This window comes from Lyngbya confervoides BDU141951, assembly GCF_000817775.3.
Classification (GTDB): domain Bacteria; phylum Cyanobacteriota; class Cyanobacteriia; order Thermosynechococcales; family Thermosynechococcaceae; genus Lyngbya; species Lyngbya confervoides.
Genome location: NZ_JTHE03000100.1, coordinates 57,672 through 139,903, shown reverse-complemented (window position 1 = coordinate 139,903; position 82,232 = coordinate 57,672). Strand labels below are relative to the sequence as shown.

Here is an 82,232-nt window from a genome sequence, read left to right as displayed (position 1 = left end):
CCGTTTGAACAGCTCAATGGCTTCAGCTATCACGAGGATTGGTTGCGCAACCTACTCATCGCCTCATCTCTCAATGCGCGGGGGACGGGACGCCCTAGGAAACACAAATTAAATTAGAACCAGCGACAAACAAATCAGGTTGGGTTAGCAGTGAACGATCGCCGTCACTCTAATTGACCTGATGTATCCCTATCTCAGTAAATCCTCAATGCACATTATCCAAATCGTACCGCGCCTTCCGCCTGCGATCGATGGTGTGGGTGATTATGCATATTGTCTGGCTCGACAAATGCGGCAAGATTTTGGCATCCAAACTTATTTTATTGGTTGTGATCCCAATGGGATTCGTGCCGCAGATTTAGATGGCTTTCCGGTGAGTTGGCTAGATCGCCATTCTGCATTTGATCTATTCTCGCTGCTTAAACACCATCCTGGAGTCAATATCCTTCTACACTATGTTGGCTATGGCTACGCCAAGCGAGGTTGTCCCACTTGGTTGGTCAATGCTTTGGATCAGTGGCACTCTAGCAACTCAAATGCTCGACTCGTAACCATGTTTCATGAAGTCTATGCCTCTGGTCCCCCCTGGAGCAGTTCTTTTTGGCTGTCATCATTGCAAAAGCAGTTAGCGACTCGTCTGGCTCGACTGAGCGATCACTGTGTCACCAGCAAAGATCTGTATGCCAAGATTTTACAGCAGATGAGCCAAGGTAAGCATACTCAAATTTCTGCACTTCCGGTTTTCTCAACTATTGGAGAACCTGAGCAAGTCTTGCAATTACAGGATCGTGATCGGCAACTTGTCATTTTTGGTAGACCTGGAAATAGGCTTCAGGTCTATCAATCTTCTTTAAAGAAGCTGACTCATATTTGTGAGAACCTAAACATTCAGAAAGTTTTAGACATTGGGGCACCTATTGGCCAAACTCCTAGCAGCGTAAGTGGAGTCCCGATTATAAAAATGGGGTCGAAAACGGCGGCTCAACTAAGCAATCTCTTCTCAACTTCGATCGCCGGTTTTTTGGACTACAATTCTGACTACTTAGGAAAATCTACTATCTTTGCTGCTTACTGTGCTTATGGAATGTTGCCAATAAGTGCCCAGTGTAGTACTCAGACTATTGATGGTATTGTGCCTGGAAAACATTATTGGTTTCTGGATCAATCCCAGACTGACCCCAAGAATTGGGCAGAATTGCAAGCGATCGCAGATAACGCCCATTTTTGGTATCAAACTCATAGTTTATCGATTCAGACAAAAGTATTTGTAGCACGGTTTGCAGGTTGAATCTGTTTTCATCTACTGTATTTTGCAGACTCTAAATCGTTGGATAACTAGCTTTTAGTTTGGATGAATACTGAGTGATAAATTAGATAAGCGACATTCTTTTTCTTGTGATTTAGGACACTTCTGGATTGCTATAGATAGCTTGTCTGAATGTAACGAGCTTTGAGGGTTGTCAACCCTCCTAATTTCCTAGGCAAGCTCATAAACGTATGCCATAAAATTTTGCATACCTTGTTCTTCGAGCCAAAGTAGGTTTGGGGCTAAAAGACTCAAGTATGCTGAATTCTAAAATCCCTTGCTATTGTTCGATTGCAGCCTGACTTTGGTTCACCCCTCTGGCTGAGGATTTCATTGCTCACCTACTTGATTTGGTTTAATCAATGTCGATTTAATCTTAAAAGCAAATGGTTACAAAAGTAGATATTGTTATTCCGGCCTATAATGAAAGATCAGAAGCGATCGAGACTACTCTGATAGCCTGTCTTAACCAAACCTATCCTGCATCAAAAATCTTTTTAGTAGATGATTGCTCTAGGGAACCAATTTTGCTTCCAGAGTCCTGCCAACACCCTAAGATTCAATTGATCAGATTTGAGTTTAACCAAGGTATTTCCATTGCGCGAAACACAGCGATTCAAAAATCCTCAGCAACCTACATTGCTTGCATCAATATAGATGTTTTGCCGGAGCCTGACTGGGTTCATACCTGCATGAAATGTCTGGACGTGAATCCTACAATAGGTGCCTGTTTTACAAAGATCGTCCCCCATCATGGTTCCAGTTTGCTTTCAAAATGGCGAGTACGATTTCATGAACAAAAATATGGGGCTACATCAGGCATTGCCCACTTTGCTCCCGGCCACGCCGTTCTGTTTCGTCGTAAAGCCATTGAACTCGTTGGAGGTTACACCAATGAACTTCGTCGAACCCACGAAGACGCAGACATTTGTTTTCGCATGAGAGAAAAGGGCTTAGAGACCTATTACACCATTGATAGCTTTTGTATTTCTATCCAGGAAGACTCCTTATCGAACCTGACATATAAACAACTCATTAGAGACGGCTTTGATATTGATAAACCATTTTCTCTGCATCAGCTTATTTGGAGAACAACCAGAAGTTTATTCAATAGATTAGCAAGAAATTTAATCAAAGGACGATTATATTTTATTCCTGTTGATTTGATGATTTATTCACTCGGCATTTTGTCTTCTTTCAAACCTAAGAATCACTAATATAATTATTTTATGGAATATCCATTTCTAGAAAAGTCACTTTTTGGTCGTATAAAACAACGCATTCGTCTAGAGTATCAAGTTTTTCGGCAAGAAACTCTTGAATTTGAAAAAGTTAAAATTCGCTTAAACAAGGGTCTATCTAAAAAAATTTATAAAGCCCTATGCTATGGCTATTACGAATTTGAAGAACTCCAAATTTTAAGAAAATATTTATCAAAAGATGATCTTGTTTTTGAGCTTGGAACTGGTCTTGGATTAATATCTGCTTACTGTTCAAGGAGCATTGGTTCTGAAAAAGTATTTACATATGAAGCTAATCCCTTTATGAAGAAGCTAATTAATGATACTTATTGGCTTAATAATGTAAATCCTCAATTAGATATCTGCTTGTTGGGTGAAAACACAGGAGAAGCAGTTTTTTTCATTGAGGAAGACTTTTGGATTTCTTCAACGGTTCAGCACACCACAGGTGCTAGGAGTGTCAAAATTCCAGTTAAATCATTTAATCGTGAAATCTATAGAATTAACCCAACGTTTTTGATTCTGGATATTGAGGGTGGTGAATATGAGCTGTTTCAATTTGCTGATTTTCATGACATAAGAAAGATATTAATAGAAATACATGATGACATTCTGGGGTTAGAGAAAACTCGCTTTGTTCTCAATACTTTAATAACCCAAGGATTTAGGATTAATGAAGAGATATCAAGCAAAAATGTCTCTTTTTGGCAAAGGTGAGGATCATACAAACAATACTTTCTCTGACTTTACGGTTCGGATGAAAATCTTGATATACTCCCCCCTCTTCTATCCAAGTATTGGGGGACTAGAAACCGTTGTTTCCATTCTGGCGCACAAGTTTGTTAGACAGGGTCATGAGGTGAAACTCGTCTCCCAAACCCCCGACCCGGACTCTAAACCCTTTCCCTTTGAGGTGATTCGACAACCAAGCTTCAAGCACCTGTTAGCCCTGACAGCCTGGTGTGATGTTTACTTTCAACCCAACATCAGCCTCAAAGGGTTCTATCCCCTAGTGGCCCTCCCTAAACCCTGGGTTGTTTCCCATAACAACTGGTATTCTCGCACCAATGGCTCCTTGGGATGGCAAGATCGCCTCAAACATCGTTTGCTGCGATGGGCGACCAATATTTCGGTGAGTCAAGCCGTTGCCGATCATCTTGCTGTTTCCTCAACCGTCATTCCTAACCCCTATCAATATGAGGTGTTTGGTCTACGTCCTGAGATCAACCGCGATCATGATTTGATGTTCTTAGGTCGCCTCGTCTCCGACAAAGGAGCAGATTTGCTCCTGGATGCTTTGGCGCAGCTCAAGCACCAGGGATTGACCCCCACCCTGACCCTTGTGGGCCATGGGCCAGAGGAAGCTAATCTGAAAGTACAAGCTCAACGATTGCAAATTGTCGAGCAGGTAGAATTTTTAGGGGGCAAGGTTGGCGAAGAGCTGGTTCAGCTCCTTAATGCCCATCAAATCCTAGTGGTGCCTTCCCGCTGGCAGGAGCCCTTTGGGATTGTTGCCCTGGAAGGCATCGCCTGCGGGTGCGTTGTAGTTGGGTCTGAAGGGGGAGGTCTCAAGGATGCCATTGGGCCTTGTGGCGTTACCTTTAAAAATGGGAATGTATCAGAACTAAGCATCTTATTGGAAAAACTATTGACTCAACCGCAAGAGCTTCAGCGATATCATGTGCATGCAAAAGACCATCTTATTCAGCATCACCCCACCACTATTGCAAAACAATATCTCCAAGTTTTCGAACAAGCCATTAGCGGATCATGCTAGAGATTGGGGGCGTTATTGCCGTTTTAATCATTTTGATTCTCTCAGCCAAAAACTGGAAGTATTCAGTTTTGGCGACCCTTGTCCTGGTTGTCATCGAAGGAGCCTTGCGCAAGTGGGTATTGCCTCAAGCTAGCCAACTGATTTATTTCCTGAAAGATATTATCCTCATTGGTGCCTACTATCGATTTTTCTTGGCTTCCTCAATACCTCACTTCATCCCTAAAATTGATTCTATTTTGAAATTTTTTCTGGGTTTATCCTTTGGCGTTTGTGTGGTGCAAGCCTTTAGTCCGAGCTTGGGTTCGCCGCTGATTGGGCTATTGGGGCTAAAAAACTATTTTTTATATGTACCCCTTATTTGGATTGTCCCAGCGCTATTCGAATCAGAAGATGAATTGAAGGATTATTTGGGGCAATTTCTGCTCTTACTCGTTCCGGTGGGATGCTTGGCGATCGCGCAGTTTTTTAGCCCCATCGATAGCCCGCTCAACGTTTATGCCTGGCAGGAAGACACCCCCTATATTGCCCTGGGAGGAGATAATAGTTCAGTTCGAGTGACGGGAACCTTTTCCTATATTGCAGGGTACAGCGTATTTCTGTCCTTTTGCTTGTGTCTATTACTTCCCAAACTGGCAGAGCAAACCACCGGAAAGCAGCGGTATATCAATATTGTTCAATTTTCTCTAATTGCGATCACTGGATTCATGACGGGTGCCAGGGGATTTATCCTCTTTTCTATTCTGCAAATAATCGCTTTTCTTCTGCTTCAGGGATTTTCAGCATTCAGTCATTTCTTTCTTACCCTCAAACGCTTCTTCCTGCCTGGAGTGGTAGCTGTCATTGTGGTGATGTGGAGATTTCAATCAGCTGTGAACTCTCTGGTTCTGCGATTTACCCAAAACAGTGACTTATCCGGGCGGATTTTCGACTTTAGTGAAGTCTTTAGAAATTTTCAGCTTAAGGGCTTTGACGGATTTGGGACGGGCGCAACGTTCCAGGGAAACATATTCCTTGAGCGGCTCTTCAATCTTCCGCCCGGTGAAGCCATTCCCGTCTACTTTGAAGGAGAAATGGGGCGGATTGCACTAGAGTTAGGGCCAATTGGTTTCTTTCTCTGGTATGGAACAAAATTATTACTTTTACTGTTGCTCTGGCAGACCTATCACAACCTTAATCGTTCCTATCTGCGCAATCTGGCCCTGAGTATATTCCTGTATCAACTCATTACCTTTCCAGGTCAGTTAGTGTTTAATCAAACGGCAAATCTGTTTCAGTGGTTCCTGTATGGGTTTATTTATCTGCTGCCCAAGCTGGATTCCCCTATCCCCTCAACTCAGCAGTCCGAACCCTTGCATCATGAACTCCCCACGCCTTTCCCTCGTTCATCCCACCAGTAACCCCTTTGCTCGCAATGCAGCGCAAGCGCTAGCAGAGATAGGAGTTCTCCATGAAATCATTACGACAACTGCTTATCATCCAGATGGAACCATAGCCAGGTTTCTTCAGCAACTTCCTGTCTCCGTTTCAGATCCCCTTCAGCAAGAGTTGCTGAGGCGCGCATGGCCTCCTCCTAAGGGGGTGCCTCTGAGATCTTATCCCTGGTATGAAATTCTCCGGCTTGCCCTCCTTAAATTAAAAGTGAGCCAAGCCCTAAAGTTAGGGAAACATGGACCAATAGATTGGGTCTATAAACACCTTGACCGGCAGGTTGCCGCCCATCATCTCAACTCTATCACTGGAATCTACGCCTATGAGGATGGAGCCGCATCAACCTTTCATGCTGCGAAAGCCAGAGGAATTCTTTGCTTATACGACTTACCGATTTTGTACTACAAAATGGCCCAAGCCATCCAACGAGAAGAGGCGGATCAGTTTCCCGAATTAGCTTGTTCTCTACAGGCCATCCAAGAACCCGAGTGGAAACTCCAGCGAAAGCAGCAGGAAATAGAGCTTGCTGATCATATCTTTGTAGCCTCTAGTATTACTCAACAGTCCTTACTGACCGAGGGCATTTCTCCCAATCGCATCACTGTCATTCCCTACGGATCGCCCACAGCCTATTTTTACCCACTGTCGAAACAAGACAGCACTTTTCGTGCCTTGTTTGTGGGACGTGTTGGGGCACGCAAAGGGGTCCACTATTTACTTGATGCCTGGAGCAAGCTAGCCCTTCCCCAATCTGAACTCATGCTCGTTGGCGTTAACGAGATGCCCTCCCACTGGTGGGATAAAACTCCAAACAGCTTACGATATATCGATTCCGTCCCTCACCATCAGCTCAATCACTATTATTCTCAGGCGAATGTGTTTGTCTTTCCCTCTCTGGTTGAAGGGTTCGGTCTGGTTTTACTGGAAGCGATGGCCTGTGGAATTCCCATTATCACCACACCTAACACAGCGGGGCCAGATATTATCACCGATGGGATTGAAGGATTCATCGTTCCCATCCGCGATTCCCTCGCTTTGCAAGAAAAAATTGAGTGGTGCTACGAACACCCCACCGAACTAGCAGCAATGGGTCAGGCAGCTCGAAAAAAAGCAGAGCAACTGTCCTGGTCGCGCTATCAAACTCAGCTTGCAAATACGGTTCAATCTTTGCTAGCAGATCATCGTCAATTATGACAACCGTCTCCTCCCCCCTTCATCTCTGGATTCCCAACATATTTGAGTTCAAAGGGGGAATTCAAGTTTATTCAGAATTTCTTCTCAGCGCCCTAGCACAAATCTTTCCTGATCAATCCATTCAGGTGTTTCTTAAACACGATCGCCAAGCCAAAAACACTCAACCCAACATCAGCTTTCATTGTTCAGGTCATTGGCCCCCAGCTCTCCGTACCCCTGCCTTTGCCAGCGCGATCGCCCTAGCCGCTATCAAAAATAAACCCCGACTCATTCTTTCCACCCACCTCAACTTTACCCCAGCCTCCCTTCGGTTAAAGCAGCTTTTTAATATTCCCTACTGGACTGTTGCTCACGGGGTGGATGCCTGGGGCATTCAAAAATCCGTTTTACAGCAAGCTCTCCACCAGGCTGACTTGATCCTAGCGGTCAGTCATTACACCCGCGATCGCCTCCTGAAAGAGCAAAGTCTCGACCCAAGTAAAGTTGTGGTTCTACCCAATACCTTCGATGAAACTCGATTTACGATTCAACCTAAGTCTCAGAAGCTCCTACAACACTATCAACTTAAGCCAGATCAGCCCATTATTTTAACCGTCTCTCGACTGGATATTGTTGAGCAATACAAGGGCTACGATAAAATTATCCATGCGCTCCCAAAAATTATTCAAGCCTTACCGAATGTTCATTATTTAATTGTTGGCAAAGGTAGCGATCGCCCCCGCATAGAAACCCTCATCCAGCACCTTCAGTTAGAGAACCACGTCACTCTCGCTGGCTTCATCCCGGATGAAGCACTGGGCGATTACTATAGTCTATGCGATGTTTTTGCAATGCCCAGCAAAGGCGAAGGCTTTGGAATTGTCTACCTTGAAGCTCTTGCCTGCGGCAAACCCACCCTTGGCGGCAATCAGGATGGGGCCATTGATGCCCTAGCAGGCGGAAAGCTTGGGGTACTCGTGGATCCTGAGAGTGTCGATGACATTGCTCAAGCTCTGATTCGCATTCTCAACGGTAGCTCCGCCCATCCCCTAATTTATAACCCCCAACAACTCCGGGAAGAAACCATTCAACTCTTTGGTTTTCAGCAGTTTCAACAAACGCTCCAGAGCCTATGCCAGACCCATTTCGGATCAAAACCCTAGACATCATCCCCTCCGTGAGTCCGGCCTTTGGGGGGCCTTCTGAGGTTGTGCTTAATTTAACCCGCGAACTGCGTCGTCTCGGGATTGATGCTGAAATTGCCACCACCAATGACAATATGATGGGCACCCTGGAGGTTCCCCTCGGTGAGCGAGTGGACTATCAGAATGTGCCCGTATGGTTTTTCCCAAGATTTCCCCTTAGAGTTAAAGAGTTTCTATTTTCCGCACAGCTTTCTCAGTGGGTCTGGCGCAATTTACGCAACTATCAATTTGCCACAGCCCATTACTTATTTAGTTTTGCTCCCACCTGTTTAGCCACCGTCGCTCGTCTCCAACAGATCCCCTATGCCGTTTGTCCCATCGGCCAACTTACGCCCTGGTCCCTATCTCAGGGGAAAGTAAAGAAGCAACTCTACAGCGCTCTTGTGGAGCGGCGCAATCTAGAAAGTGCCGCCTACCTCCATTGCACCTCCTTGCAAGAAGCTGAGGAAATTGAACAACTGGGCATTAAAACCCCCAAACTTGTGCTCCCGCTGGGGGTCAATCCTCCCACCCTCTGCGCAGATGCCAAGCTCCAAATTTGCGCTCAGTATGGCATTCCCAACCATCAGCCCATTATTTTATTCCTCTCCCGCCTCCACCCTAAAAAACGTCCCGAGTTACTAATCCGGCTGCTGGGGCAAATTGCATCCCAAGGGGAAACGTTTCACTTAATCATTGCTGGGGACGGCCCCCCCCAGTACGTGGAAACCCTGCAGCAGCTTACCCGTGAGCTGAACCTTACTCACCACATAACCTTCACCGGCTTTGTGCAAGGACTAGAAAAAGATCGCCTCTTCCAAGGATCTGACCTATTTGTTCTGCCCACCTACTCTGAAAACTTTGGCATTGTCTTAGCGGAGGCCATGATTGCCGGACTCCCTATCCTCACCACACCCGGAGCACAAATCTCCCGCGAAATTGCCCAGGCCAAAGCAGGCCTTATTGCCGATTCAGAAGTAGATTTACAGCTTGCCCTCCAGCAACTGTTATCGTCTCCCTCCCTGCGGCGCGAACTTGGGCAAAATGGCAAACAACTTGCTCAACAACGATACTCCTGGCCCGCGATCGCCCAAGAATTTGCCAACACCTATCGAGCAGTCCTTGAGAGAAAATCGCTACCCGCAATTCATGCCCCTTTCCACTAGACAATCTTGAACTGGCCATCGCTCCCGGTGAATACTCGGATTTTGGCGCAAACGCCGCGCGATTGCCCGCCCCTGCTCCCGAATCGTCAAAAACCCTCTACGCGATCGCCCTTCGGGTTGATCCTCCCACTTCAATTGATCTGCCTGCCCTTGCACCTAGGCCACTGGATCAATCCCCAACCCTTGTAACTGCGCCCTCAATTGTTCCGCCCGCTGCGCCTCCTGCTCCGCCCGCTGCGCCTCCTGCTCCGCCCGCTCCCGCTCTTGTGCTAATGCTTGGCTTAACTCCGCCGGCATCGGTAATCGGCGTCCGGTGCTCATCTCCGTGAACCCAATCAGCTTTCCCTCTACCGCTAACTGTAATCCCAAAACCTGACTGCACAACTCTGGAATCTGAATATAATCCTCCTGGCTTAGTTGATACCCCATCAAGGGCGACGGTAACCATTCACCCTTCGGGTCAAAGAGCCAATATTCTTGCACTCCCAGTTGAGCATATAACCGAAACTTGTAAACTTGATCCTCCTGTTGCGTTCCCTTGGAGGTCATTTCAAACACCACGCTCGGGATTTCCCCCTCTTCCCAAACCTTATAGCTATCCCGTCCCCCCGGATCCACCCCGAAAATGACCATGACATCCGGCGCCACCCGCAGTCTTGGAAACCCCTGAGCATAGTACAAAAATTGGTTGGCCAGAACCGTGGCCTGCTGTCCTTCTAAATATTGGCGCAACACCTCCAAGGTCACCAGCATCGCATAGAGGTGATCGTAAGTTTCTGCCAAAGGCTCCCCATCCGAACTGGGATAAACAACATCGATATGCGTCTGTTCAGCAACCTGCATCCCGTTGGTTCCCTGGTGAAGAACAAGATTATTCTAGCAAGGGGGCCATCGGGAATAGGGGAGAGAGAGGGCGATCACCTGCGGTATTCAAGAGAGGGCAATTACTAGAGGGCAATTCCTAAAGTTCTGAGGGTAAATTTAGACGGGTTCCCTTCTCCCAAGCTTGGGAGAAGGGAGTCAGGGATGAGGGCGTTGCAAACGGGCTGCTCCCGAATCGTTAACAACCCCCGCGCGATCGCGCCTTTCCAGCCCTGAGCCTACTCAATGGGCTCAACTCCCAACGCCTTCAACTGCGCTTGGGTATTGGCTTTCCATAAACTTTGCCACCCAGGTATTCAGAACCGGGTTTGCTCTCCGGCAGCTTCAGAAACTCTTCCAAACTTAGAGAAGTTTGAATCGCAACCACAATAGACCCAATTAGACTCAAACTGTCCTGCCTGGCACTGCCTTTTATTCTAAACCTTCCTTACCCTGTCCTAGATCCACCTCTCTCAATCCCCCTTCGCCTCACTCCTCCGGGAGTGGGGCAATATTGTGCTGCCAAAAATTTTGCCGCAATTTGCCGTCTGAGAAAAACTCGCCCATAATCAAAACCAGGCGACCTGCCTATTTCCTCGGGTGTTAAGTTGATCAGTCCTCCATGGTGACCCTCCCCCCATTCCTCCTCAGGATGTCTAAAGGCAAGGCAGCCTTGATCCTCGCTGGCCTGCTGGGGCTCTATATTCCGGTGCGGTTGCTGCTGGCCCAGGCCCAGGCCCCCCATCCCCAGGCCATCCTCACCTTGGGTGGCGGCATCGAACGAGAAACCTATACCGCGCAATTTGCCCAAGCCCATACCGACCTGCCCATCTGGGTTTCTTCAGGGATTGCCCAACCCTCCGCCAAAACCCTCTTTCAACAGGCCCGCATAGACGAGCATCGCATCACCCTCGATTATCGCGCCACCGACACCGTCACCAACTTCACCACCCTAGTCTCCACCCTCCAACAGCAGCAGATTCAGCACGTCTACCTGATCACCGATCGCCAGCATATGCCCCGAGCTAGGGCGATCGCCTTTTTTGTCTTTGGCAGCCACGGCATCACCACTACCCCCATTGCCTTCCCGAGTCACCGCCCCCCCGAATCCACCCTGGCCACGGTGCGCGATATCAATCGATCCCTCCTGTGGCTGATCACCGGGAGAACCGGAGCCAGTCTCAAACCGCCCTCCCAGTCGCAAGGGTAACCCCAGCCCAGTTCAATTAACCCCAGCCCGGTTCAATCCCCCTGAGGGGATGGCCTCGCTAATCATGCACCGTGCCATCGGGCATAATTGCCCCCTGCAGGTTGGCCCCCGTCAGCTTCACCATGAGGCGATTGGGCGTTCCCATAAAGGCCCCTCGCAGATTGGCCTGGGAAAGATTGGCCCCGCTTAAATCTGCAGACATGAGGTTGGCGTCCTGAAGATTAGCGCGATAGAGGTTGGCCTTGAGGAGATTGGCGCGGGTTAAATTGGCCCGAGTCAGGTTTGCCTCGGATAGATCCACGTTGTGCAAAAAGGCATCCTTCAAATTCGTGTGGGCCAGATTGGCATGGCTTAAATTGCGCCCGGATAAATCCCGCTCCTTGAGATCCTTGCCCTGCCAGTTAATCCCGGAGGGTTGAGAAAAGGAGGGGGGAGCCTGATTCTGGAAGGATCGGTTAGGGGCGCGCGGGTGGGTCGCCCCCGCTGGAGCGGCGCTGGGACTGGCCGCCCTTGCCGTGCGTGGCGTCGTTTGCGGATCGCTGCGTGAGGAGGATTCAGGACGCGGGGAGGACTCGCGCGGCGGGGAACTAGTGCGCGGCGGTGGTGCCGCCGCCTGGGGCTGACGAAAGGGAGATTGGGTCGGGGGCCGGGAGGCCTTTGGCGCCGCCGTCGATGGGGTAGCGCTCCTGGGACTGGTGGCGGGGGCCGGGCGATGGTTTTGGCGAAAATGAGCCCGGAGGCGATCGCGGGCCTCATTGAGCTCCTGGAGCTTGTCCTGGGCCTTGTCGCGCAGGCGCTGATTGTCCTTGGGGATGCGGTCAGGATGCCAAATGAAGGCCAAATCCTTATAGGCCTGGTTCACCTCCTCCAATGTGGCGCTGGTGGGCAGCTCCAGCACCCGATAGTAGTAGTACAAATTTGCCATGCCTAATATTGTAGGGGGTGCATCCTCCGATTTTCGCAGCTCCCCGGCCAAGCTGAACCCGCAGAGGGCAACCAGGGGGCGTTCCCAGTTTAGCCCCGGCGGGCCAGGGCGTAGAACCGCCAGGGCGCCGGGTATCCCTCCAGGGTTTGATCCGGATGATCGGGATCTAAAAACTCCGCCAAACTCTCCACCTTGGCCCAATCGGTCCGCCGCTGCTCCTGCACCGATAGGGGGGCAGCATAAATCCATTGAATTTGCCGAAAGCCAGATCGGAGGATCCAATGCTCCAGACAGGACTGGGTGGGTAAAAACCAGATGCCCCGCGCCTGGGCATAGCGTTTCCGTGGGGTCAGGGCCACGGGCATCTCACCGGGAATCCCCTGGCAGTCCACGATGAGTTCGCCCCCCGGCACCAGGGCTTGATGCATCTTTCGCAGCAGCCCCACCGGGTCGGTGTGGTGGTAGAGAATTCCTAGACAAAAGATCGTCTCAAAAAACCCAGGATAGAGGTCCAGATGCTCCACCCCCAAAGCCTCAAAATACAGGGCCGGATGGCGCACCCAGTTTTGGATCATTTGGAAGGCCCAATAGTGCTTGGCCACCGGTTCAAACCCCACCACCAGCCGTGGCGACTGGGCCGCCATCCGAAACATAAAGTAGCCGTTATGGCAGCCAATATCTGCCACCCGACGCTGGTGCAGGGGCTGAATATGGGGCGCGATCCGGTCCCACTTCCAGTCCGATCGCCATTCCGCATCAATCTCCGTCCCAAACACCTTAAAGGGACCTTTCTTCCAGGGACAGAAAACCTGCAGAGCCTTGCGCAGGATAGGGGTCTGGGTCGGGGAAAGATCGCTGGCCTGGCCCACCGTGACCACCGGCTGATCTAGATCGCAGCCTCTGGCCAGAAAGTGGGCCGTCTCCTGAGCCGCCGCCGCAAAGCGCTGCTGTGATCGGGCTTGGCGCTGGGCGGTGGCCGCTTGACGCAACTGGGCGATCGCCGCCCGGCAGGGGGCCGGCACCTCGGCCCCGGCCAAATAGTCAGGATTCAAATAGTCAGGATTTAAAAAGTGGGGAGAATGATCGGTCATCAGGGTAAGAATATGGAGGGTAGGGCCTGGACTGGCGGCTCTAGGCCGGGTTTTTCAAGGCCACAAAGGTCATAAAATTATGCTGCTTGATCAGCGAATCTAGGGTGGTAAACCCACTCGCCTGCAGCAGATCTCGCAGCTGCGGCTCCGACAGCGGCACCAGCACCTGTTCCAGCGCTTCCTTCTTCCGCTCAACCTCCCGCTGGGCATAGCCATTGTTGACCTTAAAGCGCTCATACTGCTGCATGATGGTCTCCTGTAGCTGGGGGAAGGGAGAAACAACCTTCTCACTCAGGTAAAGCAGTCCCCCCGGTTCCAGACCCTGATAAATCTGAAGCAGCAGCGATCGCCGCTGCTTCAGGGGCAAAAACTGAAGAGTGTAGTTCATAATCACCACGCTGCTATGGGCAAAGGAGTAGTCCGTCGCTGACCCACACACCAACTCCAGGGTATGGGTGGCGCTCAGAGGCGCCAGCTTTTCCTGGGCGCGATCAATCATGGGCTGAGCGCTATCAAGACCCACCAGCTGGGCCGGTTCGGGCATCATGCGGCCCAGAAACTCCAAAAACGTGCCCGTGGAGCAGCCCACATCCACCAGCTTCGTTTGGGGCTGATAGTAGGCGATCGCCCACTGGGCCGCGCTCACCAGCACATCCCGATACAGCGGCACCGAACGTGAGACCATGTCATCAAAGACCCGTGCCACTTCTGCATCAAATTCAAAGGGTTTTGGCCAGACCCCATTCAAAAACAGAGTATCGGGATCGGACACCAAATGCAGGTCACTCGGGTCAGGATTGGGCATAGATCAAAGGCGCGTAAACCAGTATTAAATCTCAACGGAGGGCAAAACCTTAAGCTTCATTTCCGCTGCAGGCCCCAACCCATCCCCTAAGCTGGGATCAAGGGAGTGCCAGCGCGGAGCGCACCATGCAGCTTTTTCAACCCTACCACTTTCGGCCTCTCCGATTCAGAGGCTTTGGCCCCTTAAACCGCTGCCTGTGGATCTTACTGGGGGGAGTGGGATTTTCCCTGGCGGGGGTGGCCCAACCCTTGCCGACTCCGGCAGATCCGCCCCCAGATCCTCTCTCCCCCTCGGCTCCACTCCCCTCGGCTCCATTCCCCTCCAGTGTCCCTGCAGACCCACCCGCAGACCCACCTGCAGACCCACCGGAGTCCGAGGATCATTTTAGCCGCCAGTTTTTACCCCATCCGCTTTCCCCAGACCTGCAAGAGTCGGCCCTGACTTTCCAGGGGCGCCCCATAGCACCAGCCCAGGCCGCAGCCATGGTCCAAGATCTGCAAAGACTCATCGGGCAGTATGAATCCACCCTGGTGGCCGCAGGCTTAATGGACCCCCAATTTGACCAGCCCATGGCCACCCTTTTAGCCAGGCGATCCCGTCCCCCTGGCTCAGAAGCGGCAGCGCCAGTTCAGGGGGACATCCAGCCAGCGGCCCAGCGGCAGGCCCAGCCTATGCATCCCCCCTACGCCAGCACCCTCTTGGCCCTGGAAAGCGCCAAGGCCAGCCTGCAAATCTTTCAGCAGCAGCTGCAGAACCAAGATTACCGCAGCGCCAGTCAGACCTGGGTGAAGGCAAAAAACTTACTGCTTGACCACTACCCCACCAATCTCCAGGTCAGCGCCCCCCAAATTCGAGCCATGTGGCTCGATCGAGGCACCATTGTCCAAGCCAAGTCAGCCCAGGATCTAGAGCCCCTCTTTGACCGCATGGCCCAGGCCGGGATCAACGTGGTGTTTTTTGAAACCGTGAACGCGGGCTATCCCCTCTACCCCAGCCAGGTGGCCCCCCAGCAAAATCCTCGGGTTCAGGGATGGGATCCGCTGGCGGCAGCCCTTGCGTTAGCCCATGAGCGATCCATGGAGCTGCATGCCTGGGTATGGGTCTTTGCCGCCGGTAACCGGCGGCACAACCGTTTGCTGGGATTACCCGATGCCTACCCCGGCCCCGTGGTTGCCGATCATCCCGATTGGGCAATCACCGATCCTGCCGGGGGATTGATTGAGCAAATGTCTGGCAAGGTTTTTTTGGATCCGGCCAATCCCCAGGTGCGCGAATACCTGCACCGTCTGTTCGCAGAAATTGTCTCCAGGTACGCGGTGGATGGCCTCCAGCTCGACTATATCCGCTACCCCTTTCAGAACCCTGCCCAGGGTCGAGACCACGGCTACAGCGCCCTGGCTCGCCAGGCCTTTGCCCAGCAGCACGGGGTTGATCCCATCACCCTGCGACCCGGTCATCGGCTCTGGGGCGCTTGGACCGACTTTAAAGTTCAGCAAGTGGATTCCTTTGTGGAAGAAACGGCGCAATTGCTCAAGCAGGTCCGCCCCGATCTGACGCTTTCGGCGGCGGTGTTTCCCATGGAAGATGCCGTCCGCGCCCGCACGATTCAGCAAAATTGGCCGGCCTGGGTGCAGGCCGGCTGGGTGGATTTGATCCTCCCCATGACCTACGCCACCAGCCTCCGGGAGCTAGAGTCCATGACCCAGCCGCTGTTTGAGCAAAAGAGTCAGGGGCCAGCCCTGCTGTTGCCTGGCTTGCGGCTCTTGCACATGCCCAGCTATAAAACCATCGGGCAGGTGCAGTATCTCCAGCAGTCCCCCTCCCCCGGCTATGCCCTCTTTGCTGCGGCCCATTTTCGATCGGCCCTGGCCAGTAGCCTGAACCGACCGCGCCTGAGGGCTGAGGCAAATCCGAGGCTGGTTCTGCCCCATCGTCAACCCTTTCAGGCCGCCTGGCGCGATTATCAGCTCCTACGGCGAGAATGGAACTATTGGCTCCTGGAAACCAGCAAAGACACCACTAGAACGGCAGCCAGGGAAGACTCCCAGCTTCAGGACTGGGCCAAGATTGCCGATCAGCTGGCAGTGGAGTTAGAACAGCTCTCCACCCAGCCCAGTGTGGCCCATCACCGCGCGGCCTCCCAATCTCTGCAAAGGCTGCAGCACCAACTGCAAACCCTGGAGACCCAACTGCCCCCCCAGATCCTCTGGCAGCAGCGCCTTCAGCGACTCTCCGCCCTCCTGCGCTACGGGCAGCGGGCCTTGCTGACCCTGACCACCAGCAGCCGTCACGAGGCACCGGGGCAATAAAATCCACAGGGCTGGTGGTGGCGATCAATCTCGATCACCCCCTCAATCATCTCCTCCATGGCCCCCTCCGCCTGGGATGCCCTGCGCAGTAAAGCCGGAAGAAATAGCTGTGGATGGAGCGATCGCCAGAAATAGTCCACAAATTCCGCCACTTCCTCCTGACTCATCCCCGGACGGTTCGCAGCCATTGCCTTTGCCTCTGCTTCCCAACGCCATTGCTGACTCCATCGATAGTCCTGGGGCCGCAGCACCCAGAGCCCATCTAAGCGCGCCCACAGGGGCAGATAATCGGCTAGGGCGCGATTCATGTCGCGGGCAAACTGGCGATGGGCAGGGGTGACAATGGGTGGGGGCGGATGATCAAAGGCGGAGTCGGGAAGGGGACGCAAGCCCACGAACCAGCCCTCAAACAGCAGTACATCCACCCCAGAGACCCTCTCCGAGGCCGTGCGATCGCCCTGCCCCTGGTGAGCTGACTTATCAAAGCGCGGCAGGGACAGTGGCCCCGCTCCGGCACGCACCTGATCGAGGGTGGCTAGCCCCAGATCAAGATCATGGGTCCCTGGTGGCCCCCGCCAGCGTAGGCGGGGATCGCGGCGCTGCAGCTGCTGCCGCACGGCGTAGGGCTGATAGAGATCATCCAGGGAAAGACTGGCGGCCCTGAGCCCCTGCTGGGCCAAAATCAGGCTCAGCATATCGCACAGGGTGGTTTTTCCCGTCCCCTGACCTCCCAGCAGCCCCTGAACAATGGGGCGACCCCTTTGACGCCGCCGCTGGGCCACCGCCGCGGCCAGCGGCATCCAGAGAGTCCAGAGCAAATAGCTCGGATCCTCCAGGAGGCCATGGCGCTGACGGCAGCGATCCTTCACCTGGGGATAGATCTGCTGAAACTGATCCATCTGGCGCCAGAGGTCCAGAGGGCGATCGCGGCCCCCAGCACATAGCCAGCGCCCCTGGTCCAGCATCTGAATCTGCGCCGCAGAGGGAGTGTTGCCCTGGCACAAACAGGCTAGGGCCGGGGCAAGGAGGGATCGGGGGCAAGGGGATGGCATAGGAAAGCGTAGTCCTGGACAATCTGCCCCGCAATCAGATGCTCTTGAATAATGCGCTCCATCACGCTTGGGGTGACGGAATGGTACCAAACGCCCTCGGGATACACCAGCAGGATTGGACCGCGCTGGCAAACCCTAAGGCAATTGGTCTTGGTCCGAAAAATACAGCTGGGTCGATCTGGAGATGGCTGATCCAGGTGCAGTGCCTTGAGTCGCTGCTTCAAGTATTCCCAGGTTTCTAGACCCGCCGCCTGTGGACAGCACTTGGGTTTGGTCTGGTCCGCACAGAGAAACAAATGGTGCCGGATGGTCCTGAGCCCCAATCCCTCAACACAGGCGGACAGATCAGCCGGAATCTCGACCATCGTCAATGGGCCGATCCATTGCCGTGGTAGTCATCGGAATCATAGAACCCATTGCGGGTGCCAAAGAGCGGACAAAGAATCGTAAACAGGACCGTGAGGCCCACAAGAATAGTTTTGACGTCCATACAATCGGGATCAATCGGGGGCAGTTCAACAGGGTCAATGAGCTTCGGGATCTCGGGAACTGCTGTGGGCCGGCGATTTTTCCTGCGAACCCTGGCCTGACTCCCATGCCAACTCCCGACGAGTCGCCCTAAGCTCCTCTTCAGGGTAATCAGTTCGGCGGCAAAAGGAGACGCTTCTTAACAATCCGGAAGACTTTTTCCCAGGGTGCCCCTAGAAAATTGGCCCTAGCGAAAATCAGATCCCGGTGGGGCGATGCGCGTGGCAAAGTTCTGCGATCGCGTCGGGGACAACTCCCGAGCTTTGAGAATTGCCGCAATCAGAAACACGTAGGCCAGGATTCCGGTAAAAGCCAGCATAATCGGCCCGAGGGTGCCGCCGGTGGCGTTCCAAAGCGCATGGAGCAGGGATGAGGTGAAATAGCCAATGCCCAAAAGCTGCCAGCAACGAGAGGGGTAGAGCACGCTTAAGCCAATGAAGTAGCCAAAATAGCCGCTGTAGGCCATGTGGCCCGCCACCGATCCGATAATCCGCGGCACCAGCAGCTGGATGCCCAGCAGCTGTCCCGTTTGCAGTGCCTCCTGGCTTCCTCCTAACATCTGCGAAACCCGGAGGATTTCCCCCGGCACGTACTGCACCAGGGTTTCAACCAGGGTAAAGCCCAATCCCGAGGCCGCCCCCAACACAATGCCGTCCAGGGGCTCAAAGACCCCAATCCTGCGCCGTTGGCCCCCCGTTGCCATCTGCTTGCCCACCAGCATGAGCAAAAAAACCGGGAAGGCCTTGAGGAGTTCTTCCGACAGCCCCGCCCCGAAAAAGTGGGCCACAAACAGGCTGGCAAAGTTATTGGCCGCGCCCTCAATGTTGCCGGGTAAGATTCCTCGGAAAAAGAAAAAATAAATCCCCAAAAACCAGGGAACCCACAGCAGCGAAATGGTGAGCAGGGACATGGTGAACAGGGTGGAGCAGGCAATTTCCCACCAGGGCTTTTCCTTCCCGCACAGCCGATAAATGAAAGAAAATCCAATGAGTCCCAGGTAGGTGCCCAACCCAAAGATAAACAGCAGAATATTGCCTCGGGCCACAAACAGCAGCACGACCCAGAGAATGGTGATCACCCCTGGAAAAATGTAGCCTTTCTTTAAAAAGTCTTTAAAGTTACGCCGGGTGGACACCACTGGAATCAGCTGGCTGAGGCTGGGATTGAGGCTGGGATCGAGGCCGCCCCCTCCCGGCTGCGGGGCAAAGGCTGCCCCTGGGATCCGCGCTCGCGTCTCTGGCAGATAGGCCGCTAGGGGCGGCAGGTCGTAGATGAGCTGCGGGCCGTTTTGGCTTAACACAATGCGATCGCCTGGCCTCAGGGTGACACAGCCCTGAATTTGCTGGCCGTTGACAAAGGTGCCATTGGCGCTGCCTTCATCGCACAGCTGCCACTGCTGCTGAGGCGGGGGGGTTCCCGGCGGGTGGATCGCCTTCAGACTGACATGATAGCGGGATACCCCCCGATACACAGTCGAGTCAAAGCGAATTTGGCAATCGGGCGATCGCCCCACCTTAACGACTTCACCCACCAGCTCAAAATGATGAGCGGGATCTGGGGATATGCCGGTGGGGCCAATGAGCTTCAGCGTTGGCCTTGCGCTCCCTTGGGTCATTGAACGGGTCCGTCGTGCTGTCCTTAAGTACTTAAACTGTACCTGCTTTTTAGCGGTTCCGGCGCGATGGCTCTCCATGGGCCAATCTTGGGGAATGGCCAACCGCGAACGGGGTAGACTCAATAAAAACCATAAAGATTAACGGCCATTGTCAGGCGGGCGAATATGCTGAAAACAGCAAACCTGATCGTTCCCTGCTGTGATGCCCAAGGTCTGGACAGGATAATTCATGAGTGAGTTGACGCTTCAATGGTCTGATGTGGGTCAGTTTCATCAACAGACCATTTCAGAAAATCAGCCCAGTAAGGTTCCTGGGGTCGTGCGCCTGGGACGTGACCCTGCCCGGTGCGATATTTTATTTCAGGACCGCAGCGTCTCTGCCCTCCATGTAGAAATCTTTTTTCGGCCCGGTCAGGTTTGGGTGCGCAATCTGCGGGTGACCAACCCGCCGGTGGTCAACGGCCTTCAGCTTAAGCAGGGAGAAGCCCCCCTGCATCCAGGGAGTCACATTCATCTCGGGCGCGTGGAGGTGCGGGTGCTCCAGGTGGATCTGCGCGCCAAGAATCCCCCGACGGCCACCCGTCCTGGCCCCTCTGGATACGGGTTGAAGTGCCCCAATCCTAAATGTGGCAAGGTTTCCACCTACAGTGATAAGCTTCTACAGCAAGGCTGTCCCTGGTGTGGATTTTCCCTGGCCGCCGCCGATAGCGTGGTGATGTTTCCCCAGGAGCGCCCCTGAGAGAGAGGGTCTCAACTGCCCCCAAGCCGTTCCTTTGAATCACGTTGTTTTGGGTTTCACAGGCAACCATCATGACCATCCCCACAAAAATTTGGCTGAGTTGGCAAGACCCGATGACGGGTGAGACGCGGACGCCGCATCTGTCCCCGCCCGTTGCCCTGGGGCGAGAGTTTAACAAAATGCCCCAGGACTACCAGGGACAACGGGTTTCACGGTTGGTTCTGAGCAGCTCCCAGGTGTCTCGCTACCACGCGATCATTGCCGTGGAAAAGGGACAGCTCCAGATTATCGATCACAACAGCAGCAACGGCCTATTTGTCAACGGTCAGCGGCAGACCCAGGCGGTGCTCAACCATCGGGACGTGGTGAAAGTGGGGCCCTATGACATGACGGTCCTCACCCAAGATCCTGGGCAGAACACGGCGCGGCGATCCTCTGCCAATTCCTTTATTCGCGTTCCGGATCCCCATTCTGATGAGGTTCCAGCTCCGCCCAGCGTGGGCAGCCCCGCCAATCCGTTTCCACCGGCTGAATTCCAGGTGCAGCAGGTCTCGGTGCAGAGCCTCTATGCCACTCGCCTGCCGGTGGAAGAGGTGGACTATGCTGCCATTGGAGCGGGGTTAGGGAGCTTTATCTGGACGGATTTTTTGCGCCTGTCTGGGGTGGGCATTCAGCAAATTCGTGCCCTGGGTTTAGAAGATAAGCCCTACGCTCGCTACCAGCGGCTGTGCCTCAACTCTCAAATTCCAGCCTGGGAGCGGTTGAGATCCAACTCCGATTCTTGCCCGGACAACCTCTGGGGCTGGCCCAGCTACGCCCTTCGAGAGGCCTACCGAAATTTTGCCAAGGGGAATTTGAAGCTGGCGGCCAGGGTGATCTGGCAGGTGTTTGGGGAGCCCACCCTCATTGAAACCTATACCCCCCGGTCCGGAAATGTCTTTGCCTCCATTGACCGCGAGGCCCAGCGCATTGGCTGGTCCAAAATCTATCGCTATGGGCGCGTTCGATCCATTCGTAAAACCAATGATGGACGCTATGCCGTGGGATTTTCCAGTGGCAGAGGTCAGCATGCCTTCTTAGTGGGGCGCTACGTGCATCTTTGCACCGGATATCCGGTGATCCAGTTTTTACCGGACTTACAGGAATATCGCGAAAAAACCCGCGACTTTAAGTCCGTGGTGAACGCCTACGAAGCCCACAACCATGTGTATGACTATCTAGAGCGCCACGGCGGCACCGTCTTGATCCGCGGCCGTGGCATTGTTGCCTCTCGGGTGATTCAGCGCATTCATGAAGCGCGGGCCAAAAATCCGAATATTTCAATTTTGCATCTGATGCGATCGCCGCGCCCCCAGGGCAACAAATTCGGTCATGCCCAGCGTACCGTTGAAAACCACTTTGAATTTCAGCCCTTTAACTGGCCCAAGGCCTGTTGGGGGGGAACCCTCAGGGCGCAGCTAGAGCAGGCGAGCCCTTCCGAGCGCAGCAATTTACTCACAGATTGGGGCGGCACAACCACGGCGGACCGCCAGGATTGGCGCGACCTCATTAACCGGGGTCTCAATCAGGGCTGGTACCACATTACCTTTGGAGAAGTAACGCGGGTGGAGCCGGGGGCCGACGGCCACCCCATCACTTATATCCAGGAAAAGGGACTCACCGGCAACTTAAAGCTAGAGGCTAACTTCATCATTGATGCTACGGGGTTAGACGGTAAGGTCAAGGCCAATCCGCTTCTCGACGATCTGGTTACCCACTATCACCTGCCCCTGAATCCGGTGGGGCGTCTGGCGGTCAGCAATGATTTTGAGCTACTGGAGATGCGAAACCAGATGGGTCGTATGTATGCCGCGGGAGCCATCACCTTTGGCGGTCCCTATGCCGCCGTTGATAGCTTTTTAGGCCTGCAATATTCTGCCCTAAAATCGGTGGATGGATTGGTGCAGGCTAGAGCCCCCAATCTGACCTATCTCAATGGGGTCTCCTCCTTCCTTCAATGGTTGAAATGGGTAAATAATCGCGCACCATGACTCCAACATTACTAGGCCGTTGGCAAACCAGGCTGTTATTAATGGGCATTGTCGGAGGGCCAATTACCCTCCTGTTTTGCCTGGGGCTGTTTGGCAATGACAGCGGGGCCATTTACATGTCCATCTTGGTCTATATCACCCTGTTTGGGCTGGGCTGGGACGGGGTTTACATGACCGTGCAGAGCTATCGTTGGGATCAAGATTGGCCCGCAGCCTTCCAGTGGTTGGGGGCCCTCTGGGAAGGGTTCTTTTTTCTCTTGATCCGCGTGATCTTCGACCTGGAATTGCCCTTCACCGATGTGGATGCTGGGTTCCCCGTGGGCTGGTTTCTTCTGCACTATAGTCTGGTCTGGGTGGGCATTTTCATAGCCTCCCAGAGCTTCATGCGAATTCTGTTCCCGCGCTGGCGCTTCCAGGGGGGGCAGTGGTTCTAAGCGGGAAGATGGCTGCGCCCAAGGCCAGGATTTTAGGACCAGTAGGACAGGAGGTCCAGCAGGAAGACTAGGGATGAATCTTGGGACAGGGCCGATAGTCCGTTGGGGTCGCCTGGTTGCAATGGCGGGGGAGGCAGGGCTGGGTGGCAATTGCCTCGGATTGGAGCGGCGGCGGCGCACTGCCAAAGACCATTTCGCAGCTAAAGTCCTCAAAGTTGGGCGTCAGGGTGACTGGAATTCCAAAATCGCGAGTGAAAAACTCCTGGGTGGGCAACTTGCACATGTTGATGCACATGGCCACGCAGCCACTTTGATCCAGGTAGCGGCAGCGCTCAATCTTAACCATGCTCTTCTGCTCTCGGGCCGCACCCGAGGGGGTGGTAACCTGGGCAGGCTGGACCGTGCAAGGTCCCACCAGCCACTCAAACAGACGGGTGGCAAACCAGGCATTGAGTTCGCAGACCAGGGGCGTGGGGGAGAAAAAGGTGCGAACCCCCCAGAGCACTGGCGCCGGCACCAGCGATCGCAGCACCACTCCCACCAGCTGCTGCTGCTCCTGGGGGGATCGGCCGGCCATGATCCTTTGGGAGAGATCCACAAAGCCGTCATAGCCAGCTTGCTGGGTTTGCTCTCCGAGCGCGACGGCAATTTTTCGCGAAAACAGGCGAATAAATAGGCGATCAAACCAATTATCGCGGTAGGAAATTGAGGAGGAACCGGGATCTTCCATAGGTGACTCAGCGTTAGACCCCGTTAGGGCTGGCAAGGACGGCAGTTGATGGCTCTTTTGTTGATGGCTCTTTTGAGGTGACTCGTGGATGGGGCTCTATCAAGCGGCGGATTGATCAATGGGAGGAGTCTGAGAGGATTCAAGGGGATTATTCAATGTCAATGGATTGCGGGCCGCTGTTCTGCTGCGGGTCGGGAGCCGTGGTAGGCATTGCCTCGCCTGCTTCATGGGCAATCCAATTGCGCAAGGGATCGGAATCAGGACTTAAATGCAAAATGCCCGAGACAAATCCACCTGCAAAGGCCAGGGGTTTTTGTACGATTTCTCGAAACAGGGGGTTGAGTTCGTCCAAGAACATTGTCTCCTCACAATGGATGATGAATATCCCCATCATTATAGGTTCAATATTATCAGCCTGGGTTTCCCCGTCAGGGGGGAGGAAAAAAGTTGCATAAATTTATGCCCCATGTTCGATCTTAAAACCCGTTGGAGTACCCTAACCCTATCAGCAACTCCCCGTTCCTTGGCCATTCCAGTCATGATCCCGGCATCTTTTTCCTAGCAAATTTCAGGTCTTGTTTCCATGCAGCTTCTTTTTCTCGGTACCGGATCGGCCTTTACGGTGGGGTCCGATAATTATCAGTCCAATATGCTCCTGCGGACTGATTCTGGAGAGCAGTTGCTCATTGATTGTGGTTCAGACATCCGCTGGTCGCTGTACGATCAGGGGCTCTCTTACCGAGATATCACCCATGTCTATATCAGTCATCTCCATGCCGATCACGTTGGGGGTCTGGAATACCTGGGCTTTAGCAGCAAATATGACCCTCAGTGCCCTCGCCCCACCCTGATTTTGAGCAAAAGTCTGGAATCGGATTTGTGGGAGCGCACGCTCTCGGGAGGGATGCGGATGCTGGAGGGAGATCTAGCCTGTCTGGATAGCTTTTTCCAGGTTTGCCCGGTGGGCCAAAGTCGTGAGTTTACCTGGCAGGGGGTGCGCTTTGAACTGGTCCAGACGGTCCATGTCAACAGTGGCTTTGGCCTCATGCCTAGCTATGGGCTCTTTTTTGAAGTCGATCACCGGCGTATTTTAATCACCACGGACTGCCAGCTCCGCCTGGACTATCTCAGCGAGTTTTACGAACGCGCCGACCTCATTTTTCAGGACTGCGAAACCGCAAAACGCCCGACGCCCGTTCATGCCCATTACCAGCAGCTTCGGCGGCTGCCCGCCACCATTCGCCAGAAAATGTGGCTCTATGGCTATAATCCAGGCCCCATTCCCGATGCGGCTCAAGATGGATTTTGCGGCTTTATCCAAAAGGGCCAATGCTTTGATTTTGCCCACCTCCAGGACTGCCTTCAAGCCCTTTAGATCAGGCAGTGAAGTCTTGTGGGTCTGCCGTTGAAACCCCTATTGAGCGATCGCCCCGCTCTCCAGCAGCTGCTGGCAGTCCTGAAGGGTAATTTGAGTCAGGGTTTGCGGTGCCCCCTGGAGTACGGTGCAGGGATTGTCTGCCTCTCCCAGATGGGTCACCACCCAATTGGCCTGGGAAAAGTCCTGTCCTCGGGTGTAGTCGTGCAGGGTTGCGATCACCGGTAGATGGCAAGCCCGTGCTGCGCGCACACCCGGCTCTGAGTCCTCAATGACCACGCACTCCTGAGGCAGGAGATCCAGAGCCTCCAGGGTAAATTGGTAAATATCGGGAGCGGGCTTTTTATGGGGAACCATATCTCCCGCAGCGATGACCGTAAACCAGCTGGGAGCCTCAGGCCCTATCAGTTTCTGAATCAGGGCGATCGCGTTGGATGGGCTGCTGGTGGTGGCGATCGCCAACTGCACCCCCTTACTCCGAGCCGCCTGCATTAATCGCAGCACCCCAGGTCTGAGCTGAATCTGTCCCTGATCCAACCGCTCCTGATAGATCTGGTTTTTGCGCTGATGCAGCCGCAAGAGGTCCGGTTCTCCCTGCCAATCCTGGGGAAGTGGGGCAGCCCCTTGGGCAATGAAATGACGAATCCGCTCCTTCCCACCCCCAATGTGCAGCAGCTGGGCGTAGTGATCCTCTGACCAGTGCCAGCCTAGCTGCCGCTCAGCAAACGCCTGATTAAAGGCCACGCGATGTCCAACTCGCTCGGTCTCGGCCAGGGTTCCATCCACATCGAAAATGATCGCCCGTAGTTGTGCCATCGCTAGAGTCTGCTTATGTGCCGCTTGGGGTTGACATCCTCTCTCTCTGTCCCTGAAAGGTCAGAGAGAGATTCCCCGGATCGCTCCGAAGAGTTCCTGCTTCAGTGCCAAGAGATGATGAGCCCGCTTGAAATGCCAGTCTTTTCGAGTATCGGCAATGCGTTGATGGACCGATGCCCTACGGACGATGCGATCTCTGAAACCGGCTCAGCAGTTGGCTCTAGCTTAAATTCCCAGGTCATGTTTAGCATAAAACCATGATAACCTAAGAAATGCTTGACCTTTTCTTAGGCTTAACTGAATTACTCCCTCCGGGCGCCCGCCGCTGCTGCGTACGTCCTGCGCCCCCCCCCTAACCGCTTCGCGGGATAGGCGGATCACTGCGGCGGATCTGAGTAGAGTCTGAACTAGACTGCCTGCATTCATCCCGGCAAAGTTTACTCTCGCGGTCAAGTATTCACCGCAGCAAAGCATCCACCACAGTGAAGTATCTACGATAAAATCACCCTAGCACCAAGTTGCCCCTGCCGTTCATCTCAGGGTTCCACCGAAGATTAGGAGTGCGGGATTCTCGCGGTTTTTGCTAAAGATGATACACTCAGCTCAACTGGGTTGAGGGGCCTGAGATGATTGAAGGTACATCCATTTCCATAGCGCTGGGAGTCCTATCTGTCCTGGGGATCTTGATCTGGAAGCTATCTGATACCCTGGCCCGCAATCGACAGCTGGAGAGTGCCCTCACCGCAGCCATCACCGAGCATCAATCTGAACTGGATCATTGGCAGCAATCCCACCAGGCTCAGATCCAGCAATTGCAGCAGCAGTTTGGAGAGCAAGCCGCACTTCAGGACCAAAGGGATCAGCTCTCAGCGCGCTTGACCCAGATCTCTCAGGATCATCAGGCTCTGCAAAGTCGTCATGCCAGCCTGGAACATACGCTCCTGGATCATATTCAGGGAATGAATACCCTGCAGCAGCAGGTGGAAACTCAGCGCAGTGCAGGGGCCAAACAGGCGAGGCAAACCCAAAAATATCAAGCCCAGCTTGAACAGCTGCAGCATCGCTATCAAACCCTGCTTGATCAACACCACCAAGAGCAGCAGCAGCACGCAGTCACTCAACAGTCTCTCAACTCTGCTCAGGCGAAGCTCGCAGATTGGACCGCCCAAAAGGCTCAGCTTGAGCGTGAATTGCAGCGGGCGCTACAGCAGATTATCACCCTGGAGGACGCCCTGCAGCGCAGCGCTCAATCCCCCGTAAGGACACCAGCTCAGCCTTCAGAACCCCATCTCCCCAGTTTTTCATCGCAACGTCGTTAGGATCTCAGATTTCGCGATCAAGTTCCGTAATTTAACGGATTGAGTTTGGGGAAAAACCTCGTAATATTTCACCATTCGAAGCCGTGCATTTGAATTTTTGCATTTGAGCTTTGGCCTCTAATTTTTACTGTGGGGTTTCCGCGATGCGTCAACGAACTAGCCAGTTTTCGCCCCTGGTTTCGGCGCGCGCCCCTTGGCAGGGAGCGCCCTTAGCCTGGCAGCCCCCCTTGAATTTCCCAGATGCCCTTGAAGCTCCCCCGCTGCGAGGATCGCGGGGGAACCAGCTTGAGGCCGCTGGGGCCAGCCACATCGGCTACGTGCGGCAAACCAATCAGGATCGCTTCTATTTAAACACTCAAATTCGTCAGCGACCGTGCTCAACCCAATCCCTCCGAGGAATATTCGTCCTTTGCGATGGGATTGGGGGCGGCCAACAGGGGGATGTTGCCAGTACCATGGCTACCTTTTCCCTGGCCCAAACCCTGCTTCAGTATCCCGCGGACTTGGTCCCCACGGAGCTGCATCTTAAATCCGCTCTGTACACCGCCAACCGCCTCCTTCATCAAGAGAATCTGGACTCTAAAGCCCTGGGCATCAGTCAGATGGGCACCACCGCCGTGGTGGCACTGGTGCAGGATTTGCAGTTTAGCCTGGTGCATGTGGGAGATAGTCGATGCTACCGAGTCACCCGCACCCGCGGGCTAGAACAAATGACTACGGATCATCGCATTGCTCAAGGCTCACACGGCGCAGACCCGGCCCAGGCCCATGTTCATCCTCAGGCCCATCGACTCACTCAGGCTCTGGGGCCCAGGCCTAACTCTATGATTTCCCCTGACGTGTTGACCCTGGACGTGGAGGAAGACAGCCTATTTCTGCTCTGTACCGATGGCCTATCCGACCAAGATTTCATTGAAGACTGTTGGGAATCTCGGCTGATGCCCTATCTTGATCCAGCACAATCCTTGGCCTGGGGCGTGAGCGAACTGCTCCACCATGGCCTGTGCCGCAATGGCCACGATAATCTAACCGCATTACTCCTTCGCCTCTGTCCTTAAACTCAACGCCAAGCTCTCCCGTCATTGTTTTGCCCCATTGGCGTTTTTGCCCCCTCGGCCTGCCGCTACAATGCCCCTAATCTAGGGCTGAGGGGAATCGTAGCCTCACCCGCCCTGGATCAATCGCGCTGATATAGAAGCTGATATAGAATAAGAGCATCATCGGAATTCCTAAAGAATCAATAATTTATTTCTTCAAATCAAATGGGCCAATTAATTTAATGAATTATGCGGTTGATGGATGAGGCGATTGATGAATGAGGCGATGAGTTTGGTTCTGTTATTCCTGCGCAATGATTGCTGTTAATATGACTTCCACGGTTGATTCGGAACCCCAGGCTTTAGTCTTACCTAAATGGCTCCAAACCTGTTTACTAGAGGAACAGGCAGGATCAGACACTGCTGAACAGTCTCTCATTTGCCGAGCCTTCAACTTTGCCTTTCACCTCCATGAAGGCCAGTATCGAGCCTCCGGTGATCCCTACATCGCGCATCCGGTGGCGGTGGCAGAATTGCTCAATGACTTGGGCGGCAGCGCCAGCATGATTTGTGCAGGATTTTTGCACGACATCGTGGAAGATACCACCGTAACGCCTGATCAGCTAGAGGACACCTTTGGTGCGGAGGTGCGGCAGCTGGTGGAAGGCGTGACGAAAATCTCCAAGTTTAATTTCTCCACCAAGACCGAGCGCGAAGCTGAAAATTTTCGCAAGATGTTTTTGGCCATGGCGCGCGATGTCCGCGTGATTGTGATCAAGTTGGCCGACCGACTGCATAATATGCGAACCCTGGAGCATCTGTCTAAGGAAAAGCAGCGGCGAATTGCCATGGAAACTCGGGATGTGTTTGCCCCATTAGCCAATCGCCTTGGAATTTGGCGGTTTAAATGGGAGCTAGAGGATCTTTCCTTTAAGTACCTGGAGCCCGAGGTTTATCGATCTATTCAATCTCTGGTGTCCGAAAAGCGCACCACCCGCGAAGCCCTGATTACCGAGGCCGTCAATCGACTCACGGCCAGGCTGGATCCCTTAGGGTTGAAGCATCTGGAGGTCACAGGGCGCCCAAAGCACCTGTACAGCATCTATAAGAAGATGGTGCGTCAGCAAAAGGAATTTCATGAGATTTACGATATCTCAGCGATTCGAGTGATCGTGGGCAGTAATGACGAGTGCTATCGCGTCCTCGCCATTGTTCATGACCTATTTCGCCCTATTCCAGGTCGATTTAAAGACTATATTGGCCTGCCCAAGCCGAATCGATACCAGTCTCTACACACCACGGTCATTGGTCTGGGCGGCAAGCCCCTAGAGGTGCAAATTCGCACCCTGGAGATGCACCATGTGGCGGAATATGGGATTGCCGCCCACTGGAAGTACAAAGAGCAGGGAAACGCCAGTGCCCATCCTTGGAGTCCTGAGGATGAAAAATTCACCTGGCTGCGGCAGCTCCTGGAATGGCAAAGTGACCTGAACGATGTGAGTGATGATGCCCAGGAGTATCTCGATAGCGTCAAAGATGATCTCTATGGCACCGAAGTGTATGTGTTCAGCCCCAAGGGGGATTTGGTTCCCCTAGCCAAGGGAGCCACTCCTGTGGATTTTGCCTACCGGATTCACACCGAGGTCGGGAATCACTGCTATGGGGCCAAGGTGAATGGCCGGATGGTGACCCTCAACACGGGCCTGAAAAACGGCGATATCGTTGAAATTATGACCCAAAAGTCGGCCCATCCCAGTCTGGACTGGCTGAATTTTGTGACCTCCACCCTGGCGCGTAATCGCATTCGTCAGTGGTATAAGCGATCGCGACGCGAGGAGAATATTCAGCGCGGTCGGGACTTGCTGGAAAAGGAGCTGGGGAAAACCGGATTTGATGCGCTGCTGAAATCGGACACGATGCATCAGGTAGCCGAGCAGTGTAACTATGCTAGCCCCGATGATTTGCTGGCGGGGTTAGGCTATGGAGAAACGACCCTGAACCTGGTGGTGAATCGCCTGCGAGAGTTGAACCGCCAGCCCCAGAGCAGCGATCCCCTTACCCAAAAGACCGAGGAAAGCTCTCAGTTCTCTCTGTTTCAGCAAGCCAGCTCCTCTGGACGGGGATCCGCCCCAAGCGCAGGCCAGGACACGCCAATTGCCGGGGTAGAGGGCTTGGTCTACAACCTGGCAAAATGCTGTCACCCCCTGCCGGGTGAGCCGATTATTGGTGTGGTCACCCTCAGCAGTCGGGGCATTTCAATTCATCGTCAGGGTTGCTCCAATGTGGAGAGCGTTCCAGGGGATCGCCTCATCCCCGTCAGCTGGAATCCCCAGTCAGAGACCCAGGGGCATCGACAGACCTATCCAGTAAATATCCAAATTGAAGTGCTGGACCGGGTGGGCATCCTCAATGATATACTCTCACGATTAAAAGATTTGCACATCAATGTCAATAATGCTCAGGTCTTGACCAAACGGGGGCAGCCGGCCCTGATTACCCTGGGCCTGGACATCGAACACCTCAATCAGCTCGATCGCACCTTTACACAAATTCGCAAGATGACCGATGTTTTAAACCTCCGACGACTGCACCATAGCGAGACAACCTCCTCCTAAACTGTGCCTGTTCATGTCAAACTGGGTTAATTTGGAAATTATCGGAGGAAATAGACGTCCAATTTCAACGATAGTTTCTATAGACTTGCTAATTTATTGAGAAGATTCCATGTTTGTTGGACAGCCTGAGTTTGTTGAAAATCCAGAAAACCGTTGCCCCGTTGTCTTGCTGGTTGACACCTCTAGCTCCATGTCAGGCCAACCCATTCAGGCACTCAATGAGGGATTAAGGGCATTTAAAGAAGCCGTCATGAAGGATGAACAGGCTTCTCTCCGGGTTGATGTGGCCATTGTCAGCTTTGGCCCCGTGGAATTGGTGCAAGACTTTGTGACCATTGACCAGTTTGATCCGCCCGCCCTGACTGCTATGGGACTGACCCCCATGGGAGAGGCCATCGATTATGCCCTGGATTTACTGGAGGGGCGCAAGGAAACCTATCGCCAAAACGGAATTCAATATTATCGGCCCTGGGTGTTTTTAATTACGGACGGTGCGCCCAACCCAGATTCGCCCTGGCAGGCGGCGGCTCACAAGATTCAGGATGCCGAGGCTCAGCGTAAGCTGTCCTTTTTTGCCGTGGGGGTCCAAGGCGCAGATATGGGAACGCTGCAACGGATTACTCCTGCCGAACGCCCTCCTCTGATGCTTAATGGATTAGATTTTCGAGCCATGTTTTTGTGGCTGAGCGACTCCATGGTGCGAGTCTCCAGCAGTACGGTGGGGTCGGACATGGTGGCCCTCCCGCCCGTGGGCTGGGGGCAGATTGCGACCTAAGCCTGTGCAACTTAAGCTTGTACGACCCCGTTGTGTGCAGTTGCAATCTCAGTGTGTACGGTAAGGAGTCCCTGTGTCCTGGAATGCGGTTACCTATTCTTCGGTAGGTTCACGTCACTTAGCCCAAAGCTTACCCTGCCAAGACTACAGCCAATTCTTGGTGGAGGGGGAGGTGCTCTACGGGGCCGTATCTGATGGAGCTGGGAGCGCGAAATATGCTGATATTGGAGCCCAGCTTGCGGTTCAAACCTGCCTGGATCAATTAAAGCTAGAATTTTCCCAGCTCGAACCCTTCGACGCAGGACCCGATCCGGCGGCGGTGGTGGAGATCTTTGAACGGGTGGCGGCGGCGATTCTGGAACGTTTGATGGCAGAGGCCCAGCATAAAAACTTTGCCTTAAAAGAACTCAACTGCACCCTCATTGGATTTATTGCGACCCCTGACTGGATGGCGGCCATGCAGGTGGGTGATGGGTTCATCGTGCTTCAGCACTCTAATAGCGCCGTCTTTGAGCTCCTCTTCCAGCCTGAAAAGGGAGAGTATATTAATGAGACGCTGTTTATTACCTCTCCGGGGGCATTGGACCAGCTGCGAGTCTCGGTGCAGTTGGGCTGTCCGGAGTTTATTGCCGCGGCCACGGACGGCCTAGAGAAGGTGGCCATTCGCTATCAGGATTGGTTGCCCCATGCGCCCTTTTTTCGTCCCTTTAAGGACTGTCTCCAGCATTTTGCCACAGGAGAGGAACAGCAATCCTACCTGCAAACTTTTCTGGAGTCGGATCGGTTGAATGCTAAAACCGACGACGACAAGACCTTGCTCATTTGTCTGCATCGGCATCCGGAGGCGCTATGCGAGTCCTAAGGTGCATGGTGACGGGAAAGTCCATCACCCTTACCCAGGAGATGGCAAACAGTGGCGAGGGCATGATCTGGGAAACCTCGCGGCCTGACTGGGTGGCAAAGCTTTATCACCAGCCGACTCCCGCGCGTCTTAAGAAGCTGGAAATCATGATCGCCCATCCCCCCATGGATCCAATGCGCGATCGCCACCATATCACCTTCGCCTGGCCCCAGGATATTTTGGAAGATGAGCGCGGCAATCCGGTGGGCTTTGTAATGCCCTTAATTGGGGAAAGCGTTCCCCTTTCGACCATCTACAACCCGCGCCTACGCAGTCGTAAGGCCCCTCGCTTCAACTGGAAATATCTCCACACCACCGCCCTCAATATTGCCTTGGCAGTGCAGGCGCTGCACCGGGAAGGCTATGTGATCGGGGATATTAAACCCCAGAATATCCTGGTCAACAAAAATGCCTTGATTTCCATTATTGACACCGACTCGTTTCAGGTCAAAGATCCCTACAGCCAGAGCGTCTACCGCTGTTTGGTGGGATCAGAGGGATTTACGCCCCCCGAGCTGCTGGGGCAGGAACTCTCAAAGGTGGATCAAACGGAGATCCACGATCGATTTCGCCTGGCGGTCATTATCTATCTGCTGCTGTTTGGCGATCACCCCTTTAAAGGGCGCTGGATTGCCCAGGGAGAGTCTCCCAATCCCACAGACTTAATCCGACATGGCTACTGGCCCTATGCCCAGCGCAGCCTCATTAAGCCGGGGCCTACGACTATTCCTCTGGATATTGCCCATTCGCAGATTCAGAGCCATTTTCAGGATTGCTTTACCCTCGGTCATCGACAGCCCAACCAGCGACCTCGGGCGGAGGACTGGGCCCAGGCGCTCCGGTTAGCCATTAAATCCCTCAAAGCCTGTCATCTGGAGAAGAATCATTTATTCAGCACCAGCTACGGTCGCTGCTACTGGTGCGATCGCAAGGCCAAGCTGGGGTTAGACATTTTTAGTCCAGACCTGAAGCAAAAGCTAGATCGGGCCAAACAGGCAAAATCCGCTCCCCCCCCCGCGCCAGTTCCCCCCCCGCCTCGTCGGGGATCGCAGCCTGGATCGATCCCCGTGTCCTCAGGGGGGCGCCCCGTGCAAAGCGATTGGGGTTCTATCTTGGCTGGGATCAAGCAACGACTGACTCAGCTGCCGCCCACGGTGGTCGGCAGTGTCCTTTGCCTTTCAAGCCTGTTTGGCTTGGGGCTATTGCTGGTCCCGGAACTGTATGCCGGATCGGTGCAGACGGTTCCAGATTCCCTCGAAACCCTGTTGCGATCCTGGTTTCAGTTGCAGCCGGAGACCTCCTCCGCCCAGAATCATCTTGTAGACCCGCCCCGCCCATTGACCCGCGACAGCCATAACGATGCCGTCACCCAGGTGGATATCAGCCCTGATGGTCAGTTCCTGGTGAGCGGCAGCCGAGACATGACGGTCAAGGTGTGGGATCTGCGTCAGGGCCGTCTGCTGAAATCCCTCACGGAGCACTATGAGCCCATTAACTTTGTGCGCTTTACGCCCGATGGCCGCGCCTTAATGAGCAGCAGTCGATCCGGAGACGTGGTGTTTTGGACCTTTCCCCAGGGAACCCTGCTGCGTAAGCTTGACAAATCCAGTGAAACCGGCGGCGGTGCGCTGCAAAATGCAACCACGGATGCCCAGGGTAATTTTTTGGTCAGTAACGGGTGGAGCGGTGGCATTATGATTCACAATCTGCTCACGAACCAGCTGATGCGCATTGAAACCAACACCTATGCCAGTGAACAGGCTCTGGTGGCGATGCCCAGCCATGCCGAGCTGGTGAGCAGTTCCAGCAGTGGCCAGATGAATGTGTGGAGCTTGAAAACCGGGGAATCCCTCCGCACCTTTCCCGATATTGGGGAATGGCAGTCCGTCGAGCCCGTGCGGGTGATGGCCGTGAGCCCGGAGGGATCTTGGTTAGCTTCGGGAAACTGGAGCGGCACCATTAATCTTTGGGACTACCCCAGCGGCAAAATTATGCAGTCCCTGATCGGGCACCGAAACACCTATATATCCGCCATCACCTTTAGTGAAGATGGTCAGTTGCTGGCAACGGGCGGCGGCGATCATCTCATTAAGCTCTGGAACCTGCGTCAGGGACGACTGGTTAAAACATTCCGTGGCCATCGGGACGACATTACGTCGCTGGATTTTTCGTCTAATGGTCAAACCCTGGTGAGCGGCGGTCAAGATCATCTGATTAAGGTGTGGGACATTCCTTCGGGACAGGAAGTCAAAACTCTGGCAGGACAGGAAGATCTAGCTTCCCCCTAGGGGTAATCCCGGTGTGACCTGTGTTTTCCCCGGTGCCTTGACCTCGACCCAGACATTGCCTAGCGACCATTGAGGTAGTTGATAATGCCTTCGGCAATCGCCTTGGCCATTTTTTGGCGGTAGGCTGCGGATTTAAAGTTGGCCGAGTCGCGTGCCCCGGTAATAAAGCCGGTTTCAACGAGAACGGCCGGCATGGAGGTTTTTCGCAATACGTAAAAGCGAGCCTGGCGAATACCGCGATCGCCAATGCTCACGTTTTGCAAGATGCTGTTATGAATGTTGCGTGCCAAGCGATAACCGGAGGCGGTGGCGTAGTAATAAGTCTCCAGTCCATTAATGTCCGGACGGGACAGACTGATGGCATTGGCGTGGATACTCACAAACACATCGGCTCTGATGCCCTCGGCCTTATCTACCCGAGGCTGGAGGTCCACCTCCACATCGCTGCTGCGCGTGGCGATCGCGTTAATCCCGCGCCGTCTCAGCTCTGCAATAACATCTTGGGAGATGGAGAACACCACATTCTTTTCGTAAAGGCCGTTGCCCACCGCACCGGGATCTCGCCCGCCATGGCCAGGATCAATGGCCACGACCTTAGCCCCTGGCCGCACCGGGACCGATGGCGCGCTGGCCCTGGGATCAGGTAGCTTTGCCGGGGGGACCTGAACCGAAATTAGCTTTTGCGATTGAGGGTTCGCATCGCGGACCGGAAAAAACTTTGGAAGGCGAACAAACCATCGGTTCGGAGCAATGCCGCGAATTTCCAGCTTGGAAGGACTGATGGTGTATTGCTTGGATAACTCCAACACAATGCGGGTGGTGCTTTTGTTGAACTGCGCCACCCGCATCTCTTTGATATAGCGACTTTTAATTTTTTGCTGGTTTTTCGGGCGCCGAATTGAAGTATTGGGCAGATCGATAATGACTCGGGTGGGATTGGGAACCACCAGTGCCCGAGGCTTGACCCCGGCATCGGTAATTAAATCCAGGCGAGCATCCTTGAGATCAAAATTCCAGTAGGTGAGCCTTGCCGCTTCCACGGAGGTTGCCACACTCGCTAAGAACAGGGTGAGCGGCGGAATAATCCAGCGAGCTAATTTCAAAATTTCCCCCTGACTGTCGCATTCATCAGTTGACGGTTCATCATGGGTGCAATCTCAAAACGTTTTGGGCTTACAGCATCGGAGGTGGGTAAAAACAGGGGCAAAATCCACTAATCCAGAGAAAAATTTAGCCATGCGTTTTTTTTTGACTCTAACCCGGGCCAGAATGTTTCCTTGCCCCCAGGGGCCGGGAGGCGAAAGGATTGCAACCGGTCCGACCCTTGAAGCCTTCGCCTTAGAGGGATCAGATGCTGGGATGTAGATTACTAGGAATATAGCCGTTCTGCAATTCTCAGTTTGGCAGATCGCGATCGCGGGTTGAGGGCCTGCTCCGCTGCGGTCGGTACCAGGGGCTTTTTGGTAAGGGGCCGCAGATCAGGGTGGTTTCGAAAACTCAGCTTAACTTGCCGATCCTCAAGGCTGTGAAAGCTGATGATGCACAGTCTGCCCTGGGGACGGAGCCATCGGGGGCTTATCTCCAGCAGGGTTTCCAGAGATTCCAGCTCCCGGTTCACGGCCATACGCAAGGATTGAAAAACCCGTGTTGCAGGATGAATGCGCCATTTCTTTTGCTTGAGGGCCACTGGCAGAGCGGCAATGACTAGGCTGGCTAGCTGCCCTGTGGTTTGCAGGGGACGGCGCTGTACCACCTGCCGAGCAATGCGTTTAGAAAAGCGCTCCTCTCCCAGGCGAAAAAATAAATCGGCCAGATCCCGTTCGCTGAGGTGATTGAGCAGATCGGCTGCAGTGAGATCCTGACTGAGATCCATGCGCATATCCAGAGGCGCGTCCTGGCGGAAGCTAAAGCCCCGTTCGCCTTGATCAAACTGAGCCGAACTGACGCCCAGATCGGCAAGAATGCCGTCAAAGCTTTCCAGGGGTGGAGAAAAGGTGGAAAAGTTCCCCTTCCAGAACTGGATGCGATCGCCGTAGGCCTGCAGGCGGGTTCGGGCCGCCTGCAGGGCCTGTTCGTCCTGGTCAATGGCAGTCAGGCACACCGTGGGGTCCGCCTCTAGAATGAGCTGGCTGTGACCGCCGCCGCCCACGGTGAGATCCAGATAGCATCCCCCCGACCGCAGATTCAGCCCCTCCAGGACCTCTGCGGCCAGCACCGAGACATGATGAAAGGGGAGCGGGGCTGGGGACGGAACAGCGCTGGCCATGGATTTACTCTCAACTCCACCAGAAATGGATTGCTTTACTATCTTGCCATTGGAACTGCAAGGGGAGATGATGAAAGGCTTGAGAGCAAAAGGCCCCTGGCTAGCCTCCGGGCCGGTCAAGGACCCTGCAACGCCGTCAAAGTTTAGGAATCTATGCGCCTGTCTCAGCTGCTATTGGTGACCCTTCGAGAAGATCCCGCGGATGCGGAACTTCCCAGCCATAAACTTTTGGTTCGAGCCGGATATATTCGCCGGGTGGGCAATGGGATCTATGCCTACCTGCCGTTCATGTGGCGGGTTCTACAAAAGGTTTCTCAGATCGTGCGCGAGGAAATGAATCGCAGCGGAGCGCAGGAATGTCTGTTGCCTCAGCTGCAGCCCGCTGATCTGTGGCGCGAGTCCGGACGCTGGGAGACCTATACCAAAGCCGAAGGCATTATGTTTGCCCTGCGCGATCGCCAGGATCGAGACCTGGGCCTGGGGCCTACCCACGAAGAAGTCATTACGGCCCTTGCCCGAGATTTAATTCGATCCTATCGGCAGCTGCCTCTGCATCTGTATCAAATCCAGACTAAATTTCGAGACGAAATCCGGCCTCGGTTTGGATTGATGCGCGGGCGAGAATTTATTATGAAGGACGGCTATTCCTTCCATGCCGATGCCGCCAGTTTAGATCAAACCTACAATTTGATGTACCAGACCTATAGCCGCATTCTCCAGCGCTGCGGACTAGAATTTCGGGCGGTGGAGGCGGATTCGGGAGCCATTGGCGGATCTAAATCCCATGAGTTCATGGTATTGGCTGAGGCGGGAGAAGATGAAGTTCTCTTCAGTGAAGATGGGCAATATGCAGCCAACAGCGAAAAGGCTGTTTCGGTGCCGCCCAAGGCTCAGCCTTCGCCCTTTACAGCGGTGGAAACCGTGGAAACCCCTGATTGTAGTACCCTTGAGGCCCTGTGTGAGTCCCTGAACTGCTCCGCCACCCAGGTCCTCAAGACGGTCCTCTACGGGGCATCCTTTGAGAATGATCGCCAGGTGCTGGTGTTGGTGGGTCTGCGCGGCGACCAAACCGTGAATGAGGTGAAGCTGGTGAATGCCTTGACTGCTCGGGCCCCGCGCTACGATGCCACGGCCCTTATTTCCCTCTCGCCCCTGGAAAGTGAGGCGGCCCAGGCCCTTTTAAAGCCCGATTGCCCCCTGGGCTACATTGCCCCGGATCTGAGCGACAAGTGGATCAACAATCAGCCTCACCTGGAACCAGCGTTTTTGCGGCTGTTAGATGAGACGGCGGTGCCACTTCAGGGCTTTGTCGCCGGGGCCAATCAGCTGGGCCAGCATCGGGTTGGCCTCCGCTGGGGCAATCCGATGGTTCAACCCCAGGAGGTGGTGGATGTGCGTCAGGCCCAGGCCGGCGATCGCGCTGTGCATGATCCCAGCCAGCGGTTACGGACTGCCCGCGGCATTGAGATTGGCCATATTTTTCAGTTGGGCCGCAAATATTCCCAGGCCATGGGGGCCACCTACACCAGTGAGCAGGGCAAAGAAGAGGCCCTGGTGATGGGGTGCTATGGGGTGGGGGTATCTCGTCTGGCCCAGGCCGCCGTGGAGCAGTCCTATGACGATCAAGGGATTATCTGGCCCGTGGCCCTTGCCCCCTACCAGGCCATTGTGGTCATCCCCAATCTCAAAGATGCGCAGCAGGTGGCGGTGGCAGACCAGATCTACCACGATCTCAACCAGGCGGGCATTGAAACCCTCCTCGATGATCGCCAGGAGCGAGCCGGTGTGAAGTTCAAAGATGCGGACCTGTTGGGCATTCCCTATCGGGTTGTCACCGGTCGTGCGGTTGCCCAGGGGGAAGTGGAAGTGGTGATTCGGGCATCGGGAGAATCGGTCCAGATTGCCATCGATCAGATTCTTCCAACCCTGCGCCAGTGGATTGCGCGGGCCCTGGCAGGGCCGGACCGCTAAACCAGCGTCCAAATTCTTGGCTCTAGATCCCTCTAGGGGCTGCTGGGCCATCTCAGATTAGGATAAAATTTGGGTCATGATCGGGGGATAGTGCTTGTGGGGATAGTGCTTTGAGTGAACATGCAGCGGACAGCCAAATCGACCCTTCCCAGGTTGCTGGGCCAGACCCTGATTCAGTGGATTCGGTGGCGGATCCGCGGACCCAAGAGGCCATCGAAAGTTTGGCGCGCATCCGCGAAATATTAACCGGAGAGCAGATTGCCAGCTGCTTTCAGCGCATTGAACAGTCGGAGCGGACCATGCAGCAGGCCCTGCAGGTCCTCGAAGATCGTCTCTGGCAGCGCCTAGATCAGATTCAGCAACAGCTGTCCAACGATATTCAATCGGTGACCCAGCAGCTTGAGTCCGGGATGCGCGATCGCCAGCAAGCTGAGCAGTCCCTGCGCGAGGGTCTGGGCCATGAAGGCCAGGTGCGGGATAGGCAAATCCAAGAGGTAGGACGGCAGATAGAAACGCTTCAGACCCAGATGCGGCAGGCTCTAGAGCATGAGTCCCAGCAGCTCAATGCGGCAATTAGCCACCAATCGCGGGACATCCTGGCCCGACTCGATCAAGAAGTCCACACCCTGATTCAACGGCAAACTCAGGACCAGGTTCGCCTCGCCCAGCTTCTGGAGGGCCTCGCCCAACAGATTCTTCAGCGCGGCAGCTAGGCCCGGTCCTAGCCGCCAAGTCAGCTTGAGATCGCTGGTAGGATAATGCTGTGAAAGGTTGAATGCGCAGGAGACGCCGTTGGTTATGCCGGAATCTAATTCTCCTGACCCAGCGGGTTTAGGAACTGACCTTTCTGGAGAAGGGAGCCACAGGGAACTTGTGGAACTGCGCGCGCTCATTTTTGGTCGGGACCTAGAGGCACAGCTGAAAGCAGGTCCCCTTTCTCCAGATAACGTGGCCAAGGTTCTGCCCGAAGCGATCTCTCAGTCGGCAGCGGTTTCCGAGGATTTGGTGATTGCCACGGTGCCCACGGTTGAATCTGCCATTAAAGCTTCGGTGGCTCAGGATCTCAATGTGCTTTCCGATGCACTATTTCCAGTCATTGGTCCTGCCACGCGCAAGGCAGTGGCGACCGCGATTAAAAACCTGACGGATTCGCTCAATGAAACTCTAGATCTGAGCGTCTCGCCCAAGAGCTTGCGCTGGCGCTTCGAAGCCTGGCGAACCGGACGATCCTTTGCCGAGGTCATGCTCCTGCGCACCTTGCTCTATCAAGTTGAGCAGGTCCTGTTAATTCATCGGCAGTCTGGACTGTTGCTGCAGCAGGTCATTGCCGAAACCCTCGTCACCCAAGACCCGGACCTGGTGTCCGCCATGCTCACAGCCATTGAGGACTTTGTGAAGGATTCCTTTAGCATGGCCCCGGAAGGATCCCTGGACGCCTTGGAGTTCGGCAATTTGACTCTTTGGATTGAAGAAGGCCCCAAGGCGGTTCTGGCCTGCCTCATCCGCGGCACTCCCCCCCAGGATCTGCGTACGCTGATGCAGCAGAAGCTAGAGCAAATCCACCGCAACTTTGCTGCGCCCCTGGCTAGCTTTCAAGGAGATACCGAGGCCTTAGCCGATACCCAGATTTATCTGGAGGATTGCTTGCTGGCCCAGTACCAGCCGCGCAAGACCAATCGCAAACTGCTGCCGATTTTACTGGTGACGGTGGGAGTGGGCTTGGGCGGCTGGGGACTTTGGGAGGCTTACCATCGACATCAGTGGCGACAGGCCATTGCCCAACTCGACAAGCAGCCGGGCATTGTCATTCTAGAGACACAATTTCGCCATCGGGGACCCCGGATTCGAGGGTTGCGCGACCCCCTAGCTATTAATCCCAAGCGCTGGTTTGAGGCCAAAGGACTGGATACCGAGGCTGTTCAACTGCAATTTGAACCCTACTGGTCTCTCTCCCGTGATTTTATCGCCGCAAGGGCCAGGAAGCTACTGAATCCGCCTGAGACCGTTCAGCTGATGGTGGATGATCAGCAAGTGCTTCAGGCGGTGGGCGTTGCCCCCTTGGCCTGGGTCCAGGAGGCAGATCGCCTGAGCCGTCGGCTGGAGGGCCTCGCTGGTTGGAACCGCGATCGCCTGGTGCTGCAAGAGGAGCAAATCCTTGCACAAAGGTCCCAGGCCTTGGAGGATCAACAACTGTTGTTTGCCGAGGGCAGCGCCCAGATCACCGGGCCACAGCAGCAAGCCCTCACCGCGATCGCCAAGGACCTGCGCGCCCTGGTTCAGCTAGCCCAGCAAACCCAGCAAAGCCTGCAAGTTACGATTAATGGATACGCATCGCCCGTGGGCGGTTTTGAGCGCAACGTCGAGCTCAGTCAAATTCGGGCTGAGACGGTCAAACAAGCCCTGGTGGGGTTGAAGGTGCCCAGTGAGGTTCTAGTCGCCAAGGGGAATGCCCCACCCTCTGCGGATGGAGTAGATCAAAGCGTGCAGTCCCAGAGAAAGGTGACCTTTCAAGTGTCTCTCACCGCTGCGGCGCCCCCGGGCTCATAAATCAAGACATGATCCAAAAGAAAGTCTGCATGATAGGTGCCTTTGCCACGGGAAAGACCAGCCTCGTCGCCCGATACGTGCGCGGAATTTATTCCGAGAAGTATCAAACCACCATTGGGGTCAAAATTGATAAAAAAGTCGTCCAGACCGCTCAGCAAACGGTTAATTTAATTTTGTGGGATATTTATGGCGAAGATGAGTTCCAGCGCCTTAAGCTTTCCTATCTGCGCGGTGCCTCGGGGTTTATCCTGGTGATTGATGGTACTCGTCTGGAAACCCTGTCGGTGGCCTTAGATCTCCATCAAAAAGTGCGGGAAACCCTGGGACCGGTTCCCTTTGTCGCGATTCTTAACAAACTTGACCTGAGGGAAGATTGGGAAGTAGCCCCAGATCATATTGCAGACATGAAAGCCCAGGGCTGGGACCTATTGTTCGGCAGCGCCAAAACTGGGCTTGGCGTGGAAGATTGCTTTGGGCGCCTTACCCAAAAGATGCTCATGGAGACCCCCTGATTGACTTTTCCCGCTGAATTGCTGCAGATCCTGGCTGCCTGGTGTGCCCAAAACGCCCTTGCCTACTTCCAGGTTACCGAGCAGGGGGAAATTCTCTCCTGGGGAACCGGATCGGCCCCACTCCCTCAGGGGTTACTCTGGCCCCAGAATCCACATTGGCTAGAGCCTCCCAGCCCATCAGAATCGGGCTGGATCGGGGATTGGGTGGAGGCGCTGCAGCCCCTATTTCCCCTGGAGCCTCCCTACGACCCGATCAAGTGGGTACAGCTAACCCCAGATCGGGTGGTGGATGTGGTGTTTTTTCCCGGAACCGTAGCTCACTGGGTGATTTTGCTCGATTCCCAGGCTGAATTTGAACAGCAGCAGCGGTGGTCCCAAGCGCGAAATGAGCTGCGGTTACTGCAGCAACAGCAGCAGCGGATCTTGCAGTCCTTGGGCAAGTCTTGGCCCTGGTTGGGGGCACCGCGTCTGGACCGAAGTTTGGCCGATCTGCTGCAGCGCTTCAGCCTGAGGTTATCGGGAAGTCAGGCCTTCAGTTTGTTGCACCTGAAATTTTTTTCCCAAGCTGATTCAGCCCAGACCCACAACTTACTGGCCAGATCTATCGCCGACCATCAGCTATTGGCCATTCTCCATCGCGCCCTGGACGAGGGCGGATCGTTGGTAGGGCTTGATAGCCATGGGGTCTGGGCACTATTTCTAGCCTTCACCTCCCTTCCTCATCCCCTCGTGCAAGCGATGGGGTATCTCAAGGCCGTGCAGCGCGCTCTGGATGACGAGCCCACGCTGGGGCCATGGGCCATGGGCGGAACCCTCCTAGGCGCGGCAACGGCCCCCCTGGAGCAAAACCATGTCCTAGAGACCCTCTGGCAAGCGCTCAGCCCTGTTTTTGAGCGGTCCTTAGAAATTTCCCTTAGAATTAAAAAGGGCTGGCTCTTCATTGATGCTGACAGCCTCGCCCTTTTAAATCAAAACAAAGTGAACTTGGAATCTTTTTTTCTGAACCTGAAAACCTTAGATTAAGACCAGCGCTTATCCTAACTTGAATGCATGGGTCAATTTTCAGCGATATTTTTGTTAAATTAGGGATTTTGATCCTGGCGCGACATCCCGCTGGTCACTTTGAACAGGTGGGAGAGGCGCCCGCCTGGGCCAAGCAAAGATTGGCCTGCATTCGAAATCGATTTCCCAGGATCTTGGCGGCGGATATCTCATCCTTCCTGGAGGATTTCATGGTGGAGGCCCAGGAAATTTGGGATGCCGCACGTCCTGAAATTCTCCGATCGGGATTGTGGAGTGAGATGGCCGAGGACGGATCTGCCCCACTGCACCTGGAAGCCTGGGTGTGTAATGTGGCCGAGGTCCCCCTGCTGCTGATTCTGGATGCGGAGGTGGGCTATCAAGAGAAGGCAGACTGGCTTCAAACCGCCCGTCAGGAGCGACTGGAACAGCTTGATGAACGCAAGGTGGTTGCCGAACGGATGACTAGCGCGTCCTTCTATGATGGGTTGACGGGATTGCCCAATCAGGCCCTTTTGATGGTGAAGCTGTCCCAGTGGATCGAAAACCTGCACCAACATCCCACCCAAACGTTTTTATTCCTGATCGTCAATCTGCACCGATTTCAAACCATTAATGATCGCTTCGGGCGAGACTGGGGAGATCAATGCCTGATTCAGGTTGGGTTGCGGTTAAAATCCGTATTTCGGCGCCTGCATGTGGTAGCGCGACTTGGCGGCGACGAGTTTGCCCTGCTGGTGCAGCGGCCTCCCCCAGCGGACATCCATCTCCTCCTGCAATCGATCCAAGCTGTTTTTCAGCTGCCCTATCAACTGGGGGCTGAGTCAGTGCGGCTGTCGGCCTGTATCGGGGTGGTTGTTGTGGATAATCCCCAGGGAAGTCCCCAGGTCTTACTGCGCAATGCCAGTATTGCCATGGGACAGGCCAAACGCTTAGGGGCCGGGGAATGGGTGTTGTTTAACGAAGGGATGGAGCAGGAGGTGGTTTCATGGCTCAATTGGGAGTCTCGATTGCAGCAGGCCATTGTCAATCAAACCTTAGACCTGGTTTTTGAACCCATTGTGGCCCTGGCCACCCAGAAGCAGGCGGGGTTAGCGGTGCAGCTTCATCGCCAGTCTTTTCCAGCCCTCTCCAACCCAGCTTTCTCCAACCCAGCCTTCTCCAACACCGATGTGGAGACGCTATTGCGTCAGGCCAATTTAATCCAGGCCTTAGACCGTTCCATCTTGAAGCAAACGGAGCCGCTCCGCGACGCGGCCCCTGCAGCCATGGAATCCCACTTAATCCTCCTTCCCTTTCACCTGGCTTCCCTCACTGCTGCCTCGCTGCGGGACCAGCTGACCCGGTGGGTTGCCGTGGCAAAGGGGTTGTCAATCCAGCTTGTTTTAATTTTTGATGCCGATCCACGGGCGATGCCTGCCATGGACCTGAGGCCGATTCTAGAGGATTTGCATCGACAAGGGGTTGGCCTTGCTCTGCGCGATTCAGGGCTATCGCTCGCGACCGTCACCCAGGTGGAAGGGTTGCCCTTTGAGTTTCTGGTGGTGGAGTCTTCGAGCTTGCGGCTGGAAACCGAGCCCGCCCTTTCCCTGGGTCAGCAGTTTGTTCAGGCACTGCACCGGCAGCAGGTCAAGCTGATTGTGGAAAACGTGGTGGCCCCGACGCAGGTGGCCAGCCTTCAGGCCCTGGGAGTGGATTATGTTAAGGGACCTGGGGTGGGTCAACCCCTATCCCTCTCTCAGGCCCAGGCAACAAGGCAGCAAAGCGGCCTGCTAACCCAATCTTGAACCGTTCCCCCCGGTGCCCGTTCTCTTGCCCCCCTCTTACAAAACATGAGTGCTTCAAAACCTCCTCCTGTCCGTGATGGCTCCAGCTCGCAGGAACCGCCACTTTGGTATGCCTGTTTGCAGCACCCCGCCACGGAATTTACTCAGACGCCCCTGCCTGTTCTTGCCGGGGCGATTCCGGCAGGACTGACCGGCACGCTCTATCGGAATGGTCCTGCTCGCTTTGAGCGGGGCGGAACGCGCGTTTCTCATTGGTTTGATGGGGATGGCGCTGTGCTGGCCGTTTCCATCGCCGCTGGATCGGCCATGGGGTGTTACCAATATGTTAAAACCCGAGAGTATCTGGAGGAGGATAGGGCAGACTGCCTGCTCTATGGAGGCTATGGGACCCTCCCGGCGGTGGGGCTATGGAACCGCATGCAGCGCACCATTAAAAACGCGGCTAATACCTCTGTCCTGCTGCTGCCGGATCGACTGCTGGCACTGTGGGAAGGTGGCAAGCCCCATGGACTGAATTTGGAAACCCTGGAAACCCTGGGCATTGATGATCTCGGATTTCTGGGTCCGCAGCAAACCTTCTCGGCCCATCCCAAGCAAGATCCGGTTTCTGGAGAAATTTACAATTTTGGGGTCAGCCTAGGGCGGGAGGGCCAGCTCTTTGTCTATCGCTGCGATCGCTGGGGGCGACTGCTGCGACAAACCCAGCTGCCCCTTAAGGACATTCCCTTGATCCACGACTTTCTGCTGGCGGGTCCTTATCTGGTGTTTTGTATTCCACCAGTCTTTTTGAAAAATCCGCTGCTGATTTTGCTGGGGATGAAGAGCTACAGCGATTGTCTCCAGTGGAGACCCCAGCGGGGAACTCAGCTGCTGATTCTGGATCGCGAAACCCTGGAGGTTCTGCAACAGCAGCCCTTAGATCCCTGGTTTCAATGGCATGTCGGTAATGGCTACCTCACCCCCTCTGGGCACCTAGACCTCACCGTCATGCGCTATGACACCTTTCAAACCAATCAATTTTTAAAAGAAGTCATCACCGGGTATCCCCACACCGAAGCAACGGCCCAATTCTGGCAATTGACGGTAGATCCCCACACCGGCCGGGTCATTCAAACCCAAACCCTCTTGGAGGAAAGCTGCGAGTTTCCCGTGGTGCCAGCCCAGCAGGTGGGCCTGCCTCAGCAGCAAACCTTTTTTGCCCTTCAAGGAGATCGCGCTCGCCCCACGGATTTACTCCAGGATCTTGGCCGCTATCACCACCCGACGGCAACCCTGACCCGCACTGCGCTGCCACCAACCCACTATCCCATGGAGCCTATTTATGTTCCCAGTTCAGACTGTCCTGATCGAGGGTGGATCCTCAGCGTGCTCTATGATGGCGATCGCCACACAAGTGAGGTTTGGATCTGGGACAGCGATCACCTGGATGCCGATCCCCTGTGTCGACTGGGCCTGCCTGCGGTAATTCCCATTGGATTTCATGGCCAGTGGCAGCCCAGGGCTGGCCCTGGGGGATAAGGGCGCTCAGATCTCAAGGCCCCAGAGCGAAGTCAGGACTGGGAAAGGCTCCTAAAAAAACCGTCAAGAAATCCAGTCCTCACCCATGGCCCCCGCTAGGGCGGGGGCAAGACCACCCTGGGCGAAAGAACCCCTTCAAAGTAGCGACCAATTCCCAGGGGCTGCTGCTGTTGCGTTAACACCAACACCGGATAGGGCGCCTCTGCCGCAGCCAGCGATTCCAGGGGCAAACGCTGGCCAAAGCACCAGCGCTGGGTCCAGACCGGATCAAGCTTGAGGCTAGGGAGGTGGCTAAGGGCGGTGGGAATCTCAATGGGCTGGAACTGTTCCTGCTGAACCTGCTGGGCCAGGGTGTCCAGGGTGTGACTGCCGGATAAATCAAAGCCGCCGCTGTGGGTGCGAATTAACTGGGCCAGGGTGCCCCCCACTCCGAGAGCGGTGCCTAAGTCGCGCGCGATCGCCCGAATATAGGTTCCGGGGCCACAGGTAATGGCAAGAACGAGCTGGGCCACCTCCCCGGCCTGCCAATCCAGAATGTCCAGGGTTTGAATGTGCACCGGTCGTGGCGCGATCGTGACCGATTTTCCCTGTCGAGCCAGGGCATACTGACGCTGACCGTCAATCTGAATCGCGCTGTAGCGGGGGGGAATTTGATCGATGTCCCCCAGAAAGCCGGGAAGAAGGGCCTCAATCTGGTGGCGCTGCACCCCTACAGCGGATTGACGCCCCAGGATCTGCCCTGTCAGATCGTCGGTGTCGGTGTGTAGGCCTAAATGTATTATCGCCCGGTAGGACTTTTCCCCAGGTAGATAGGGCAGTAGCCGGGTGGCGGGTCCAAGGGCCATGGGCAACACCCCCGTGGCCGCCGGGTCCAGAGTGCCGCCGTGCCCAACTCGCTTGCATTGCAGCAGCCGACGCAGGCGAGACACGCAGTCGTGGGAGGTCAAACCAGCGGGTTTGTTGAGATTAATAAAACCAGGCCTCATGGGCAAGGGACCAACAACGTTAAAACAAAATTAAAAAAAGGGAGGAGCCTCACAAGTTTCTCAAAGTGTTTCCCTAGAGTTTGATTGCGGGACGGGAACGCATCGGAAGGATACAAGAGTCATGGATTATCTTTACCATCTTGGCAAGCTTAGCCTCGTGTTAAGAGTCATCTACCATCTCAAGCATCACGCCTTGCCAATTCGGTTTATCACGGTGCTGCATCAGCTAGATGGGTGGGTGGTGCGCATTAAAACGGGACTGCTGTGGGATCAAGGATCCCTGGACAATCTGCAGGCCTTCCTTTTGGAGGTGGGGGTTCCCTACAGGCCAAGCTCCACCATGATCTCATTATTGGAGAGTCTGGAGCAGGGCCAGTCTCCCACCATGGTGATGAATCGCTACCACATTCCCGTCATCGTCCATGGCAAACCCGATGCCGAAGAAATCCATGTCTTTGAAGCCGAACTTATCCAGGGATTGGGATATCGTCCTGAAACGCTCGCCTAGGATTCTGGGGACGGATCTGTTTTCTGCGGCCAGAACCGAACCATACGAATGTAGGCCTGGGCCAGGCGCGGCAACAGCAGGGGGCGAACAAGGCGCGGATCAAAGGCGGAAAATTGGACAGCGTAGCTGTGCTGACAAGCGGAGAGGATCTGGGAAAAGGTCCATTGTCCCAGGAGTCGATCGGCCTGGGTGGGTGACTCGGGTAAGGTGTCATCATACTCATTGCGATGGGTGCGCTGCAGCAGTTCCCAGAGCCAGCGACGCTGATGCCAAATCGCCACAGCGCCGAAGCTTTCATATTCTGGCTTTTGGCGGACTTGAGTTTGGAAAACCAGCCAGTTGGCCAGAAACATGACGTGTCTGGCTTGAATCTGCAGCTGGCTGGCCCACAACTCCAGCAGGGGCGTTGGCAAATATTGAGCCTGGCGCAGCAGCCCTAGCAGCCCGGACCCCAAAAACAGCTCCAGATTGGCGTTGTAGAGCGATCGCTTGAAGCCTGCCTCACCCCTCAGGGGCGAGGGGCCAGGTGGCGCCAGCGAAGGCAGTTGATACTGTTGACACAGGTCCCGAATAAAATCGGCCTGGGCCTGACTTTCCTGGCCAATTTGAGCAATGGCTCCCTGGAGCAGCTTTCCGGAGGCGCTGTGGCTAAAGCTGGCAAGGGTTTGGGCCTGATGCACCTTTTGCTTGTAGAGGGATGGCCAAAACCTCATCTCAGCCAGGCGCTCCTGGGCGGATGCATCCAGCTCAGGCCAATTCAGGGGGGCAGGGTTCGGGGAATCGCCCTGGAGAATCAGCTCACAGAAGAGTTTTTTGTGGGAATAGCTCCCAAGAATAAAGGGTTCCACTTAAAAATCTGCACTCATGGGGGTTCGGGGAAATGGAATCACATCACGAATATTCTGCATTCCCGTCATAAATTGTACTAGGCGTTCAAACCCTAACCCAAAGCCTGCGTGGGGAACGGTGCCATAGCGTCTGAGATCGAGATACCACCAGTAATCCTCCCCAGGCAGATTTGTCTCCTGCATGCGGGCTTGCAGGACCTCTAGGCGTTCCTCCCGTTGCGACCCGCCCACCAGCTCTCCAATCTTGGGCACCAGAATATCCATGGCCGCTACGGTTTTTAGATCTTCATTGAGGCGCATGTAAAAGGCTTTGATGTCCTTGGGATAGTCAGTTACAATTACCGGCCGTTTGACCAGATCCTCGGTGAGATAGCGCTCATGCTCGGACTGTAAATCGATGCCCCAAGCCACGGGAAACTCGAAGGATCGATCGCACTGTTCCAGGCGATTAATGGCCTCGGTGTAGGTCATGCGCTCAAAGGGCTGATCAATGATCAGCTGGGCGGTTTCTAAGACTGTGGAGTCGATGCGCTGGTTAAAAAATTCAAAGTCGTCGGCGCATTGCTCCAACACCTGACGAAAGACAAATTTTAGGAAGGATTCGGCCCAATCCATATCCCCTTGCAGATTACAAAAGGCCATCTCGGGCTCCACCATCCAAAACTCGGCTAAATGACGCGAGGTATTGGAGTTTTCTGCTCGGAAGGTGGGGCCAAAGGTATAGACATGAGTAAAGGCCATGGCCATAATTTCTGCCTCCAGTTGACCGCTGACGGTCAGGTAGGTGGGTTGGCCAAAAAAGTCCTGGCTCCAGTCAATGGACTGCTGGGCGGTCAGGGGCAAGTGATGGAGGTCCAAGGCTGTGACGCTAAACTGTTCTCCAGCGCCTTCGCAGTCGCCATGGGTAATGATGGGGGTGTGTACCCAGAGAAACCCCTGCTCCTGGAAAAACTGATGGATAGCGTGGGAGCAGGCATTGCGAACGCGAAACACTGCGCCCAAGGTATTGGTGCGCGATCGCAGATGGGCAATGGTGCGCAGAAACTCAAAGGAATGTCGCTTTTTTTGTAGGGGATAGGTTTGTGGGTCAGCGGTTCCCCATACTTGCAGAGAAGTGGCTTTCAGCTCAATGCGTTGATTTTTGCCCTGGGAGGCCACCAGGTCTCCGTGCACCGTGACCGAGGCGCCCGTTCCCAGCTGATTGAGCTGCGCCGCAAAGGCGGGCAAGGCTTCATCAAGCACCACCTGCAGTCCCTGCATGGAGGATCCATCATTGAGGTCGAGAAAGGCAAAGCCTTTCAGGACTCGCTTGGATCGCACCCAGCCATTGGCCATCACTGCATCACCGGGTTGACCATGGTTCAGAATCGATCGAATAGAAGGCGGACGAGAAACAGCCATGGGGTCAGAACCTAAAACGATGGGCCCAGGGATCCACTGTCTAAACCGTGTCTAGACCGTACCCAGACCTTGACTTACCCGTGCAATCCTAGCAGACTGGCCGAGGCCCTGGCGGCCCGTGAGGAGTTGCCTGAGGTGATTGCGCCGTGCCAACAAAGGCGGTTTAATGAGGCTACCCTGGGCAGATTGTCCGCGCGATCGCCTAGCTTTTGCTGTGATGAGGATTTTCCCCTTGCCCTCCCTTCGCACTTTCCTGCGGCGTGCGCCAGCCTTCCTCCTTCCCCTGGCCGATGGCATCGATCGACTCAACCAAGGGATTGGCCGCCTCAGCCTGGGGCTGGTGGTGATCATGATTGGCGTGGGGGTCTGGAACGTGATCGGACGGTTTTTAGGCCGCGCCCTGGGGATCAACCTCACCTCTAACGCCTTGATTGAAGCCCAGTGGTATCTCTTTGATTTGATTTTTTTGCTGGGTGCGGCCTATGTCCTCCGCCATAACGAACATGTGCGCGTCGATGTTCTCTCCAATCGCTGGTCGAGGGTGCGACGGGCCTGGGTGGATCTTGGGGGAACTCTGCTGTTTTTGATTCCTTTCTGCCTGATGGTCATCGTGGTTTCCTGGCAAAGCGTGGTGCGCTCCTGGCAAATCGGGGAGCTTTCGCCTGACCCTGGTGGATTGCCGCGCTATCCAATTAAGACCATGATTCTGGTGAGCTTTGCCCTGCTGATTCTTCAGGGAATTGCAGAGATTATCAAGCAGTGGGCCTTCCTCACCGGTCAGCGGGTGCCCCCTCTCGACCCCCCTGAGTCAGAACTGTAATGGCGATCGCGCCCCAGTCAATGGAGAAATCGCAGGTTGAGGCATCAAGATGAGGCATCAAGATGGGTGAATGGGTCATTGAAATCGACACCAACTGGCTTGGGCCTTGGATGTTTGTCGCAGCCTTTGCGCTGCTTATGCTGGGGTATCCGGTGGCCTTCTCCCTGGGGGGGGTGGCCCTGCTATTTGCCGGGATTGGTATTGCCTTTGGGGTATTTGATCCAATTTTTCTAACGGCGATGCCCGAGCGGATCTTTGGCACCATGTCCAACTACACGCTGCTCGCGATTCCATACTTTATTTTCATGGGATCTGTCCTGGAAAAAACTGGGATAGCCGAACGCCTGCTCGAAACCATGGGCATTTTATTTGGGCGAGTGCGCGGTGGCTTGGCCCTGGCGGTGGTTTTGGTGGGAGCCCTCCTGGCCGCCACCACGGGAGTAGTGGCGGCCACCGTCGTTGCCATGGGCCTGATTGCCCTGCCGGTGATGCTTCGCTATGGCTATGATAAGCAGTTGGCCACAGGAGTGATTGCGGCCTCGGGAACCCTGGGCCAGATCATTCCGCCCAGCGTGGTGTTGGTGGTTCTTGGAGACCAGCTGGGGGTCTCGGTGGGGGATTTGTTCATTGGTTCGCTCTTGCCGGGGCTGATCATGACTGCTGCCTTTGCCCTGCATGTCTTAGTGATTACCTGGCTGCGGCCCGACCTTGCCCCGCCCCTGCCAGAATCCCTCCGCCAGATTAGCCGCCGTCAGTTAGGACGTCAGGTTCTGAGGGCCATGCTGCCTCCCCTGGTGCTGATTTTACTGGTCCTGGGCAGTATTTTCTTTGGCCTTGCAACCCCCACTGAGGCTGGAGCCATGGGCTGTCTCGGCACCATCGCCCTCGCCTACGCCAATCGTCAGTTAACCTGGGGCGCGCTGCAGGAGGTGAGTGACATCACCCTGCGTACCACAACCATGGTGATTTTTATTCTCTTTGGGTCGACTGCCTTTAGCCTGGTGTTTCGTGGCCTCAATGGCGATCAGTTTATGTTTAATCTACTGGCCAATCTGCCTGGGGGAACCTGGGGCTTCATTGGGGTCAGTATGGCTGTGGTTTTTGTGCTGGGCTTTTTTATTGACTTTTTTGAAATTGCCTTCATTGTGGTGCCGCTATTTGTGCCGGTGGCAAAATATTTAGGCCTGGATTTAATCTGGTACGGGGTCATTCTGGGCACCAATTTGCAAACCTCCTTTTTAACCCCGCCCTTTGGCTTTGCCCTCTTTTATCTGCGTAGCGTAGCTCCCCCTCAGGTGAGCACCCAGGATATCTATCGCGGGGTGGTTCCCTTTATTTTGCTGCAGCTAGGGGTTCTGCTGCTGATTATTCTCTTCCCGAATCTTGTTAGCTTTCTTCCCGCCTTGGGAGCAGGCTAGGGTCTCCTTCTAGGCCTCTATTCATGGGTGGTCTGCTGTTGATAGGCCAGGTAAACGGCTTCGAGGAAAACCTCGGGCGACGTTTCGAAGGGCAAGGGGGATAGCCCCATGAGCTGGATGGCCTGTTGGGCAAGGTGGATAGCCAGTTCTGAGCGCGCCCGCCAGTCCATTGCTTGACGACGCTGCAAATATTCACGAATCACCGCGAAGTCATCCGGGTGTAATTGACCTACCTCATGCTCCAGGGCCATCTCCAGACTCAGGGTTTGCACTTCCGGTGACATTCCCAGGGCCAATGGGGAGAAGGACCGATCTTCCTGAATCACCAACGTGCCAGCAACCCAGTCCCCAAGCCGCTTTTCCCGCTGCCCCAGAATAATCAGCAGCATCCCTAAAAAGGCAATATCGTCCAGGGGGCGCAAAAGGGATCGCAGCAGAGCCTGGGCTAAACCCACTGGCTGACCATCCTCACGAATGACGCGGATTTTAGCGTAGCGCTTGCCGGGGGTTTGCCCCTGCCAAAGGGTTTCAAAGACCACAAAATAGCCCGTATACACCCCAAATACGATGAGCAGGGCAACGGCCGTGAGCCAGAGATTCCCATTCTCCTTGGCACCATTTATGGTGTCCATGGACACCTGGATTTGATAGGAGAGCCAGGCCCAGGCACTTAATAAACCCAGCAGCAGCAGGCCCCAGATTAGGTAATCAACCAAGAGCGCCACGGCACGATTGCCGATGCCTGCCAGGCGAAATTCCAGCTCGACACTTTCGGGAGTGCGAATTTTGACGCGATTAAATAAGCTCATGGATCTATGGGATCTATCGGCCCCGCTGGATTTCGCAAGCCTAGCCCAAAGCCTTCCCGACGCGCCCGCAGATCGTAGTAAACTACGGCCTTAATCGCCTGCCAGAGCGGCATGACCAGGATGGCTCCCCCAAAGCTCACCCCCAACAGGAGGAAGGTGGAGAGCAGGGCCACCCCAGGGTTGACGTCCTCGGTGGGAAGCAGGGCACTAAGGACCTGGGTGGGAATATTCACCACCAGGGTAATCAGAAAGGTCACCACCACAATCCACTGAATGCGACCTACGGCCCCTTGAGTGAGCTTCCAGCTGCGACTGATGGCCGAAACCGCGTCCAGGTTTGGCTCAATGGCAAGGGGCACTTCCACAATCAACAGACGTGAAAAGAGGCGAATGATCAAAATCAGCAGGGCGATAAACCCCACCACGGCAAAAATCGGCAGGATCACCCTCGCCAACCCTGGAGATACCGATCCTAGAACCAAGGCCAGCCCCACTAAAATCAGCAGGGCAATGATCACCACGATATAAATTCCGAAGGCAATACAGCCCACCAGTAGCCCCGCCGCCAGAAAATTCCAGAGCTGAGGCTGGGTATGGCGCATGACCTCTGCTTCCGACTCCGGCTGCTGAATGACATCTCCAAAGGCTAAGCGAGCAATCCGCCCCGTGATTTCACTGTACTTTGCCCATCCATACACGGGGACAAAAATCCAGAGGTAGGCGATCGCCGAGAGCCTCAGATATTGAGTCAGATGGGTTCGATAGAGGCGCACCCCAGCACTGACCACGTCCCCCACACTCAGCGGTTGAAACGGACGACTCGGATTAGAATTAAACATAGCTTGCAAAACGAAGTGCCAAGGTTGAGGCTATCTTAGGCGAGTTTTCCCCCTTGCTCAATCTTTCGGGTTATGAATGTCAAACGCTGGATTGCCAGACGAGAACCCAATTGGACCCGCTTAGAAGCATTGTTGACCCAATTGGAACGGCGCGGGCTACCGTCGCTTTCGACTTCAGAGATCAAGGAATTAGCCAGTCTCTATCGTTCGGTCTGTGCTGACCTCGCCCGCGCCCGAACCCATCAGTCCCAGGTGGGGCTCACCCTTGTACAGGTGCTGCAGCGCCTCACCTCCCGTGGCTACAGCCAGATATACCAGGGGCTGCGCCCCCAGAATTGGCGGTCCATCGTGACCTTTTATCGCGATCGCTTTCCGGTGTTAATTCAAAACACGCGTGGATCCCTGGCCCTGGCCACTGGACTTTTTGCCCTAGGGGGGGTGATGGGCTGGTGGTTTGCCTGGCGCGATCCGGTGTTTCTTGCGCTTGTGGTGCCAGAACCGCTGATCCACACTGTCCAGGAAAAGGGCGAGTTGTGGATGGGATCGATTTTGGGCACGGAACCCGTGGCCTCAAGCTCCATCATGATCAACAATCTGTCGGTTTCCTTTCGAGCGGTGGCTGGTGGGATGACCCTGGGGATCTTCACCATCTTTTTATTATTTTTCAACGGATTGCTCATTGGCGCTGTGGGGGCGCTGGTGGGTCAAAACAACCTGGCGATCCCCTTTTGGGCCTTCGTCGCTCCCCACGGCGCCCTGGAGTTGCCCGCTATCTTCATGGCCGGGGCCGCAGGGCTGTTGATTGCCCGCGGGTTGCTCTTTCCCGGTCAGTTTCGGCGGCGCGATGCTCTCAAATACTATGGGCTGCAGGCGGTGCAGCTCATGTATGGAGTCATTCCCCTGTTAGTGGTGGCCGGGGGGATTGAAGGCTTTTTCTCCCCCAGTCCCCTGATTGCGGACCCGCTTAAGTACCTGGCGGGTCTCCTGCTGTTGACGGCCCTTGGGGCTTACTGTAGTCGTCAGCCCAGGCCCCTGCCATCCTCTAAAGCTGATGTTTGGCCTTGATCTGGAGATAGCGATCCACCAGGGAGGTGGACACTTGATTCGCCGGGGCATCCAGCACCAGCACCCCCTGCTGCTGGAGACTGGCAAAGGCAACCTGACGCTGGGCCAGTAAATCCAGGGCCACAGCACGGGCATAGCTGCTGGGGATGTCTTGCGTCAGCCGATGGGCTTGCACATCCACCTGGGGGTCGCGCAGGGTGACGCAAAAGGGGAGATAGCGCGGTGTTAAACGTCCCAGGGCCGCCAGAAGTTCTACAGAGGCCGTGGCATCCACAATGTCGGTAATCACCACCACCAGCGCCCGTCGCGTTTGTTGATTGGCCAGGGTGGTCACCGCACCCAGATAGTCGGGCTCTAGTAGCTTGGGCTCAATGGGCGTGAGCTGTTCAATGAGGGTATTCAAGTGGGCCTGGCCGCGCTGGGGCGCAATCCAGGTATGGATCTGGCGATCAAAGACACCGACCCCCACGCGATCGCCCCGATGCAGCCCCGCCAGGGCCAGGGACAAGGTGGCATTTAAACCCCAATCAAATCGAGCTAATCCCTTTACCTGAGCCGTCATTAGGCGACCGCGGTCCAAGAGAATCATGAGGGTCTGCTCCTGCTCGGGCTCTAGGACTCGCACCAGCGGGACTCCGCGTCGGGCCGTCGCCTTCCAGTCAATGAATCGAGGATCATCCCCTACGCCATACTCGCGCAGCTCCGCAAACTCTGTGCCGATGCCTAGACGCCGCGCCCGGCGAATATTTCCCGAGGATTCTAGGGTGAGGCGAATCGTCAGAGATCGCAGCCCCAGCAAATCAGGATAAACCGCCACCGTTTCGGCCAGGGGAAGGCGCCAGTCGTGCCAACTCAGCTTCCAGGGACTGAGCTGCCGCACCTGCACGTATTTCCAGTCGTAGGTACCGCGCTGGGTGGGGTGCACAGTGTAGGTCAGATCCTGCTGCGTCTGGGGGGGAAGCTGGACCTGCAGCGGCATTGCGGTGCCTGAGAATGCTAGGGGATAGGCATCCCAAACCTGAAGCGTTGCCGGCCCATCGCCAGTGATCAGGGTCAGCGTGACCGGGTTATCGCGGCCAATGGAAAGTCGGTGGGCCACCTGCCGAAGCACCTGGACGCGCCGGGAGCGAAGGCGGCGATGATCCCAAAGGGCCACCCCTCCCACCAGCAGGTTAAACAGCAGCAGCCCTCCGACTCCCAGGGTGGGCGAAAAGAGCAGCCAGAGCATCACGGCCATGGCGCCGCTCAGCAGTAGTAGACCGTAGGTGCGCAGTGCTGGTACCATCGCAGTCCCCCTAGCGAGGCACCGGAACGTGCGCCAGAATCGATCTGATGATGGCATCCACCTCCATGCCATCGAGCTGGGCCTCCGGTCTGAGAATCAGACGGTGTCGAAGGAGGGGTTGGGCCACTGCCTTAACATCATCAGGCGTCACAAAGCTGCGCCCGGCCAGCCAGGCTTGGGCCTTACTCCCCTTTACCCAGGCCACCGTCGCTCTGGGGGAAGCTCCAAGGACGAGATCGGGATGACTCCGAGTCTTTTGCACCAGGCTTAGCACATAGTCCAGAATGGACTCCTCCACCCGCAGCGATCGCACTGCCTGCCGCGCCTGCAGAATTTCAGGTGCTGAGGTGAGAGGGGCTAGGGCCGCCAAGTCAATCCGTTTTCCCTGAAAACCAGCCTGGTAGTTGATCAGCATCTGTTTTTCCGCTTCCCCATGGGGATAGTCCACCCGCAGCTTAAAGAGAAATCGATCCAGCTGGGCTTCTGGCAGGGGGTACGTGCCTTCAAATTCCAGGGAGTTCTGGGTCGCAATCACCCAAAACAGATCCGAGAGCGGCAGGCTTTGGCCATCCAGGGTGACCTGCTGTTCCTCCATGGCCTCCAGCAAGGCTGACTGGGTCTTGGGCGGTGTGCGGTTCACTTCGTCGGCCAGTAGGATTTGCGTGAACACGGGGCCTTTTTTGAGCGTAAACTCACGGCTGTTGAGGTCAAAAATATTAGTCCCGATGATATCGGAGGGCAAAATATCTGGCGTGAGCTGAATTCGGCGAAATTCTGATTGGACCAGCTGAGCTACCACCTTCACCAGTAGGGTCTTGCCAGTTCCGGGAACCCCTTCTAAAATGACATGCCCTCCGGCCAAAAGCGCCACCAAGAGCTGCTCCACCAGAGGGTTCTGCCCCACAATGGTTTGATTCAGCGACTGTTGGAGACGGATAAAGGTGGCTTGAAGCTCCATACCCCCATCCCTTAAATTACGGCACATTTATCTTAATCAATTCCGGCCCGCCCTTAATGAATTCCGGCCCACCTAGACTTTCCCTGCAATGGCTAGGAAGATCACAGATCCGCATGCCCTCTCACCCGTCGCTAGGTGTCCGGAGGTCTCGCGATCGCTGGGGGAGGTGCTGACGAATATGCTCCAGATGCCACAGCCAGGTCCGCAGATCTCGGGCGGTTTTAGGTCGATCGGGGGACAACAATGGCATCAGATCTGCTCCCGGTCGCCCTGTCTGTTCGGTCCAGGCTCGCAGGAAGGCCTCCCGATCCACAACCCGATGGCCTAGCCCCAGCGATCGCTGAACTTGCAGTTGCTCTTCGCGACCCACAACCTCAATCACAAACTCGCTGCGATCTGCTTTATGCAGAATTGCGGCCAGGGCCTGAATATAGGCTTCACTATTGTCCAGTTGGGCATGCGTGAGGGGAATCGGCTGTCCAAAGCGACGGTTGTTCGCCCAGATCAACACCATGACCAAAATCCCCCCCTGAATCAACAGCAGCAGCAGAGGCGTTTTCAGAAGGTAAGACGCCCAATCCCTATCTCCTTCTGCCTGGGCGACCTCCGGATCCTTGTAGCCATGGAGATATTCGTCTATCCAGATTGGGCCGGAGCCCACCAAGTTCGCCAGGAAAGGAAAATTACCTGGCGCCTCCTGATACGCGTTCGCCGCCAAATCAGCGGGCACCCCATAAATGATGCTGCCCTGACCCAGGGTTTCGCGCCAGAGAACCGCCCCAAAGCGATCGGAGAGCAGCGCCTCATCGGTCTGGGGATAGCGGCGAGCCGTTTGAATGTGGACCGGGCCTTGAGGCGTGGATAGCTGGCTGGAAAAGGGGGCTGGGGTCACCGGTTGCGGCAGGCCCAACATCACCCAGGTATTGCCCTGTTGAATCCAAGCGGTCTCCAACTCCGAGAGGCTCAATCGAGGAAAGGGCAGGACCTGAACCAGCGTGTGCCCCGATTGAGGCTGCTGCGCGATCAAATCCTGAAGGGGGCGGCGCCAGCGCTGAATGGGAATGCCCCGCTGCTCCATGTAGGCGTACCAGGCGCCGTACCCGTCTGGAGCGCGGCTAAAGGTGGATCCGCTGCCCTGGCGATCGCTGCGGGGCGCCAGCACCAGAATCCCCCCCACGATGACCATCAGGATCACCAGCCCCAAGAGCCAGCGGCGGCGGAGAGGGCCTTTCATGAACGCAAGCCTCGATCTAGACTTTGGTAGGCCTCCAGACAACGCTCATAGCCCTCTTGGGAAATCTCCGCTTGCCCGAACTGAAGCCGCTCATGGGTTTGAATCAAGATTTGGCAAGCCAAGGCCGCTGGAGTTTGCGCCAGGATCCGCTGATATTCTCCATCGGTGCGACTGGCATCATGGGGGACAAGGTCGCCCTCATGAAGACGCTGTAGCAGCGCCATGTATAGGGATCGACAGGCCTCCCGGTACTGTCCTTGACGCTGCTGATGCTGGGCTTGCTGCAGCCAACCCAGGGGAGATTGCACCGGAGGAGTCGCCCTTTGAGAGCGATCGCGCCAGGTTTTGAGGTGTCGCTGTTTCCCCTGCAGATAGGGCCACAGCCACCGATACAGCACGATTCCAACGCAGAGGACTAAAAGCGCCACCATCCCCCAAAGCGCCACCTCGAACCACCAGTCGGGAAAAACCCAGGGGGCCGGCGAGTTTCCATCGAACCATGACCGATCGGGCAGCCGGAGCTCGATCCACTCGCTGACTCGTTGCCCAAGCTTTTGGAGTTGCCAATCCAAACTTGTTTTTTGATAGGTCGCGGCCATGGAGATCCTTATCTAGCCTGACAATATCTAGCCTGACAATATCTAGCCTGACAATAGACTAAATCTAGTCTGACAACAGACTAAAGAGACTTCATCCAGGCATAGGGCAGCGTCATCATTTTTTGCATCCCAGGAACGTAGGCTCGTTTGGTAAAGACGTCATAATTGTTTTTCTCAATGACGTCTAAAATTTGACGGTACAGCACCAGCGCTGACCACACAGGCCAACGGGCATCCTTTTCCAGAGCACGCACGCCGCTCTCCGCCTGGGCAAAAAACTTACGGGCGCGGGCAATCTGAAACTTCATAAGCGATCGCCAGCGATGGTCAATCACCCCGCGAAACAGATCCGCCTCAGTGTAGTTAAAGAGAGCCAAATCTTCTAAGGGCAGGTAAATGCGCTCTCGCCGCGCATCTTCGCCCACATCGCGCAGAATATTGGTGAGCTGATTGGCAATTCCCAGGGCAATGGCTTGCTGAATGGGATCTCGCATCTCGGGTTCAAAGGGATCGATCCAGGGCGCCTGGAGCTCATCGCTAAAGGGCTGCAACCCCATCACCGAGGCCGACATCAATCCCACGGTGCCCGCCACCCGATAGCAATATAGCTTCAACTCCTCAAAGGTTTCATAGCGGCTACGGTACAAGTCCATGCGCTGACCCGCAATCATGTCCCGAAAGGGTTGAATGTCTAGGTTAAAACGGCGAATTGTGTCAATTAAGGCCACATCGGTCACGTCCGTTGCGTCGCCCTCAAACAAGGCCTCTAGCTCAGCCTCCCAGCGATCCAAGGTTTCGGGAGTCGTAAATTTTGCCTGGGGTCCATCCACCAGCTCGTCGGTGCGGCGACACCACACATAAATTGCCCAGATGCCCCGCCGCTTTTCTTCGGTCATGAGCAGGGTTCCCAGGTAAAAGGTTTTGGCATAATCTGCCGTGATCCTACGACATTGCTCGTAAGACTCCTCTAGGCTACACAAAACTTTGGTTCTTCTCAGTGTTTCAGGCAGTTGCAGCATTCGTCGTTTTGGAGGAAGTTGGCAGAGGAGCCGAGACAGCAGCCAGAGAGTCTGCTTCGGCAGATGAAATGGCCTGTGCAGCCAGCTTACCAGAAAGCACGGCCCCTTCCATACTTCCGAAGAAGGGCTGAGCTGTGTAGCTTCCCGCCAGGAAAAAGTTTGGAATTGGAGAAGCCTGAGCGGGTCGGAACTGCTCACGGCCCGGAGTCGCGGTGTAGATAGAGCGCGGAGTCTTGACCACATGGCTCTTTACCACCCGAGCTGGCTCCGGTAAATGTTCTGGAAAGAGCTTTTCAAGTTCCTGAAGGGTGGCCGCCATAATCTCCGCATCGGGACGATGAATCCAGTCTTCCGCCGGAGCGACCACCAGCTCCAGCATGGACTGATGGGGATTTTCATAGGCTTTGCAAGAATTGCTCATATCTGAGTAAACACTCAGGATGGGCGATCGCGAGAATAGGGTGTGATCAATGTGGGTGAGCTTGCGATCAAACCAAATTTGTACATTAATCACCGGCACCCCCTCCAACTCCTTTAAGTTGGCAAAATAGGGGATCTCTTGCCAGGGGGAGGGCATCAGCACTTTCATCACGTCCACAGGCAGGGCTGATACGTAGGCGTCTGCGCTTAGCACTTCATCCGCTGCGCCCCCACGACCGCGAATTAGAAAATGCCGAACGCGGCCATCCTCCTGCAGAGCAATTTCCTTGAGCGGCGCCTGCAGGCGCACCTTGCCGCCCCGGGCGGTGATGTAATCCACCATGGGCTGACAGAGCCGATCGGGGGGGGCGCCGTCCAGGTAGCCAATGCGCGATCCGTTTTTTTGCTGCAAGAATTTGTTCAGAGCGCGCAGTGGAATGGTGGCAGAAATTTTATCCGGGTCGATAAACTTAAGGGCCTTAGAGGCTGCAATGAAAATTTCCTGGTCTACTTTTTGATCAATTCCCCGCGAGGCCAGCCATTCGGAGAGGGTGTAGCGGTCCATGGACTCCACGTATTTATCTCCGCGAACGATGGCGGGAATCAGACCGATCGCCAGACGCACCTTTTGCCCCCAGGAGAGCATGTCGTTATTGCGCAAAATCGAGACAATCACGTTAAAGGGAGCCGGGATATCCGGCACATCAAACCAGGAGAGCACCCCTGGCTTATCCGGCTGATTAAAAATCAGGGCGTGGCGCTTCCACTGAATGCGATCGCTGATTCCTAATTCATCCAGGAGCTGCAGCATATTGGGATAGGCCCCAAAAAAATTGTGCAGACCGGTTTCAACCCAGTCTCCCTCCTCATCTTTCCAGGCCGCTACCAGACCGCCGAGCACCTCTCGGCTCTCTAAAACAATCGGGGTGTGCCCCGCATCCACCAGATATTTGGCACAGGCTAATCCTGCTAGTCCGCCCCCGGCGATCGCAACTCGCATTCGCTCTCCACATTGACTCCGATACAGCTGAGCAGCCATATTCCTAAGGCAAGAAAATGACTCCGACCCATTATACCTTTGCAATATGTTACATAGCTTTAGTTTTTTTAATTTTTTGGGAACCGGCAGGGACGAGGTCCGGGTCCGGGCCCGGCAAAAATCCGGTAGACTAGGTCAGGAAACCAACAGTGCTCCTACCGGTAGATTCTATGTTAGAGATGGCCGATCTCAAGCGAGAGATTGATTCTATGTCCAAGCGCCTGGGTCAGACCCAGGACTATCTTTGACCTGCCTGCTCTCAATGCCAAAATTCACGATCTAGAGCACCAGGCCGCAGAGCCAGACTTTTGGGACAATCAAGCCCAAGCCCAGCGTATTCTTCAAGATTTAAATGACCTGAAATCCAGCCTCGCGCAGTTTCATGACTGGCAGGGAAAGCTGGAGGATGCCGAGGCTGTGGTGGATTTGCTGGAGCTGGAGAGCGACCCGGCATTGCTTCAAGAAGCAGCAAAAAACCTGATCGATTTGCAGCAAGCACTGGATCATTGGGAGTTGCAGCAGTTGCTTGCTGGCCCCTACGATGCCAACGGTGCTGTGCTCACCTTGAATGCCGGGGCGGGGGGAACCGATGCCCAGGACTGGGCTGAAATGTTGCTGCGCATGTACACCCGCTGGGGTGAACGCCAGGGCTATAAGCTAAAGCTCGCAGAACTTTCAGAAGGGGATGAGGCAGGGATTAAATCGGCCACTCTGGAGATTGAAGGCAAGTACGCCTACGGCTATCTGAGGTCCGAAAAGGGAACCCACCGCCTGGTGCGGATCTCTCCCTTCAACGCGAACGGCAAGCGTCAGACCAGCTTTGTGGGCGTTGAGGTCATGCCGCTGATGGATCACGAGGTGGCATTGGACATTCCCGATAAGGATCTAGAAATTACCACCTCGCGTTCGGGGGGAAAGGGGGGCCAAAATGTGAATAAGGTGGAAACCGCCGTGAGAGTGGTGCACTTGCCCACGGGATTGGCGGTTCGTTGCACCCAGGAGCGATCGCAGCTTCAAAATAAGGAGAAGGCGCTGGCGCTTTTAAAAGCCAAGCTGCTAGTCATTGCCCAGGAGCAGAAGGCTCAGGAAATTGCAGATATCCGGGGCGACATGGTAGAGGCAGCCTGGGGAAATCAAATTCGCAACTATGTGTTTCATCCCTACCAGATGGTCAAGGATTTGCGCACTAATGAGGAAACCCCAGCGATCACTGAGGTGATGGACGGGGCCATTGATCCCTTCATTGAATCCTACCTGCGCCAAAGCCAAAGCCTGACAGACGAACCCTAGCCTGGGATGACCCTAGTAGGTTCCCCCGTCAGGCATGACGGCCTTGGTCATCTTCGCATCGTCGAACTTGACCATTCTGACGTTAGCGCAGCTCAAGATCACCCGGCTAAAGTTGGTTTCATTGAGGGTCAAATTCCCCAAATCCGCTCCCGCCATATTGGCCCGGCTAAAATTTGCTCCGGTTAAATCTGCGTCCACCAAAATAGACTCGCTCAGGTCACAGGCCACCAAACTGGCCCCAGTTAGGTTTGTTTTTCGCAAATTGGCGCGACTGAGAATGGCCAGCCAAAGGTTCACACCAATCATCACAGACCCCTCTAAATTGGCTTCGCTGAGGTTTGCCCGGCTTAAATTTGCCCGTGTCAGCATGGTTTGCCAAAGACTAGAGCGCGTCAGCAGCGCGTCTTTAAAGATGGTGTCCATCATTTGGGCCTGATCCAGGAGCGTATCGCTCATATTGGCGCGGGTAAAGTTCGCCCCCTTCAGATCTGCGCTAATTAAGGAGGCGCCGCTCAGGTTGGCCCGGATTAAAATCGCCCCTCGCAAATCCGCTCTCTCTAAAATAGACTGACTTAAATTGGCGCGGGTTAAGTTGGCATCTCGCAGATCCGCCCGCTCCAGGTTGGCCCCCGAAAGATTAGCCCCCCTCAAATCCAGTCCTCGGAGGTCCTGACCCGCAAGATCCATATCTTGATAATCCAACGATGCGGCTCCTTCGTGGTGGGATTGATAGTTGACTTCGTATTGAGAATTCATCGGCAGGATAATGGTTTAAAAATAATCAACGGGCGCGAGAAGAGACTATGGGCCTGCTATCCGGAAGACACAAACGCGGTTCCCTGGGTCCCAGGGAGAAGAATACCCTGGCAGTTTGAATATCATACACGCCGCACCTGCCTCAGACCTATCGCCATTGTCCCAGGGATGCCCCAGTCCAAATTCAAACTATGGCGAAGATCTAGGGTCCTTCAGCCGGAGGAAGATGAGGAGAGTTTGCGAAAGGAGGGTTCCTTGAGCGACTTTTGGTTATACTGCTTTACAATCTCCCGAAATTCATCCCCTTCCAGGGTTTCCTTAGCCAGCAGAATCTCCACCAGACGGTCCATTAGCGGGCGATTCTCACGCAGAAGACGGCGAGCTTCTTCATAGCAATGCATCACGATCTGCCGCACTTCGTAATCAACTTTAATCGCCATATCCTCAGAATATTCGCTGCGAGACGACCAGTCACCGCCTAAAAATACATCAGAATTTTCCCGCTCCAGGGCCACATGCCCTAGCTGGGACATCCCCAGCTTGGTCACCATTTCTCGAGCCACGTTAGCCACAGCTTGCAGGTCGCTGCTGGCGCCAATGGTGACTTCCTCCTCGCCAAAAATTTCCACCTCAGCAGCCCGGCCACCGAGATAGATTTTAATCTGGTCCATCAGGAAGGCGCGACTGTATAACCCACTATCCACCCGGTCTTCATCAAAAATTTGCTGGGCAAATCCCTGAATTCCACCCGAACGAGGAATGATCGTGACTTTATTAAGGGGGTCTGTGTGATCTAACAGGGTCATGAGCAAGGCGTGGCCTACCTCGTGGTAGGCAATGAGCCACTTTTTCTTATTGTCCAGCAGCGGGGACAGGGACAGGCCGATGGTGATTCGGTCAATGGCATCCTCAATTTCCAGGTTGGTGATCGCCTCTTTCCGTCGTCTGGCCGTGAGAATGGCTGCTTCATTGAGCAGATTGGCCAGGGAGGCACCGGAAAATCCTGGGGTGCGCTGGGCGATGGCCTCTAGAGATACTTCTTCTGATAGCTTCTTGTTCTGGGCATGCACCTGCAGAATTCCTAAGCGTCCGTTGTAGGATGGCAAATCCACATTAATGCGGCGGTCAAAGCGTCCGGGTCGCATCAGGGCTGAATCGAGAACATCCGGGCGGTTGGTGGCGGCAATAATAATTACGCCCGTATTGCCCTCAAACCCATCCATTTCCGTCAAGAGCTGGTTGAGGGTCTGCTCACGCTCATCGTTCCCGCCACCAATACCGGCCCCGCGCTGGCGACCCACCGCATCAATTTCGTCCACAAACACCAGACAGGGGGCACTATCTTTGGCTTTACGGAACAGATCGCGGACTCGGGAAGCCCCAACCCCCACAAACATTTCCACAAACTCCGAACCGGAAATACTAAAAAAGGGAACCCCGGCCTCCCCGGCGATCGCCTTGGCCAGCAGGGTTTTTCCGGTTCCGGGGGGACCAATCAGCAGCACGCCCTTGGGAATGCGAGCCCCTACAGTGGTAAAGCGTTCGGGTTGTTTCAAAAAACCCACCACCTCCTGGAGTTCCTCCTTCGCCTCTTCAATGCCTGCCACATCTTCGAAGGTGACTCCGGTATCGGGATCCATCTGATAGCGGGCGCGGGACTTGCCAAAGTTGAGAATTTGGCCGGGGCCACCCCCAGAGGCTCCACTAGCCCGGCGCAGGAAGGCAATGAGGAGTAATACAATCAAAAACCCGAGGAACAGGTTAATCATCAGGCCCACCAGGGGATTGTCCCCCTCCTGGGGCATGAGGGTATAGTCCACATTGTTTTGATTCAGGCGCTCAATCAACTCGGGGTTCCGCTTGAATAACCCCACGGTTTGAGTTTTGGCTGACTCCCCTTCCCCAAGTTGAAACTCAATCAACTGCTGCTTTGGGGTTGTGCGGATCTTCACCTCTTTGAGTTGACAGCTTGCGCGAACCTGACATTGATCCACGAGTTGAATGAACTGGCTGTAATTAATGTCCTCTTGGTCCCCCTGCGCCTGTGCATTCGCCTGGGCTAGGGCAGACCCCTGGACAGTCCACAACCCCAGCAGCAGAGCAGAAAGCCGCCACAGCGTTCGCAGAGAGCCTATTTTTTTGTTCATACCGAAGGGGGTCGCACAAGAGGACGCGTTTTTCATGGGCCGGTGCTGGAATAGGAAAAAGGTCGGCGGGAGTGAGGATTCTCCCACCACGATAGGGTTAGGTCTGGGCAGTGGAGAAGGGTATCGTAACCATACCCACATCAATAGCCGGGATAAACATTTTTGAATCCTTACTCAAGCTTAGTTTAAGTGAAAAAGAAAGAACTCTGCTACGGGCATCGGCCCAGGGAAGGCGGTTTCCCCCCTAGGGGCAGCTTCAAGAGTAAAGACCTTAGAGCTTTTCTCCAAGGCCTCTGCGACGATTTACGGGATCATTTTGGCCCTTCCCCCTGAAATCGCGTTGGGGGAATCCCTTCCTACCTTAGGCGTGGGGATGAGCATGGGCGTGGTGCGAGGTGCGAGCCGCGCCTCCCCATGCGACGCTGGGATCTGAAGAGGATTCAAACAGAGATTTAATTTGGGGCATGGCCCAATTGGCCGCCATGTCTAAAAACGCTGGATGATCATTAACACAGTCCATTTGAATGCATTGAACATCGGAAGCCGACTTTTCAAGGCGATGGATGATGTGGTGGACATCTAGCAAGGTTTCATGGTTTTCCGTGGCAAATCCAATCGGCATCATCACGATTGCCTTTGCTCCCAAGGTGATGAGATTTTTAGCTGCCTGGTAGACGTTGGGTTGAGTCCATTCAATGAGGGGGGTATCGTGGTTGAGCCAGCCGATGGAGATCAAGGGATATTGATTTACCAACTGCTCGCGCACCTGCTGATACAGGGCCTCACTTTCTTCAATGCCCGACACGAATCCCTTGGCTTTGTGGGGACAGCCATGATTCATCAGCACAATGCCGATCTGGGAGGGAAGATAGGTTGAGGCGAGGGTTGTCTGGATCTCTTGGCGCACCAGATCAGCCAGCAGGTGAATGTAGTCAGGTTGATTAAAAAACGAAGGGATATAGCGAAGATCCTGAAGCCAGGGCTGGGAAGTCTCCTTTCCGATCTGAATTTGACTGAGTGCTTGGTTCACCTGCTCCACCGCAATGCCACTGGTGAAAATAGAGTCCACCACCAGCAGCGGATAGATTAAAACCTTCTGAAATCCAGCATCGTGAATCTGCTGTAGCACCTGGTGCGGGAGGTGAGGCGGACAGAAGTTAAAGGCTTTGAACACCTGTACGCGATCGCCCCATCGGTCTTGCAGGGTTTTCTCGATGCCCGCCCGCTGCCGTTCGAAAATTGCGTTATGGGGAGAAATGAAGTTGTGATGCTGATGTCCCCATTCATGGAGATCAAACATCGCCAGCAGCTTCGCAAGGGGCGGATAAAGCCAGGTGGGAACTGGCGCAAATTTGGCGGTTAAAAGATTGAGAGCCTGTTCATTGTAGGTGGCAAAGTCTTCGTACTTTTCTACCTCACCGTAGCCCATTAGCAAAACAGCGACGCGGTCCGTCTGCGTTTGTGAGGCCTCGTGGGTATGGGAATGGTTAGTGGTCGCGACCATGTGGAGTTCTCCAGGAATTCGGGTAAGCGGGTTAATCCTGACGACAAGAAAAGGATATCGCTAAGATTAACCAATGCGGATGTACCGCTTTTAGCCTAGCATCCCCCTCTGGGGGAGTCGTCATAAACCCTTGTTATTCATAAATCTATAGAGATTCCCCCCTGCATTGAGGCAAAAACATTGTTAAAAGTTCAGATTTTCTCAGGATTTCATGGAGACGATTTGACGCGGTCCTTCGCTGCCGCCTTCGCTGCTGCCTGGCAGCGGACGCCGGATCCCCCGCCAGCCCAGGGTCTGGGAGATCAAGATTCAGAGTTCTTGCCGCAATCTGCCGCCAGTGCAGATCCGTGGCGGCGGCGTCCCTTTGTGGCCCTCACCTGTGGTCCTGGGGGCACACAGATCATCCCCGGAGACCATGCCCCCCCAGGCCATCGCCCCCCCTCAGAACCGGATCATTCAGGACAGGATCATTCTGTGTATCTGGGCTTCAGCGCTGGGGTTATCCCAGCATTGAAGGCTGCTCAAATTCAACGGCTGCGGGGCCGATCTGTCCTGGGATTAATGGCCTGGGATGGTTGGGGGGTTCCCCTCGGAGGTGCGGTTCCAGCCTTTCGCTTTAGCCACGATGTTTGGAGTGATCTCACGGCGGCCCTCCTGGGCGGGGAGCGAACTTTTTTTGCCGATCCGCCTATTTCCCATCTAGATCTGTGGCGATCGCCTACACAGGCGAGGGGATGGTATCGCCAACCCTTCTGCCAGGGTAGGGCATCGGGATCCTTGGTGGAAACGACGGCCATTGAGGCGCTGGTGGATTGTATTGATCAGCTGCTACCCATCTCCTAGGGAAGCCGATCCCTGGGAGGGGCAACCAGGGTTAGCAGTTTAGGGTATGATTTTTGGGCGGTTTGGATATCGAAACAACGTGAATTTTCAGTCAGTAATTGCCACCCTGCATCAGTTTTGGAGCGATCGCGGCTGTTTGATCGTTCAGGCCTATGACATTGAAAAGGGAGCGGGCACCAAAAGCCCCCACACCTTTCTGCGCGCCCTGGGGCCTGAACCCTGGTCGGTGGCCTACGTGGAGCCCTGCCGCCGTCCCGGAGATGGACGCTATGGCGAAAATCCCAACCGCTTCCAGTATTACTATCAGTATCAGGTCTTGATCAAACCCTCCCCTGATGAGATTCAAGAGATTTATCTAGAGTCCCTCCGCGCCCTCGGTATCCAGCCGGAGGATCATGACATCCGCTTTGTGGAGGATAACTGGGAAGATGCCGCCGTGGGGGCCTGGGGTGTTGGGTGGGAGGTTTGGTTGGACGGAATGGAAGTCACGCAGTTCACCTACTTCCAACAGTGTGGCGGCTTGGACTGCAAGCCTGTCTCCGTGGAGCTCACCTATGGGTTAGAGCGGCTGACCATGTATCTTCAGAACGTGGATGCGATCGCCAAAATTGACTGGAACGGCACCCTCAGCTACGGCGATGTGCACCTGCAGGGAGAAATTGAGCAGTCTATCTATAATTTCGACGCCTCCAACCCGGATCTTCTGTTTCAGCTGTTTAATCTCTACGAGACTGAGGTTCAGCAGCTTCTAGCGCGCGCCCTTGTCTTACCTGCCCTAGATTACGTCCTCAAATGCTCTCACACCTTTAATTTACTCGATGCAAGGGGCGTCATTTCCGTGGCAGAGCGAACTCGCTACATCAGCCGAATTCGCCAGATGGCGCGAGGGGTCGCCCAACTTTATCTCCAGCAGCGGGAGAATCTTGGGTTTCCCCTGCTCAAGAAAGGGGCAGCTTAAGAAAAATTAACAATTGATTGAATCAGCGGAGTAGGAGGCTGAGGCGCAGTTTAAACTCTTCTTAAGCTTTTTGATACACAGTTTTAATTTTCAATGGGTATCATGTGATACAGAAGTAAACTTAGACTCGTTCATCTCCCTTTTGCTCGGAGACGGAAGTAGGGAGTATTCCCGAAGGAACGCGCCTACCCTAAATGTCACTAGAATCGACTAGGAGGCCGTGAAACGTGAATTTAACATATCGAGGTGTTGACTACACCCCTCACCCAACTCAAATCACCCCTATCCGTCGGCAACGCATTGGCCAGTATCGTGGGGTGGCCTGCGATCGCGCTGTCTACGATCTCAAGACCATACCGCAGCCCAGTTATATCCTCAAATACCGGGGTGTCTCCTATGAGTCTGGTTTGACCACAGCCGTTTTACAGCCCGTGGTTCCTAGCTTTCATGAGGATTCTGCTTCAGGGATTCAGGATCAACCCAGACCGGTTCACTCCTCCCGGTATCAGCAGCTCACGGAACTAGGTCGCATTCATAATCAGTTTCTGCTGAAAAAGCTAGAGCAGCGCATTGCCTCTGCACAGCAGCGCGGTGATGCCCACCTGATTGCCCTACTGGAGCGCGAGAGATCGCAGCTTGCCTAGGCTAGGTTTTTGCACCAGCGCTCCAATAGGGAGCGCTTTTTTGTTTGTTTGACGGGGGGAGTTCTCTCGCTGCAAATCACCTCTAATCGCCCTATGATGCGGACGGAAGCTCCCCTCAAAATCGCCACCCGATTCATGGGAGGCCCCCGGAGCTCATTCACGCCGTGGATGGCTTGGAGAGATCAGCGAATGCGTAAAGCGACCCCAAAGGCGATCGCAGCTTTACCCGACCACCTTGGCATGGTCGTCTCGGCCATAGGAAATGAAAATGGATTCCGGATTGGATATCGCTCAGTCAATTAAGGCTCTGGGCCGATTTTACTGGATTGTTGCGGCCGTGATTTCCCCCCTGGCGATTGCCCGGTGACCTGTGGCTATAATGTAGCTGTACCAGGGATTTGAAAGATCTGTGCTAGCTTTCAACCCTCGATCGCGCCCTTCCTGCGAGGGGTGTTCCTCAGCGATGTCGGTGACGTGGGCGGCGATTTCTGAATCTACCTATACCGTATTTGGAGAGAACAACCATGCGATCGCATTGGATTGACAACCCCCCTCTATCCCCCCAGGATAGCGATCGACTTGATCAGCTGTATCAGAGTCTGAGCCGCGAGTCTCGGCTTTTTTTAGGCTATCCCTGCAATCAGGTCTTTGACTATCGGCCCCTTTATCGGTTTATGGACTTTCCCATGAATAATGTGGGCGATCCCTTTCTCGCCAGTAATTATCACCTCAACACCCTAGAACTAGAGCGTGAAGTTCTGGAAATTTTCCGGCAGCTCACCCAGGCTGCTGAAAATGAAGTTTGGGGCTACGTTACCAATGGCGGCACCGAAGGCAATCACTACGGTCTGTTTCTGGCTCGGGAACTCTTTCCCGAGGGCATGGTTTACTATTCTCAGGATGCTCACTATTCCATTGATAAAATTCTGCGAGCCCTGGGGCTAAAAAATATTATGATTCGCAGCGATGAGCAAGGTCGCATGGATCTTGATGATCTGCGAGAAACTCTGCGGATTCACCGCGACGTGCCGCCCATCCTCTGCGTTACCATTGGCACGACTATGAAAGGGGCTGTGGACGATGTGGTAGGTATCCGTCAAATTTTCTCGGATCTCGCCATTACCCGTCACTATATCCATGCCGACGCCGCCTTGGGGGGGATGATCATGCCTTTTATTGAGACTCCGCCCCCTTGGAACTTCGCCGCCGGGATTGACAGCATTGCCATTAGCGGCCACAAGATGATTGGGTCCCCGATGCCCTGCGGTGTTGTGCTGGCGCGTAAACAGTATGTTGACCGCATTGCCCAGAGCGTGGAATATATCGACACCCTGGACACCACCCTCAGCGGATCTCGCAATGCGATCACGCCTCTATTTCTCTGGTATGCCTTTCATACCGTTGGAATTGAAGGATTTCAGCGTATGGTGCCGGAATGCTTGGCGGTGGCCGACTATGCCATCGATCAGTTGAATGACCTTGATCGTCAGGCTTGGCGACATCCCTACTCCAACACCGTTGTTTTTGATCGGCCCCCTCAAACCCTGACTCATCGCTGGCAGTTGGCCTGTCAGGGACCGCTTTCCCATCTGATTACCATGCCCCACGTAACGCGATCGCAGATTGATCAGTTCATTGCGGAAATGAAGCAGTCCACTGCGCCGCTGTTGCCCTCCGTCACCGCTGTTGCCCCTTGCGAAGCTCATATTGCTGATCATGGGGAAGAAATTATTTTGGTGGGGGGGACTGAGAAACCGCTGCTGACCGATATTTCCGTTGCCCTGGCCAGCGCGGGGATTTCCATTGAGGCGCTCTCGGCAGCTAAGGTGGATCAAGGGTCCGTCATTCGCCTGCAGGTGAGCGATCGCGATCGCGCCCTGACGCTGCTCAATCAAACCCTGAACGGTGGGCGTAGCTATGGTCAAGCCTGTGAGTTGGGGAGCGATAAGGCCGCAGATATTTTGAGCCTGGTGGACTACCAGGCCGTTAGCGATGAAGCCTTGCTCGTGGAGCTAGAGGACCAGGCTGGTTCCCTGGCGACGCTGATGAAGCAGTGTCGCGACCAAGACATCGTCATCCGTAGCGTCCGGCTTCTCTGGCGTGGAAAGCAACGAGCTCTGGTGGAAATTGCCACCTCCGAGCCGGAAAAGCTGCGGGCCTTGACGGTTAAAATCCTGGAGTTGGGACCTGAACCAACGATTTCTGCGCCGGCCCCTTAATTCTCCATCATTTTCCAGGTTATTGCCTCCCCTGCCCGCAGGGGGATGAGACTGGATTCAGGAAAGGGAATTTCCTGGGGAATGTTCCAGGTTGTTTTAACCAGGGTGATTTGGGTGCCGTTGCGAGGCAGTCGATAGAAATCGGGACCATAAAAGCTGGCAAAGGCCTCGAGTTTATCCAGGGCCTGGACACTCTCAAAGGCTTCGGCATAGAGCTCTAGGGCGTGTAGGGCCGTATAGCACCCCGCACAACCACAGGAATTTTCCTTGCGGTTGCGGGCATGGGGGGCGCTATCGGTGCCGAGGAAAAACTTCGGGTTGCCTGAGGTGGCTGCTTGCAAAATGGCCTGGCGATGCTCCTCCTGTTTTAAAATCGGCAGGCAATAGTAATGGGGGCGAATCCCCCCCTTAAAGAGAATATTGCGATTAAACAGCAGATGTTGGGGGGTAATCGTTGCGGCGGTCTTATCCGTGGCCAGCACAAACTGTACGGCCTCTGAGGTGGTGATGTGTTCTAGCACAACGCGCAGGTTAGGATATCGCTGTTTGAGCGGGATTAGATGCTTTTCGATAAAAACGGCTTCGCGCTCAAACACATCCACCGCCGGATCGGTGACTTCCCCGTGTAGTAATAGGGGCATATCCACCGCCTGCATGGCCTCAAAGACGCGATCGCATCGCCGCAGGTCGGTGACCCCCAGGTCTGAATGGGTCGTTGCCCCCGCGGGGTAGTATTTAACTGCTTTGATAAATTGCGAGGCCTGGGCGGCCATAATTTCCGCTGGGCTCGTGTTGTCCGTGAGGTAGAGGGTCATCAGGGGCTCAAACTGCTTGCCCGATGGAATGGCGGCGAGAATGCGATGGCGGTAAGCCCTGGCTTCCTCGACGGAACGCACCGGGGGCTTCAAGTTGGGCATGACGATAGCTCGGGAGAACTGACGCACGGTGTGGGGCAAAACTGCCTTCAGGGCTGCACCGTCACGCAGATGTAAATGCCAATCGTCGGGTTGAATCAGGGTCAGCGTTTGCATGGTCTCATTATAGGACCCGGTGGGAAGGGGAGTTGGCCTAAGCCCCAGTCCCCTCCGCTATTTTCTTTGACTACAAATCCTGTGGCGATCACAAGGTTAGTTCAGGTCATAGCGATCCAGGTTCATCACCTTATCCCAAGCGGCAACAAAGGCCGGGACGAATCTGGGCTGAGAGTCTTCGCAGCCATAAGCTTCCGCTAGAGCCCGGAGCTGCGAGTTGGATCCAAAGATAAGATCAACCCGAGTGGCGGTCCACTTGAGTTCCCCCGTGGTGCGATCGCGCCCCTCAAACAGATCCTTGGCTGGGGAGGTGGCCTTCCAAACTATCCTGGGGTCCAGGAGATTCACAAAGAAATCATGGGTTAAGGCCTCGGGACGTTGGGTGAAAACCCCGTGCTGAGTGCCGCCCACGTTAGCTCCCAGGACGCGCAGACCCCCCACCAGAACCGTCATTTCCGGGGCGCTCAGCTTCAGCAACTGTGCCCGGTCCACCAGAAGTTCCTCCGCCGATAGAGGGAGATCGCCTGTGAGGTAGTTGCGAAACCCCTCTGCCCTGGGTTCTAGAACCGCAAAGGATTCTACATCCGTCTGCTCCTGGGAGGCATCGGTACGCCCCGGTCGGAAGGGCACCTGGATCTCATATCCAGCATTCTTGGCTGCCTGCTCGACGCCAGCGCATCCCCCCAGCACGATCAGGTCGGCCAGCGAGACCCGCTTGTGGCCCGATGGCCGCGAAGGGTGAAACACCTTCTGAATGCCGCCCAGCAGTGATCCTGTATGCGGTTCACTGGACTGGCCCTCATTAAATTCTTGTTGGATGGCCTCCAGGGTTTGCAGCACCACGGCAAGCTCGGCGGGTTGGTTGACCTCCCAATCCTTCTGGGGCGCTAGGCGGATGCGTGCCCCGTTGGCTCCGCCGCGCATATCCGATCCTCGAAAGGTCGATGCTGAGGCCCAGGCTGTGGACACCAGTTGGGACACCGACAGTCCAGAGGCGAGAATCTTGGCCTTCAGGGCCGCAAGGTCTGAATCCTCTATCAACGCATGGGTGACAGGGGGAACCGGATCTTGCCACAGGAACTCCTCCTCGGGAACCTCTGGACCCAGATAGCGCGATCGCGGCCCCATATCCCGATGGGTTAGCTTAAACCAGGTGCGGGCAAAGACCTCCGCCAGTTCCTCCGGGTTGTCCTTGAAGCGCCGCGCAATTGGCTCATAGATGGGGTCCATCTTCATGGCCATATCGGCGGTGGTCATGATCGGCGCGTGGCGTTTGCTTGGATCGTGGGCATCGGGTACGGTGTCTGCCCCGGCCCCATCCTTAGGTGCCCACTGATGTGCTCCTGCTGGGCTTTTCACCAGCTCCCACTCATAGCCAAACAGATTTTCCAGGTAGTTACTATCCCACTGCACTGGATTGGTTGTCCAGGCTCCTTCAATGCCGCTGGTGGTGGTATGGGCGCCGATGCCGGTTCCAAAGCTATTGCGCCAGCCCAAACCTTGCTCCTCAATGCTGGCTCCCTCAGGTTCTGGCCCCACCAGGGACGCATCCCCAGCGCCGTGACATTTACCAAAGGTGTGACCGCCCACCGTCAGCGCCACTGTTTCCTCATCGTTCATTGCCATTCGACCAAAGGTCTCGCGGATATCTCGCCCCGAGGCCACGGGGTCAGGATGTCCGTTGGGTCCTTCGGGATTGACATAGATCAAGCCCATCTGCACCGCTGCCAGCGGATTTTCTAGCTCGCGATCGCCGGTATAGCGCTCATCGCCTAGCCATTCTGCTTCAGAACCCCAGTAGATGTCCGCTTCCGGTTCCCAAATATCTTCGCGCCCGCCGCCGAACCCACAGGTCTTAAATCCCATCGATTCCAGGGCGCAGTTCCCGGCCAGAATCATGAGATCGGCCCAGGAGATTTTCTCCCCGTACTTTTGCTTGATGGGCCAGAGCAGCAGCCGTGCTTTGTCTAGATTGGCGTTATCAGGCCAACTGTTAAGGGGGGCAAAGCGCTGATTCCCCGTCCCTGCCCCACCGCGTCCGTCCCCGATGCGGTAAGTCCCCGCACTGTGCCAGGCCATGCGAATAAAGAGTGGCCCGTAATGGCCGTAGTCAGCTGGCCACCAGTCTTGAGAAGTGGTCATCAGATCGAAGATATCGGCCTTTAGCGCCGCAAAGTCCAGAGTTTTGAAGGCTTCTGCATAATTAAAGGCTTCGCCCATGGGGCTGGACTGGGGAGTGTGCTGGTGGAGTATCTTTAAGTTGAGCTGATTGGGCCACCAGTCCCGATTGGATGTGCCTCCCCCGGCCGGAACCTTCTGCACTCCGCCCACAAACGGGCATCTGCTCTCGCCGCTCATAACAACTCCTATTGAGTACTTTTATTGAATTTCAATGTTGTGGAATATTGGCTGTACTGTAGTTATTACATAAAGTTCATCCTGGCAATGATTAAAGTCATCAAAGGGAAATATAATCAAAAGGAACTATAATTATTTTTATAATTCTCAACAGTGAGTTGACCCTGTCGAGAGGGTCAACCCAACCCGCTAAATTGCAGTTAGATAAGGGCCAGAGACTTTCTGGCTGGAGACGTTGGGGATAGGACTTATCCGGTTTTCCTTAGGTTTGCAGGGCTAGAGGATCAGGGAGGTGCTTCGTTGCCGTGATCAGAGGAGGGAGATTCAGCAGCCTAGAGCATCTCTAGCGGGACCGGACCTGTGGGAGGTGGGAATACTTGGTCTAGAGCTTTCAGTTCCTCAGGGGGGAGCTGGATCTCCCTGGCGGCACTATGTTCTTTGATGCGATCTGGGGTTGCTGACTTGGGAATAGTGAGGATGTTATCCTGACGCAGTAGCCAGGCGATCGCCACCTGGGCCGGGCTGACCTGCCGCCGTTGGGCGATGTTGCCAAGGGTTTGATTCTGGAGTAAGCGTCCCTGTTCCAGGGGAGAATAGGCCATGATCGGAATCTGGTGCTGCTGACACCAGGGCAACAGATCCCATTCGATTCCGCGCCGCATGAGATTGTAGAGGACCTGATTGACGGCAATTTCATTGCCATAGGGCTGGGCGATCGCCTCCTCCATATCGGCTCGATCAAAGTTGCTGACCCCAAACTCGCGAATTTTTCCCGCGGTTTTCAGAGCGTGAAATCCAGCGAAGGTCTGATCTAGGGAAATCCCCCCGCGCCAGTGCAGCAGATAGAGATCTAGATAGTTGGTCTGGAGCCGCTGTAGGCTGCGTTCGCACGCTTTAATAACATCGGCTCGTGAGGCGTGATGGGGGTAGACCTTGCTAACTAGAAAGATCCGATCGCGGCAATCGGCCACGGCTTCCGCAATAACCCTTTCTGCCCCGCCCTCGCCGTACATTTCCGCCGTATCAATGAGGGTGAGGCCGAGATCGATGCCTTCCCTCAGGGCCGCGATTTCTTGAGGGCGTTGCGATCGCCGCTCCCCCATGCGCCAGGTTCCTTGTCCTAACTTGGGTATGGGCCGCCCAGAGGGCAAAAGCAAAGACTGCATGACAAGGTTTCTTTTTGACAACGGAGGCACCTTGTTTAAGCTACCATGCCCAATTGTGCAAGTGGTCCCCAAGCCTGGTGATTTAGACCTAGGAAGGCTGTGTAGGATCCCCAATCTCCGGTAGCCAGGGTGCGTCAGTGGGATCAGTCAAGGTTCTTGTTCGCCTTTTCTAAGTCGTGATCTTTTTTATATCCAAATCTGAGCCCTCAGCCTTTGCAACCCAACCGAGGGTTATGATGAAAGGGATTCAATACGCTGAATTTCACTGTTCATCCACCGCTGATGCGGGTTTTCTTCGACATGGCAAAGAAGTCCTCTTCTAAAAAACCATCAAACCGATCCGCGTCTAGATCTCATCGATCTGCCTCTCAATCTGCGGCTCAGACCCTCCTCCAGCCCAAGTCTATGACCGGTGCGGCCATCCGTCAGACCTTCCTCGACTTTTACCAGGCGCGAGGCCACCGCATTTTACCAAGCGCCTCTCTGGTGCCAGAGGATCCGACTGTGCTGCTGACAATTGCGGGGATGCTGCAGTTTAAGCCCGTATTTTTGGGACAGCGTGAGCGCTTGGTGCCGCGGGCCACCACCTCTCAAAAGTGTGTACGCACCAACGACATTGAAAACGTGGGCGTGACGGCACGGCACCACACTTTCTTTGAAATGCTGGGCAACTTTAGCTTTGGCGATTACTTCAAAGAGCAGGCCATCGCCTGGGCTTGGGAACTGTCCACCCAGGTGTTTGGTCTCCCTGCCGATCGCTTGGTCCCCAGCGTCTACGAAGAGGATGACGAAGCCTTTGCCATCTGGCGCGATCAAATTGGTATCCCGGCCCATCGAATTCAGCGCATGGGTTCTGAGGATAACTTTTGGGCCTCCGGACCCACGGGACCCTGTGGACCTTGCTCCGAAATTTATTATGACTTTCATCCTGAGCAAGGGGATCAAAAGCTAGATCTTGAGGACGATCGCCGCTTTATTGAGTTCTACAACCTGGTATTTATGCAGTACAACCGGGATGCCGAGGGCAACCTGACTCCCCTGGCAAACCAAAATATTGATACGGGTTTGGGGCTAGAGCGCATGGCCCAGATTCTCCAGGCGGTGCCCAATAACTACGAAACCGACCTCATTTTTCCCATGATCGAGGCGGCTGCGAACCTTGCGGGCCTCAATTATGCCACTGCGGAGGATCGAACAAAGACCTCTCTGAAGGTGATTGGCGATCATATTCGGGCCGTAATGCACATGATTGCCGATGGAATTACGGCTTCTAACATGGGTCGGGGCTACGTGCTGCGACGCTTAATCCGGCGAGTGGTGCGCCACGGTCAGCTTCTGGGAATTTCAGAGCTGTTTACGCCTCAGGTGGTGGAAGTGGCCATGCAGTTGGCTGAGCCATTCTACCCGGAGGTGCGTGAGCGCGACTCGGTGATTAAATCTGAGCTGGAACGGGAGGAAATCCAGTTTCGCAAAACTCTGGATCGGGGGGAAAAACTGCTGGCGGAGATCATTGCCCAGGGGCCAAAACAAATTTCCGGTCAAGATGCCTTTACCCTCTACGATACCCATGGTTTCCCCCTGGAGCTCACGGAGGAAATCGCGGCTGAGCAGGGTCTGATCGTGGATCGTGCAGGCTTTGACGCGGCGATGGAGGAACAGCGACAGCGGGCTAAGGACGCGCATATCACCATTGATTTGACGGCCCAGGCCGATCTGGATGCGCTCCTGATGGATTTGCCCCACACGGAGTTTGTGGGCTATGGCCAACCGGCCCAGTCCGCGAAGATTCTGGCCCTGTGGGCTAACGATCAGCTGCAGGAGCAGGCAGAAGCGGGTGATGAGGTGCAGGTGATCCTTGATTCAACCCCCTTCTATGCTGAATCGGGGGGACAAATTGGCGATCGCGGATTTCTTCTGGGCGATCAATGGGTCATCCGTGTTGAAGACGTGCAAAAACAGTCCGATGTTTTTCTGCATAGCGGTCGCGTGGAGCGGGGAACCGTATCCTTGGGGGATACCCTGACGGCTCAAATTGATCGTGCCTGTCGGCGGCGCGCCCAGGCTCACCACACTGCTACGCACCTGCTGCAAGCAGCGCTGAAAAAGCTGATTGATGCCTCGATTTCCCAAGCCGGATCCCTGGTGGCCTTTGATCGGCTCCGGTTCGACTTTAACTTTACGCGGTCCCTCACCCCGGAGGAGATCCAGCAAATTGAGGATCAGATTAACCTCTGGATTAGCGAGGGGCATCCGACCCAGTCGGAGGTGATGACCCTGGATGCGGCCAAGGCTCGGGGGGCCATCGCCATGTTTGGCGAAAAGTACGGATCCCAGGTCCGCGTCGTAGATGTGCCAGGGGTTTCCATGGAGCTGTGTGGGGGAACCCACGTGCTCAATACGGCAGAGATTGGTCTGTTTAAGATTGTTTCGGAAACCGGGGTGGCAGCAGGGATTCGCCGCATTGAGGCGATCGCCGGGGTGGCGGTTTTGGAATATCTCAATGTCCGCGATGCCGTGGTCCGGGATCTGAGCGATCGCTTTAAGGCCAAGCCGGAAGAACTTCCAGATCGGGTTGCGGCGCTGCAAGCAGAGCTCAAGACAGCGCAAAAGCAGGTGGATCGCCTTAAGGCAGAGCTTGCCCTGAGGCAGTCGGATCAGCTTGCCCAGAGCGCGGAGGCGGTGGGTGAGTTTCAGGTGCTGGTGGCTCAGCTAGAGGGGGTTGATCCGGTGGCCCTTAAAACTGCGGCGGAAAAGCTTACCCATCAGCTGGGAGAGAGCGCCGCCGTGGTTCTGGGGTCGGCACCGACGCCGGAGAAAGTGAGCTTGGTGGCTTCCTTTGGGCCGCGCGTCAACCAAGTTGGCTTACAGGCCGGGAAACTGGTTGGGGAGGTCGCAAAGCTCTGTGGCGGCGGCGGCGGCGGGCGGCCAAACTTTGCTCAGGCGGGTGGACGCGATCCCAGTCAGCTCACCGCGGCTCTTGCCCAGGCAAGGGCACAGCTGATCCAGGCCCTGGGAAAGGAGTAGGCATGAAGCTAAAAACCCTGCCCTGGATTGCCATCGTGCGATCGGCGGCCCTAACCGTGATCACCTGGGCAATCGTCAGCGCCGCCCTTTGGTTTGCGGCCCAATCCTTTCCCGCCATTGAGACGGTCTTCTCCCTGTTTTTGCGTCAGCCCATGAACCTGATCTCGAACCTGGGAATTGGGATTTTGCTGGGCGTACTGGCCTTCACGCTCCTGGACAACAGTGAAGGACGGTTGACGGTACCGATGATGTGGTTTTTAGTCTTGGCGGTGACCGTGGGGATGGTTTTTTACGAATATGTGCCAATTCGGCTTTATCGGCTGCTGGCCGTCAATTTTAACCAGCCCACCCTGGTGGGTTTGGTTCTAGGGGTGTTCTGGAAAGGTCGGCGCTATTGGCGATAGGGACGGTTCGGACCCTAGGGAAGAATTCTTTCCAGGACGGGTCGGACAGCCTGGGGAGCATAGCCGAGGGAGAGGGCCTGGCGGCTATCCAGGGTCAGATCGGGAGCTCGGGGGGCAAGGGTGGGGACATCAGCCTGTAAACAGGGCCTCAAGCAGCTGTCTGGGAGACCCAGCACCGAGACTAAAATTTGGCCAAATTCGTATCTCGATAGCCGTTCCACCCCTCCTAGATGGAGGATGCGAGGTTCATGCTCTAGGGCCATCAAGATGCCCTGAGCGGCGTCTGCGGCATAAACGGGCGTGCGAAACTCATCGGTGAACAGATCTAAGGACTGGCCGGTGTGAAGCTGCTGCAATAGAGCCTGAAGAAAGCTGGGAGCGGTGGGGGCGACGCCGAACAGGAGGGGCATCCGACAAATGGTGGCCTGAGGATGATCGGCCAAAATGGCAGCTTCAGCGCTGGCCTTTTGCTGTCCGTAAACGTTGATGGGTGAGACTGGATCCGCTTCACCATAGGGGGCCTGGCGTCCATCAAACACTTGATTGGTGGAAATAAATACAAAGGGGCGATCGCGGCCCCATCGGGCTAGGCCTAGGGCGGCGGTCACGTTAATCCCATGGGTGGCCTCGGGGTTTTCCTGGCAGTCCTGGGCGCGGGCACGGGCTGCACAGTGAATGATCGCATCCGGCTTCAGAGTCTTGAGATGCGCCTCAATTTGGTTGATCTCGGTGAGATTGAGGGGATACATCTCAACGTCCGGAATCTGAACTGGATGGCTAAAATAGCTCCCCTGGACCCGCCAGCCTTGGCGAAGGGCGGCCTGGCAAAGATACCAGCCCAGGAATCCACTGGCTCCAGTGATCAGTAGGGTTTTCATCGGCAATTTCAAGGGGGGGTGGGGTGTCAGAGAATGAGGCTGGACGACGCGCTTGGGAAAACGGTATTAGAATGAGCCTGAATTGTTGATCAGATGCGTTGAGGTCACGGTGGGTTGACGCGGCTGCCTTCACTTCGACAATATCTTACGAGTGTTTTGATATGACCATTTCTACTCCAGACTGGGTGAAGCAAGCTGTTTTTTATCAGATTTTTCCTGACCGCTTTGCCCGCACCCAGCGCCAGACTGATTCCCCCGCCATGAACGTTTTGCTGGAAGACTGGCAAGCCCCCCCCACCCTACAGGGATACAAGGGGGGCAATCTGTGGGGAATTCTGGATCGCCTGGATTACATTCAATCCTTAGGCTGCAATGCTCTTTACCTGACGCCAATTTTTCAATCGGCCTGTAATCATCGCTATCACACCCACGATTACTATCAGGTGGATCCGCTTCTGGGAGGAAATCAGGCCCTGCGCGATCTACTGGATGCGGCCCATCAGCGAGGGATGAAGGTCATTCTAGATGGCGTGTTTAACCATGCCAGTCGCGGTTTTTTCTTCTTTAACGATATTTTAGAAAATGGTCCCCATTCCCCCTGGATCGATTGGTTTAGGATTCACCAGTGGCCCCTGTCCGCCTACGACGGCGATCGCCCCGCCAACTATGAAAGTTGGGTCGACAATCGCGCCCTGCCGCAGTTTAACCACGATCATCCGGCGGTGCGTGAGTATATCATGCAAATTGCCGAATATTGGCTGCGGTTTGGCATAGATGGCTGGCGTTTAGATGTTCCCTACGAAATTAAAGTCCCTGGATTTTGGGAAGAGTTTCGGGACCGGGTGAAGGCCATTAACCCCCAAGCCTATATCGTGGGTGAAATTTGGGAAGATGCTAGCCCCTGGCTCGATGGAAAGCAGTTTGATGGAGTCATGAACTATCCGTTTACCGAGGCGGTGCTGGCCTTTGTGGTTGGCGATCGCATGGTTCGCGAATATGTCGATCCAGTGGCCTACGACCCCTATCCCCCTCTAGATGCCCCAGGGTACGCGCAGCGGATTCAAGATCTTCTCGATCGCCATGACTGGCAGATTCAGCGGACGCAGCTAAACCTGCTGGCGAGCCATGACACAGCGCGCCTATGGAGCATTGCCGGGGGCGATCGCGGCGCAGCTAATTTTGCCCAATCGAGCGTGGCTTTGGCTACGCTCCTGTTGATGACCTATCCGGGCGCCCCCTCGATTTACTATGGCGATGAAGTGGGGCTGGGAGGAGGAACCGATCCAGACTGTCGTCGTAGCTTTCCTCCCCCGGAAGATTGGAACCCGGAGGTGCTGCGCCTGCATCAGGAGTTGATCCAGTTGCGGCATCTCTATCCTGCGCTGCAAGGGGGAGACTACCAGACGGTGCT

General features: G+C 54.9%; 70 protein-coding genes, 1 pseudogene and 1 riboswitch (1 of these 72 only partly in view). Of the genes and pseudogenes, 39 read left to right on the top strand and 32 right to left on the bottom strand.

The window, feature by feature from the left end; genetic code table 11:
• Positions 1-181 precede the first annotated feature (181 nt).
• The 8 genes from QQ91_RS17425 to QQ91_RS17390 all read left to right on the top strand — a co-directional run bounded on the left by QQ91_RS17425 (position 182) and on the right by QQ91_RS17390 (position 9,275).
• Positions 182-1,288, top strand: a complete 1,107-nt coding sequence (locus QQ91_RS17425) for a glycosyltransferase family 1 protein (protein ID WP_250833388.1) — start codon at positions 182-184, stop codon at positions 1,286-1,288.
• A gap of 404 nt (positions 1,289-1,692) precedes the next feature.
• Entirely contained in the window at positions 1,693-2,523 is an 831-nt protein-coding gene (locus QQ91_RS17420; RefSeq protein WP_166276645.1) for a glycosyltransferase family 2 protein, read from the top strand.
• Positions 2,524-2,535: 12 nt separating this feature from the next.
• The gene (locus QQ91_RS17415) at positions 2,536-3,264 is read left to right on the top strand and encodes an FkbM family methyltransferase (protein WP_166276641.1); all 729 of its coding nucleotides are present in this window, start codon (positions 2,536-2,538) and stop codon (positions 3,262-3,264) included.
• Positions 3,265-3,304: 40 nt separating this feature from the next.
• Positions 3,305-4,324 (top strand): glycosyltransferase, encoded by a 1,020-nt coding sequence (locus QQ91_RS17410; protein ID WP_166276637.1) that lies wholly within the window; start codon positions 3,305-3,307, stop codon positions 4,322-4,324.
• Positions 4,318-5,721 carry a hypothetical protein gene (locus QQ91_RS17405; protein WP_166276634.1) on the top strand — a complete coding sequence of 468 codons (1,404 nt, stop codon included), beginning with the start codon at positions 4,318-4,320 and terminating at the stop codon, positions 5,719-5,721. Before QQ91_RS17410 ends, QQ91_RS17405 begins: the two co-directional genes overlap by 7 nt.
• Complete coding sequence (locus tag QQ91_RS17400; protein ID WP_166276631.1) at positions 5,681-6,946, top strand: glycosyltransferase family 4 protein; 1,266 nt, start codon at positions 5,681-5,683, stop codon at positions 6,944-6,946. Before QQ91_RS17405 ends, QQ91_RS17400 begins: the two co-directional genes overlap by 41 nt.
• Positions 6,943-8,088, top strand: a complete 1,146-nt coding sequence (locus QQ91_RS17395; RefSeq protein WP_166276628.1) for a glycosyltransferase — start codon at positions 6,943-6,945, stop codon at positions 8,086-8,088. The genes QQ91_RS17400 and QQ91_RS17395 overlap by 4 nt, the downstream gene beginning before the upstream one ends.
• Complete coding sequence (locus QQ91_RS17390) at positions 8,058-9,275, top strand: glycosyltransferase (protein WP_201277166.1); 1,218 nt, start codon at positions 8,058-8,060, stop codon at positions 9,273-9,275. The genes QQ91_RS17395 and QQ91_RS17390 overlap by 31 nt, the downstream gene beginning before the upstream one ends.
• A gap of 156 nt (positions 9,276-9,431) precedes the next feature.
• Here the strand turns inward: QQ91_RS17390 and QQ91_RS17385 are convergent, their stop codons facing one another.
• Positions 9,432-10,118 (bottom strand): Uma2 family endonuclease, encoded by a 687-nt coding sequence (locus tag QQ91_RS17385; RefSeq protein ID WP_166276625.1) that lies wholly within the window; start codon positions 10,116-10,118, stop codon positions 9,432-9,434.
• A 670-nt stretch (positions 10,119-10,788) separates the two neighbouring features.
• On the opposite strand from QQ91_RS17385, the gene QQ91_RS17380 reads away from it, so the two are divergent.
• Positions 10,789-11,346 carry a YdcF family protein gene (locus QQ91_RS17380; RefSeq protein ID WP_166276622.1) on the top strand — a complete coding sequence of 186 codons (558 nt, stop codon included), beginning with the start codon at positions 10,789-10,791 and terminating at the stop codon, positions 11,344-11,346.
• 58 nt (positions 11,347-11,404) lie between these two features.
• Here the strand turns inward: QQ91_RS17380 and QQ91_RS17375 are convergent, their stop codons facing one another.
• The 3 genes from QQ91_RS17375 to QQ91_RS17365 all read right to left on the bottom strand — a co-directional run bounded on the left by QQ91_RS17375 (position 11,405) and on the right by QQ91_RS17365 (position 14,167).
• Positions 11,405-12,271: a pentapeptide repeat-containing protein gene (locus QQ91_RS17375; RefSeq protein WP_166276619.1), complete on the bottom strand. Its 867-nt coding sequence runs from the start codon at positions 12,269-12,271 to the stop codon at positions 11,405-11,407.
• A gap of 89 nt (positions 12,272-12,360) precedes the next feature.
• Positions 12,361-13,362: a tRNA 5-methoxyuridine(34)/uridine 5-oxyacetic acid(34) synthase CmoB gene (gene cmoB / locus QQ91_RS17370; protein ID WP_166276616.1), complete on the bottom strand. Its 1,002-nt coding sequence runs from the start codon at positions 13,360-13,362 to the stop codon at positions 12,361-12,363.
• A 40-nt stretch (positions 13,363-13,402) separates the two neighbouring features.
• Positions 13,403-14,167: a methyltransferase domain-containing protein gene (locus tag QQ91_RS17365; protein WP_166276613.1), complete on the bottom strand. Its 765-nt coding sequence runs from the start codon at positions 14,165-14,167 to the stop codon at positions 13,403-13,405.
• A 125-nt stretch (positions 14,168-14,292) separates the two neighbouring features.
• Here QQ91_RS17365 and QQ91_RS17360 point away from each other — a divergent pair, with 125 nt between their 5' ends.
• The gene (locus QQ91_RS17360; RefSeq protein WP_166276610.1) at positions 14,293-16,476 is read left to right on the top strand and encodes a family 10 glycosylhydrolase; all 2,184 of its coding nucleotides are present in this window, start codon (positions 14,293-14,295) and stop codon (positions 16,474-16,476) included.
• On the opposite strand, the gene QQ91_RS17355 is transcribed toward QQ91_RS17360, so the two are convergent.
• The 4 genes from QQ91_RS17355 to QQ91_RS17345 form a co-directional block, all read right to left on the bottom strand.
• Complete coding sequence (locus QQ91_RS17355) at positions 16,455-17,528, bottom strand: glycerate kinase (RefSeq protein WP_166276607.1); 1,074 nt, start codon at positions 17,526-17,528, stop codon at positions 16,455-16,457. The genes QQ91_RS17360 and QQ91_RS17355 overlap by 22 nt on opposite strands.
• Entirely contained in the window at positions 17,486-17,893 is a 408-nt protein-coding gene (locus QQ91_RS17350; protein WP_166276604.1) for a (2Fe-2S) ferredoxin domain-containing protein, read from the bottom strand. The genes QQ91_RS17355 and QQ91_RS17350 overlap by 43 nt, the downstream gene beginning before the upstream one ends.
• Before the next feature lie 2 nt (positions 17,894-17,895).
• Positions 17,896-18,018 (bottom strand): DUF8629 family protein, encoded by a 123-nt coding sequence (locus QQ91_RS21690; protein ID WP_284707182.1) that lies wholly within the window; start codon positions 18,016-18,018, stop codon positions 17,896-17,898.
• A 225-nt stretch (positions 18,019-18,243) separates the two neighbouring features.
• Positions 18,244-19,794, bottom strand: a complete 1,551-nt coding sequence (locus QQ91_RS17345; protein ID WP_201277165.1) for a PrsW family glutamic-type intramembrane protease — start codon at positions 19,792-19,794, stop codon at positions 18,244-18,246.
• 106 nt (positions 19,795-19,900) lie between these two features.
• On the opposite strand from QQ91_RS17345, the gene QQ91_RS17340 reads away from it, so the two are divergent.
• The 3 genes from QQ91_RS17340 (at position 19,901) to QQ91_RS17330 (ending at position 22,874) form a co-directional block, all read left to right on the top strand.
• Positions 19,901-20,410: an FHA domain-containing protein gene (locus QQ91_RS17340; protein ID WP_166276601.1), complete on the top strand. Its 510-nt coding sequence runs from the start codon at positions 19,901-19,903 to the stop codon at positions 20,408-20,410.
• Between the two features lie 71 nt (positions 20,411-20,481).
• Complete coding sequence (locus tag QQ91_RS17335; protein ID WP_166276598.1) at positions 20,482-22,440, top strand: FHA domain-containing protein; 1,959 nt, start codon at positions 20,482-20,484, stop codon at positions 22,438-22,440.
• Positions 22,437-22,874, top strand: coding sequence for a hypothetical protein (locus tag QQ91_RS17330; RefSeq protein ID WP_166276576.1), 438 nt, complete (start codon positions 22,437-22,439; stop codon positions 22,872-22,874). Before QQ91_RS17335 ends, QQ91_RS17330 begins: the two co-directional genes overlap by 4 nt.
• 67 nt (positions 22,875-22,941) lie before the next feature.
• Here the strand turns inward: QQ91_RS17330 and QQ91_RS17325 are convergent, their stop codons facing one another.
• Together QQ91_RS17325 and QQ91_RS17320 are read right to left on the bottom strand one after the other, a co-directional pair.
• On the bottom strand, positions 22,942-23,604 hold the full coding sequence (locus QQ91_RS17325) for a beta-carotene isomerase domain-containing protein (protein ID WP_166276572.1): 663 nt from the start codon (positions 23,602-23,604) through the stop codon (positions 22,942-22,944).
• A gap of 148 nt (positions 23,605-23,752) precedes the next feature.
• The gene (locus QQ91_RS17320; RefSeq protein ID WP_349306875.1) at positions 23,753-23,956 is read right to left on the bottom strand and encodes a ssl0294 family protein; all 204 of its coding nucleotides are present in this window, start codon (positions 23,954-23,956) and stop codon (positions 23,753-23,755) included.
• Positions 23,957-24,187: 231 nt separating this feature from the next.
• Between QQ91_RS17320 and QQ91_RS17315 the strand changes: the two genes are divergently transcribed.
• Positions 24,188-24,979 carry an MBL fold metallo-hydrolase gene (locus tag QQ91_RS17315; protein ID WP_166276566.1) on the top strand — a complete coding sequence of 264 codons (792 nt, stop codon included), beginning with the start codon at positions 24,188-24,190 and terminating at the stop codon, positions 24,977-24,979.
• 39 nt (positions 24,980-25,018) lie between these two features.
• Here QQ91_RS17315 and QQ91_RS17310 read toward each other — a convergent pair whose 3' ends face one another.
• On the bottom strand, positions 25,019-25,795 hold the full coding sequence (locus QQ91_RS17310) for an HAD-IA family hydrolase (RefSeq protein WP_166276563.1): 777 nt from the start codon (positions 25,793-25,795) through the stop codon (positions 25,019-25,021).
• 111 nt (positions 25,796-25,906) lie between these two features.
• A pseudogene (locus QQ91_RS21920) lies at positions 25,907-25,972 on the bottom strand (RNA-guided endonuclease TnpB family protein); the annotation flags it as partial.
• 449 nt (positions 25,973-26,421) lie between these two features.
• Between QQ91_RS21920 and QQ91_RS17305 the strand changes: the two are divergent.
• From QQ91_RS17305 to QQ91_RS17280, 6 genes are all read left to right on the top strand, one after another.
• On the top strand, positions 26,422-27,114 hold the full coding sequence (locus tag QQ91_RS17305) for a hypothetical protein (protein WP_166276561.1): 693 nt from the start codon (positions 26,422-26,424) through the stop codon (positions 27,112-27,114).
• A gap of 143 nt (positions 27,115-27,257) precedes the next feature.
• Positions 27,258-28,172, top strand: a complete 915-nt coding sequence (locus tag QQ91_RS17300) for a protein phosphatase 2C domain-containing protein (RefSeq protein ID WP_166276559.1) — start codon at positions 27,258-27,260, stop codon at positions 28,170-28,172.
• A 308-nt stretch (positions 28,173-28,480) separates the two neighbouring features.
• Complete coding sequence (locus QQ91_RS17295) at positions 28,481-30,766, top strand: RelA/SpoT family protein (protein ID WP_166276557.1); 2,286 nt, start codon at positions 28,481-28,483, stop codon at positions 30,764-30,766.
• Positions 30,767-30,875: 109 nt separating this feature from the next.
• Positions 30,876-31,541 carry a vWA domain-containing protein gene (locus tag QQ91_RS17290; protein WP_166276555.1) on the top strand — a complete coding sequence of 222 codons (666 nt, stop codon included), beginning with the start codon at positions 30,876-30,878 and terminating at the stop codon, positions 31,539-31,541.
• 73 nt (positions 31,542-31,614) lie between these two features.
• Complete coding sequence (locus QQ91_RS17285) at positions 31,615-32,403, top strand: PP2C family serine/threonine-protein phosphatase (protein WP_166276553.1); 789 nt, start codon at positions 31,615-31,617, stop codon at positions 32,401-32,403.
• On the top strand, positions 32,391-34,730 hold the full coding sequence (locus QQ91_RS17280; protein WP_166276551.1) for a protein kinase domain-containing protein: 2,340 nt from the start codon (positions 32,391-32,393) through the stop codon (positions 34,728-34,730). Before QQ91_RS17285 ends, QQ91_RS17280 begins: the two co-directional genes overlap by 13 nt.
• A gap of 59 nt (positions 34,731-34,789) precedes the next feature.
• Here the strand turns inward: QQ91_RS17280 and QQ91_RS17275 are convergent, their stop codons facing one another.
• On the bottom strand, positions 34,790-35,833 hold the full coding sequence (locus tag QQ91_RS17275) for an N-acetylmuramoyl-L-alanine amidase (RefSeq protein WP_201277164.1): 1,044 nt from the start codon (positions 35,831-35,833) through the stop codon (positions 34,790-34,792).
• A 266-nt stretch (positions 35,834-36,099) separates the two neighbouring features.
• A complete protein-coding gene (rsmH, locus tag QQ91_RS17270) occupies positions 36,100-36,996 on the bottom strand; it encodes a 16S rRNA (cytosine(1402)-N(4))-methyltransferase RsmH (protein ID WP_166276549.1) in 897 nt (298 codons plus the stop codon).
• 153 nt (positions 36,997-37,149) lie between these two features.
• On the opposite strand from rsmH, the gene QQ91_RS17265 reads away from it, so the two are divergent.
• The 7 genes from QQ91_RS17265 (at position 37,150) to QQ91_RS17235 (ending at position 46,351) form a co-directional block, all read left to right on the top strand.
• Positions 37,150-38,967 carry a proline--tRNA ligase gene (locus QQ91_RS17265; protein WP_166276547.1) on the top strand — a complete coding sequence of 606 codons (1,818 nt, stop codon included), beginning with the start codon at positions 37,150-37,152 and terminating at the stop codon, positions 38,965-38,967.
• Positions 38,968-39,077: 110 nt separating this feature from the next.
• Positions 39,078-39,680, top strand: coding sequence for a hypothetical protein (locus QQ91_RS17260; protein WP_166276545.1), 603 nt, complete (start codon positions 39,078-39,080; stop codon positions 39,678-39,680).
• A gap of 85 nt (positions 39,681-39,765) precedes the next feature.
• A complete protein-coding gene (locus tag QQ91_RS17255) occupies positions 39,766-41,514 on the top strand; it encodes an OmpA family protein (protein WP_166276542.1) in 1,749 nt (582 codons plus the stop codon).
• An 8-nt stretch (positions 41,515-41,522) separates the two neighbouring features.
• Positions 41,523-42,026, top strand: a complete 504-nt coding sequence (locus QQ91_RS17250) for a Rab family GTPase (protein ID WP_166276540.1) — start codon at positions 41,523-41,525, stop codon at positions 42,024-42,026.
• Positions 42,027-43,049 (top strand): hypothetical protein, encoded by a 1,023-nt coding sequence (locus tag QQ91_RS17245; RefSeq protein WP_166276538.1) that lies wholly within the window; start codon positions 42,027-42,029, stop codon positions 43,047-43,049.
• A 23-nt stretch (positions 43,050-43,072) separates the two neighbouring features.
• Positions 43,073-44,833 carry a GGDEF domain-containing protein gene (locus QQ91_RS17240; RefSeq protein ID WP_166276536.1) on the top strand — a complete coding sequence of 587 codons (1,761 nt, stop codon included), beginning with the start codon at positions 43,073-43,075 and terminating at the stop codon, positions 44,831-44,833.
• A 45-nt stretch (positions 44,834-44,878) separates the two neighbouring features.
• Complete coding sequence (locus tag QQ91_RS17235) at positions 44,879-46,351, top strand: carotenoid oxygenase family protein (RefSeq protein WP_166276524.1); 1,473 nt, start codon at positions 44,879-44,881, stop codon at positions 46,349-46,351.
• A 95-nt stretch (positions 46,352-46,446) separates the two neighbouring features.
• Here QQ91_RS17235 and truB read toward each other — a convergent pair whose 3' ends face one another.
• The gene (gene truB, locus QQ91_RS17230; RefSeq protein WP_166276521.1) at positions 46,447-47,337 is read right to left on the bottom strand and encodes a tRNA pseudouridine(55) synthase TruB; all 891 of its coding nucleotides are present in this window, start codon (positions 47,335-47,337) and stop codon (positions 46,447-46,449) included.
• 121 nt (positions 47,338-47,458) lie between these two features.
• Here truB and QQ91_RS17225 point away from each other — a divergent pair, with 121 nt between their 5' ends.
• The gene (locus tag QQ91_RS17225; RefSeq protein ID WP_166276518.1) at positions 47,459-47,845 is read left to right on the top strand and encodes a hypothetical protein; all 387 of its coding nucleotides are present in this window, start codon (positions 47,459-47,461) and stop codon (positions 47,843-47,845) included.
• Here QQ91_RS17225 and QQ91_RS17220 read toward each other — a convergent pair.
• Together QQ91_RS17220 and asnS are read right to left on the bottom strand one after the other, a co-directional pair.
• Entirely contained in the window at positions 47,842-48,693 is an 852-nt protein-coding gene (locus QQ91_RS17220) for a hypothetical protein (protein WP_166276515.1), read from the bottom strand. The two genes, QQ91_RS17225 and QQ91_RS17220, sit on opposite strands and share 4 nt — an antisense overlap.
• Positions 48,694-50,094 (bottom strand): asparagine--tRNA ligase, encoded by a 1,401-nt coding sequence (asnS, locus tag QQ91_RS17215; RefSeq protein WP_166276513.1) that lies wholly within the window; start codon positions 50,092-50,094, stop codon positions 48,694-48,696.
• A gap of 232 nt (positions 50,095-50,326) precedes the next feature.
• On the opposite strand from asnS, the gene QQ91_RS17210 reads away from it, so the two are divergent.
• Together QQ91_RS17210 and QQ91_RS17205 are read left to right on the top strand one after the other, a co-directional pair.
• The gene (locus QQ91_RS17210; RefSeq protein ID WP_236095934.1) at positions 50,327-50,914 is read left to right on the top strand and encodes a TRAP transporter small permease subunit; all 588 of its coding nucleotides are present in this window, start codon (positions 50,327-50,329) and stop codon (positions 50,912-50,914) included.
• Positions 50,915-50,976: 62 nt separating this feature from the next.
• Positions 50,977-52,332: a TRAP transporter large permease gene (locus tag QQ91_RS17205; protein ID WP_166276511.1), complete on the top strand. Its 1,356-nt coding sequence runs from the start codon at positions 50,977-50,979 to the stop codon at positions 52,330-52,332.
• A 17-nt stretch (positions 52,333-52,349) separates the two neighbouring features.
• On the opposite strand, the gene QQ91_RS17200 is transcribed toward QQ91_RS17205, so the two are convergent.
• Positions 52,350-53,141, bottom strand: a complete 792-nt coding sequence (locus tag QQ91_RS17200; protein ID WP_166276508.1) for an RDD family protein — start codon at positions 53,139-53,141, stop codon at positions 52,350-52,352.
• Positions 53,138-53,980: a DUF7847 domain-containing protein gene (locus QQ91_RS17195; protein WP_166276505.1), complete on the bottom strand. Its 843-nt coding sequence runs from the start codon at positions 53,978-53,980 to the stop codon at positions 53,138-53,140. Before QQ91_RS17195 ends, QQ91_RS17200 begins: the two co-directional genes overlap by 4 nt.
• A gap of 72 nt (positions 53,981-54,052) precedes the next feature.
• Between QQ91_RS17195 and QQ91_RS17190 the strand changes: the two genes are divergently transcribed.
• Entirely contained in the window at positions 54,053-55,045 is a 993-nt protein-coding gene (locus QQ91_RS17190; protein WP_166276502.1) for a stage II sporulation protein M, read from the top strand.
• On the opposite strand, the gene QQ91_RS17185 is transcribed toward QQ91_RS17190, so the two are convergent.
• The 6 genes from QQ91_RS17185 to pds form a co-directional block, all read right to left on the bottom strand.
• Entirely contained in the window at positions 55,023-56,330 is a 1,308-nt protein-coding gene (locus QQ91_RS17185; RefSeq protein WP_166276499.1) for a DUF58 domain-containing protein, read from the bottom strand. The two genes, QQ91_RS17190 and QQ91_RS17185, sit on opposite strands and share 23 nt — an antisense overlap.
• 10 nt (positions 56,331-56,340) lie before the next feature.
• Complete coding sequence (locus QQ91_RS17180; RefSeq protein WP_166276496.1) at positions 56,341-57,288, bottom strand: AAA family ATPase; 948 nt, start codon at positions 57,286-57,288, stop codon at positions 56,341-56,343.
• A gap of 121 nt (positions 57,289-57,409) precedes the next feature.
• Positions 57,410-58,522 carry a DUF4350 domain-containing protein gene (locus QQ91_RS17175; RefSeq protein WP_166276493.1) on the bottom strand — a complete coding sequence of 371 codons (1,113 nt, stop codon included), beginning with the start codon at positions 58,520-58,522 and terminating at the stop codon, positions 57,410-57,412.
• Positions 58,519-59,121: a DUF4129 domain-containing protein gene (locus QQ91_RS17170; RefSeq protein WP_166276490.1), complete on the bottom strand. Its 603-nt coding sequence runs from the start codon at positions 59,119-59,121 to the stop codon at positions 58,519-58,521. The genes QQ91_RS17175 and QQ91_RS17170 overlap by 4 nt, the downstream gene beginning before the upstream one ends.
• An 80-nt stretch (positions 59,122-59,201) precedes the next feature.
• Complete coding sequence (locus QQ91_RS17165) at positions 59,202-60,140, bottom strand: phytoene synthase (protein WP_166276487.1); 939 nt, start codon at positions 60,138-60,140, stop codon at positions 59,202-59,204.
• Positions 60,124-61,560, bottom strand: coding sequence for a 15-cis-phytoene desaturase (gene pds / locus QQ91_RS17160; protein WP_166276651.1), 1,437 nt, complete (start codon positions 61,558-61,560; stop codon positions 60,124-60,126). Before pds ends, QQ91_RS17165 begins: the two co-directional genes overlap by 17 nt.
• Before the next feature lie 209 nt (positions 61,561-61,769).
• On the opposite strand from pds, the gene prfB reads away from it, so the two are divergent.
• A protein-coding gene (prfB, locus tag QQ91_RS17155; RefSeq protein ID WP_166276484.1) for a peptide chain release factor 2 occupies positions 61,770-62,889 on the top strand; the annotation gives its coding sequence in 2 pieces (ribosomal slippage) (positions 61,770-61,844 and positions 61,846-62,889; 1,119 coding nt in all).
• 12 nt (positions 62,890-62,901) lie between these two features.
• Here prfB and QQ91_RS17150 read toward each other — a convergent pair.
• From QQ91_RS17150 to QQ91_RS17140, 3 genes are all read right to left on the bottom strand, one after another.
• Complete coding sequence (locus QQ91_RS17150; RefSeq protein WP_166276481.1) at positions 62,902-63,645, bottom strand: pentapeptide repeat-containing protein; 744 nt, start codon at positions 63,643-63,645, stop codon at positions 62,902-62,904.
• A gap of 212 nt (positions 63,646-63,857) precedes the next feature.
• On the bottom strand, positions 63,858-65,792 hold the full coding sequence (ftsH, locus tag QQ91_RS17145; RefSeq protein ID WP_166276478.1) for an ATP-dependent zinc metalloprotease FtsH: 1,935 nt from the start codon (positions 65,790-65,792) through the stop codon (positions 63,858-63,860).
• Positions 65,793-66,153: 361 nt separating this feature from the next.
• The gene (locus QQ91_RS17140; RefSeq protein WP_166276475.1) at positions 66,154-67,296 is read right to left on the bottom strand and encodes a ferrochelatase; all 1,143 of its coding nucleotides are present in this window, start codon (positions 67,294-67,296) and stop codon (positions 66,154-66,156) included.
• Between the two features lie 222 nt (positions 67,297-67,518).
• On the opposite strand from QQ91_RS17140, the gene QQ91_RS17135 reads away from it, so the two are divergent.
• The 4 genes from QQ91_RS17135 to QQ91_RS17120 all read left to right on the top strand — a co-directional run bounded on the left by QQ91_RS17135 (position 67,519) and on the right by QQ91_RS17120 (position 71,960).
• Positions 67,519-68,139: a hypothetical protein gene (locus QQ91_RS17135; protein WP_166276472.1), complete on the top strand. Its 621-nt coding sequence runs from the start codon at positions 67,519-67,521 to the stop codon at positions 68,137-68,139.
• A 79-nt stretch (positions 68,140-68,218) separates the two neighbouring features.
• Entirely contained in the window at positions 68,219-69,097 is an 879-nt protein-coding gene (gene glyQ / locus QQ91_RS17130; RefSeq protein WP_166276469.1) for a glycine--tRNA ligase subunit alpha, read from the top strand.
• Between the two features lie 126 nt (positions 69,098-69,223).
• A riboswitch (Glutamine riboswitch) is annotated at positions 69,224-69,283 on the top strand.
• Positions 69,284-69,324: 41 nt separating this feature from the next.
• Entirely contained in the window at positions 69,325-69,741 is a 417-nt protein-coding gene (locus QQ91_RS17125; protein ID WP_166276466.1) for a DUF4278 domain-containing protein, read from the top strand.
• Between the two features lie 524 nt (positions 69,742-70,265).
• Complete coding sequence (locus tag QQ91_RS17120; protein ID WP_166276463.1) at positions 70,266-71,960, top strand: histidine decarboxylase; 1,695 nt, start codon at positions 70,266-70,268, stop codon at positions 71,958-71,960.
• Here the strand turns inward: QQ91_RS17120 and pyrC are convergent.
• The 3 genes from pyrC to QQ91_RS17105 all read right to left on the bottom strand — a co-directional run bounded on the left by pyrC (position 71,957) and on the right by QQ91_RS17105 (position 76,515).
• Positions 71,957-72,991, bottom strand: coding sequence for a dihydroorotase (gene pyrC / locus QQ91_RS17115; RefSeq protein WP_166276460.1), 1,035 nt, complete (start codon positions 72,989-72,991; stop codon positions 71,957-71,959). The genes QQ91_RS17120 and pyrC overlap by 4 nt on opposite strands.
• 96 nt (positions 72,992-73,087) lie before the next feature.
• Positions 73,088-75,313: a catalase/peroxidase HPI gene (gene katG, locus QQ91_RS17110; protein WP_250833386.1), complete on the bottom strand. Its 2,226-nt coding sequence runs from the start codon at positions 75,311-75,313 to the stop codon at positions 73,088-73,090.
• Between the two features lie 368 nt (positions 75,314-75,681).
• On the bottom strand, positions 75,682-76,515 hold the full coding sequence (locus QQ91_RS17105; protein ID WP_166276454.1) for an aldo/keto reductase: 834 nt from the start codon (positions 76,513-76,515) through the stop codon (positions 75,682-75,684).
• 405 nt (positions 76,516-76,920) lie between these two features.
• On the opposite strand from QQ91_RS17105, the gene alaS reads away from it, so the two are divergent.
• The gene (alaS, locus tag QQ91_RS17100) at positions 76,921-79,539 is read left to right on the top strand and encodes an alanine--tRNA ligase (protein WP_166276451.1); all 2,619 of its coding nucleotides are present in this window, start codon (positions 76,921-76,923) and stop codon (positions 79,537-79,539) included.
• Positions 79,540-79,541: 2 nt separating this feature from the next.
• Positions 79,542-79,943: a hypothetical protein gene (locus QQ91_RS17095; RefSeq protein WP_166276448.1), complete on the top strand. Its 402-nt coding sequence runs from the start codon at positions 79,542-79,544 to the stop codon at positions 79,941-79,943.
• Positions 79,944-79,957: 14 nt separating this feature from the next.
• Here the strand turns inward: QQ91_RS17095 and QQ91_RS17090 are convergent, their stop codons facing one another.
• Positions 79,958-80,821 (bottom strand): SDR family oxidoreductase, encoded by an 864-nt coding sequence (locus QQ91_RS17090; protein WP_166276445.1) that lies wholly within the window; start codon positions 80,819-80,821, stop codon positions 79,958-79,960.
• Positions 80,822-80,982: 161 nt separating this feature from the next.
• Between QQ91_RS17090 and QQ91_RS17085 the strand changes: the two genes are divergently transcribed.
• Positions 80,983-82,232, top strand: the 5' portion of a protein-coding gene (locus tag QQ91_RS17085; protein ID WP_166276442.1) for a glycoside hydrolase family 13 protein. 247 nt of this gene lie beyond the right edge of the window; the window shows 1,250 of its 1,497 coding nt (coding positions 1-1,250); its start codon is at positions 80,983-80,985; the stop codon falls past the right edge of the window.

Excerpts from the sequence above, each read along its gene's own strand:
- QQ91_RS17425 (WP_250833388.1), top strand. The coding sequence starts at position 182 with ATGTATCCCTATCTCAGTAAATCCTCAATGCACATTATCCAAATCGTA.
- QQ91_RS17420 (WP_166276645.1), top strand. The coding sequence starts at position 1,693 with ATGGTTACAAAAGTAGATATTGTTATTCCGGCCTATAATGAAAGATCA.
- QQ91_RS17415 (WP_166276641.1), top strand. The coding sequence starts at position 2,536 with ATGGAATATCCATTTCTAGAAAAGTCACTTTTTGGTCGTATAAAACAA.
- QQ91_RS17410 (WP_166276637.1), top strand. The coding sequence starts at position 3,305 with ATGAAAATCTTGATATACTCCCCCCTCTTCTATCCAAGTATTGGGGGA.
- QQ91_RS17405 (WP_166276634.1), top strand. The coding sequence starts at position 4,318 with ATGCTAGAGATTGGGGGCGTTATTGCCGTTTTAATCATTTTGATTCTC.
- QQ91_RS17400 (WP_166276631.1), top strand. The coding sequence starts at position 5,681 with ATGAACTCCCCACGCCTTTCCCTCGTTCATCCCACCAGTAACCCCTTT.
- QQ91_RS17395 (WP_166276628.1), top strand. The coding sequence starts at position 6,943 with ATGACAACCGTCTCCTCCCCCCTTCATCTCTGGATTCCCAACATATTT.
- QQ91_RS17390 (WP_201277166.1), top strand. The coding sequence starts at position 8,058 with ATGCCAGACCCATTTCGGATCAAAACCCTAGACATCATCCCCTCCGTG.
- QQ91_RS17385 (WP_166276625.1), bottom strand. The coding sequence starts at position 10,118 with ATGCAGGTTGCTGAACAGACGCATATCGATGTTGTTTATCCCAGTTCG.
- QQ91_RS17380 (WP_166276622.1), top strand. The coding sequence starts at position 10,789 with ATGTCTAAAGGCAAGGCAGCCTTGATCCTCGCTGGCCTGCTGGGGCTC.
- QQ91_RS17375 (WP_166276619.1), bottom strand. The coding sequence starts at position 12,271 with ATGGCAAATTTGTACTACTACTATCGGGTGCTGGAGCTGCCCACCAGC.
- cmoB (WP_166276616.1), bottom strand. The coding sequence starts at position 13,362 with ATGACCGATCATTCTCCCCACTTTTTAAATCCTGACTATTTGAATCCT.
- QQ91_RS17365 (WP_166276613.1), bottom strand. The coding sequence starts at position 14,167 with ATGCCCAATCCTGACCCGAGTGACCTGCATTTGGTGTCCGATCCCGAT.
- QQ91_RS17360 (WP_166276610.1), top strand. The coding sequence starts at position 14,293 with ATGCAGCTTTTTCAACCCTACCACTTTCGGCCTCTCCGATTCAGAGGC.
- QQ91_RS17355 (WP_166276607.1), bottom strand. The coding sequence starts at position 17,528 with ATGCCATCCCCTTGCCCCCGATCCCTCCTTGCCCCGGCCCTAGCCTGT.
- QQ91_RS17350 (WP_166276604.1), bottom strand. The coding sequence starts at position 17,893 with ATGGTCGAGATTCCGGCTGATCTGTCCGCCTGTGTTGAGGGATTGGGG.
- QQ91_RS21690 (WP_284707182.1), bottom strand. The coding sequence starts at position 18,018 with ATGGACGTCAAAACTATTCTTGTGGGCCTCACGGTCCTGTTTACGATT.
- QQ91_RS17340 (WP_166276601.1), top strand. The coding sequence starts at position 19,901 with ATGAGTGAGTTGACGCTTCAATGGTCTGATGTGGGTCAGTTTCATCAA.
- QQ91_RS17335 (WP_166276598.1), top strand. The coding sequence starts at position 20,482 with ATGACCATCCCCACAAAAATTTGGCTGAGTTGGCAAGACCCGATGACG.
- QQ91_RS17330 (WP_166276576.1), top strand. The coding sequence starts at position 22,437 with ATGACTCCAACATTACTAGGCCGTTGGCAAACCAGGCTGTTATTAATG.
- QQ91_RS17325 (WP_166276572.1), bottom strand. The coding sequence starts at position 23,604 with ATGGAAGATCCCGGTTCCTCCTCAATTTCCTACCGCGATAATTGGTTT.
- QQ91_RS17315 (WP_166276566.1), top strand. The coding sequence starts at position 24,188 with ATGCAGCTTCTTTTTCTCGGTACCGGATCGGCCTTTACGGTGGGGTCC.
- QQ91_RS17310 (WP_166276563.1), bottom strand. The coding sequence starts at position 25,795 with ATGGCACAACTACGGGCGATCATTTTCGATGTGGATGGAACCCTGGCC.
- QQ91_RS17305 (WP_166276561.1), top strand. The coding sequence starts at position 26,422 with ATGATTGAAGGTACATCCATTTCCATAGCGCTGGGAGTCCTATCTGTC.
- QQ91_RS17300 (WP_166276559.1), top strand. The coding sequence starts at position 27,258 with ATGCGTCAACGAACTAGCCAGTTTTCGCCCCTGGTTTCGGCGCGCGCC.
- QQ91_RS17295 (WP_166276557.1), top strand. The coding sequence starts at position 28,481 with ATGACTTCCACGGTTGATTCGGAACCCCAGGCTTTAGTCTTACCTAAA.
- QQ91_RS17290 (WP_166276555.1), top strand. The coding sequence starts at position 30,876 with ATGTTTGTTGGACAGCCTGAGTTTGTTGAAAATCCAGAAAACCGTTGC.
- QQ91_RS17280 (WP_166276551.1), top strand. The coding sequence starts at position 32,391 with ATGCGAGTCCTAAGGTGCATGGTGACGGGAAAGTCCATCACCCTTACC.
- rsmH (WP_166276549.1), bottom strand. The coding sequence starts at position 36,996 with ATGGCCAGCGCTGTTCCGTCCCCAGCCCCGCTCCCCTTTCATCATGTC.
- QQ91_RS17265 (WP_166276547.1), top strand. The coding sequence starts at position 37,150 with ATGCGCCTGTCTCAGCTGCTATTGGTGACCCTTCGAGAAGATCCCGCG.
- QQ91_RS17255 (WP_166276542.1), top strand. The coding sequence starts at position 39,766 with ATGCCGGAATCTAATTCTCCTGACCCAGCGGGTTTAGGAACTGACCTT.
- QQ91_RS17250 (WP_166276540.1), top strand. The coding sequence starts at position 41,523 with ATGATCCAAAAGAAAGTCTGCATGATAGGTGCCTTTGCCACGGGAAAG.
- QQ91_RS17240 (WP_166276536.1), top strand. The coding sequence starts at position 43,073 with ATGCATGGGTCAATTTTCAGCGATATTTTTGTTAAATTAGGGATTTTG.
- QQ91_RS17235 (WP_166276524.1), top strand. The coding sequence starts at position 44,879 with ATGAGTGCTTCAAAACCTCCTCCTGTCCGTGATGGCTCCAGCTCGCAG.
- truB (WP_166276521.1), bottom strand. The coding sequence starts at position 47,337 with ATGAGGCCTGGTTTTATTAATCTCAACAAACCCGCTGGTTTGACCTCC.
- QQ91_RS17225 (WP_166276518.1), top strand. The coding sequence starts at position 47,459 with ATGGATTATCTTTACCATCTTGGCAAGCTTAGCCTCGTGTTAAGAGTC.
- asnS (WP_166276513.1), bottom strand. The coding sequence starts at position 50,094 with ATGGCTGTTTCTCGTCCGCCTTCTATTCGATCGATTCTGAACCATGGT.
- QQ91_RS17205 (WP_166276511.1), top strand. The coding sequence starts at position 50,977 with ATGGGTGAATGGGTCATTGAAATCGACACCAACTGGCTTGGGCCTTGG.
- QQ91_RS17200 (WP_166276508.1), bottom strand. The coding sequence starts at position 53,141 with ATGAGCTTATTTAATCGCGTCAAAATTCGCACTCCCGAAAGTGTCGAG.
- QQ91_RS17195 (WP_166276505.1), bottom strand. The coding sequence starts at position 53,980 with ATGTTTAATTCTAATCCGAGTCGTCCGTTTCAACCGCTGAGTGTGGGG.
- QQ91_RS17190 (WP_166276502.1), top strand. The coding sequence starts at position 54,053 with ATGAATGTCAAACGCTGGATTGCCAGACGAGAACCCAATTGGACCCGC.
- QQ91_RS17185 (WP_166276499.1), bottom strand. The coding sequence starts at position 56,330 with ATGGTACCAGCACTGCGCACCTACGGTCTACTACTGCTGAGCGGCGCC.
- QQ91_RS17180 (WP_166276496.1), bottom strand. The coding sequence starts at position 57,288 with ATGGAGCTTCAAGCCACCTTTATCCGTCTCCAACAGTCGCTGAATCAA.
- QQ91_RS17175 (WP_166276493.1), bottom strand. The coding sequence starts at position 58,522 with ATGAAAGGCCCTCTCCGCCGCCGCTGGCTCTTGGGGCTGGTGATCCTG.
- QQ91_RS17170 (WP_166276490.1), bottom strand. The coding sequence starts at position 59,121 with ATGGCCGCGACCTATCAAAAAACAAGTTTGGATTGGCAACTCCAAAAG.
- QQ91_RS17165 (WP_166276487.1), bottom strand. The coding sequence starts at position 60,140 with ATGCTGCAACTGCCTGAAACACTGAGAAGAACCAAAGTTTTGTGTAGC.
- pds (WP_166276651.1), bottom strand. The coding sequence starts at position 61,560 with ATGCGAGTTGCGATCGCCGGGGGCGGACTAGCAGGATTAGCCTGTGCC.
- QQ91_RS17150 (WP_166276481.1), bottom strand. The coding sequence starts at position 63,645 with ATGAATTCTCAATACGAAGTCAACTATCAATCCCACCACGAAGGAGCC.
- ftsH (WP_166276478.1), bottom strand. The coding sequence starts at position 65,792 with ATGAACAAAAAAATAGGCTCTCTGCGAACGCTGTGGCGGCTTTCTGCT.
- QQ91_RS17140 (WP_166276475.1), bottom strand. The coding sequence starts at position 67,296 with ATGGTCGCGACCACTAACCATTCCCATACCCACGAGGCCTCACAAACG.
- QQ91_RS17120 (WP_166276463.1), top strand. The coding sequence starts at position 70,266 with ATGCGATCGCATTGGATTGACAACCCCCCTCTATCCCCCCAGGATAGC.
- pyrC (WP_166276460.1), bottom strand. The coding sequence starts at position 72,991 with ATGCAAACGCTGACCCTGATTCAACCCGACGATTGGCATTTACATCTG.
- QQ91_RS17105 (WP_166276454.1), bottom strand. The coding sequence starts at position 76,515 with ATGCAGTCTTTGCTTTTGCCCTCTGGGCGGCCCATACCCAAGTTAGGA.
- alaS (WP_166276451.1), top strand. The coding sequence starts at position 76,921 with ATGACCGGTGCGGCCATCCGTCAGACCTTCCTCGACTTTTACCAGGCG.
- QQ91_RS17095 (WP_166276448.1), top strand. The coding sequence starts at position 79,542 with ATGAAGCTAAAAACCCTGCCCTGGATTGCCATCGTGCGATCGGCGGCC.
- QQ91_RS17090 (WP_166276445.1), bottom strand. The coding sequence starts at position 80,821 with ATGAAAACCCTACTGATCACTGGAGCCAGTGGATTCCTGGGCTGGTAT.